This window comes from Zhengella sedimenti, from assembly GCF_046506625.1.
Taxonomy (GTDB): domain Bacteria; phylum Pseudomonadota; class Alphaproteobacteria; order Rhizobiales; family Rhizobiaceae; genus Zhengella; species Zhengella sedimenti.
The window spans coordinates 113,660-224,629 of record NZ_JBKFFP010000002.1 but is presented as its reverse complement, the minus strand read 5'-3'; the positions used below and the strand labels follow the sequence as shown (position 1 = coordinate 224,629).

The window sequence follows — 110,970 nt, the reverse complement described above, 5'->3', positions numbered from 1 at the left end:
GATGGACCTCCCGGCATTTTCATCATGGATTGCCAGACCTTCGAAATCCTGGGGCGCTACGAAATGGATCGTGGCGCGCAGGACAAGCATTATGATTTCTGGTGGAATCTCCCACGCGACTACATGGTCAGTTCCGAATGGGGGCTTCCTCCGCAGTACGAGAACGGTCTCGTCCCCGAGGACCTGCTGTCCAACAAGTATGGCCACAGCATTCACTTCTGGGATCTGCGCGGGCGCCGGAACATCCAGACCATCGACCTGGGCGAGAATTACCAGATGGCGCTGGAAATCCGCCCCGCCCATGAGCCGACCAAGCAGTACGGGTTCTGCGGCGTCGTTGTGGATACCAAGACCCTTCAGGGGGCTGTCTTCACGTGGTGGCGCAACGAGGACGGCAGTTTCGATGCGAAGAAGACCATCGTCATCGATCCGCAACCCGCTTCCGCGGACGAACTGCCCGACCTGCTCAAGGGGTTCGGCGCCGTTCCGCCCCTCGTGACCGACATCGACCTCAGTCTCGATGACCGTTTTCTCTATGTCGCTTGCTGGGGCACGGGCGAAATGCATCAGTATGATGTCACCGACCCGATGAATCCGAAACTTGTCGGCAAGGTGGAGATTGGCGGCATCGTCAAGAAGGGCAAGCACCCCAACGGCAAGACCTTCTCATACGGCCCGCAAATGGTCGAGATCAGCCGCGACGGCAAGCGCGTCTACTGGACGAATTCGCTCTACTCGACCTGGGACGATCAGTTCTATCCCGGCGACAGCGGTGCCGCGATGGTGATGGCCCATGTCGGCGAAGATGGTGGCCTGACCCTCGCGGAAGACTTCTGGGTCGATTTCCCGCAAGGATACCGCAGCCATCAGATCCGCCTTGAAGGCGGTGATTGCTCGACAGACAGTTTCTGCTACCCGTCGGCCTGACGTGACGGAAATCGTGGATGCGGCGGCCTTGTGGTGGGCCGTCGTCGCGGTCGGAATCTATCATGGCGTCAATCCGGGCATGGGTTGGCCGCTGGCGGTTTCGGCTGCGCTGATGGAGAGCCGTGCACGGGCATTGGTAAGATCGCTGGCGGCTTTGGCCGCCGGGCACTTCGCGTCCATGGCGCTCATGCTCCTTCCGTTCACGGCAATGAGCGTGCTGGTCAGCTACGAGTACGAGATCCGGGTCGTGGCCTCTGTTCTCGTCATGGCGATGGGCCTGTTTCTGCTCGTGTGGCAGCGTCACCCGCGATTCCTGTCGCGCGTGCGCCCTTCGCAACTTGCGCTCTGGTCGTTTCTTGCGGCACTCGCCCACGGCGCGGGCCTGATGCTTGTTCCAATGTATCTGGGCCTATGCCGCGTCGACCCGGACGATACCGGACATCTTGCTGCCATATCCCTGATGGCCGAAAACCTCGTCACTGCACTTCTGGTGGCAACGGTCCATACTGCGGCGATGATCGTGAGCGGTGGATTGATCGCCGTCATCGTCTATCGCTGGCTCGGATTGCGGGTCCTTTCCCGGACCTGGTTCAATCTCGACCGCATCTGGGCATTGTCACTCGTCGTCGTGGGGCTGGCCGGCCTGTTCGGAGCCTTCGACGTCTCCTGACCGGGATGCAGGCTTTCTCGCGGCTGCTGCGCCAGTCGGCCGGACCCAGGGACAGGCCTTCGAGCGGGTGGCGTCGGGCTGCCCGGCAAGCCATGCTTCTGCGTGATCGCGTACCGCGACAGGTGACATCTCGCCTGTCACGCGCTAGAGGAGGGCCCAGGCGGGCCGGGAAGGGCATTCCGGCGTTATCAACAGGGAACACATGCAAACACTCGCCGACTGGCTGCACAGGATCACGCTCGGGCTTTGCCTTGCGCTGTTCGCGGTCATGTTCGTCGGCCAGATCGTCGTCGTCCTGATGCGCTATGTGATGGGCATCGGGTTCCTGGAACTGCAGGATGCGGTCATTTACGCATTCGCCTGCCTCGTCGTGCTCACCATTCCGCTCGCCATGCGCCACGACCGCCATGTGCGCGTGGATGTGCTGCGCGAACACCAGTCGCCGCGCGCCCGCCGCCTGACGGACAGGGCGGGGCATCTCGTCTTCACCCTGCCTGTCTTCGCGCTGGTCGCCGTCGATGCCTGGCCGCTGGTCTCCGCCTCTTGGGCGATCCGCGAGGGATCCCTCGAAACGGGCGGCCTGCCGGGCCTTTTCCTCGTCAAGTCGGCGGTCCTTGTCATGTGCGGCCTGGTCATCCTGCTCGCGCTCGCCGACCTGATTGCCGGAACCCGTGATGACGCAGGTTGAAATCGAGACCCTCTGGGTCACCATTCTCGGCCTTTCGCTGCTGGCGGGCATCCTGTCGGGCCTGCCGGTCATCTTCGTCATTGCCGGTATTCCGACGCTGATCGGCTTCATTGCCCACGGCTTCGGCCATTTCGACCTTGCCTATTTCCAGGCCGTGCCGCAGCGCATCTTCGGCGTCATGGAAAACCGGCTGCTGATCGCCGTCCCGCTCTTCGTCATGATGGGCGTGCTGCTGGAACGCTCGCGCCAGGCCGAGCGCATGCTGGAGAACATCAACCGCCTGTTCGGCGGCAGCCGCACCGCGCTGGCGCTCTCGGTCCTGTTCGTTTCCACCCTGATCGCCGCCTCCACCGGCATCATCGGCGCCACCATCGTCGCGCTGGGCACGATCAGCCTGCCGAGCCTGCTGCGCGCAGGCGTCGATGACCGGACCGCGAGCGGCCTCATCTGCGCCAGCGGCACGCTGGGCCAGATCATTCCGCCATCCATCGTGCTCATCCTGCTCGGCGACCAGGTCTCCAACGCCTATATCGAGGCGCAGCAGACCGTCGGCAATTTCGCGCCCGATTCGGTCACCATCGGCGACCTCTTCGCCGGTGCGCTGCTGCCGGGCCTTCTGCTCGTCGGCCTCTATGCGCTCTACACCGTCTACCGCCTGCGCGGCGCGCCTGTGGCCGAAGGCGCGAAACCCCCGGCGGAGCGCATGGAACTGGCCGAGGCGCTTGGCGGCATCCTGCCGAGCCTCGTCCTGATCTTCGCCGTGCTGGGCTCGATCCTGTTCGGCATCGCCACGCCGACCGAGGCGGCCGGCGTCGGCGTCGCGGGAACGATCCTGATCGCCGCCGCGCAGGTTTCCCCCGCCATGGCGCGCACGGCCGCGGCCACCGGCCTGCTGGCAATCGCGCTGGTGCTGGCGAGCATAGCCGGATTCCTGCGGGTCGACTTCTCCACCGGCCATCTGGCGCTGACAATGCAGACCGTGGTGACGACCGCGCTCCTGGCAGTGCTCGGGGCGGCGCTGGCCTGGCATGCCCTCGCACTCGTGCGCTCGCGCATCCTCGTTCCCGCCGTCACCGAGACGCTGATGGTCTCGGGGATGATCTTCGGCATCATCATCGCCGCCAGCATCCTGTCGCTGGTCTTCCGCGGCTTTCGCGGCGACGAACTGGTCGCCGAACTGATGAACGGCGTGCCGGGCGGCGCCTGGGGCATGCTGATCGCCACCATGCTGGTGATCTTCCTGCTCGGCTTCATCCTGGAATTCGTCGAGATCATCTTCATCGTGATCCCGATCGTCGGCCCGATCATCCTGCAGGAGGACATCAGCCCGGTCTGGTTCGCCATCCTGATCGCGATGAACCTTCAGACATCGTTCCTGACGCCGCCCTTCGGCTTCGCGCTTTTCTACTACCGGTCGGTCGCGCCGCCGCGCATTCGCACGCTGACGATCTATCGCGCCATAATTCCGTTTGTCATCATACAGTTGATCGCAATAGTGTGTCTTGCGATGTTCCCGGCGCTGGCGACCTGGCTGCCGGACATGCTGTTCTGATTTTGCCCCTCCGACGCAGGAAGGGCTTGTTCCAGGAAGGAGGAACCCATGAAACGCCGTGAATTCCTGAAGAGTGCCGCGATCGCGGCGCCGGTGGCCGCGCTTGCCACGCCCGCCATCGCGCAGGGAAAGATCGAGTGGAAGATGCCCACCTCGTTTCCCGCCAAGGCGCCGGGCGTCGGCACCAATGCCACCACCTTCGCCCAGCGCGTCGCCGACATGTCCGACGGCCAGTTGACGCTCAAGGTGTTTTCGGGCGGCGAACTCGTCCCGCCCTTCGGCGTCGAGGATGCCGTCCAGCAGGGCACGGCCGAGATCGGCCACTCCACGCCCTACTACGCGGCCTCCAAGAACACCGCGCTGCACTTCTTCTCCGCCGTGCCGTTCGGCATGACAGCGGTCGAGACCACCGCCTGGCTGCGGCATGGCGGCGGCCAGGACCTCTGGAATGAGATCTATGCCGCGCGCGGCCTCGTGCCCTTCTACAGCGGCAATTCCGGCGTCCAGGCGGCGGGCTGGTTCAAGAACCCGGTCACGAAGCTGGAAGACCTGTCGGGCCTCAACATGCGCATCGCCGGCCTTGGCGGCGAAGCCATGCGCCGGGTTGGCGTCAACGCGGTCCTGCTGCCGCCGCCGGAGATCTTCTCGGCCTTCCAGTCCGGCGCCATCGATGCCGCCGAATGGGTCGGCCCGATGCTCGACCAGGCCTTCGGCCTGCAGAAAGTGGCCAAGCATTGCTATGTGCCCGCCTTCCACGAGCCCTCCGCCGGCCTCGAGATCGTGGTCAACAAGGATGCCTGGGACAGCCTGCCCAAGCACCTGCAGGCCATCATCACCAACGCAGCCGACGCGGCCAACACCGAGACGATGGCCCAGTTCGACTATTTCAACGCGCTGGCGATGAAGCAGCTTGAGGAAGGCGGCGTGGAATTCGGCACATTCCCCGACGACGTCGTTGCGGCGCTGAAAAAGGCGTCCGCCGAAGTCATGGCCGAGAATGCCGATGCGAACCCGGACTTCAAGAAGGTCATGGACAGCTACAATGCCTTCCTCGACCTTGCGCGCCCCTACGGCATGAAGGTCAAGGCACCGGTCTTCTCGCAGCGCGCATGACGTAGGCGGGCAGGGCGGTTGTCGTCCTGGCCTGTTTTGGGAAGCACCCCGCGCAGGGCATTGCCCGCGCGGGGTGTTTTCGTTCTGCGAAACCAAAACCCTGCAATCGGGAGGTCGAAAACCGGAATCCGGAGAACGAATGGCGCCGCCATGCGTAGACCATGACGTGGCGATAAACCGTTGACGCCGTGGCAGGCGTCGCATCGTGGCCATGCGCGGGTTTTGGGCAAGGGCGACAATCTTTTGCCTTATATCACCATTGTTGCTCTTGCGTCCTGCCACCCGCTGGGCTAACCCTCGCCGCGTTGCAACAAGCGTTGCGGCCAGGCCCGCCGGTCTGCCTCCGCGCCCCTCCTGAAGGGCCGCGTCGATCCACGAGGCATGACCCCCGGATCGCCGACCGCAACCGGCAAGAAAGCAAGGGCATGAACGATCTCCTCAGCTCATACCTGCCGATCATCATCTTCCTGGGACTCTGCCTTGTCATCGGCCTGGCACTGATGTTCGCGCCTTTCGTCCTGGCCTACAAGAACCCGGATCCCGCGAAGCTCTCGGCCTACGAGTGCGGCTTTGACGCCTTCGACGATGCGCGCATGAAGTTCGACGTGCGCTACTATCTCGTCGCAATCCTCTTCATCATCTTCGACCTCGAAGTCGCCTTCCTGTTTCCGTGGGCCGTGTCCTTCGGCGAGATCGGCTGGTTCGGTTTCTGGTCGATGATGGTTTTCCTGGCCGTCCTGACCATCGGCTTCATCTATGAATGGAAGAAGGGAGCGCTGGAATGGGATTGAGCGACAACACCACGACGCTGATCGCGCCCCAGCCGAAAGGGATCATCGATCCCAGCACGGGCAAGCCGGTCGGCTCCGATGATGCCTTCTTCGGCGAGATCAACGCCGAGCTTTCCGACAAGGGCTTCATCGTCACCTCCACCGACGCGCTCGTCACCTGGGCGCGCACCGGTTCGCTGATGTGGATGACCTTCGGCCTGGCCTGCTGTGCCGTCGAACTGATGCAGGTCTCCATGCCGCGCTATGATGTCGAGCGCTTTGGAACCGCGCCGCGCGCAAGTCCGCGCCAGTCCGACGTCATGATCGTCGCCGGCACGCTGACCAACAAGATGGCGCCGGCCATGCGCCGCGTCTACGACCAGATGCCCGAGCCGCGCTACGTCATCTCCATGGGTTCGTGCGCCAATGGCGGCGGCTACTACCATTATTCCTATTCGGTGGTGCGCGGCTGCGACCGCATCGTGCCGGTCGACATCTATGTCCCCGGCTGCCCGCCCACCGCCGAGGCGCTTCTCTACGGCATCCTGCTGCTGCAGAAGAAGATCCGCCGCACAGGCACCATTGAACGCTGAGAGGACGCATCCGGCCATGAATGAAGAGGCTCTGAAGGATCTCGCGGCCTTTGTCACCGAGAAGCTGGACGGTCAGATCACCGATGCCAAGGTGGCCTATGGCGAGCTGACCCTGGAGGCCGAGGCCGGCGACATCGTCAACGTGCTGACATTCCTGCGCGACGACGTGCAGTGCCAGTTCGTGTCCTTCATCGATGTCTGCGGCGCCGATTATCCTGCGCGCGCCCGGCGTTTCGACGTGGTTTACCACCTGCTGTCGCCGCGCCAGAACATGCGTGTTCGCGTCAAGGTCCAGACCGACGAGGATACCCCGGTGCCGTCGATCACCGGCATCTTCCCCGGGGCCGAATGGTTCGAGCGCGAGACCTACGACATGTATGGCGTGCTGTTCACCGGTCACCCGGACCTGCGCCGCATCCTCACCGACTACGGCTTCGAGGGGCATCCGCTGCGCAAGGATTTCCCGCTGACCGGCTACTGGGAAGTGCGCTGGGACGACGAGGTCAAGCGCGTGGTCTACGAGCCCGTCGAACTGAAGCAGGAATTCCGCAATTTCGATTTCCTTTCGCCTTGGGAAGGCACGGACTACGTGCTGCCCGGCGACGAGAAGGCGAAGTGAGAAGCCAATGGGGAGTAGCGATTAGCGAATAGGGAAAAAGTTGGAAATCAACTCCTACCGCGACCTGAAGGTCTGGCAGAAGGCCATGGATTTGGCCGTGGAATGCCACCGGGTTACGGCGGGTTTTCCCAGGGAAGAGACATATGGCCTTGTTGCGCAGATCAGGCGCGCGGCGGGTTCCGTGCCTGCCAATCTGGCGGAAGGTCACGGCAGGGAAAATACCGGGTCTTTCGTGCAGTTCTGCCGGATCGCCCAGGGTTCCCTGAAGGAACTGGAAACCCATCTGATCCTGTCCGAACGGCTGGGATATGTGGATGGGGAACGAGGAGCGGCCCTCTTGGCGAGGGCGGACGAGATTGGAAGAATGGTCAGATCGATGATCAGGCGGTTGCAGGAAAAGGTTCAGGGCTGATGACTGCCATTCGCTATTCACTATTCGCTATTCGCCCGGCGCCGGAGGCGCATCATGACTGAACACAACGTCCGCAATTTCAACATCAACTTCGGTCCCCAGCACCCGGCTGCGCATGGCGTGCTGCGCCTCGTGCTGGAACTTGACGGCGAGGTCGTGGAACGGGCCGATCCGCATATCGGCCTGCTGCATCGCGGCACCGAGAAGCTGATGGAGTACAAGACCTATCTCCAGGCCGTGCCCTATCTCGACCGCCTCGACTACGTGGCGCCGATGAACCAGGAGCACGCCTTCGCGCTGGCCGTGGAGCGTCTGGTGGGCGTCACGATCCCCAAGCGCGGCCAGTTGATCCGCGTGCTCTATGCCGAGATCGGCCGCATCCTCAACCACCTGATGAACGTCACCACGCAGGCGCTCGACGTCGGTGCGCTCACCCCGCCGCTCTGGGGCTTCGAGGAGCGCGAGAAGCTGATGGTGTTCTACGAGCGCGCCTCCGGGTCGCGCATGCACGCCGCCTATTTCCGTCCGGGCGGCGTCCATCAGGACATCCCCGACCAGCTTGTCGAGGACATCGGCAAATGGTGCGACCCGTTCCTGCAGACATTGCAGGACCTGCACGGCCTGCTTACCGACAACCGCATCTTCAAGCAGCGTAACGTCGATATCGGCGTCGTGACGCTGGAACAGGCCTGGGAGCGTGGCTTTTCCGGCGTCATGGTGCGCGGTTCCGGCGCCGCCTGGGATCTGCGCCGCTCGCAGCCCTACGAGTGCTATGAAGAGCTTGAGTTCGACATCCCCGTCGGCAAGCACGGCGACTGCTACGACCGCTACCTCATCCGCATGGAAGAGATGGCGCAGTCGGTCAGGATCATGCGCCAGTGCGTCGACCGCCTGCTCGGTTCGGAGCGCAAGGGTCCGGTCTCGGCCACCGACGGCAAGATCGTGCCGCCCAAGCGCGGCGAGATGAAGCGTTCCATGGAAGCGCTCATCCATCACTTCAAGCTCTACACCGAGGGCTACAAGGTGCCCGAGGGCGAGGTCTATGCCGCCGTCGAGGCGCCCAAGGGCGAATTCGGCGTCTATCTCGTCTCCGACGGCACCAACCGGCCTTACCGCGTGCACCTGCGCGCGCCCGGCTTCGCCCATCTGGCAGCCATGGATTTCATCGGCACCAAGCACCTGCTCGGCGACATCCCGGCCCTGATCGGTTCCTTTGATATCGTGTTTGGAGAGGTGGATCGCTAAATGTCCGTCCGTCGTCTCGCAGAAGACTCCGTCCAGCCCGAAAACTTCGCCTTCAACGAGGCGATGACCGCCGAGGTGGGCAAGTGGCTGAAGAAATACCCCGAGGGCCGCGAGCAGTCGGCCGTCATCCCGCTGCTCATGCTGGCGCAGGAGCAGGAAGGCTGGGTTTCCAAGGCCGCCATCGAGCATGTCTCGCAAATGCTCGACATGCCGAAGATCCGCGTGCTGGAAGTGGCGACCTTCTACACCCAGTTCCAGCTGAACCCGGTCGGCACGAAGGCCCATGTCCAGGTGTGCGGCACCACACCCTGCATGTTGCGCGGCTCCGAAGACCTCATCAGGGTCTGCAAGAGCAAGATCCATCCCGAACCCCTCCACACCAACGCCGAGGGCACGCTGTCCTGGGAAGAGGTGGAGTGCCAGGGCGCCTGCGTGAATGCGCCCATGGTCGTGATCTTCAAGGACACCTATGAGGACCTGACGCCTGAGCGCCTTGAAGAGATCATCGACGCCTTCGAGGCCGGCAAGGGCGATACCGTCGAACCCGGGCCCCAGAACGGCCGCGTCTATTCGGCGGCGGCCACCGGCGCAACGACGCTGACCGACGAGGACGCCATCATCCGGAAGAAGCGGGTCTCGATCTCCAAGGCCAAGCCGAATGGCGGCGACCCGGAAATCGCACCCTCCAAGGCGGCCAGGCCGAAGACCGAGGCGGCTGAAACCGACAGCGCCGTCAAGGGCCCGTCGCCGAAGAAGGCATCCCCTGCCGCTGAAGAGGCGGTCTCGGCCGAACCGGCGCCGCCCGTCGCGCCCAAGGCCTCCACGCGCCGCGGCGTGTCGGAGGATGTCGAGGCAGCCGGCGGCGGCAAGCGCAAGGCCGGCAAGACGGCAAAGCCCTCGGATGCAGGCGAAGCCGCTTCGGCGAAGGATGCCAAGCCCTCGCTGGACGACAGGAACCGCCCGGCTGCGATGGAAAAGCCCGCCGCGCCCGACGACCTGAAGATGATTTCCGGCGTCGGACCCAAGATCGAGGGCATTCTCAACGATCTCGGCATCTACACATTCGCCCAGGTCGCCTCCTGGAAGAAGGCCGAGCGCGAATGGGTCGACGGCTACCTTCGCTTCAAGGGCCGCATCGACCGCGACGACTGGGTGAAGCAGGCCAAGGCGCTCGCCAAGGGCGGCCGCGACGAATATGTCCGCGTCTTCGGCAAAGAGCCGCGATAAGGGAGAGATGGAATGCTGACCGACAAGGATCGCATCTTTACCAATATCTACGGCCAGTACGACCGGTCGCTGAAGGGCGCGATGATGCGCGGCCATTGGGATGGCACCAAGGACATCGTCGCCAAGGGGCGTGACTGGATCGTCAGCGAGATGAAGTCGTCGGGACTGCGCGGCCGTGGCGGCGCGGGCTTCCCGACCGGGCTCAAGTGGTCCTTCATGCCGAAGGAAGCAGGGCCGCGCCCGCATTATCTCGTGGTCAACGCCGACGAATCCGAGCCGGGCACCTGCAAGGACCGCGAGATCCTGCGCCATGACCCGCACACGCTGGTCGAGGGCTGCCTGATCGCGGGCTTCGCCATGGGCGCGCACACCGCCTACATCTACGTGCGCGGCGAGTTCATGCGCGAGCGCGAGGCGCTGCAGCGCGCCATCGACGAGTGCTACGAAGCCGGCCTGCTCGGCAAGGACAACAAGTGCGGCTGGGACATGGACGTCTTCGTCCACCATGGCGCCGGCGCCTATATCTGCGGCGAGGAAACCGCGCTGCTCGAAAGCCTTGAGGGCAAGAAGGGTCAGCCGCGCCTGAAGCCGCCGTTCCCGGCCAATGTCGGCCTCTACGGCTGCCCGACCACGGTCAACAACGTCGAATCGATTGCCGTTGCGCCGACCATCCTGCGCCGCGGCGCCGGCTGGTTCGCCTCCTTCGGCCGCGAGAACAACAAGGGCACCAAGCTGTTCTGCGTCTCCGGCCACGTGAACACGCCGGCCACCTTCGAGGAAGCCATGTCGGTTCCCTTCAAGGAACTGATCGACAGGCATTGCGGCGGCATTCGTGGTGGCTGGGACAACCTGCTCGCCGTCATTCCGGGCGGCTCCTCCGTTCCGCTTGTGCCCGCCGAGCAGATCATCGACGCACCGATGGATTTCGACGGCTTGCGTGAACTGCGCTCCGGCCTCGGCACGGCGGCGGTCATCGTCATGGACAAGTCGACCGACATCGTGAAGGCGATCGCGCGCCTGTCCTATTTCTACAAGCATGAAAGCTGCGGCCAGTGCACGCCCTGCCGTGAAGGCACGGGCTGGATGTGGCGCGTGATGGAGCGGCTTGTGCGCGGCGAGGCCCACAAGCGCGAGATCGACATGCTGCTCGATGTCACCAAGCAGGTGGAGGGTCACACCATCTGCGCGCTCGGCGATGCCGCGGCCTGGCCGATCCAGGGCCTGATCCGGCATTTCCGGCCGGAGATCGAGCGGCGCATCGATGAATTCACAAGGAACAGCCACCGCGCCGAACCGGTGATGGTGGCGGCTGAATAGGCAAGGGAAAGCCGGGGAGACACCCGGCGCCAGGGAAACGCAATCGAGGGCCGGTCCGACCGGAAACAAGGAGATTGCCGATGTCGACATGTGGAATACCCGACGACTTCGCCAAGGGCGCCAGCGTGTATGAAACCGCGTTCAAGACCATGACCGGTGCAATGACGGCAAATGCGGGTGCGAGCCTGCCCTTCGCCTCGCCGGCCCTGTTCATGGCCGGACCGGCATTCGGTCTCGCCATGGCCGCCCAGTACTGGGGAACCGTGATCGGAACCCTGCACGGTGCGGCCGCCGCTGCCGGGCGACTGCCCGCCATGGACGCGCCGCTCAAGGCGCCGGTGCTGTTCTGGAAAGCCGACGACGAGGATTCCGACGCCTTCGCCGTGGCCGTCGCCAATCCGATGTCCATGTTCGCCGCCGCGACCAAGACCGTCTATGCGGACATGGAGCACGCGGCCAAGGACATCGTGGAAGTCGGCGAACACTTCATTGCCGGCGTGGCGGAGGATGCCGATGCCGTTGCGCGCGCCATGGAAGGCGCCGGCGCCCCGGCGGCCAAGGCCGATGCCGGGGAGGAAACCGGCGGAACCATCATGCCGGAGGACTTCGTCCGCCCGGCCGCCATCGAAAGGCCGGCGGAGCCCGACGACCTCAAGCAGATCGCCGGGATCGGCCCGAAGCTTGAGCAAAGGCTGAATGGGCTGGGTGTGTGGACATATGCCCAGATCGCGGACTGGACGCCGGAGCAGGTGGCTTGGGTCGATGACTACCTGTCCTTCAAGGGGCGCATCGGCCGCGACGGCTGGATCGCCCAGGCAGCGGCCCTGGCCGGCCGCCGGTCTGACGGGCAGCCCGTGGGCCAGTCCGGGGAATGAACCTGACCGGCGGCTTGCCGGTATGAGAACCTTGGCGTCCCGGGGGAAGGCCCGCCGGGATGCCGCAAGTCAGGCGGCGCCGCCGCTCGTGAGAACGTGGAATTGAACATGGCTAAGATCAAGGTTGACGGCAAGGAGATCGAGGTTCCGGATCACTTCACGCTGTTGCAGGCGTGCGAGGAAGCCGGTGCCGAGGTTCCGCGTTTCTGCTTCCATGAGCGTCTCTCCATCGCCGGCAATTGCCGCATGTGCCTGGTCGAGGTGAAGGGCGGACCGCCCAAGCCGGCCGCCTCCTGCGCCATGGGTGTGCGCGACCTGCGCCCCGGCCCCAATGGCGAGGCGCCGGAAGTCTTCACCAACACGCCCATGGTCAAGAAGGCCCGCGAAGGCGTGATGGAGTTCCTGCTCATCAACCATCCGCTGGATTGCCCGATCTGCGACCAGGGTGGCGAATGCGACCTGCAGGACCAGGCCATGGCCTTCGGCGTCGATGCCTCGCGCTACACCGAGAACAAGCGTGCGGTGGAAGACAAGTATATCGGCCCGCTGGTCAAGACGATCATGACGCGCTGCATCCATTGCACGCGCTGCGTCCGCTTCACCACCGAGGTGGCCGGCATTTCCGAACTCGGCCTGATCGGCCGCGGCGAGGATGCCGAGATCACCACCTATCTCGAGCAGGCCATGACCTCCGAGTTGCAGGGCAATGTCATCGACCTTTGCCCGGTCGGTGCGCTGACCTCGCGGCCCTATGCCTTCCAGGCCCGTCCGTGGGAACTGACCAAGACCGAGACCATCGACGTCATGGATGCCGTCGGGTCGGCCATTCGTGTCGATACGCGCGGGCGCGAGGTGATGCGCATCATGCCGCGCGTCAACGAGCAGGTGAACGAGGAATGGATTTCCGACAAGTCCCGCTTCGTCTGGGACGGCCTGCGCACGCAGCGTCTCGACCGGCCCTACGTCAAGCGTGACGGCCGCCTGCAGGCGGCAAGCTGGGGCGAGGCCTTCACCGCCATTCGCGATGCGGTCGCGAAGACCTCGGGCGACCGGATCGGCGCCATCGCCGGCGACCTGGCCGCCGTCGAGGAAATGTATGCGCTGAAGGAACTGATGGCGTCGCTCGGTTCGGCCAATATCGACTGCCGCCAGGATGGCGCGCCGCACGATCCAGCGCTTGGCCGCGAGACCTATCTCTTCAATCCGGCAATCGAAGGCATCGAGGATGCCGACGCGCTGCTGATCGTCGGCGCCAATCCGCGCTTCGAGGCGTCGGTGCTCAACGCCCGCATCCGCAAGCGCTGGCGCATGGACAATTTCCCCGTCGGCGTGATCGGCGACATGGGCGACCTGCGCTACGATTACGAGTTGCTCGGCGCCGGAACCGACACGCTGAAGGAACTTTCGGCAGGCGAGGGGGCGTTCTTCGAGACGCTCAGGAAGGCCGAACGCCCGATGATCCTTGTCGGCCAGGGCGCACTGGCCCGCACGGATGGCGCGGCGGTTCTCGCCCATGCCGCGAAGCTGGCGGTCGCCTGCGGGGCTGTCGGCGCGGACTGGAACGGTTTTGCCATGCTGCACACCGCTGCCGCGCGCGTCGGTGGCCTCGACATCGGCTTCGTGCCGGGCGAGGGCGGCAAGGATGTCGCCGGCATGCTCGGCGGTGCGATGGATGTCCTCTTCCTGCTGGGCGCCGACGAGTTCGACATGGGCCAGATCGGCGGTGCCTTCACCGTCTATATCGGCACCCATGGCGATGCCGGCGCACACGCCGCCGATGTCATCCTGCCGGCTGCGGCCTACACCGAGAAGTCCGGCACCTATGTGAACACCGAGGGCCGCGTCCAGATGACCGCGCGCGCCGGTTTCGCGCCCGGCGACGCCAAGGAGGACTGGGCGATCCTGCGTGCCCTGTCCGATGTGCTCGGCAAGAAGCTGCCCTTCGATTCGCTGAGCCAGTTGCGCAAGGCGCTTTACGAGGTGCATCCGCATCTGGCCGCGATTGACGAAATCGCTGAAACGGGAACCGGCGGCATCGAGGCGCTCGCGAAGAAGGGCGGGCGGCTGAACAAGGCGCCGTTCGTTTCGCCGGTCGCCGATTTCTACCTGACCAACCCGGTCGCGCGCGCATCCACCGTGATGGCCGAATGCTCAGCGCTCGCCCGCAACGGTTTCCAGCAGGCCGCAGAGTAAGGGGACGGCAAGACAATGGATCTTTTCTTCGACACCTATGTCTGGCCGGCGCTGCTGATTGTCATCCAGTCGCTCGCGCTGCTGGTGATCCTGCTGATCTACGTGGCCTACATCATCTATGCCGACCGCAAGATCTGGGCCGCCGTGCAGGCGCGCCGCGGTCCCAACGTGGTCGGCCCCTGGGGGCTCCTGCAGTCTTTCGCGGACATGCTGAAGTTCTTCGTCAAGGAACCGGTGATCCCCTCGGGCGCCAACAAGGGCGTTTTCCTGCTCGCGCCGCTGGTCTCCGCCGTTCTCGCGCTCGCCGCCTTTGCGGTCATTCCGGTCGCCGACGGCTGGGTCGTCGCCTCCATCAATGTCGGCATTCTCTACGTGTTCGCCATTTCCTCGCTCGAGGTTTACGGCGTGATCATGGGCGGCTGGGCGTCGAATTCGAAATATCCCTTCCTCGGCGCGCTGCGCTCGGCCGCGCAGATGGTGTCCTACGAGGTGTCCATCGGCTTCGTCATCGTCACCGTGCTGCTCTGCGTCGGTTCGCTGAACCTGTCGGACATCGTCATCTCGCAGGGCGACGGCATCGGCACCCGCATGGGCCTGCCCAATTCCTTCCTGGATTGGCACTGGCTCGGCCTGTTCCCGATGTTCGTCATCTTCTTCATTTCGGCGCTTGCCGAGACGAACCGCCCGCCCTTCGATCTCGTCGAGGCGGAATCGGAACTGGTCGCCGGCCACATGGTCGAATATTCCTCCGGCCCCTACATGCTCTACATGCTGGGTGAGTATGTCGCGATCTGCCTGATGTCGGCGCTCGCCACCATCCTGTTCCTCGGCGGCTGGCTTCCGCCGGTGGACATCGCACCCTTCACCTGGGTGCCGGGCGTCATCTGGTTCGTGCTCAAGACCACGGCGGTGTTCTTCATGATCTCGCTGGTCAAGGCCTTCGTGCCCCGCTACCGCTACGACCAGTTGATGCGGCTGGGCTGGAAGGTCTTCCTGCCGATCTCGATCTTCATGGTCGTGGCCACCGCCTTCGTGCTCAAGCTGACCGGCTGGAGCGCGTGACGATGAGCGCGGCCGCGATCGGAGCCCTGATCGGACTGGTGGTCGCCGCGGTCGACTGGGCGCTGTTGCGTGCGCTTTCCGGCCGCGTCGACATGGAAGAAACGAAACTGGCGCTGAAAGCCGCCGGGCTTGTGCAGTTCCTGCTGCTGCCGGTCATCGGCTGGTTCGTGGCGCCCTACGTGATTGGAGAATGAGAATGACTGGTCTTGCCCAGGCGGCCAAGTCGCTGCTGCTGAAGGAGTTCATCGACGCAACCATCCTGTCGATGCGCTATTTCTTCCGGCCGAAATTCACCGTCAACTATCCCAACGAGAAGGGACCGGTCAGTCCACGTTTCCGTGGCGAGCACGCGCTGCGCCGCTATCCCAACGGGGAAGAGCGTTGCATCGCCTGCAAGCTGTGCGAGGCCATCTGCCCGGCCCAGGCCATCACCATCGAGGCCGGCCCGCGCCGCAACGACGGTACGCGGCGCACGGTCCGCTACGACATCGACATGGTCAAGTGCATCTATTGCGGCTTCTGCCAGGAAGCCTGCCCGGTGGATGCCATCGTCGAGGGGCCGAATTTCGAATTCGCCACCGAGACGCGCGAGGAGCTCTACTACAACAAGGAAAAGCTGCTCGCCAACGGCGACCGCTGGGAACGCGAGATCGCCCGCAACATGGCGATCGACGCGCCGTACCGGTAAGGCCGGCGCGGGACGGGGGAACGGGGCGCGCGCGTCCTGAAAAAGTTTTGAACCGGAGCGTTCAGACGGTTTTGAAACCGCTGCAAACGCTCTAAAGGGACACTGGACTCAAGGCCCTGGCGGGGGACTCGCAGGCAGGGCCGGTCAATGAAGCGGCGCCGCAAGAAGGCGCCGCGGCACAGGCAAGGATCGGGGGCAGTCATGCTCACAGGATTGGCGGCGGCGTTTTTCTATCTCTTCGCGCTCGTTGCGGTTGCGTCGGCCGTCATGGTCATCGCGGCACGCAACCCGGTGCACTCCGTGCTCTTTCTCATTCTCACCTTCTTCAACGCCGCGGCGCTGTTCCTGCTGACCGGCGCCGAATTCCTCGCCATGATCCTGCTCATCGTCTATGTCGGCGCCGTGGCGGTCCTGTTCCTCTTCGTGGTCATGATGCTTGACGTGGACTTCGCCGAACTGAAGGCCGGCGCGCTGCAATATGCCCCGGTCGGTGCGCTTGTCGGCATCGTGCTGGTGGCGGAACTGGCCATCGTGCTTGGCGGCTACACGCTCTCGCCCGACATCGCGGCCGGATCCGCGCAGCCGATCCGCGACCTCGCCGAGCGGCACAACACCGCCCAGTTGGGCGACATCCTCTACACCGACTACGTCTATGCCTTCCAGATCGCGGGCATCATCCTGCTGGTCGCCATGATCGGCGCCATCGTGCTGACGCTGCGCCACAAGGAAGGCGTCAAGCGCCAGGTCATCGCCGAGCAGGTGGCGCGCGATCCGCGCACCGCCATCGAGGTGCGTAAGGTCGAGTCGGGCAAGGGCATCTGAGAGGTCTCAATCATGGAAATCGGTATCGGCCACTATCTGACCCTGTCAGCCGTCCTGTTCACCATCGGCGTGTTCGGCATCTTCCTGAACCGCAAGAACATCATCGTCATCCTGATGTCGATCGAGCTGATCCTGCTCTCGGTCAACCTGAACTTCGTGGCGTTCTCCGCCGCGCTCAACGATCTGGTCGGGCAGGTCTTCGCGCTGTTCATCCTGACCGTCGCGGCGGCCGAAGCCGCGATCGGCCTTGCAATTCTCGTCGTCTTCTTCCGCAACCGCGGTTCGATCTCGGTCGAAGACGTCAACATGATGAAGGGTTAAGGGAAACGCCGCCATGTATCACGCGATTGTCTTCCTCCCGCTCATCGGCTTCCTGATCGCCGGCCTGTTCGGCCGCTCGATCGGGGCCAAGGCGTCCGAATACATCACCTCCGGCCTGCTGGTCGTCTCCGCGCTTCTCTCCTGGGTCGCCTTCTTCACGGTGGCCATGGCCCATGGCGGCGAGGGACAGGCCATCGTCATCCCGGTGCTGACCTTCATCGAATCCGGCGACTTCGCGGTCGACTGGGCGCTGCGCATCGACACGCTGACGGCCGTCATGCTGGTCGTCGTCAACACGGTCTCCGCGCTGGTACACATCTACTCGATCGGCTACATGCACCACGATCCCGACCGGCCGCGCTTCTTCGCCTACCTGTCGCTGTTTACCTTCGCCATGCTGATGCTGGTGACCTCCGACAACCTGGTGCAGATGTTCTTCGGCTGGGAAGGCGTGGGCCTGGCCTCCTACCTGCTGATCGGCTTCTGGTTCAAGAAACCCTCGGCCAATGCCGCCGCGATGAAGGCCTTCATCGTCAACCGCGTCGGCGATTTCGGTTTCGCGCTCGGCATCTTCGGCGTCTTCGTCCTGTTCGGCTCGGTGTCGTTCGACACGATCTTCGCCAATGCCGCCACGTTCCTGCCCGCCGAGGGCGCGGCAGGCGGCGAGCCGGTGCTCAATTTCCTGGGCTACGCCCTGGACCGGCAGGGCGCGATCACCATTGTCTGCCTGCTGCTCTTCATGGGTGCCATGGGCAAGTCCGCGCAGTTCCTGCTGCACACCTGGCTGCCCGACGCCATGGAAGGCCCGACGCCGGTTTCCGCGCTCATCCATGCCGCCACCATGGTCACCGCGGGCGTCTTCATGGTCGCCCGCCTGTCGCCGCTGTTCGAACTCTCGCACACCGCGCTCCTGCTGGTCACGATCGTCGGCTCCATCACGGCCTTCTTCGCCGCGACCGTCGGCCTCGTGCAGAACGACATCAAGCGCGTGATCGCCTATTCCACCTGCTCGCAGCTCGGCTACATGTTCGCCGCGCTCGGCGTCGGCGCTTATGGCGCGGCCATCTTCCACCTGTTCACGCATGCCTTCTTCAAGGCGCTGCTCTTCCTGGGTGCCGGCTCGGTCATCCATGCCGTCTCCGACGAGCAGGACATGCGGCGCATGGGCGGCCTGCGCAAGCTGATCCCGACCACCTACTGGATGATGGTCATCGGCACGGTGGCGCTGACGGGGCTCGGCATTCCTGGCACCTTTATCGGCACCGCCGGCTTTTTCTCCAAGGACATCATCATCGAGAGCGTCTTCGCCTCGCACAGCGCGGTGGCGGGCTTCTCCTTCTCCATGCTGGCCATCGCGGCGCTGTTCACCAGCTTCTACTCATGGCGGCTGATCTTCATGACGTTCCATGGCAAGCCGCGGGCGACCGCCGACGTCATGCACCACGTCCATGAAAGCCCGCCGGTCATGCTGGTGCCGCTCTTCGTGCTGGCCGCTGGGGCCCTGTTCGCCGGCGTGATCTTCAACGGCTACTTCTACGGTCATGAATACGACGCCTTCTGGAAGGGCGCGCTGTTCACCGCCGAAGGCAACGATCTGGTCGACGAGTTCCACCACGTGCCCTTCCTGGTCAAGATGACGCCGTTCCTGGCCATGCTGGCCGGCTTCGCCATCGCCTGGTGGTTCTACATCTCCAATCCCGAAATGCCGAGGCAGGTGGCACAGCGTCATCACGGCCTGTACCAGTTCCTGCTCAACAAGTGGTATTTCGACGAGCTCTACGACTTCCTCTTCGTCCGCCCGGCCATGTGGCTCGGCCGCTTCCTGTGGAAGAAGGGCGATGGCGCGGTCATCGACGGGCTCGGCCCCGACGGCGTGGCCGCCCGCGTCGTCGATGTCACCAACCGCGTCGTCAAGCTGCAGAGCGGTTACCTTTATCACTATGCCTTCGCGATGCTCATCGGCGTCGCCGCGCTGGTCACCTGGATGATGCTCGGGAGCGCCTTCTGATGTCTGATTGGCCCATCCTTTCGCTGGTCACGTTCCTGCCGCTCGTCGGCGCCTTCCTGATCCTCCTGATCCGGGATGAGGGCTACGGGCGGCGCAACATCCGCAACGTGGCGCTGCTGACCACCGTCTTCACCTTCATCTTCTCGCTCTTCATCTGGACCGGCTTCGACACGACGCGCCAGGGCTTCCAGATGGTGGAGGAGGTCGAATGGCTGGGCGGGGGCATCGCCTACCGCATGGGCGTCGACGGCATTTCCATGCTCTTCGTCATCCTGACGACCTTCCTGATGCCGCTCTGCATCCTGGCGTCGTGGGAATCGGTGGAGAAGCGCGTCAAGGAATACATGATCGCCTTCCTCGTGCTCGAAACGCTGATGATCGGCGTCTTCTGCGCGCTGGACCTGGTGCTTTTCTACGTGTTCTTCGAGGCCGGCCTCATCCCGATGTTCATCATCATCGGCGTGTGGGGCGGCAAGCGGCGCGTCTACGCCTCGTTCAAGTTCTTCCTCTACACGCTGCTGGGCTCGGTTCTGATGATGCTGGCCATCATGGCCATGTATTGGGACGCGGGCACCACCTCCATTCCCGATCTGCTGGCCCATGATTTCCCGGCCTCGATGCAGACATGGCTGTGGCTGGCCTTCTTCGCGTCCTTCGCGGTGAAGATGCCGATGTGGCCGGTCCATACCTGGCTGCCCGACGCCCACGTGGAGGCGCCGACTGCGGGCTCGGTCATCCTGGCCGCGATCCTTCTGAAGATGGGCGGCTACGGCTTCCTTCGCTTCTCGCTGCCCATGTTCCCCATTGCCTCGCAGGAGTTCCAGGCCTTCGTCTTCACGCTGTCCGTGGTGGCGATCGTCTACACCTCGCTCGTGGCGCTGCGCCAGGAGGACATCAAGAAGCTCATCGCCTATTCCTCGGTCGCCCACATGGGCTACGTGACCATGGGCATCTTCGCGATGAACACGCAGGGCATCGAGGGCGCCATCTTCCAGATGATCAGCCACGGCTTCGTCTCGGGCGCGCTCTTCCTGTGCGTCGGCGTGGTCTATGACCGGATGCACACCCGCGAGATCGCGGCCTATGGCGGCTTGGTCAACAACATGCCGAAATATGCCGTCGTGTTCATGATCTTCACCATGGCCAATGTCGGCCTGCCCGGCACCTCCGGCTTCATCGGCGAGTTCCTGACGCTGCTCGGCGTCTTCCGGGTCAACACCTGGGTGGCCTTCTTCGCCACCACGGGCGTCATCCTGTCGGCTGCCTATGCGCTGTGGCTCTATCGGCGCGTCGTCTTCGGCAAGCTCGACAAGGAAGCGCTCAAGGGCATGCTCGACCTTTCGGCGCGCGAGAAGGTGATCATCTACCCGCTCGTCGCGCTGACCATCTTTTTCGGCGTCTACCCGGCCCCGATCTTCGACGTGACCGGCGTTTCGGTCAACGCACTCATAAACGACATCACCGCCTCGCTCGACATGGCGGTGACCACGGCCGCCATCGGCCAGTAAGACAAGGCGGGAACAGGGACATGATGACGGATCTCGCAACCAGCCTCTCGCTCGCCACGCCGGAGCTCATCGTCACGGTGGGCGCCATTGCGCTGCTGATGTTCGGCGTCTTTTCCGGGCCGCGCTCCAACTCCACCATCAACGGGCTGGCTGTCGCCATCCTGATCGGCGCGATGGCCTGGATGGTGTTCTTCGGCGACGACGGCAAGGCCTTCAACGGCGCGTTCACATCCGATCCCTTCGCACGCCTGATGAAGGCGCTCGCGCTGACTGGGTCGGTTGTCACGCTCGTCATGTCGGTGGGCTTCGCCAAGGCGGAGAAGTTCGACAAATTCGAGTTCCCTGTCCTGGTCATGCTGGCGACCCTGGGCATGATGCTGATGATTTCAGCCGATGACACGCTGGCGCTCTATCTGGGCCTCGAACTCCAGTCGCTGGCGCTCTACGTCGTCGCCGCGTTCAACCGCGATTCCGTGCGCTCCACCGAGGCCGGCCTGAAATACTTCGTCCTCGGCGCGCTGTCCTCGGGCATGCTGCTCTACGGCATCTCGCTGGTCTACGGGTTCACCGGACACACCAATTTCCTTGCCATCGCCGAGGCGGTCAGCAACGGCCAGCGCGACCTTGGCCTGGTCTTCGGCCTGGTCTTCATCCTCGCCGGTCTTGCCTTCAAGATTTCCGCCGTGCCGTTCCACATGTGGACGCCGGACGTCTATGAAGGCGCACCCACGCCCGTCACGGCCTTCTTCGCCGCCGCGCCCAAGATGGCGGCGATGGCGCTTGTCGTGCGCGTCGTCTCGGAGGCCTTCGCCCCGATGCATGCCGACTGGCAGCAGATCATCGTCTTCATCGCCATCGCTTCCATGGTGCTGGGTGCCTTCGGCGCCATCGGCCAGCGCAACATCAAGCGCCTGATGGCCTATTCCTCCATCGGCCACATGGGTTATGCCTTGGTCGGTCTCGCCGCCGGAACGCTCGCCGGCGTGCAGGGTGTGGTCATCTACATGATCATCTACCTGGTGATGACGCTTGGCACCTTCGCCTTCATCCTTGCCATGCGGCGCAAGGAGGGCAATGTCGAGCAGATCGACGATCTCGCCGGTCTTGCGTCCACGAATCCGGTGATGGCCACGATCCTGACCATCCTGATGTTCTCGCTGGCCGGCATTCCGCCGCTGGCCGGGTTCTGGGCCAAGTGGTCGGTCTTCCTGGCCGCCATCGAGGCCAACCTGTTCGCGCTTGCCGTGATCGGCGTCCTGGCCTCCGTCGTCGGCGCCTATTACTATCTGCGCATCATCAAGATCATGTGGTTCGACGAGCCGGCCGGGAAGTTGCAGCCGGTCGCCGGCGAACTGGGCCTCGTGCTCGGCCTGTCTGGCGCCTTCACGCTGTTCTACATCGTGTTTGCAGGACCGGTCGGGCTTGTTGCCCAGGCTGCCGCGCGGACCTTCTTCTAAGGGTCGGCGCCCGGTTTGGCATTGCACCCCTCCCATTCGCTGCCACCCGGCGTCGCTCATCTGGCGCTGGGTGATGTCGGCTCCACCAATGCCGAGGCCATGGCGCTGTTTCGCGATGGCGAGCGCGGTCCGCTCTGGGTCACCGCCGAACGGCAGTTGCAGGGCAGGGGCCGGCGGGGCCGTCCGTGGATTTCGGAGGCCGGAAACCTCTACGCGTCGCTGCTGTTGGCAGAACCGGCGCCCGTCGACCGGCTGGGCACGCTGCCGCTTGTCGCCGCGCTTGGCGTCTACAATGCATTGCGGCCCTTCTTCGCCCGCACCCCGCAGGCGCTTGCGATCAAGTGGCCCAACGACATCCTGGTCGACGGCGCCAAGGTCAACGGCATCCTGCTTGAAAGCGAGATGGTGCCCGGCGGCGGCCTGGCGGTCGTCATCGGCTGCGGCATCAATTGCGCCCACCATCCGCAAGGCACGCCCTATCCGGCGACGAGCCTGCGCGATTGCGGGGTCGAGGTGACGCCGGAGGCGTTGTTTCCGCGCCTGGCCCATGCGATGGCGGCTGAACTGGCACGCTGGAACGGCGGCGCCGGCTTTGCGGCCATCCGCGAGGACTGGCTGCGTGCGGCCCGCGGGCTCGGCGAGCCGGTCCGGGTGCAGATGGGCGATGGCGTCGTCGAAGGCCGGTTTGCCGATCTTGACGCCAGGGGCTATCTTCTGGTCGAAAAGAGCAATGGCGAAGTCGCGACGGTCTCGGCCGGCGATCTTTTCTTCGCTGGTATTTCCACCTCCTGATGAAAGTTTGGCATGGCTAGGACCAAGGACAAGGAACTCGTCTTCGTGCCGCTGGGCGGCGTTGGCGAAATCGGCATGAATTTCGCGCTTTACGGCTTCGGTCCGGCTTCGAACCGGGAGTGGATCATCGTCGATTGCGGCGTGACCTTTCCGGGCCCCGACCTGCCGGGCGTCGACCTGGTCCTGCCCGATACGCGCTTCATCGAGAACGAGGTGAAGAACCTGCGCGGCATGGTGATCACCCATGCCCACGAGGACCACTACGGCGCCATTCTCGACATCTGGCCGAATCTGGGCTGTCCGGTCTGGATGTCTCCCTTCACCGCCGGCCTGCTGGAAGCCAAGCGCCAGAGCGAATACCAGCGGGTCGACGTGCCGGTGAACATCTTCCGCGCCGGCCAGACCTTCGATCTCGGACCCTTCCGCATCGAACCGGTGCCGGTGACCCATTCGATCCCTGAACCCTTTTCGCTGGCGATCACCACCGAGGCGGGAACCGTCATCCACACCGGCGACTGGAAGTTCGACGCCGACCCGACCATCGGACCGCTGACCGACGAGGACCGTCTCAAGGCGCTGGGCGATGCCGGTGTTCTCGCCATGATCTGCGATTCCACCAATGCCATGCGGGAAGGGGAAAGCCCTACCGAGCGTGAAGTGTGCGACAGCCTGGAAAAGCTGATCGAGAAGGCCGCCGGCCGCGTCGTCATCACCACCTTTTCCTCCAATGTCGGGCGCATCCGCTCCATCGCCGAGGCCGCGCGCGATGCCGGGCGGCAGGTTCTGGTCATGGGCCGGTCGATGAAGCGCGTGGTGGATGTCGCGACCGACCTGGGCTATCTCGACGGCCTGCCGGAATTCCTCGCCGAGGAGGATTTCCAGCATGTCCCGCGCGACAACATCGTCGTCATCTGCACCGGCAGCCAGGGTGAGCCGCGCGCCGCCCTGTCCAAGCTGGCGCGCGAGGAGATGCGCAGCGTCCATCTCACCGCCGGCGACACCGTGATCTATTCCTCGCGCACCATTCCCGGCAACGAGAAGGCGATCCTCGAGGTCAAGAACCGTCTCGTGGAGATGGGTGTGAAGCTGATCGAGGACGAGGATGAACTGGTCCATGTGTCCGGCCACCCCCGCCGCGGCGAGTTGCGCAAGATGTATGGTCTCGTGCGTCCGCAGATTGCCGTGCCGGTCCATGGCGAGGCGCAGCATCTGGTCGCCCATGCGTCGCTGGCATCCACGGTTGGCGTGCCGGAAGTCGCTTCCGTGCGCAATGGCGACATGCTGCGCCTGTGGCCCGGCAATGCCGAGATCGTCGGCGAGGTCCATCACGGACGCACCTTCAAGGACGGCAATCTCTACGGAAATGACGAGACGGTCGGCGTGCGCGACCGGCGCAAGCTTTCCTATGCCGGTCACGTCTGCCTCAATGCCATCCTCGACAACAAGTATGACCTGATCGACGATCCGGACATCGAGGCGGTCGGCCTTCCGGAAATGGATGGCAAGGGCAATTACCTGGAGGACATCCTGCTGGAAGCGGCCGCCGGGGCCATCGAGAGCATTCCGCGCGGCAAGCGCAAGGATCTCGACCTGGTGGCGGAGAGCGCGCGGCGCGCAATCCGCGCCGAGGCCAATGCAATCTGGGGCAAGAAGCCGATCGTGACGGTATTCGTCACCCGCGTGTGAGCCGGACGTGACGGCCGCGTCTCATCCTTCCGGCCGGTTTACAGCCGGTCCGCGTCCGCTTATTGCGGACATGGCCAATTCTTATGGGGGAGTTTCCACATGCTCGGACGCCTGAACCACGTCGCCATTGCCGTGCCCGATCTTGCTGCCGCGACCGCGACCTATCGCGACACGCTGGGTGGCAGGGTGAGCGAACCGCAGGCACTGCCCGAGCATGGCGTGACGGTCGTTTTCGTCGATCTCGGCAACACCAAGGTGGAACTGCTGGAGCCGCTGGGCGATGCCTCGCCCATCGCGGCCTTCCTGGCGAAGAACCCTTCCGGGGGCATGCACCATGTCTGCTACGAGGTCGATGACATCCGGGCGGCGCGTGACCACCTGAAGGGGCAGGGCGCCCGCGTCCTGGGGGATGGCGAGCCGAAGACCGGCGCCCATGGAAAGCCGGTGCTCTTCCTGCATCCGAAGGACTTCCACGGCACGCTGGTGGAACTGGAACAGGTCTGAGGCCCGGTCCGCGGGCTGCCTTTGCCTTTTTCGGCGGCAGGCCCCATATGAATGCCGATGCCGGGCCGGTCCGGTGCGGGGAACGGAGACATTCATGTTGACGACAGTGTTATCCTACGCGGCGCTCTATTTCGTCCTGTGGTGGCTCTGCCTGTTTGCCGTCATTCCCTTCAGCTTGCGCACGCAGGAGGAGGATGGCGCGGTGACGCTCGGCACGGTTGCCAGCGCGCCGAAAGGCCATCACATGCGCCGGGCGGCCCTGCGGACGACCATCGTCTCCGGCCTCATCTTCGCCGCCTATCTCGGCGCGACGCAGGGGCTCGGCTATTCGATCGACGATATCCCGCGAATCGTGCCCGACTATGTTCATGGCACAGGTTGATCCGGCCGATCAGCGGCTTTCCCACGACGCGATATCCTCGCACCAGTCGGCGTCCTTGGGACCGGTCAGTCGGATCTCCGCAACGTGGCGTGGCGCGAAATCCGTACTCGTGGCCTTGTAGACCAGCTTCGGGAGATAGTCGGTCACGCGCAGCCTGCCGAACAGGGCATAGGCGAAGATGCGTCCCTCCACACGGATGTAGAAATCGCCCGGCGAGCGCAGCTCCGGCGGCATTCCGAACAGGGTTCCCGGCGCCCGTCCTGCTTCGTTCGCGATATTGCTGCCTGTCCGGTGATAGGCCCATTCCACGCGGGCCTTGAGATTGTTCGGATTGGCCTCGGGGTCCGAGGGATCGAGAACCCGCAGGCCGCGGATCTGGAACCGGAAATTCTCGCTGCCGCCGCGCGGAAATGCCTGGTCAACCGTGTCGGTGACCGCCCAGTTGCCCGTCTTGTAGCTTGTCCAGGCCACCTCGCTGATCCTGTCGAGCATGTCACAGGTGATGGTGCCGTCCGGAGCGGCCGTGATCATGTCGCCGATCGCGTAGTAAGCTTCGTGCGCGCGCTGGATCTGTTTGTAGACCGACACGAAATCATAGATCGCGAACATCATGATCGCGAAGACCGGAATCAGGATCGCGCCTTCGACGGCCACGACGCCTTCTCTCGACCGCGAAAACCGGCCCAGGGATCTTGAAACGGCGGCGATCATCAGAAGGGCTCCGTCATGTAGGCCTGGGCGGCCGCAAGAATCCAGGGCTGGTCCGAATAGAGTCGCGACATGGTCTGAAGTGGGAACGGCATCTTCACCGAGACCACCTGGATGGACATGGTCCTGTAGATTTCGGACGGACCGGCGCCGGTGACCGGACTGCCATCCGCGCCATAGGCCTGGACGGCGACTTCGAGTTTCCCGGTGCAATCGCCATATGAATATTCCTCGCATACCCGGTGTGCCAGATATTGCTCCGGCGTCCAGTTGTTGCCCGCCGCGATGGATTGTGCCTGACCCGTGCGTATTTCGAACGCGACTTCCCGCAGCGCGCGGTCAAGGTCGTTCGACATCAGCATGTGAGCCATCCCTTCGAAGCCGAACAGCAACACGAAGATGAAGATCGGGCCGATCATGGCCCATTCGACCGCGACCGAACCGCACCGCGCCGCAAGGAAACGGCGGCAGGTCCCTTGCGTCCGCCCGGACGGTCTCCTGATCCTGTGAAAATACATCATGAGCCCCTGAAATACGATGCATCCGTGCTTGCATAGCCGCAGGGGCGTTCATTTATTCATAATATCTAATAGTATTCATTGTAAAATATGATCATGAAATGCTTGTATATAATTGCAATGTCCGGATGGGAGGGAATTTTAACGGGACTCGTGGCTATGGATATTTGGATGTGTGCATTTTCATGACTGAAAAGTGGGGGCGGAATGAACGTGAACTTGAGAGGTTTTGGCTCGGACCGGCGCGGTTCCTTGCAGGTTGTCCTGGCGCTGTCGGCCTTGCCGCTGATGATGATGGGCGGCATCGCCATCGACATGGGCGCGGCCCAAAGCCGCAAGGTGGAACTGCAGGCCTCGGTGGATTATGTGGCGCTCCAGCTGGCCAAGCGCAGCGCGCTCAATCCCGCGATGACGGCGCAGCAGCTTGTCGCCGACGGCAAGGCCATGCTTGGCAGGCGCATCTCCCAGCCGATCACCTATTCGGAATTTTCCGTCGATCCGGGCGGGATCGTCGTCCGCATCAATGCGGGCATCGACTATGAAACCGTTTTTGCCGGCATCATCGGCAAGGACACGATTCCTGTCACGGCGACGGCCGACTCCCGTTTCCGCCGCACGAACATCGAAGTTGCGGTGACGGTCGACACGACCAACTCGATGGACAAGCTCCTGTCTGGAAAGACCCGTCTTGAAGGCGCCAAGGAGGCGATCCAGGCTTTCACTGATGCCGTGATGGCCGGAACGAACACCGCATTGAATACATCGGTGAAACTGGCACTCGTGCCCTTCGACAACCAGGTCAAGGTTCTGGGAGACGACGAGGCCGAGCGAATCGAAGCGGATCCCTTTCGTGCCATTACCTGGGCGGACGCCTATGCTCTTTCTTCCGTCCATCGCGGCTATCTTCCCCTCGATCGGTGGCAGACATACCGCAAACTGCGCCAGCACGGTGGCGACAAGTATGGCTGGAACGGATGTTTCGAAATGCGGCCCGGCAAGTACACCTATTCGGTGTCGGCACCTTATTGGCGTGATCGTGATTCGCTCTTCGTGCCTTTCCTTGCACCCGATCAGCCCGACAACCGCGACGAATACGACAACTACAAGTCGCCCAACAGCTACCTTCCCGATCAGGGACCGGCCTGCTCGTCGCCCCGCGCCCCTGAAGGCACGGATGCCTGGGAACGTCGCGAACTCAATGTCTGCAAATATGATGACGGGGCAGGGCCCCTGCAGGTCGGCCGTTACGCCGAGCCGGGTTCCTATGCCTATGTCGATTCCAACCCCAATGGCTTCTGCACAGACAACAATCCGGTTTTCCCGCTGTCGACCGACATAGACACGTTTCGAAAGAGTGTGAACGCGCTCTCGACCCGGGGAAGCTGGGGCGGAACGATCATGCCGGTCGGCTTCTACTGGGCATGGAACGCGCTTGACAGGGCCGAGCCCCTGCCGGAGGCAGCGCCTGCCGGCGAGGCAGACAAATACATCATCTTCCTGTCAGACGGAAAGAACTCGGTCCATCCGCTCCGCTACAACAGCTATTCGCCCTTTGGTTATCCCGGTGACGCACGCTGGGATGCGGCGGCGGGTTGGGATGATGACGGTAACGTGACCCGCGACGAGGCCCTGCACAGCATGACCTACAAGATGTGCGACGCGATCAAGGCCGATCCCGCCAACATCAAGGTGTATTTCGTCTATTACCTGCACAAGTATGACGCGGAAGCCGAAGCAATCGGCAAGCATTGCGCCAGCGGTGACGACAAGTTCATCTACGCGACCGACCGCGACAAGCTGATCGAGGCCTTCCGGAAGATCGGTCAGGACATTTCCCGTCTGCGCCTGGTCCCCTATGAGGTCTCCTCCACCGGGAAAAGCCAGTAGCGCCAGGGCAGCCTTGCCCGAACCGCCATGCTCCATGGCGCCGGGATTTCCCTGGCGCCATGGCCGCCAACGCCGCTGCGAGACATGCAAAAAAAAAGCAAGGCGCGAGGCCTTGCCATTCAGTTACGCGTTGATCCGTTTCCGAAAGCGGCGGCAGCGTGTTAACGCGCCAGGATCACATCCTCCCAAGACTTTGACCGCGTGTAGGACACCAGCTTGGTTTGCCGGCCCCTTGTTGTGGTGGGGACCATAGACGCAAGCGCGACGGTTTGTCACCCTCTTTTTGCTGCATTTTCAATCAAATGCTTGCTGCAGTGCAACACAAGCCCGGCCGCGGCCCGGGCATGTGCCGTCGGGTTTCCAATTCGCCTTGAAATGGCTATGAAGCGCTGAAAGATTCCGCAGGCTTCGGTGGGGGCGCCGATTCCTGTCTCTCCGATCGCCCGTTTCCAGGACCCGTCCATGCGTCTTTCCCGTTATTTCCTGCCCATCCTCAAGGAAAATCCCCGCGAGGCGGAGATCGTTTCGCATCGCCTGATGCTGCGCGCCGGCATGATCCGTCAGCAATCGGCCGGCATCTTCTCGCTGCTGCCGCTTGGCCTGAAGGTCCTCGGCAAGGTGAACACGATCATCCGCGAGGAGCAGAACCGGGCAGGGGCCATCGAGATCCTCATGCCCACCATCCAGTCGGCCGAGCTGTGGCGCGAGAGCGGCCGCTACGACGATTATGGCAAGGAGATGCTGCGCATCAAGGACCGCCACGAGCGCGACATGCTGTATGGCCCGACCAACGAGGAGATGGTCACCGACATCTTCCGTTCCTATGTCCGTTCCTACAAGGACCTGCCGCTCAATCTCTATCACATCCAGTGGAAGTTCCGGGACGAGGTGCGTCCGCGTTTCGGCGTCATGCGCGGCCGGGAGTTTCTCATGAAGGACGCTTATTCCTTCGATCTCGATTACGAGGGCGCACGGGCGGCCTACAACCGCATGTTCGTTGCCTATTTGCGCACCTTCGAGCGCATGGGCATGAAGGCCATCCCGATGCGTGCCGACACCGGCCCCATCGGCGGCGATCTCAGCCACGAATTCATCATCCTGGCGGAGACCGGTGAATCGGAGGTCTTTTGCCATGCCGACTTCATGTCCATGACCGCGCCGGGCGCCGATGTGGACTTCACCAACGATGCCCAGATCGCCGCGGTGGTGAACCAATGGACCACGCCCTATGCCGCCACCGACGAGATGCATGACGAGGCGGCATGGGCCGCGCTGCCGGAGGAAAGCCGCATGAACGCGCGCGGTATCGAGGTCGGCCACATCTTCCATTTCGGCACCAAGTATTCCGAACCGATGGGTGCCCGGGTCACCGGACCCGACGGCAGGGAGCACCCTGTCTCCATGGGTTCCTACGGCATCGGCCCGACCCGTGTTGTCGCTGCCATCATCGAGGCCAGCCACGATGAAAACGGCATCGTCTGGCCGGATGCCGTCGCGCCCTTCGACCTGTCGATCATCAACATGAAGCCGGGCAACGACGCCTGCGACGGCGCCAGCGAACGGCTTTATGCGGCGCTGACGGCAGCCGGGCGGGACGTGCTCTACGACGATACCGACAAGAGCGCCGGCCAGAAATTCGCCACCCATGACCTGATCGGCATACCGTACCAGATCATCGCCGGGCCGCGCGGCATCGCCAATGGCGAGGTCGAGGTGAAGAACCGGCGCAGCGGGGAGCGCGAGACCATGACCATCGATGCCGCGATCAACCGTTTCGGCGGCGGCGCATGAGCGAAGCCGCGGCCTCTCCGGAGAGCGCGGCGCCTGCCGGCGCCGGTCCCTTCTCCGCCTTCGAGCGCATGGTGGCCCTGCGCTACCTGCGCTCGCGGCGCAAGGAAACAATCGTTTCCGTCATCGCGCTCATTTCCTTCATCGGCATCATGCTGGGGGTCGCGACCCTTATCATCGTCATGGCGGTCATGAACGGATTTCGCGTCGAACTGCTCGACCGGATCCTTGGCGTCAACGGTCATGTCATCGTCCAGCCGGTTGACAGTCCGCTCAGCGACTATGATGCCGTCGCCGCGCGCATTTCAGCCCTTGACGGCGTGCGTGCGGCGCTGCCGCTGGTGGAAGGCCAGGCGCTGGCCTCCGGCCGCATCGGCGCCGGCACCGGAGCCCTCGTGCGCGGCGTGCGCGACAGCGACATCCCGAAGATCCAGATGCTCGCGGGCAATGTGCGGCAGGGCTCGCTCGACGGCTTCGAGGCCAGCGAGGGCGTGGCCATCGGCGCCCGCATGGCCGACAATCTCGGCCTTGCGCTGGGCGACATGCTGACGCTGGTCTCGCCCGATGGCGACGTGACCCCGATCGGCACGACGCCACGCGTGAAGGGCTACCCTGTCATCGCGATCTTCGAGATCGGCATGTCGGAATACGACTCGTCGATCGTCTACATGCCGCTCGCCGAAGCCCAGCTCTATTTCAACAACGAGGACCGCGTCCAGTCGATCGAGGTTTTCCTCGACGATCCCGACGCGGTCGACGACATGCGCCCCCTGATCGAGACGGCGGCGGCCCGGCCGGTCTTCCTGACCGACTGGCGCCAGCGCAACCGCGCCTTCTTCTCCGCCCTCCAGGTGGAACGCAACGTCATGTTCATGATCCTGACGCTCATCGTGCTCGTTGCCGCGCTCAACATCATTTCCGGTCTCATCATGCTGGTGAAGGACAAGGGCCGCGACATTGCCATCCTGCGCACCATGGGCGCGACGTCGGGTTCCATCCTGCGCATCTTCCTGATGACGGGTTCGGCCATCGGGCTGACAGGCACGCTTGGCGGGCTCGTCCTGGGCCTCATCGTCTGCTGGAACATCGAATCCATCCGGCAGTTCTTTTCCTGGCTGTCCAACACGCAGATCTTCGATCCCAACCTCTATTTCCTCAGCCAGTTGCCGGCGAAGATCGATGCCGGCGAAACGCTCGCCGTGCTCGTCATGGCCATGGTACTGTCCTTCATCGCCACGATCATTCCCGCTTGGCGGGCCGCCCGCATCGATCCCGTCGAAGCCCTGAGGTATGAATGATGGCCGCGGCACTCGAGTTGAAGTCCGTCAGCCGGCATTACGATCAGGGCGGCAAGCGGCTCGACATCCTGCTTGATTGCGACTTCACCCTGCGTTCCGGCGAGATGGTCGCGCTGGTGGCGCCCTCCGGGGCGGGCAAGTCGACGCTGCTGCACACCGCCGGCCTGCTGGAACGTCCCGACAGCGGCGACGTTCATGTCAATGGCCGCGCCTGCGGCCGGCTCAACGATGACCAGCGCACGGCCATCCGCCGCAATGACATCGGCTTCGTCTACCAGTTCCACCACCTGCTGCCCGAGTTTTCCGCCCTGGAAAACATCATGATGCCGCAACTCGTCCATGGCCTGTCGCGCGCCGAGGCCGCCGACCGGGCCGGGCAACTGCTCGATTACATGAAGGTCGGCCACCGTGGCGACCACCGCCCCTCCCAATTGTCTGGCGGCGAACAGCAGCGGGTCGCCATTGCGCGCGCCGTCGCCAATGCGCCGCTGGTCCTGCTCGCCGACGAACCGACGGGCAATCTCGACCCCGTGACCTCGTCCTACGTTTTCGAGGCGCTGGAAGCGCTGGTGCGCAAGTCCGGCCTGGCGGCGCTGATCGCGACCCACAATCACGAACTTGCCCGGCGCATGGACCGCCGCGTCACGCTGAAGGACGGCAAGGTCGTCTCCCTTTAGACCGCATTCGCGGACTGCCTCGCGGAAGGGCCGGGCGGACCATCCGGGCCCGGCCGCGATAACCTTCCCTTAACCATGGATCGGCGGATAGCGGGGAAAATGTTCCCTGTTTGTTTGCGTGCGTTGACATGAGAACAAAACGAGAATACAGGAACACAAGAAGAACATTGACGGAGCTACTGCCATGACTGACCTGATCTATGACGTCGCATCGCTGGTCTCGGTTTCCATGTTCATCGTCGCTTCGGCGATGTGGATCGGCGCGCTGTAAGCGGGCAGGGCCCGCGGCGCGGCTGAATGATGGGGAAAGAACCTCCGGCTCGCGCCGCGCCTGCGCGCCTGCACTGGACTCGCCCCGTCCGAAGCCGGACACTGCATCCCGGTTTCACGGATTCGCACGGGACAGGCATACGCGATGGACGGCCAGGCGCGAGACGGACGGATGTTCATTCATCTGCGGGTTCATTCGCAATACTCGTTGCTGGAAGGGGCGCTTCCGCTCGGAAAGATCATTGGCCATGCGCTGAAGGATGAAGCGCCCGCCATTGCGATTGCCGATACCAACAACCTGTTCGGCGCCCTTGAGTTTGCCCAGAAGGCGGTCAAGGACGGCGTCCAGCCGATCATCGGCTGCCAGTTGTCCGTCGACTTTGCCGACAGGGACGATGACAGCGGGCGCAACCAGAACCGCAAGCCCGAGGCCTTGCCATCACTGGTGTTCATCGCCGCCAGTGAATCGGGCTATGCCAATCTCGTTCGGCTTGTATCGCGCGCCTATCTGTCGACGGGCGAGGGCGAACCGGTCCATGTCACGCCGGCCTGGATCGGGGAACTTGCCGAGGGCGTCATCTGCCTGACCGGCGGTCCCGACGGTCCGATCGGCCGCGAACTGAAAGCCGGCCATGGCGCCGTGGCTCATCAGCGGCTTGCGGCGTTGCATCGCTGGTTCGGTGACCGCCTTTATGTCGAACTGCAGCGCTGCGGCAACTGGGACCGGGCGCTGGAAGCCGAAACGGTCCGGCTTGCCCACGACCATCGCTTGCCGCTCGTGGCGACCAACGAGGCTTTCTTTCCCGCCAGGGGCGACTACGACGCCCATGACGCCCTGATCGCCATCGCGGAAGGAACGGTGATCGCGGTGGATGAACGGCGCAAGCTGACGCCCGACAACCACCTGCGCAGCCAGGCCGACATGATCGCGCTTTTCGCCGACCTGCCGGAGGCCATCGACAACACGGTCGAGATCGCCCGCCGCTGCCATTACTATCCCGAGACACGCAGCCCGATCCTGCCCCGCTTCACCGGCGGCGATTTGGAGGACGCCGAGGCCGTGGTGGCTGCCGAGGCTGCCGAACTGCGCCGCCAGGCGGTCGAGGGGCTTGCGCGGCGCCTTGAGAACCAGGGGCTTTCGCCCGGATATACCCGCGAGGATTACGAGCAGCGGCTCGATTACGAACTCGGCATCATCGAGCGGATGAAGTTTCCCGGCTACTTCCTGATCGTCGCGGACTTCATCAAGTGGGGCAAGGCGCACAATATTCCGGTCGGTCCCGGCCGCGGTTCCGGCGCCGGCTCGCTGGTCGCCTGGGTCCTGACCATCACCGACATCGACCCCCTGCGGTTCTCGCTCCTGTTCGAGCGCTTCCTCAATCCCGGACGCGTGTCGATGCCCGACTTCGACATCGATTTCTGCCAGGAACGGCGCGACGAGGTGATCCGCTACGTGCAGGAGAAATACGGCCGCGACCAGGTGGCCCAGATCATCACCTTCGGATCGCTGCAGGCGCGCGCTGTCCTGCGGGATGTCGGCCGTGTGCTGCAGATGCCCTACGGCCAGGTTGACCGGCTCACCAAGCTGGTGCCGTCCAACCCGGCAAATCCGGTGCCGCTGGAAAAGGCTGTTGCCGACGAACCCCGCTTCGCCGAGGAGATCGAGAAGGAGCCGATTGTCGGGACGCTGATCGACATCGCCAGGAAGCTGGAGGGGCTCTACCGCCACGCCTCCACCCATGCCGCGGGCATCGTCATCGGCGACCGGCCGCTGTCGGAACTGGTGCCCATGTATCGCGATCCGCGGTCCGACATGCCGGTCACCCAGTTCAACATGAAGTGGGTCGAACAGGCGGGACTGGTCAAGTTCGACTTCCTTGGCCTGAAGACCCTGACCGTGATCGAGACGGCGGTGAAATTTGTCCGCCGGCGTGGCGTCGAACTGGACATGTCGCAGATCCCGCTGGACGATACACCGACCTACCAGATGCTGGCGCGCGGCGAGACCGTCGGCATCTTCCAGGTGGAATCGGCGGGGATGCGCAAGGCGCTGATCGGCATGAAGCCGGACTGCATCGAGGACATCATCGCCCTTGTCGCGCTGTACCGGCCGGGTCCGATGGAGAACATCCCCACCTACAATGCCCGCAAGCACGGGCAGGAGGAGATCGCCTCCATCCACCCGAAGATCGACCACCTGGTCAAGGAGACGCAGGGCGTCATCGTCTACCAGGAACAGGTGATGCAGATCGCGCAGGAGCTGTCCGGCTATTCGCTGGGCGAGGCCGATCTGCTGCGCCGGGCCATGGGCAAGAAGATCCGCGCCGAGATGGACAAGCAGCGCGTGCGATTCGTCGACGGCGCGGTCGAGCGCGGCGTCTCCAAGGCCCAGGCCAACACGATCTTCGACCTGTTGGCCAAGTTCGCCGACTACGGCTTCAACAAGTCACACGCCGCCGCCTATGCCGTGGTTTCCTACCAGACGGCCTGGCTGAAGGCGCATTATCCGGTCGAGTTCCTGGCCGCGTCCATGTCGCTCGACATGAACAACACCGACAAGCTCAACGACTTCCGCCAGGATGCCCTGCGCCTCGGCATCGAGGTCGTCCCCCCGTCGGTCATGACCTCCCATCACCTGTTCGAGGTGGGCGAGAACCGCATCTACTATTCGCTTTCGGCCATCAAGGGTGTCGGCGAGGCCGCCGTGCATCACATCGAGGCGCGGCGCGCGGAGAAGCCGTTCGAATCGCTGGAGGATTTCTGCGAGCGGATTGATCCGCGCATCGTCGGCAAGCGTGTGCTGGAAAGCCTGATTTCGGCCGGCGCGCTCGATTGCTTCGGCCATGCGCGGGAAAACATGCTGGCCGGCCTTGACCGCATGATGGGGCTCGGCGCACGCGCTGCCGAGAACGCCGCTTCCGGCCAGCATGACATGTTTGCCGGCGGATCGGGCGCCGTGGCCGAGAAACTGCGCCTGCCGGCTGCCGAACCCTGGAGTTCGGCGGAAAAGCTGCATCGCGAGTTCCAGGCCGTCGGTTTCTACCTTTCGGCCCATCCGCTCGATGAACATGCCGAGGCGCTCAAGCGCATGCGCGTCCAGAACTGGGCCGAATTTTCCGCCGCCGTGAAGCGCGGCGCAAGCGCGGGCCGCCTTGCCGGGACGATCGTCTCCCGGCAGGAACGGCGCATCCAGAATGGCGCTTCGCGCATGGGCATTGTCATGCTCACCGATGCATCCGGCCAGTACGAGGCGGTGCTCTATTCCGAAGACCTGCTGAAATACCGCGATCTGCTGGAACCCGGCAATTCCGTCGTCATCACTGTTGCCGCCCGCGACAATCCCGAAGGCGTGCGGGTTCGCATCCAGACGGTGAAACTGCTGGGCGGCGAGGATGCGCAGGCCTCGCTGAAGGCGTTGCGCATCTTCGTGCGCGATGCCGCGCCGCTGCAATCCATCGCCAGCCAGTTGCAGCCGGGGCAGGGCGACGGGCAGGTCAGCCTCATCGTCATCAAGCCGGAAGGCGGCGGCGAAGTGGAGGTCTCGCTTCCGGGCAGCTTCGATCTCAAGGAAAAGTTGCCCAATGCCCTGCGCGCCATACCCGGCGTCGTGGATGTCGAGATGGTCTGACAGACGGGCGGGGGACGCCTGCGCCCGTTTGCCGCGTTGATCCGGCTGTCACGCATCCTTAGATCGCGGTCACTTGTTCCGGGAGACCATCCATGCGCATCCTTGCCGCCGTTCTGGCCCTTCTTCTTTCCGTGGGCTCCGCTCTTGCGGTGGAGAAGATCACACCGCGCCAGGCCCAGGAAGCGGTCGGCGAGGGCGGTCTCGTCCTGGTCGATATCCGCACGCCCGAGGAATGGGCCGAGACCGGGATTCCCGAACCGGCCACGCCGATCGACATGACGTCGGCCGATTTCGTGCCAAAGCTGAAGGAATTGCTCGCTGAAAATGCGGGCAAGACGGTCGGCTTCATCTGCCGGACGGGCAATCGTTCCAACTACCTGACGGGTGTTCTGGAAAAGGCGGGGCTGACAAACATTGTCGACGTGACCGGCGGCGTGGCCGGCAATGGCCGGGTGACGGGCTGGATCGCCGAAGGCCTGCCGATGAAACGGCACTGCGAGACCTGTTGATCCGGGCGCCTCTGCGCCGCAACCGCTCAATTCTGGTCGCGTTGGGGCCGGGCGCGGCTGTCGCGCCCGAACGTGTAGCCCGTTTCCACCGCCTTGCCGCCGAACTTCGCCCGCAAGGCATCCACCGCGTTTTCAGCCCTTGCGCGGCGTAGCGCCGCCGGATCGACCAGATCGGCGGGATCGGCGCGTTCCGGCGATTCCAGGTCGGCGACGCCGATGCCGATGAGCCGGAAACGCGTGCCGTCGATTTCCCGTTTGAGAAGATCCAGGCCGTTGGAAAAGATCCGGTCCGCCAGTTGCGTGGGATCGGCCAGTTGCCGGTTGCGCGTGCGCGACCGGAAGTCCGCCGTCTTCAGTTTCAGCACCACCGTCCGCCCGGCCAGCGCACCGGCTTTCAGCCGCGCGGAAACCTTTTCGGACAGGGCCCTCAGCACGGGCGCGAGATCGTCCAGCGTCGCGAGATCCTGGTTGAAGGTGGTCTCGGCCGAAATGCTCTTCATGTCATGGTGCGGATCGACCTTTCGCCGGTCAATGCCGCGCGCCAGCGACCACAGGCGTTCCCCCATGGCGTGATAGCGCGCCATCAGGTCGCCCTTGTCCATGGCCTGCAACTGGCCGATCCGGGTGATGCCGTCGGCGCGCAGCTTCTCTTCCAGCGCTTTTCCGACACCCCAGATCATGCCGACCGGCCTGTCGGCGAGAAAGGCGGTTGCCTCGGCCTCGCCGATCACCGAGAAGCCGCGCGGTTTCTGCAGGTCGGAGGCCAGCTTGGCGAGGTACTTGCAATAGGACAGGCCGACCGAAACCGAAAGGCGCATGTCGCGCTCGATGTCGCGGGCGAAACGGCCAAGCACGATGGCCGGTGGCGCGCCATGCAGGCGTTCCGTTCCGCTGAGATCGAGAAAGGCCTCGTCGATGGACACAGGTTCGACGAGCGGCGTCAGCGCGCGCATGCGTTCACGGATTTCCCGTCCCGCACTGGCGTATTTTTCCATGTCCGGTTTGATGACGACCGCGTCGGGGCAGGCTTCCAGTGCCTTGAACATGGGCATGGCGGACTTCACGCCACGGATGCGCGCAATGTAGCAAGCCGTTGAAACGACTCCCCGTTTCCCGCCGCCAATGATGACCGGCCGGTCGCGGAGTTCCGGCCTGTCGCGCTTTTCGACCGAGGCGTAGAACGCATCGCAGTCGATATGGGCGATCGTCAGCGAATAGAGTTCGCCGTGACGCAGGATGCGCGGACTGCCGCAACCTTCGCACCGCGTGGTCCGCCCGCGTTGAAGCCGCAGGCAGTCGCGGCAGAAACCGGCATTCGGATCGTTCGGAGTGGCCATGGTTGGGGCGAACATTGGTGGAACACGGCAGACCTTATATCGAGTGTCCTGCCGCCGGCAAGACAGCGCCGGTGGACTTGCCCGGTGCCGGTTCAGCCTGCCAGCGCCGCTTCCAGCTTGGCCGCGGCGTCTTCCCAGTCGCGCGTTTCCACCACCCCTTCCGGAAGGGGCGGCAACAGTCTGCGCATGCCCTCGTGGGCCATCAGGTGAAAGAGACCGGCGCGGGGATAGCTCGTCCCGACCGATACGAGATTGTGCGGGATGTCGTCGACAAAGGCCACCGGTGCGCTGCGTGCGCCGGCCAGAAGCGACACCGCCGGTCCTTTGGCCTTTTCGGTCGTCACCAGCGGATAGGGGATGCCGAGCCGGTCAAGCAATGCCCGGCGGCGTTCGCGATGCGCGTGCGGCATGGCGGTCAGCATCACGATTTCGGCCACACCGGAAAGCCGGTCGAGCGCCTTGTCCACGCCTCTTGCCGGTGTCTGCCAGGTTTCCTGTGCCTCGAAGAAGGCGTCAAGCAGGCCGGAGACCGTCTCGGCCGGGGCTTCCGCGCCGCCATCCTTCGCGATGACATTGCCATGCAGCCGGAAGCTCTCGGAACGGAACGTGTAGCCGCGATGATCGAGATAGCGCACGAAAGGCGCGACGAATTCCAGCACGACTTCGTCCACGTCGAGGACAAGCAGCGGCCGCGTGTCGCGTGACAGCGCTTCGATCTGGCGCACGGTTTCGGGATCGTCGCTCATGTCGATGCCTCGTAGCGGTCGTCGCCGCCGGGAAGCAGCCGCTGCGCCGCCGCCACGGCGTCCGGCCTGTTGCCGGATGCCTCGCAGAAGGCCATCAGGGTCGGCTCGTGGGCCAGGATGAAGCCGAGCACGCCAGCCAGGAAACCGGGCTCGGCCGCGGCGGCACGGATCTGGCCGGCCTCGATGCCGGACATGGCAAGAAAGCGCGGGAGCAGCCGCTCGTCGCCGGCCACGAAGCCGAGCGCGGCGACCGCAAGGGCGCGGGCATCCTCCATGGAAAGCGGCATGGTCATCGTTGAGGCTCCAGACAAGGATCGCCGATTGCGTTCCATCGGCGGGTTTTTGCCTTTCGTAAATCAAATTGGTCTATCGTGCGCGACATTCGCAGTCGTCAACCGCTGTTCATCCACAGCGAATGCAAATTGCGACAGGCTGCCGGGCAGGGGATTGGCATGGCGAAAAAGGTGATGATTGTCGAGGACAACGAGCTCAACATGAAGCTCTTCCGCGATCTCATCGAGGCCAGCGGCTACGAGACCATCCAGACCCGCAACGGGCTGGAGGCCCTGGACCTTGCCCGCTCCGGCCGGCCGGACCTGATCCTCATGGACATCCAGCTTCCGGAGGTGTCCGGACTGGAAGTAACCAAGTGGCTCAAGCAGGACGACGACCTCCATACCATTCCCGTCATCGCCGTCACGGCTTTCGCCATGAAGGGCGACGAGGAACGGATCCGCCAGGGCGGTTGCGAGGCCTATATCTCCAAGCCGATTTCGGTGCCCAAGTTCATCGAGACCATCAAATCCTACCTCGGGGATGCCTGATGGCTCCGTCCGCACCGGCACGAAGATACGGGAACCGTCCATGACCGCGCGAATTCTTGTCGTCGATGATATTCCCGCCAATGTGCGCCTGCTGGAATCGCGGTTGCTCGCCGAGTATTTCGAGGTTCTGACCGCGTCCAATGGCGAGGAGGCCTTGAGCGTCGTTGAAAACGAGCGCGTCGATGTCATCCTTCTCGACATCATGATGCCCGGTATCGACGGGTTCGAGGTTTGCCGCCGCCTGAAGGCCGATCCGCAGACGGCCCATATCCCGGTGGTCATGGTGACGGCGCTCGACCAGCCCGCCGACCGCGTGAAGGGCCTGCAATGCGGCGCCGACGACTTTCTGACCAAGCCGGTCAACGACCTGCAACTGATAACCCGCGTGAAAAGCCTGGTGCGCCTGAAATCCCTTTCGGACGAATTGCGGCTGCGCGCGGCGACGACGCGTGACATCGGCATCGATGAACTCCTGTCCAGCCGCGCGGCTGCGGAAGACAGGACGCCGCCGTCCTTCCTCCTCATCGACGAACGCCCGTCATCCTCGGCGCGCCTGCAGGCGATCCTGGGCGAACTCGGCGACGTGACCGCGATGGCCGATCCGCAGGCCGGCTTCTTCGAGGCGGTCAACAAGTCCCATGACGTGATCGTCGTGTCGACGCAATTTGCCGATTTCGACCCGCTTCGCCTGTGCTCGCATCTTCGTTCCATCGACATGACGCGCTTTACCCCGGTCATGCTGGTGGCCGAGGCGGATCAGGAAGAGCTTGTCGCCCGCGGCCTTGAACTGGGCGTCAACGATTATGTGACGCGGCCTGTCGAACCGCAGGAGTTCAAGGCACGCCTCATGACGCAGGTGCGCCGGAAGCGCTACAATGACGGCCTGCGCGCTTCGGTCGCCCAGACCATCGAGATGGCGGTCACCGACCCGCTGACGGGCATGCACAACCGCCGTTACCTCGATACCCACCTGCAGCGGCTCTACGAACGCGCACGAACGCGCGGCCGCCCGCTTTCGGTGATGATGACGGATCTCGACCGTTTCAAGCTGGTCAACGATACCCACGGCCACGACGCCGGCGACGAGGTGATCCGCGAATTTGCCCGCCGCATCCGGCGCCATGTGCGCGGCGCCGATCTCGCCTGCCGCTATGGCGGCGAGGAATTCGCCATCATCATGCCCGATACGCCGCCGGAAATCGCCAACAAGGTGGCCGAGCGGTTGCGCGTGCAGATCGAGGGCGCAGCCTTCGACATCGGGCAGGGCCGTCAGCTCGACGTGACCGTCTCCATCGGCGTGGCCTCCCTGCTGGGAAGCGACGAGAGCGCCTTGCAGATCATGAAACGCGCGGACGAAGCGCTTTACGAGGCCAAGAACACGGGCCGCAACAAGGTGGTTGCGCACGCCGCCTGAATTCCGCGCAGGAAATCGGGGCCCCGTTTTTCAGGTCCTGTGCCGGTGACCGGCAGGGCCGGACGGCGATTCTTAACCATGGCTGAAGACAAGGTTGCCCTTGGGTTAAGAAATGGTTGATTTTTCCATGGGATTGCAACATCCTGCAGGCAAATAATCACGCACCGGATGTTGCAGCCCCCAAATCCAACCGCAGCGTGATCGACCATACCCCATGATGCTCAGGTCCGCCGCATCTCCTGGGTCCGTGGGGTGGGCCGGCCGGCCTGGCTTTCAGTGGCCTCCTCGTACCGCTGCCAGTTTCCGGCCGGCCCCCATTTTCCTTTTTTCACAAGGCTTTGGACGCCGGCGTTGAACCGGTCACCGGCGCTCGCCGTAGTGCGGCGATCCGCACGCTTCAGACAAAAACGCCGCCCTGTGGGGGCGGCGCTCGGAATGCTATGGCAGGCCCGATCACTTGATCTTGGCTTCCTTGAACTCGACGTGCTTCTTGGCAATCGGGTCGTACTTACGCTTCGTCATCTTTTCCGTCATCGTGCGGCTGTTCTTCTTGGTGACGTAGAAGAAGCCGGTGTCGGCGGTCGACAGGAGCTTGATCTTGATCGTGGTAGCCTTGGCCATGGTCTTGTCCGTTGTTGCTTGTCTGGGAAAACCGCATGCCATGGGGCATGGAGACCCGGCGCGGCAATCATTCGTGCGCGACACATACGGATCGGGGCGGGAAAGTCAAGCCCGCAACCGGCAGGCAGGCGTCCTCACGTCGCTTTTCGTGGCCGGATGATCGTGCGCGACACGATGAGCGCGATATAGGCGGCGAAGAAGACGGCGAGGACGTGGGCAAAGCCGTTAGGCCCGGAGATTTCCATGCCGACCCCGATCGCCGCCGGCCCGGCCAGCATGCCGAGCCCGTAGCAGAACACGAAGGCGGCATTCGCCTGCACCAGTTGCCGGCCGGTCAGCCGCGAACCCAGATGCGCCAGACCCACCGTGTAAAGTCCGGCAACGACGCCGCCCCAGACGAACAGCAGCCCCGCCGTCAGGTGCCAGTCGTGCGCGATGAATGGCAGCAGCGCCATTCCGGCAAGGCCGGTCGCCGCGCAGGCCAGCAGGATGGTGCGCCGGTCCCGGACCCGGTCGCTGATGATGCCGAGCGGGATCTGCAGCACGACATTGCCGAGTCCCACCATGGTGAGCAGGAGGGCCGCGCTTGCCTCGTCATACCCCATCCGGAGGCCGTAGACGGGAAACAGCGCGAAGCCGCCTGTCTCCACCGCACCGAAAACGAAGACGGCGAAGGTGGCGGTCGGAACCAGGACGATGTAGCGCCAGAAGCCGGTCCCTCCTGAAAGGGCGTCGCCTTCCGACAGGTCGGGAGCATCGCGCGTGGCGAAGAGGACCGGCACGGCGGCCAGCGCGATCAGCACCAGCGTGAAGCCGAAGGGCAGGAAGCCTTCCGAACCGAGCTGGGCGAAGATCCATGGGCCGGCGGCGAAGCCGAGCGACAGGACCGTGGCATAGATGCCCAATACGAAACCGCGCCGCGCCGGCGGCGCGCAATGGTTGATCCATGATTCCGACAGGATGAACAGGACAGTGATGGCGAAATGCAGCGTCGCGCGCAGCACGAACCATCCCGCGAAGGATTCGGTGAAATGGAATCCCGCGAACGATGCGCCGCCCACGCCCAGCATGACCAGAACGACGGGAATCATGCCGAAACGCACCGCCATCGGTGTGGCGAAGGGCGCGGCCGCCAGCGAGGCGAGGCCCGCGACAGCCGTGTTGAGCCCGATCATGCCGGCCGAAAAGCCGCGCCCCTCCAGCACGAAGGACAGCAGCGGCATGCCGAGACCGATGGCGATGCCGACGACGGATATGGAGGCGATGGCCGCGGCAAGGCCGCGCCACTGAACGGTCTCATGCCCGGAACTGCCAGTGAACTCGGGCTGCATGCCGTGATTCCCGCCTGTGGCTGAGGCTTTGCCTCGTGCTAGAGAACGTCGCGCCGGAACTGGCCGTTGATCATGCGGTAGAAGGGCGCCGGCCCACCGGGCGCCAGCTCGGGGTCTTCGGCGAGACGCTTTCCCAGTTCCTCAAGGACTGTGCGCGTGATCATCGGGATGTCGGCCTCGACCGCCTCCGCGAAATCGAGCCACATCAGTTCCTCCAGTTCCTGTGTCGGGCCGCCTTCGGGCAGTTCCAGGGCGGCCGCGTCGCGCCACACGGCGAAGAAGCGGGTATCGAACCGGCGCACGCGTCCGGGCGGCGTGATGGCGCGCGCGACCATCCGCAAGCCTTCCAGTGACGGCGCCACGCCATGCGCGCAAAAGCCCTGCCAGTCGGCGGCCCTTGTCGCGAAGTCCTGCCGGCGGCCGATCAGGATGCCGGCCTCCTCATAAGTCTCGCGCACGGCGGACATGGCGATGGCGCGGGCGCGGGCCTGCGTGAAGCGCGCGCGCGTCATCGCGTTCAGCTTGGTTGCCTCCGGCTCCGGGAGTTCGCCCGCCACCGGAATGCGCGCATCGGCGGGATCGGTGCGCCCGCCGGGAAAGACGAACTTGCCGGGCATGAACGCGTGCTTGTGATGCCGCTTGCCGAGCAGCACCTTCGGCTTGCTGCCCGACCGGTCGAGAAGCAGCAGCGTGGCTGCATCGCGCGGCCGCAGCGGCCCCTTGCCAAGGGCAAAATCCTTGTTTTCCGTCTGATCGATCTGCGCGCGCGTCAGTCCGTCCATCGTCCGTCAGTCCTGTTCTGGATGTGTATCCGGCTCGTCATCGTTGCCGCCGAAACCGTGCATGTAAAGCGCCCATTGCAGGCCGACCACCGAACCCTTCACCGGTTGGAGGATGGCAAGCGACATGGCGATCGTGACCGGCACCCAGATGGCCAGGTGTTGCCAGTTGGAAAGCGTGTAGAGCCGCTCCACGCCCATGAAGGCGCCGACCACGATGTGGCCGACGATGAAGATGACGAGATAGGCGGGCAGGTCGTCGGCGCGATGATGATGGATGGCTTCGCCGCAGTGGGCGCATGTGTCCACCGTCCTGGTAAAACCCTTGAAGAGCTTTCCTTCGCCGCAATTCGGGCAGAGCCCGCGCCAGCCGCGCCACATGGCCTGTCCCAGCGCGCGCGCCGGGCGCCCGCTATGCGCTTCGCCGCCGAACTGGCGGATATCGTGTGTCATCGTCTTCCCTTGCCCCCGGATCGGCCCTTGGCAACCCGCGGCCTTGCGCGGGAGCCTGCCTTGGTCTTGTGAAAGGATCGTGTCATCCCCGGCAGCGGCCGCGCGTCGCTGGCCATGGCCATCAGGATGGACCCGGCCATCGGCGCGATCTCGACCAGTTCGACCTCGACCTTGTCGCCGAGGCGCCAGCCTTCGCCGGATGCGCCGCCCACCACCGCATGGGATGCTTCGTCGTAGTGGAAATACTCGTCGCCGAGCTTGGAGATGGGGATGAACCCGTCGGCACCGAATTGCGGCAGTTGCACGAAAAGGCCGGCCTTTGTCACGCCCGTGATGCGCCCGTCGAAGACCTGGCCCACCTGGTCGGCCAGATGCGAGGCGACCAGCCGGTCCACGGTTTCGCGTTCGGCCGCCATGGCGCGCCGTTCGGTCGCCGAGATCAGCGCCGAGATGTCGTCGAGCCGCGCTTCCTCGTCCTTCGTCAGCCCGTCTGCGCCGAGCTTGAGCGCCCGGATCAGCGCGCGGTGGACGATCAGGTCGGCGTAGCGGCGGATCGGCGAGGTGAAATGGGCGTAGCGCTGAAGATTGAGGCCGAAATGGCCGATATTGGCCGGCGAATAGACCGCCTGGCTCTGGCTGCGCAGCACGACCTCGTTGACCAGCGCCTCGTTTTCCGTGTTGTCGACGGCGGACAGGATGGTGTTGAACTGGGCCGGGCGTAACTGCGCGCCGCGCGCCAGCGACAGCCCGACCGTCCGCAGGAACTCCCGCAGGCTCTCCTGCTTGGCCAGCGACGGCACGTCATGCACGCGGTAGACCAGTGCCTGGCTTTGCGTTTCCAGGGTCTCGGCGGCCGAGACATTGGCCTGGATCATGTATTCCTCGACCAGCCTGTGCGCGTCGAGACGGTCCGGCACCGTGACCCGGTCCACGGTTCCGTCCTCCTTCAGCAGGATCTTGCGCTCCGGCAGGTCCAGTTCAAGCGGTTCGCGGTTGGCGCGGCCCTGCGCCAGCACGCGATAGGCGGCCCAGAGCGGCTTGAGAACGGTTTCGAGGATGGGGCCGGTCTTGTCGTCGGGCGCGCCGTCAATGGCGGCTTGCGCCTGCACATAGGCCAGCCGTGCCGACGACCGCATCATTATGCGGTGGAAGGAATGCCTCAGCTTGCGCCCCTTGGCGGAGAAGACCATGCGCACGGCCAGCGCCGGGCGGTCCACGTTCTCCTTCAGCGAGCACAGGTCGTTGGAGATCCGCTCCGGCAGCATCGGCACGACACGGTCCGGGAAATAGACCGAATTGCCGCGTTTCAGGGCTTCCCGGTCGAGCGCCGAGCCGGACCGCACGTAGTTGGCGACATCGGCGATCGCGACGGTGACGATGTGGCCGCCGGGATTGTCCGGATTGCTGTCGGGTTCGGCGTGAATGGCGTCGTCATGGTCCTTGGCATCCGCCGGATCGATGGTGACGAGATCCATGGCGCGCCAGTCCTCGCGCCCCTCCATGGTGGCCGGCTTTGCCGCTTCGGCCTCCGCGATGACCTCCGGGGGAAAGACATGCGGGATTTCATGGGCATGGATGGCGATCATGGAGATCGCCTTTTCCGACGCGACCGAACCGATCACGGCCGTCACCTTCGCCCGGCCAAGGCCATGGCGCGGACTGCGGCCGGGCTGAACCTCCACCAGATCGCCGGGTTTCGCATCGCCCCGGTCTTCCGCCTCGACGACGAGTTCGTCCTGCTTGCGGTCGACCGGTTCGATGCGCAGGCTGCCGTCGGCCAGTTCGCGGAAGACGCCGAGCACGGCATCGCGCCGCTTGTCCAGCACTTTCATAACGCGGGCCGAATAGGCAGGCCCGTCGTCGCGGTCGGAGACGAAGGTCTTGGCCAGGACGCGGTCGCCGACACCGGGCTGGCGTCCCGGCGCGTTGCGGGCGGTCTTGACGGCCACGACCGGCGCCGCGCCATCGGCCTCGTCCCATTCCATGGGCCGCGCTACCAGTCCGCCATCGCTGTCGCGGCCGAAAATTTCGAGCACCGTGACCTGGGGCAGGGCGCCCGGGCGCGAAAGGCGCTTGCGCCGCTTCTCGATCAGGCCCTCGTCCTGCAACTCGCGCAGCATCTGCTTGAGTTCGACGCGCGCATCGCCCTTCAGGTTGAAGGCCTTGGCCAGTTCCCGCTTGCCCGCGGCATCGGGGTTCTCCGCGATGTAGCGCAGGATCTCGTCGCGCGACGGCATGTGCGCATTGCGCGCCGGCCTTTCGGTCCGGTCCTTTCCGGTGCCTGGCAGCCGGCGCGCCATCAGGCCGTCTTCTTCTTCGCGGCGGTCTTCTTGGCCGCCGCCGGCTTTTTCGCCGACTTGGCCGGGGCCGCCTTGCGGGCCGGCTTCTTCGCTCCGCCGGATTTTGCGGCCCGTTCCGCGATCAGTGCCAGCGCCTCTTCCAGCGTCACCGATTGCGGATCCTTGCCGTTGGGCAGGGTGGCGTTGACCTTTTCCCAGTTGACATAGGGGCCATAGCGCCCGTCGCGCACGGTTATGGCGCCGCCATCGGGATGTTCGCCCAGTTCCTTCAGCGCCGCGGGCTTGGCCCGCCCGCGACCGGCGCCCTTGGCCGCTTTCTCCGCCAGTACGGAAACCGCCCGATTGATGCCGATGGAGAACACGTCCTCGATGCTCTCCAGGTTGGCATAGGTGCCGTCATGCAGCACGAAGGGGCCATAGCGGCCGAGGCCCGCGGATATCATCTTGCCCGTCTCGGGATGCTGGCCCACGTCGCGCGGCAGGTTGATCAGTGCGAGCGCCTTCTCATGGTCCATGTCGGCCGGCTGCCAGCCCTTGGGAAGGCTGGAGCGCTTGGCATCCTTGCCTTCGCCGCGCTGGACATAGGGGCCGAACCGCCCGGAGCGCAGCGTGATTTCCTCGCCCGTATAGGGGTCGGCACCCAGCACCTTGTTGCCGTCTTCCAGCCCCGCGCCGTCGCCGCTGCCTTCTCCGTTCTCGCCAAGCTGGCGCGTATAGCCGCATTCGGGATAGTTCGAGCAGCCGACGAAGGCGCCATACTTGCCGAGCTTGAGCGACAACTGGCCATTACCGCATTTCGGGCAGATGCGCGGGTCGGAACCGTCCTCGCGCGCCGGAAAGGCCAGCGGCGCCAGTTCCTCGTTCAGCGCCTCCAGGACATCGGAAACACGCAATTCCTTCGTCTCGTCCACGGCGGCCGTGAAATCGCGCCAGAAATCGCGCAGCACCTCGCGCCAGGAAAGCCGGCCGTCGGAGATCTCGTCGAGCTTCTCCTCCAGGCCCGCCGTGAAATCGTATTCGACGTAGCGGCTGAAGAAGTTTTCCAGGAACGCCGTCACCACCCGGCCCTTGGAACCGGGAATGAGCTTGCGCTTGTCGATGGTGACATACTCGCGGTCCTGCAGCGTCTGGAGCGTTGCCGCATAGGTGGAGGGCCGGCCGATGCCGAGCTCTTCCATCTTCTTGATGAGCGTGGCTTCCGAGTAGCGCGGCGGCGGCTCTGTTGAATGTTCCGAAACGTCGATGGACTGTCGTTCGACATTCTCGCCGGAGCGGATTTCAGGCAGGCGGCCGTCTTCCTCGTCCTGGGCGTCCTCGTCCCGGCTCTCCGTATAGGCGGCCAGGAAGCCGTCGAAGCGGATCACCTGGCCGTTGGCGCGCAATTCAGCCGTCTTGCCACCACCCGAAGCGATGATGTCGACCGTGGTGCGTTCCAGTTCGGCGGCGTTCATCTGGCTGGCGATGGCCCGCTTCCAGATCATTTCGTAGAGACGGAACTGGTCGTTGTCGAGATGGGCGCGAACCGAGGCCGGCGTGCGCGAGAAGTCGGTCGGGCGGATGGCCTCGTGGGCCTCCTGCGCGTTCTTGGCCTTGGTCGAATAGTGGCGCGGCTTTTCCGGCAGATACTTCGCGCCGAATTCCTTGCCGATGGTCTCGCGCGCCGCGGCGATGGCTTCGGGCGCCATCTGCACGCCGTCGGTCCGCATGTAGGTGATCAGGCCGGCCGTCTCGCCGCCCACGTCGACGCCCTCGTAAAGGCGTTGCGCCACCTGCATCGTGCGTGTCGCTCCGTAACCGAGCCGCGAGGAGGCGGCCTGCTGCAAGGTGGACGTGGTGAAAGGCGGCGCCGGGTTGCGTTTCGCCGGCTTCGCCTCCACCGAGGCAACCTTGAAGGTGGAGCCTTCCAGGACCTTGCGGATGGCTTCGGCCTGTTCGGCGCTGGTGATGTCCAGCTTCTGCGCCTTCTTGCCGTCGAATGTTGTCAGGCGGGCCGGAAAGGAATCGCCGCGCGGCGTCAGGAATGTGCCCGCCACCAGCCAGTAGGCCTCGCGCACGAAGCGTTCGATCTCGGCTTCACGGTCGCAGACGAGCCTCAGCGCGACGGACTGCACGCGGCCGGCCGAGCGTGCGCCGGGCAGCTTGCGCCAGAGCACCGGCGACAGGGTGAAGCCGACGAGATAATCGAGTGCCCGGCGTGCCAGGTAGGCTTCGACAAGCGGTGCGTCGATCTCGCGCGGATTGGCCATCGCGTCGAGCACCGCGTTCTTGGTGATGGCATTGAAGACGACGCGCCGCACCGGCTTGTCCTTGATCGCCTTTTTCTGCTTCAGCACCTCCAGCACATGCCAGGAAATGGCTTCGCCCTCGCGATCCGGGTCAGTCGCAAGGAACAGCGAGTCGGCTTCCTTCACCGCCTTTGATATTTCCGTCAGGCGTTTTGCCGACGCCGTGTCAACCTGCCAGGACATGGCGAAGTCCTCGTCGGGCCGAACGGAACCGTCCTTGGGCGGCAGATCCCGCACATGGCCGAAGGAAGCCAGAACCTTGTAGTTCTTGCCCAGATACTTGTTGATCGTTTTCGCCTTTGCTGGCGATTCGACAATCACGACGTCCATGAAAATCCCGGAAAACTACTCTTGAGCCGCATTTGCAAGCCTTGCCTTGTGGCAGGTCGCCGCCATGCCGTCAAATGGCTGCGCAAATCGGCGAGGTCAAGCCCGCCCGGCAAGACGGCCACGAACGGAGTGTTGGCGTATACAATTTTAAGTTGTATATTTGATGCTTGCAATTATCATTGGTTGTAATATCGTAGCGTCCTGCCGTCAGGGTGGCAATCGGGCGGACTGCCCGGCACTTGCGCCACTGGGCCGGCACCAACCTGAAGGATGGCCATGAACAAGTCCCAGCCCCATTACAACCGGACCGACAGGCTTGATTTCATCCAGTCCATGCTTGGCCAGTTGCACATGATGGCGCAGGCGGAACGCTGTGACGTGCTCGCCTACTTCATCGAGATGGCCTATGTCGAGTGCTCCGACATCATTCGCGGTCAGCGGCCGGGGCGTCTCGACCAGGAGACGGGAAAGGGGCGCAAGGTCGCCCGCCAGGCGTGACCGGGCAGATGCGCGGGCCTTCCGTCTCGTGGGGCGCCCTTGCATCGTCACAGCAGGATGGAAACCTGGTTGCCGGCATGGCGCTCCAGCCGGCCTGCCAGGTCGAGTTCGATCAGGACAAGCTGTACCTGGGCCGGTTTCAGCCCGGTATGGCGGATGACCTCGTCCACATGGACGGGGCTGGGGCCCAAAGCCTGGATGACGCGGGTCCGCTCGTCGTCTCCAGGCGGCGGCGCCGGCATCAGGTCTTCCTGCTCTTCAAGGTCCGAGGCACCGGCGAACAGGTCGCGCTGGCTTCCCGTCATCGGGGCAAGGTGGGAAATGATGTCGCCGGCCTCCGTCACGACGCTGGCTCCGTTCTTCAGGAGGCTGTTGGAGCCGCCCGCACGCGGGTCCAGCGGCGATCCGGGTACGGCGAAGACCGCGCGGCCCATCTCGCCGGCCAGCCGCGCCGAGATCAGCGAGCCGGACCGCAGCGCCGCTTCCACCACGACAAGCCCGAAGGCGAGGCCGGCGATCAGCCGGTTGCGGCGCGGAAAGTCCTGGGCGCGCGGCTGCCAGTGAAAGGGCATTTCGGAGACGACGGCGCCGCCATGGTCGACGATCGCCTCCATCAGCGGCACGTTTTCCGGCGGGTAGGGGTGGGACAGCCCGCCGGCCAGCACGGCCACGGTTCCGCCTTCCAGCGCGCCCTCATGGGCGGCGGTGTCGATGCCGCGTGCCAGGCCGGAAACGGTCACATGGCCTTGGGCCGCAAGGTCGCGGGCCAGCATGCGCGCCATCTTCATGCCGGACAGCGAGGCATTGCGCGCGCCCACGATGGCGCAGGCCGGATGGCCGAACACGGCCGGATCGCCCCGGAACATGATCACCGGGGGCGGCGCGGGCATGGTTTTCAGCATCGCCGGATAGTCGGCCTCGCCGATGGCCGAAACGATCGCGCCTGCGCCCTGTGCCGCCTCCAGTTCCCGCTCCACTTCCGTTTCGTGTGGAATGCGCGGTGGCTTGCGGGCGCCGCCGCGTGCGGCAAGCTCGGGCAGGGCCTCCAGCGCTGCGGCCGCCGAGCCATAGCGGTTGATGAGGTCGCGGAACGTGGCCGGCCCGACATTTTCGGTGCGGATCAGGCGCAGCCATTGCAGCCTCTGCCTGTCGCTCAACCGGAATGCGCGGGTCGGCTGATCCATCATCCCTTGGAACCGATTTTCGATTCCGTCCCAGACAGAAGGCGCGAAATGTTCTGGCGATGCTTGATGTAGACGATCGTGCTCATCACGAGAAACAGCACCGCCGGCCCGGTCTGTCCGAGGAACCACAGCACCGCGGGAACCACCACGGCCGCAGTCAGCGCGGCCAGCGAGGAATAGCGGAACAGGAAGGCCATGGAGAGCCATGTCAGCGCGAAGGCCAGCAGGCCCTGCCAGCTTGCGCCGAGCAGCACGCCGAGATAGGTGGCCACCCCCTTGCCGCCCTTGAATTTCAGCCAGACGGGGTAGAGATGGCCGAGAAAGGCGCCGAACCCGGCAACGAGCCCGAATTCCTGGCCCCAGCGTGAGGCGACGAGCACGGGAATCGTGCCTTTCAGCGCATCCGCCAGCAGCGTCAGCGCCGCCAGTTTCCTGTTGCCGGTGCGCAGCACGTTGGTCGCCCCGATATTGCCGGAGCCGATGGAGCGCACATCGCCAAGTCCTGCCATGCGCGTAAGGATCAGCCCGAACGGAATGGATCCGCTCAGATAGCCCAGCACCAGTGCGAGGAAGAGGCCCGCGCCGTCTGCCTGCAAGTCGATTGCCCCGATCATGTCGCATCCCTTCCGGTGCGGCGGTGGTCAGACGGGATCCCTGCGCCGCATCCTATTCTTGTTGGAAAACGGTCTTTCCTGCAACCATTGTTTGCAGGACGCGGCCCTGCATCCGCGCACCCTCGAAGCAGGTGTTCTTCGAACGGGAGCGGATGTCGGCCTCGCGCACCAGCCAGGGCTCGTCCAGATCGACGATGGCAAGGTCGGCGCGCGCGCCGGGCTTAAGCGTGCCGGCATCGAGGCCGAACAGGCGTGCCGGTGCGCTCGACAGGACCTCGATGATGCGCAGCAGCGGCAGGTCGCCGCCGTGATACAGGCGCAGCATGGCGCCGAGCAGGGTCTCAAGCCCGATGGCGCCGGTCTCGGCATCGGCGAAGGGCAGGCGCTTGGTGTCGACGTCCTGCGGATCATGCGACGAGACGACGATGTCGATCGTGCCGTCGCGCACCGCTTCCACCATGGCCAGCCGGTCGTCCTCGTCGCGCAACGGCGGCGAGAGACGGAAGAAGGTGCGGTATTCGCCGATGTCGTTCTCGTTGAGCGACAGGTGATTGACCGAAACGCCGGCCGTCGCGTTCACGCCCTCGCCCTTGGCCAGCCGGATGGCGTCCGCCGACAGTTTGGTGGAGATTTTCGCTGCGTGATAGGCGCCGCCGGTCAGGCGCGCCAGCATAAGGTCGCGCGCCAGCGGAATGAGTTCGGCCTCGCGGGGAATGCCGGGCAGGCCGAGCCATGAGGCGAACAGTCCCTCGTTCATCACGCCGGCGGAGGCTAGGTCGCGGTCCTGCGTCTCATGCAGGATCACCGCGCCGAAATCGCGCGCATAGGTCAGCGCCCGGCGCATCACCAGCGCGGAGGCGAGCGTGTTGCGCCCCTCGGTGAAGGCCACGGCGCCGGCTTCGCTGAGCAGGCCGATCTCGGTCATCTCGCGGCCGGCAAGGCCCTTGGTCAGCGCTGCGGCGGGGTGAACGTTCACGCAGGCCGTGTCCCGCGCGGTGCGCAGCACGAACTGGACGAGCGCCACGTCGTCGATCACCGGATCGGTGTCCGGCATGGTGACGATGGAGGTGATGCCGCCGGCCGCAGCCGCGGCGCTGGCCGAGGCAATGGTCTCGCGATGTTCGCCACCCGGTTCGCCGACGAAGACACGCCCGTCGACCAGACCGGGAATGATCGTGCGCCCCGCGCAGTCGATCACGGCCGCGCCCTCCGGCGCTCCCTGGTTCAGCGCCTCCGGCCCGGCCGCCTCGATCAGCCCGTCACGGATGAGAACGGAGCCGGTGGCATCCAGCCCGCGCGACGGATCGACGATGCGCGCTCCGTGCAACAGCGTCGCGCTCATTGGCCTGAACCCTCTGTCTTGCGCGGATCGAGCAGCGCTTCCAGCACGCCCATGCGCACCGCCACGCCCATTTCCACCTGTTCCTGGATCACGCTTTGCGGCCCGTCCGCCACTTCCGAGGCGATCTCGACGCCCCGGTTCATCGGGCCCGGATGCATGACGAGCGCATCGGGTCTGGCGGCCTTCAGCTTGGCGGCATCGAGGCCGAAATAGCGGAAATACTCGCGCACGGAGGGCACCGATGCACCGGCCATGCGCTCGCGCTGCAGGCGCAGCATCATGACGACATCGGCGTCCCTGAGCCCCTCCGCCATGGAATGGAACGGCGTCACGCCCATCTTCGCGATGCCGGAGGGCAGCAGCGTGGAGGGCGCGACCACGCGCACATGCGCCCCCATGGCGTTGAGCAGGATGATGTTGGACCGCGCCACGCGCGAATGCATCACGTCCCCGCAGATCGCGACCGTCAGCCCGCCGAGCGTGCCCTTGGCGCGGCGGATCGTCAGCGCGTCGAGCAGCGCCTGGGTCGGGTGTTCATGCGCCCCGTCGCCGGCATTGATGACCGCGCATCCGACCTTCTGCGCAAGCAGGGCGACGGCGCCGGCCGAGGCGTGGCGCACCACCAGGGCGTCGGGTCTCATGGCGTTCAGCGTCATGGCGGTGTCGATCAGCGTCTCGCCCTTCTTCACCGAGGACGAGGCGACCGACATGTTCATGACGTCCGCGCCGAGCCGCTTGCCCGCCAGTTCGAACGAGGACTGCGTGCGCGTGGAGGCCTCGAAGAACAGGTTGATCTGGGTGCGCCCGCGCAGGGCCGCCGATTTCTTGTCCTTCTGCCGGGACAGCGCCACCGCCCGTTCCGCGCGATTGAGCAGAAGGTCGATGTCGTACGGGGACAGGCCGGCAATGCCGAGCAGGTGCCGGTGGGGATAGACGGGGAAGTCGGTGTCGCTGATCATCTTGAGAGGGTGCTATAGGACCGCCTGCGTCATGCCGCAAGCGCCTGCCGCCGGACGTCCCCGGTTTCCAACCGGTTTTTGGTGGCGTCCCCGGTGTCGGCGGGTCGCAATGACGGCAAACCCTGTCTCATTCAACCAAGCCGCAGGTGCCGGCCATGCGTCATGGTGCGTTCCGCGGACAGGTGGTGCGAGGACAGGGGGAATTTGGACAATGGCAACGTTCGACTGGCATGCGGAGCGCAGCGACCTCTCCGGCATCGTGCTCCTCGACCGGGCGCCCGAAAGCGACGGCATCGACCTGAAGGCGGTGCGCCTCTACCGCCGGGAGCGGGTGCGCGCGCAGATGGCACTCTACGGCATCGACGCCGTCCTGCTCTCCGATCCGGTCAACATCCGCTATGCCACCGGCACCCGCAACATGCAGGTCTTCAGCCAGCGCAACGGCCCGGCGCGCTATCTCCTGCTTACAGCAGACCGCTCGATCCTGTTCGAATTCACCGGCTGCGAGCACCTGGCGCAAGGATTCGAGACGGTGGACGAGGTGCGCCCGGCGTTGACCGCCAGTTTCGTCGCCGCCGGTCCGCACATTGTCGGTCGCGAACGCCGCTGGGCGAGGGAAATGGCGGCCCTCGTCACGGAACTGTGCGGCCCCGGAGCGTCGCTCGGCATGGAGCGCATGAATGCCGGCGCCGCCATCGCCCTGGCCGGTGAGGGACTTCGCATCGTCGACGCGCAGCAGCCCGTCGAGATGGCCCGGGCCATCAAGTCGGCCGAGGAGATGAAATGCATCAACGCCTCGCTGCGCGCCACCGAGATCGCCGTGGCGAAGCTGCGTGACGCCATCCGCCCCGGCCTGACGGAAACGGAATTGTGGGCCGTGCTGCACAAGTCGGTGATCGAGCAGAACGGGGATTATTGCGAGACCCGCCTGCTCAATGCCGGCCAGCGCACGAATCCCTGGTTCCAGGAGACCGCCCATCACGTCATCGGAGCCAACGAACTGATCGCGCTGGATACGGATGTCGTCGGATGCCACGGATACTACTCGGATTTCTCGCGCACCTTCCATGCCGGCCCGGACAGGCCATCGCCCGCCCAGTGCGAGCTTTACAAGACCGCCTTCGAGCAGGTGCACCACAACATGGACATCCTCAAGCCGGGCATGAGCTTTCGCGACTATGCCGACCGCGCCTGGGACATACCGGAGAAATACCACGCCAACCGCTACTACCTGTCGGCCCATGGCTGCGGGATGACGGGAGAATATCCCTATCTCTACCACCGCGCCGACTTCCCCGATGCCGGTTATGACGGCATCATCGAGCCGGGCATGACGCTGTGCGTGGAAAGCTATATCGGCGAGGACGGCGGGCGCGAAGGCGTGAAGCTGGAACAGCAGGTCCTCGTCACCGAGACCGGCATCGAACTGCTGTCGCGCTTTCCGTTCGAGGAAAGCCTGCTGGCCGGCTGAGCAGCAGGCTGGCCAACGTCTCCGCTGTTTTTCTTTCCCGCCGGCGAGCGTGCGTGTCGCCGGCAGGCGCCAGCGCGTCTATAAGGAGGCGACGGGATTCGCCGCGGCGCGAACCCGGGCGACAGGTGAAAGAGGGGAGGCCGGCCGTGGCCACGCATGAAGTGCTGAACCAGTCCCCGCCCCATGCGGGCGGCAATGCCTGGCGGTCCGATCCGCTCCTTGTCCAGATCACCGAACATTTCCCGGCAGAGGTGCGCAACGACCTCGACCAGCTTGGCCGTTTCGTGCTGACCGCCGAGGCGCAGGACACCGCAAGGCTCGCCAATGAATACACGCCGGTCCTGAAAACCCATGACCGGCAGGGCCGCCGCGTCGACATGGTGGACTATCACCCGGCCTATCACGCGCTGATGCGCCGTTCCGCGGCGGCCGGCCTGCATTCCTCGATCTGGGAGAACACCCCCTCGGAAAAGGGCATCCGCCACCAGGCCCGCGCGGCGCGTTTCTTCCTCGTGGGCCAGCTTGAATCGGGCCATCTTTGCCCGCTCACCATGACCAGCGCATCGCTTGCGCCGTTGATGGCCAGCCCGCACCTGTTCCGTGAATGGGCGCCGCGCGTCACGTCGCGCAAGTATGACAGCGCCAGCAAGCCGCCGGCCGCCAAGGCGGGCCTGACGCTCGGCATGGGCATGACCGAGAAGCAGGGCGGAACCGATGTGCGCGCCAACACCAGCCGCGCCGAACCGGCCGGCAAGGATCTCTACCGCATCACCGGCCACAAGTGGTTCATGTCCGCGCCGATGTCGGACGCCTTCCTTCTGCTGGCCCAGGCGCCCGAGGGGCTGACCTGTTTCCTTGTTCCGCGCATCCTGGCCGACGGCACGCCGAACGGCCTGCGCTTCCAGCGCCTGAAGCACAAGCTCGGCAACCGCTCCAACGCTTCCTCGGAGGTGGAATTCCATGACGTGATCGCCCAGGCGGTGGGCGAGCCCGGCGACGGCGTGCGCACCATCATGGACATGGTCACGCTGACACGGCTCGACTGCGCGCTGGGATCGGCCGGCCTGATGCGCGCCAGCCTTGCCGAGGCCGTCCACCATGCCCGCCATCGCAAGGTCTTTGGCCGCCTGCTGGCCGACCAGCCGCTCATGATCCGTGTCCTGGCCGATCTGGCGCTCGACGTGGCGGCGGCGACCGCGCTGTCGATGCGGCTCGCCCGCGCCTTCGACACCGCCGCCCAGGATGACGGCGAGGCCGCCTTTGCCCGCGCCATGACGCCGGTCGTGAAGTATTGGGTCTGCAAGATCGCTCCGCCGCTCATTTACGAGGCGATGGAATGCCTCGGCGGCAATGGCTATGTCGAGGACGGCAATCTCGCCCGCCACTACCGCGAAGCCCCGGTCAACGCCATCTGGGAAGGTTCGGGCAATGTCATGGCGCTCGATGTCCTGCGCGTGCTGAAGCGCGGCCCGGCGCTGTTCGAGCGCGTGGTCGCCGGCATGGAGGCCGATCTCGGTGCAGCCGGCAAGGGCACCATCGACGTCCTGCGGGCCGCCATGCAGGTGGCGGTCAATGACGAGGGCTCCGCGCGCATCCTCACCGAACAGCTTGCCCTTGCCGCCGCCGCCGCCGAATTGCGGCGCATTGGCGCTGGCCGCGTTGCCGATGCCTTCATCGAGACCAGGCTCGCCGGGCAATGGCGCGCCACCTACGGAATGCTAGACGCCCGCCACGACGCAGCCGTCATCATCGATTCGCTCTACCCGGATGCCGGCTGATCAGCTTGCCACAAGCGCTGCCAGCGCCAGCACGGCCGGTATGGAAAAGAAGGAAACGGCCGTCTGCATCGTCACGGTCGCGGCATAGAGCGGCGCGTCGCCACCCATCTGCCTTGCCAGCAGGTAGCCGTTCATCGCCGTGGGCACCGCGCCGCACAGGGCCAGCCAGAGAATGGCCTCTCCGGTCACCCCGAAGGCGAGGCCCAGCCCCACGAGGATGGCCGGATAGACCGCAAGCTTGATGACGACGGGAAGCCAGAGCGAGGGGCGGGCGCTGAACATGTCGCCCGGCCTCAGGCCGGCACCGATGGCGATCAGGCCCATGCCGAGCGCCGCGCGGGCGACCAGGCTCAACGTGACATCCAGCGGCCCGTACAGTCCGCCGGGGATGTAACGCGCCAGAAGCCCGGCGGTTGTCGCGAGAATGAGCGGGTTGAGCGCCATGCGCCGGATGATCGTGCCCCAGTCGGCTTGCGCGTCGGCAAAGCGCGTCACCACGAAAACCGAAGCGATGTTGATGGGAATGACGACGGCGGCCATGGCGAGCGCGACCACGGCCACGCCTTCCGGCGGAAACAGCTTTTCGGCGATGGCCAGCGCCATGAACCCGTTCCAGCGCACCGCTGTCTGGAAAACGGTCGAATATTGGCTGCGGGGGATCCGGCCCGTTGCGCGCAGGGCCGGCCAGAGAGCCAGCACTGCCACGATGGCCAGAACGATGGCCGCCAACAGTGCGAGCAGCAGCGGTCCCAGTTCCAGACGGGAGAAGTCGGCCCTGAGGATCGAGGCGAACAGCAGGGCGGGGTAGAGGAACCAGAAGCCGAGTTGCTCCAGGCCGTTCCAGGCTGCCCGGTCGATGAGAGGCGATCGCCGCAGCAGGTTGCCGGCAACGATCAGCAGGAAGATGGGAAGGATGCTTTCGAAGGTCGCGATCATTCAAGTGCTTATGCAGGCGTTTTGCGGTCGCGGCAATTGGCGTTTTCCACCGGTGGGACCGCGTCGTTAACCTTAACGAATGGTTTCCATTGCCCGGTCCACGGTCGCGGGCCAGTTTGTGGGGGAGACCACAGGGAATCGCCATGCCGCGCCTCATAGCCTTCGCGATCTGTTTCTTCTGGATGGCAGCCCACCTGCTGGCGTCGCTGGCCGCTCTTGGCCTTGCGCCAGCGGGTTATCTTGCCATGTCCCCGATGGGACAGACGGGGGCACTGGCCGGCCTGGCGCTTGCCGCAGCCCACGGGACCGTGGCCGCCGGCTTCCTTTGGGCCTTCGGCGCCGTGATACTGGACGAAGGTGCCGTACCCGATGAAATCGGCTTTGCCGTGAATGCCGCGTTCGGTGGCGCCATCCTCCTTGCCGCGGCAAGCCTGCTGCTCATGCCGGTCACGGCCGATGGCGGCAGCGCCCACGTCCTGTTCGTGCAACTGGCGGCCCTCGGCGCGACCTATGCCGCCGTGCATGCGGAGACGGCCTCCGGCAAGCCGGTTCGCGGCATCGAGCCAGCGGACGTTGCCCAGCGCATGGCCTTGGGCGCGGCACACACTTCAATGCTTGAGGCCCTGTCCGGGCGCGGCGGAACGGGGGAGGAGAGGCTCTGATGCGCTATCTCTTGATTTTCTGGGCTTTGCCCATCGGCTTTCTCGCTGCCTGGTACGGTTTGTCCTACCACGACATCAATTTTGGCACGGTGTTCTTCTCGCGCGCCCTGCATGACGCCGTCTTCCAGGTCTATGGCGACTTGATCGGCGTGGCGCCCGAGACAATTCCCTGGCTGGTGCTCGACGCGATCATCTTCGACACCTTCCTGATCATGGGCCTGTTTGCCTTCCGCCGCCGCAAGCAGATCCGCGCATGGTGGGTGTCGCGCCGGCAACGGCAGGCCGACGAAAACGCCATGCCGGACCTGCCGGCGCCGGCGAATGCCGCACGCGCACCGGAAGGGTTCTACACGCCCGCCGAATGATCGCCGGACAGGGCGTGCAACCGGTCGAGCGCGCCTTGCAGGATGAAGGCGGCTGCGGCCGAATCGATGCGTGTCTCGCGCTTGCGGCGCGAAACGTCCATTTCCAGCAGCGCCCGTTCGGCCGCGACGGTTGACAGCCGCTCGTCCCAGTAGACAAAGGGCATGTCGGTCAGCGTCTCCATGTTGCGCACGAAGGCGCGCGTTGCCTGCACGCGCGGCCCCTGGCTGCCGTCCATGTTCATCGGCAGCCCGATGACGAAGGCCGCCACGCCGTCCTTTCTCGCCTCCGCCAGCAGTTTCTGCGCGTCGACCGTGAATTTCTTCCGCTCGATGACGGGGCGGGGATTGGCGAAGGCGAGCGAGCGGTCCGACACGGCAAGGCCGATTGTCTTCGTGCCGAGGTCGAGCCCGGCAACGGTGGCGCCCGGCGGCAGGAAAACGGCCAGTTCCTCGATGGACAGGACGGTCATCCTTCATTCTCCGCATTGATTTGACATCTGGCGGTTCTATTCTCCATCGCAGTCAAAAGCGAGGAGAGAACCGATGAAGCTGACCTGGTACGGCCATGCCACTTTCCGTGTCGAGATGGGCGATGCGAAAATCCTGATCGACCCCTTCCTGTCGGGAAACCCGTCATGGGGAAAGGGCTGGGAAGGACCGGCCGAAGGCGTGACGCATGTCCTGGTGACCCATGGCCATGACGATCACCTGCTCGATGCGGTGGATATCTGCAAGGCCACCGGCGCCCAGCTTGTCGCCAATTTCGAGATTGCCATGTTCCTGGCGGCCAAGGGCGTGCCCGAGGACAGGCTGAACCCCGGCAACCAGGGCGGCACCGTCGATTGCGGCGGCTTTACCACGACCTTCGTCCACGCCCAGCATTCCTCCTCCTCCCAGACCGGCGGTGGCGGCAATGTCTATCTCGGCAACCCGCTCGGCCTTGTCCTCCATGCGCCGGGCGAAAAGACGCTCTACCACATGGGCGATACCGACATCTTCTCCGACATGGCCTTGATCAACGAATTGCACCAGCCGGACATCGGCCTCGTCCCGGTCGGCGACCGCTTCACCATGGGCGGCGCCGTGGCCGCGCTCGCCTGCCAGCGCTTCTTCCGTTTCTCCACAGTCATTCCCTGCCACTACGGCACCTTCCCGATCATCGAGCCCGACGCCTCCAAGTTCGTCGCCGGCATGGATGGATCGGGGGTGGATGTGCTGGTCCCGGCGATCGGCGAGACGATCGAACTCTGACAGGGCCGTCGCGCCGCGCCTGACCGGTCATTGACCGTTGCGCCCGGCACGCCGGGGCTTTATAGCCGCATGGGAAACGTCCGGGCGCATGTGTTGCCCGGGCAGCGTCAAGACTGTCACTCACGCGCCGGAGCTTTCGCATGTCCGTCGATCTCGACACCGTCAAGCGCGTCGCGCGCCTGGCCCGTATCGCCGTCACCGGGGAGGAAGCCTCGGCCATGACCGGCAAGCTCAATTCCATTCTCGGCTTCGTCGAGCAACTCGACGACGTGGACGTTTCCGGCGTCGAGCCGATGACCTCGGTCATTCCGATGGAGATGAAGAAGCGCACCGACGCGGTGACCGATGGCGCGAAGGCCGCGGATATCGTCGCGAACGCTCCGGCCTCCGAGGAGAATTTCTTCCTCGTGCCGAAAGTCGTCGAATAACAAGCTGCCCAGCGGAAATTGCCGATCATGACCGAACTGACCGCCCTGACCATTGCCGAAGCCCGCGCACAGCTCAAGGCCAAGGCCTTTAGCGCGGTGGAACTGACCGAGGCCTATCTCGCCGCCATCGACCAGGCCAATCCGGTCATCAATGCCTATGTCGCCGTGACCCATGACAAGGCGCGCGAAATGGCCGCCGCGTCGGATGCGCGCATCGCGAAGGGCGAGGCCGGCGCGCTGGAAGGCATTCCGCTCGGCATCAAGGACCTCTACGCAACGGAGGGAGTCCACACGCAGGCTTGCAGCCATATCCTCGACGGCTTCCGGCCGCGTTACGAATCCACCGTCACGGCGAACCTGTGGGCCGACGGCGCCGTCATGCTCGGCAAGCTGAACATGGACGAGTTCGCGATGGGGTCGTCCAACGAGACCAGCTTCTACGGCCCGGTGAAGAACCCCTGGCGCGCCGAAGGCTCCAATGCCGACCTGGTGCCCGGCGGCTCGTCGGGCGGATCCGCGGCCGCCGTGGCCGCCTGGCTCTGCGCCGGGGCGACCGCGTCGGATACCGGCGGATCGATCCGCCAGCCCGCCGCCTTCACCGCTACCGTCGGCATCAAGCCCACCTATGGCCGCTGTTCGCGCTGGGGCATGGTCGCCTTCGCCTCGTCGCTCGACCAGGCAGGCCCCATCGCCCGCGATGTGCGCGATGCGGCCATCCTGCTGAAATCCATGGCGTCGGTAGATGATAAGGACACGACATCGGTCGACCTGCCGGTGCCGGACTACGAGGCGGCGTTGGGCCGCTCGGTCAAGGGCATGAAGATCGGCATTCCGGCCGAATACCGCGTCGAGGGCATGCCGCAGGAGATCGAGAATCTCTGGCAACAGGGCATGGACTGGTTGCGCGACGCCGGTGCCGAAATCGTCGAAATCTCGCTGCCGCATACGAAATACGCGCTGCCGGCCTATTACATCGTGGCCCCGGCGGAAGCGTCCTCCAACCTGGCGCGCTACGATGGCGTCCGCTACGGCCTGCGCGAGCAGGGCAAGGACATCGTCGACATGTATGAAAGGACCCGCGCCGCCGGTTTCGGCGACGAGGTCAAGCGCCGCATCATGATCGGCACCTATGTGCTCTCCGCCGGTTACTACGACGCCTATTACCTGAGGGCTCAGAAGGTGCGCACGCTGATCAAGCGGGATTTCGAGACCGTCTTCGCCGCCGGCGTGGATGCGATCCTCACGCCCGCCACCCCGTCCGCCGCCTTCGGCATCGCCGACCAGGAACTGGCCTCGGACCCGGTCAAGATGTATCTGAACGACATCTTCACCGTCACGGTCAACATGGCCGGCCTGCCGGGCATCGCCGTTCCCGCCGGCCTTGACGCCAGGGGACTGCCGCTCGGCCTGCAACTGATCGGCAAGCCGTTCGACGAGGAGACGCTCTTCGCAACCGCCCATGTGATCGAGCAGGCAGCCGGCCGTTTCTCCCCGGCGAAATGGTGGTGACGGCGCGTGTCCGGCAATGAACTTCGCCGGGCTCTCGGCCTGCTTGAAAAGGCGGGTTGCAAGGTGGGGCCGGACTGGGATGCCGCCCACGACATCGCCCAGGCGCACGAGGGCGATCCCCTGTTCGACTGGCTGCACGCGCTTGTTCATCGCATCGAGGGCGACGCATGGAATGCCGGTTACTGGTACCGGCGTGCCGGGAGGGCGCCGTTCGAGGGCGGCTTTTCGGATGAGGCGCGCGCGATCGCGAACGCTCCCATGACCGGCGGCGGCGCTTGACCCCGAAAAGGGGCCGATGGTTCGGCTGCCCCCAGGCGATATCCGCTTGCTGCCGGACCCCGTACGGGGGGAAGTCCGGCCGACGTCCTAGCAGAAAGCCGGCGTGTGGTTGCGGATGCGCGCCCGGATGCAGAAGAAGGTCTTTTCGACCCTGCGTCCTGCAAGCCCCATGGAACCGAAGATCGCCAGTGCGATCACGCCGGCGATCAGCCCGTACTCGATGGCTGTGGCGCCTTTGTCGTCTTCACAAAAGGCCCGTTTTCCAAAAAGGAATTCCCGCCGGTTGAGTTTCATTATTTCCCCCTTGGCCTTCGCGAATCTGTTCCACAGATTGTAGATGCCATGGGTAACACAACTATTAATAGAAATTGGAAAAGCAATTAAATCGAAAGTTGCTGTTTTTCTGAGGTCCGGGCAGGCGGAAACCAGCGCCATGTCACTCCGATGACCATAGTCGCTCCGGCAAACCGCGCGAACCCGTGACCGTCAGCAGGCTGTCTGCTCCCAACCCATGATCCCCTGGCGCAGGCACTGGAACTTGCGGACGATCCGGCGCCCGGTGATATCAAGCGTGCCCGCGAGAACCAGCGCCACCAGACCGGCGATAAGCCCGTACTCGATGGCTGTTGCGCCTTGCTCGTCTTCCTTGAACTTCCGTCGTCCGAACAGAAATTCACGTCTGTTAAGTTGGTCTGGCATGGCAGTCTCTCATTCTTTGCTTGCGCGGCGTGTAACCCCGGATCTTCAGTGATCGAGCGGTTGGAAACTTCTGGCCCCGGCTAGCATTGTACGCCGGGGTCAAAGCCCTGTATGGCGGCTCGGATGCAATGGAACTTGCGTTGTGTCCAAAGCCCTGTCGTCTGTAGTGAGCCAACAATCACAAGCGCGATGGCGCTGGCGATGAGGCCGTATTCGATTGCAGTTGCTCCGCTCTCGTCATCCGCGAACCTGCGTCGTCCGAACAGCAATTCGCGCCGGGTGAGTTGCTTTGACATGTAACGCTCCCAGTTTGTTTGGGAGGGTTGTACAGGTCGCGGGTTATGAAACTATTAATTGTATTAAGCTAAATTAGCAACTTATAATATGCAGACGGACAATGGGCTAACCCGCCTTCTTCCTGACGCCTGCCAGCATCTCCCGCTTCCGGCCGAAGCCGTCGATGGTCTGCACCTTGAAGCCTGCGGCCTGAAGGTTGCGGCGGACATGGCCGGCGGCGGTATAGGTGGCGAAACTGCCACCGGGCACGGTCTTGTCGTGCACGGTCTGCATGAGTTCGGCATTCCACATTTCCGGGTTCCTGGCCGGGGAAAACCCGTCGAGATACCAGGCATTTGCGCGGCCCGGCCATTGCGGCACGGTCTCGCGGGCATCCCCGATCACGATCATCAGTTGCGTCTGGCGGTCCAGCCGGATCGGCCGTTCCTCGCCATGCGGCGGCCATTCCGATGGCAGCACCGACAGCAGGCGTTCGGCAAGTTCGCCCAGATGCGGCCACCGCCGCAGGGCCTGCTCCATCTGTTCCAGCGACAGCGGATAGGCCTCGAAGGAGGTGAACGACAATTGCGCGGCAAAGGGACGCGTGGCCCGCCAGGCCGCCCAGGTCTCAAGGAAGTTCAGGCCGGTGCCGAATCCGAGTTCGGCGATGGAGAAATAGGCCGCGCCGGCCCAGGCATCAGGCAGGCCGTTGCCCTTCAGGAACACGTGCCGCGTCTCCCCCGCGCCATCGGTCCGTGAGCAGAACGGATCGTCGAAAAGGGCCGAGACCGGCTGTCCGTCCTCGTCCCAGGTCAATGGATGGATCTGCTTGCCCCTGTTCCCCCCGGGCGCTTGCGCCAATTGCAATCCCTCGCCGTTTGCGTCCATACAGACCGACCATGCCGCATTCCCGCACAAAAATCGATATCCCCTGCCATGTTCCGCTCGTGATTGTCGGCGCGGGCGTTGTCGGGCTGTGGTGTGCGGTAAAAGCGGTGCGCCTTGGCCTTGCGCCGCTGGTCCTGGATGCGGGCGCCGCCGGCGGTGGCGCATCGAATGGCCACCTTGGCGCCTTGATGCCGCACCAGCCTGTCAACTGGTCGGTCAAGAAGCAGGCCCAGCTTGAAGGCCTGCTGGCCCTCGAAACCGAAGTGACCGATCTGGAAAGCCGGACGGGCCTGTCCTGCGGCTACCGGCGTTGCGGACGCATCGTGCCGCTGACGACGGCGGCCCAGCGCGAGCGGCATGTGCAATGGGCGCAAGCGGCGAGGCTGCATTGGCCCGGCGTTTCGCCGGGCGGCCAGGCACTGGCGTGGCGCCTGTGCGAAACCAACCCCGCACCGGGCTGGATCGCCGAAGAGGCTTCGCCATTCGGCTTTGCGATGGAGACGCTGAGCGCCCGCCTGGCGCCGCGCCGCCTCATCGCAGCCCTGAAGGCGGCGCTGGCAGGCCGGGCGCTTCTCGCAGGGAACCTTGGCGCCAAGAGCATTGAGCCGGACGGGACCGTCCACCTGGACGACGGGCGTGTCATGCGCGGTGAAAGGGTCATCCTGTCCGCCGGCTGGCGATCTTCCGCGCTACTCGCCGGGGGCACATCAATGCCCCCGGTGACCGGGGTCAAGGGGCAGTCGGCGCTCCTGCAACCGGAACAGCCGCTCGATCCCGCCTTGCCGCTGCTCTTCGACGACGGCGTCTATGCCATTGTGCATGAGGACGGTCTCGTCGCCGTGGGGTCCACCTCGGAGAAGCAATGGAGCGATCCCGAGTCCACCGATGACCGCCTCGATGCGGTGATCGCCAGGGCGAGGGCGCTGTCGCCGGCGCTGCGCACGGCGCGGGTTGTCGACCGCTGGGCAGGCATCCGCCCGCGCGGGCCGTCGGCGGCCCCGGTGACGGGCCGCCTAGGCGAAAGCAGGATCGTGGCGGCGACGGCCGGTTTCAAGATCACCTTCGCCATCGCCCATGACATGGCCGACGCCGCACTTGCCGAGGCGCTGGCCATGCCGTGATGAGCGGGCGTTCCTACCAGGTCCCGGTATTCGCCATGCTCTTCCAGGGTTCCTTCGGTTCCAGCGGGCCGTTGTCCTGGATCAGTTCGATGGAAATGCCGTCGGGCGACTTGATGAAGGCCATGTAGCCGTCGCGCGGCGGACGGTTGATCGTCACGCCCTTGTCCATGAGCCTCTGGCATGTGGCGTAGATGTCATCGACGGAATAGGCGAGATGGCCGAAATTGCGTCCGCCCGTATAGGTCTCTGTCGATCCGTCTTCCGCCGGCCAGTTGTAGGTCAGTTCGATTTCCGGCGAGCGCGTTTCGAGCGCCCGGGCCTCGTCCTTGGGCGCGGCGAGGAAGATCAGCGTGAAGCGGCCGCCATCGTTGTCGACCCGCCGGGTTTCCACGAGGCCAAGCTTGTTGCAGAAGAAATCGAGCGATTCCTCGACATTCGTGACGCGGATCATCGTGTGGCGGAAGCGCATGGCAGGGTCTCCTCGTCTCTTGAGCGGCCGGGAAGGGCGGCCTGAAATCCGGACAGACCATATGGCGCGGCGATGACTTGGCTCAAGTCCTTGCGGACCCTACCCTGCGTAATCCCCGTTTATTCGTCGCGGGGGTATTGCCTTGTCTCCGAGAGCCGATGTTATGATTCAATATAGAATCAGTGTGTATTTTAGTTGAAAGGTGCGGCCGGATGGGGGACAGAACCTCCGAGACTGACCGGAGTAGGGATTTTGAAGCGGGCTCCGCCGGCGACACGGGGCTGGAAGAGATCGCCGGCACGATCAAATGGTTCGATGTGGCCAAGGGCTACGGTTTCATCGTGCCGGACAGGACCATCCTTGGCGATGTCCTTCTGCACGTCACCTGCCTGCGCCGCGACGGACACCAGACCGCGCTCGAAGGTGCGCGGGTGACTGTCCTGGTCAAGCCCGGGGAGCGCGGGTTGCAGGCCTTCAAGGTCCTGTCCATGGACAATTCCACTGCGGTACACCCGCTGGAATCGCCGGCGCCGCGCACGCACGTGTCTGTCACGCCGGAAAGCGGCCTGGAGCGGGCGCTGGTCAAATGGTTCAACCGGACGAAAGGCTTCGGCTTTCTCACCCGCGGTGAGGGGACCGAGGACATCTTCGTCCACATGGAAACCTTGCGCCGCTTCGGCATTGCCGAACTGCGTCCAGGCCAGGTCGTTCTCGTCCGTTTCGGACGTGGCGAGAAGGGCCTGATGGCCGCCGAGATCCACCCCGATCTCGGAACGCCGATCGTGCCGAATTGACGCCGCTCGCCATGGAGCGCTTCCTTCGCTGCCTTCCCCTGCTGCTGGCGCTGGCCCTGCCTGTCGCCCTTGCGGTGCCCGCCATTGCCCGCGAAGCGGCGCCGCACGAGCAGGCGCAGGTACTGGAGGTGCATCCGGCCCCGCTGACCGTGATGACGGCCAAGGGGGAGTTCGGCTTCGACATCGAGGTCGCCGATGACGCGGATGAACGAAGCACCGGCCTGATGTTCCGCACGGAAATGCCGGACGACCGGGGCATGCTGTTTGTTTTCCCGTCCGATGTACGCGGCTCGTTCTGGATGATGAACACCATCCTGCCGCTCGACATCATCTATATCCGCGCGGATGGCACGGTGGATTCGATCGTCCGCGGCGAACCGTTCTCCCTGGCCCCCCTGCGATCGCGGGGGCTGATACGCTACGTGCTTGAAGTGAACGCCGGAATAGCCGAAAAGACCGGAATTCGTCCGGGCGTCCGTCTCAACCATCCGCTCATCGCGCCCGGCAAGTAACCGGTCCGGGTTTCCAGCATGCAGCATTTCACTCACGACGGATACGATTTCGCCTTCATCGACGAGGGCGAGGGCGATCCGGTCCTGCTCATTCACGGTTTCGGTTCGTCCCATTCGGTCAACTGGGTCACGCCCGGCTGGGTGCAGGCACTCAACCAGGCCGGCTACCGCGCCATCGCGCTCGACAATCGCGGCCACGGGCAATCGGCAAAGATCTATGACGCCGCCGCCTACACGCCCGAGGCCATGGCCGGCGATGCCGCCGCCCTGCTCGACCATCTGGGCATCGGGCGGGCCCATGTCTTCGGCTATTCCATGGGCGCGCGCGTCACCGCCTTCATGGCGCTGGGCCATCCGGACCGCGTGGCAACCGTCATCCTGGGCGGGCTGGGCTATGGCATGGTGGAAGGCGTGGGTGACTGGGACCCCATCGCCGAGGCTTTGCTGGCCGACGATCCGGATACGATCACGGACAGGCGCGGTCAGATGTTCCGTGCTTTCGCCGATCATACGAAAAGCGATCGCCGGGCGCTCGCCGCCTGCATTTCCCGGTCGCGCGACCTCCTCAGCGAGGAGGACGTGGCCCGCATCACGCAACCGGCGCTGGTCGCCGTGGGCACCAATGACGACATCGCCGGATCGCCGCACCGCCTGGCTGCGCTCATGCCGCGCGGCGAGGCTTTCGACATCGAGCGGCGCGACCACATGCTTTCCGTCGGCGACCGCACCTTCAAGAAGCGCGCCCTGCAATTCCTCGCGGAGAACGCCTTGTGAAACCCTCCCGTGAAATCATCCTGACCGGTGTCGAGGGCAATCGCCTGGAGGCGGAAATCTGGGGCAGTTCCGGCCATCCCGTCATTCTGCTGCACGGCGGCGGCCAGACCCGTCACGCCTGGTCGCGCACGGCGATGCGGCTTGCGGCGGCCGGCATGCGGGCCATGGCGGTGGACCTGCGCGGCCATGGCGAGAGCGAATGGGTGCAGACCGGCCACTACCGCTTCGCCGACTACGGCCGCGATGCCGATGCCATCGTCGAGCAGGTCACGGATCTTTTCGGCGAGGCCCCGTCCGGCGTCGGGGCGTCGCTCGGAGGCCTTTCGCTGCTGACCAGCGAGATCAACATACGCCCCAGGCTTTCCTCGCTCGTGCTGGTGGATGTCGTGCCGCTCATGAACCGGCAGGGCGTCGCCCACATCCTCGCCTTCATGGCCGCGCGCCTGTCCAACGGCTTCGCCTCGCTCGAGGAGGCCGCAGACGCCATTGCCGCCTACCTGCCGCACCGCAAGCGGCCGCGCTCGCTGGAGGGGCTGCGCAAGAACCTGCGCGTCGGCGAGGACGGACGCTACCGCTGGCATTGGGATCCGGCCTTCTCGGCGGGTGAATACAGCATCGACCGCGGCGCCGAGGCCCACATGATCGCCCTCGACGCCAATCTCGACCGTCTTGAGCTTCCGGTCCTGCTTGTGCGCGGCATGCAGTCGGAACTGGTGGACGAAAAGGTGGCGCGCGACGTCGTGGCGCGCCTGCCGCGCGGCGAATATGCCGATGTCGGCGGGGCTGGCCACATGGTCGCCGGTGACCGGAACGACGCCTTCTGCGACGCCATCCTGGCCTTTCTCAGCCGCGTCGAAGCGGCCTGATCCCGCGCTCACTGCCGCCGGGCGCCGTCAGCGGCCTTGGAAGACCGGCTTGCGTTTCTCGCGAAAGGCGCTCCGCCCTTCCGCGTAGTCGGCGCTGTCGAAGGTGGCCGAGCCAAGGCTGCGGGCAAGCGCGGCATCCGCCTCCGCCTTGCTCGTCACCGCGCGAATGGCTGCCTTGGAGGCCCGCACCGACAACGGCGCGTTGGCAGCGATCGTCTCGGCCATCGCCGTGGCGCGCGCGTCGAGCGCGGTGCGGTCACCTTCGATCTCCAGCAGGAAACCGGCTGAAAGTGCCTGTGCGGCGGTGATGCGCGCGGCCGAGTAGGTCAGCCATTTCGCCATCTGCGCGCCGGCTGCGGTGACGATGTCGATCATGGCCTCCTGGGGATAGGCCAGGCCGAGTCGCGCGGCCGGAACGGCGAATGTGGCATCGGGCGTGGCCAGCCGCAGGTCGCATGCCGCTGCCAGTCCTAAACCGCCGCCGAAGCAGATGCCCGAAATGGCCGCGATCACCGGAAAGGGCGCCTCCCGCAGGGCCGAGAAGGCATCGGAATTGGCCTGTTCATAGGCGCGCGCGGTTTGCGCGTCGCGCCGCACCGTGTCGAATTCGCCGATATCGGCGCCGGCGGAAAAGTCTACCCCTTCGCCGGTCAGGATCAGCACGCGAACGTCTCCGCCACCCGCCCACTCCTGGGCCTGGTCCGCCAGGGCGCGCCACATCGCCTGGGTGACCGCGTTCTTGCGGTGCGGCCTGTTGATGGTCAGCCGTGCGATGCCATCGTCGATCCGCGCTTCCAGTCCGTCCGCGATTTCAGCCATTGTCGAACCCGGTTGAGTGCTGTTTCACCGGGTTGTGAAAAGTTTGCGGTTTGAATGCAAGCCGTTCTGACCTATTTTCCGTCACAGACACCAGTGCGAGGTATCCGTCATGGCGATCCAGTCCGCGAAGAGCGCCGGCAACCTGAAGCCGGTGGACCCGATCTGGTCCCAGGTCCGCCACGAGGCACGGCAGGCAGTGGAGAACGATCCGCTGCTGGCCGCCTTTCTCTATTCCACCATCCTCAACCACGACTCGCTGGAGGATGCCGTCGTCCATCGCGTTGCCGAAAGACTCGATCACCCCGATCTCGGCGCGGACCTGATCCGCCAGACCTTCGCGGTGATGATTCGCGGCGATTCGTCCTTTTCCGAAAGCCTGCGCGTCGATATCCAGGCCGTTTTCGATCGCGACCCCGCCTGCACGCGCTACCTCCAGCCGGTCCTTTATTTCAAGGGCTTCCACGCGATCCAGACCCATCGTCTTGCCCATTGGCTCTGGCAGCAGGGCAGGGAGGATTTCGCGCTCTACCTGCAAAGCCGCTCTTCCGCGGTTTTCCAGACGGACATCAACCCGGCCACGCGTATCGGCAAGGGCATCTTCCTCGACCATGCGACCGGCCTTGTCGTCGGGGCGACCGCCGTCATCGAGGACGACGTATCGATCCTCCAGGGCGTGACGCTGGGCGGCACCGGCAAGGAAGACGGCGACCGCCACCCCAAGATCAGGCGCGGCGTCCTCATCGGTGCGGGCGCCAAGATCCTCGGCAATATCGAGATCGGCGCCGGTGCCAAGGTGGCCTCCGGTTCAGTTGTGCTCGAGGCCGTCCCGCCCTGCAAGACGGTGGCCGGCGTTCCGGCCCGCATCGTCGGCGAGAGCGGCTGCGCCGAACCGTCACGCGACATGGATCAGCGCATCGCCGTCCGGGACCGCTGACCGGTCCGAAACGGTTCGTTCGGGGTTTACACCCGGGCGTCCACCATGCCAGAAGCGCCATTGCCGGCCGGGCTGTGCCCGGTGCGCAAATGCAATGACGATCATCAGCCGATGGAGCAGGATACCTTGAAACCCGATGAATTGCGCAAGCTCGACGCCTATTTCAAGCGGACCTTCATGAACCAGGCTCTGCAGGTCAAGGCGCGCCCGCGCAAGACCGATTCCTGCGAACTGTACCTTGGCGACGAGTTTCTCGGCATCATCGACCGGATCGAGGAAGAGGGCGAGGTGTCCTACAATCTCGCCATGGCGATCCTCGATATCGACCTGGAATGAGAGACATCGCCGGCGGGTTCACCCGCCGGTCACCAGGAGCCTGCGCGCAAGCGCCAGCACCGCGGCGTCGAGACGGCGCCATTCGCCCAGCATGTCCTTGGAAAACCGGTAGGTCAGCGACAGGTTGTCGCCGACATGGACATCGCGTTCGCAAGCCGCGATCGCCTCGCGCGCGGCTTCTCCGGCCAGGCAGCGCGCCGCGAAAGGCGCCTGGCCGGCACGCTTGCCCAGCACCAGCAATTCGCCCAGGTAGCCGGTTTTTTCCTGGAAGCCGTGCATGGTCAGCCCCGCCGGGCCCTCGATGCCGGGCCGAATGATCAGTTCATTGTAGATCGGCTCGACCCGCCCGGACATGTCGCGTGACATCATCCGCTCCTGGAAGGTGAGAAAGACAAGCGTTCCGCGCTCGCCGGTGTTGTTGAACGCGCCGGCGTGTTCGTGGCTGTAGCCGGTCATGTCCGGCCAGCGCGCATAGAGTTGAAGTTGCGGCCAGCTTCCGTCCGTGCGCTGCCACGGATTGCGGATCATGTTGGACGGCACATGCAGCACGTTGTTGCCCATCACGATCTCGCGGATCCGCGTGTCATCCGTATGCCCGGCCATGGCGATGGCCCGTCCGTAGTGCTTCCCCGCCACGTAGATGGCAAGCGACACCAGCAACAGCCCGGCAAACACCAGGAACACGCGCATCATGAAGCGCGCGTCGAGTTGCCTGACGATCAGTTCGGGATTGGCGGTAGCGGTCATGGTGTCCCGGCTTGAAACGGAATCGGGTGGCACGCGCCTTGCGAGCGGCAGGTTGAGGCATATCCTTCTTCGCTTATGGTAAACGGTGCGTAAAAATGGACGGCTTGCATTTGTTTTTGTTCGCGTGGCTCACGGGTCTCACCGTGGCCGGCTGTGTTTCGGCCATGGCCGAGGCGGTATCGGCACGCGCCGTCACCTTCTGGCCGCCATTCGTTTCGCGGGCCCGCATCCTGCGTTCACTGGCCTTCACCGCCCTGGCCGGTCCGGCCATGATCCTCAATGACGCGATGGATGCCTGGCGAACAGGGGGCATCTCCGCATGGACGCTCGGCGCGGCCGTAATGGTGGTCAATGCCTGGGCGCTCGCCCTCGGCATCCTTTCGCTGGCGCTTTTGGCGGCTGTTTTTCCCGCGGGCGTCTGATAGGACTCCCGCGTTGAAACACGATTAAAGCCAGGGAGGGACAGGAATGCCGGTATATGCGCTTGCCGATCGCAAGCCGACTTTCGAGGATCGCGAAAGCATCTGGATTGCGCCCGATGCGCACATCATCGGCGATATCCGTGTCGGCCGCGATGTCGGCATCTGGTTCGGCGCTGTCCTGCGCGGCGACAACGACCCGATCACGCTGGGCGACGGCACGAATGTCCAGGAACACACCGTGATGCACACCGATATCGGCTATCCGTTGACGGTCGGCAAGGGTTGCACGATCGGCCACCGGGCGATGCTGCACGGCTGCACGGTCGGCGACAACACGCTGATCGGAATGGGTGCCATCGTTCTCAACGGAGCCCGCATCGGCGCCAATTGCCTTGTCGGGGCGGGCGCGCTGGTCACCGAGGGAAAGGAATTTCCCGACAACAGCCTTATCGTCGGATCGCCGGCCAGGGCAGTGCGCACCCTTGACGACCGCGCCGTCCAGACGCTCAAGGCGTCCGCGCTGCACTACATCGAAAAGCAGCGTCTTTTCGCCGGCAGACTGAAGGAATTGTAATCTGCCCGCCTGAAAAGGTGGAGCCGGCCTCGGGGATCGGAGGCCGGCTCCTGCAACCCGGTCATGGGGGACGGGGAGTTGGGGACTTGACCGGGTATTCGCTTCAGCGCCGGATCGAGCCGACGGTGCGGGCGCGGCTGTCATTGATCGACACCCAGACGCCGGCATTCTTCGATGATTGCCGTTTGAGATAGCGGTATTCTGTCTTGTCCCAGGCCAGGACGCGCGGCTCCAGGTTGTCGAGGATGAAGTCGCCGAGATCCGTCGACAGCGTCAGCACGGCGTGGCCGTCGCCATTGGGCTGCAGGACCACCGTGACGAGCAGAGCGGAGGCGGGAACGCCGGCCTTCATCAGCAGGCGGCGCTTCTCCAGCACGTAATCCTCGCAATCCCCCTGCCGGCCCGGATAGGACCAGTATTCCTCTCGGCCCCACATTTCCATGTCGGTGCGCGGTTGCACCATGACGTTGACCGTATCGTTGATTTCGATGACCCGGCTCCACAGCGCACGCGTCAGCGTCACCTTGCCGGCACCGGCGGTTCGCCCGCACTCGGCGGGATAGCTCTGGCAGAATTCGTAGTGGCCGATCGGCTGCGACGTGATGCTGCCGGTGCGCATGGGTGAATTCGCATGGGCAAGGCCGGTCGTTCCGGCAAATGCAGCACCAGCAATCAGGACTTTCAGTATTTTGTTTTTCATGTCCAGTCTCCCCGTGTGGAGAGAACAGTGACATAATCGAATTTACTTCAGGCAAAGGCCGGTATTTGGAATTTAAGAAAACAAAAATAAAAACTATAGGGCAGTTGATGTGTATTTGTATTTGTCTTGATTGAAATATTAGTCAAAATTTCTGGAAATTAGCAGAAACTTTAATTAGAAAGGAATTGCTACATGAAAGCCGCGGTTAACCATCCCGCGCAAGGCCGGGTAGCGGGCAAGCGCGCCAGGAAAACGGGGAGCAGGCGCTTGAGGAGGTCGCCCGGCATCCGGAACGAAAAAACCGGCCACGGGGGCCGGTTTGCTCCTTGTTCCTGAAGTGGCGCGTCAGTTGTGCAGGGAACCGGCGAGTTCGGCCTCGCGCTGGAGAACCGCGAATTCGACGGCGACACCTTCATCGAAGTGGCGCACGACCTGACCGCGCATCGTCCCCAGGGTTACCTGTGTCCCGATGGCCGGCTTGACCTCGATTTCAACCGCGGCGCCTGAAAGGGACAGGTCGATGATCCGGCACTGGTACTGGCGCCCGTCGGTCAGCTTGAGGACGGAAATGGGATTGCGCGGCGCCACGCGTTCGTGCCGGCGGTCTTCCGGCAGGTCGAGTTCATGCTTGTTGGCAAGCCAGGTCAGTTGCGCGGCCAGCTTGTCCTTCTTGCGTTCCGACGCGATGATCGTGACCGCGAAGCCATCCTGCAGGGTTCGTGTGATAACCCCTTCCACGCGGCCGATATGGTCGAGATAGGCAATGCACTTCTCGCCGGGCTGTCCGGTGACATCGGTTCGCAGGGCCACGCTACCGGGCGACATGTCGATGACCTGGCAAGGATGTTCCTCGCGGTCCTCCAGCATGAAGCGGCCATAGACCTTCACGCTGACGCGCTGGAATGTGCGCCGCTCGGGCCTGTCCGGCATGGGCTGTGGGGCAGGCATGCTCATCTTCGTCGTGTGCCTCGTCTGCGCTGTCATCCGAATGGACAGCCTTAACCATACGGGCGCAGATATTAACAACGGGTAAGTGCCGCGGGTTCAACTTGTCGTTTCCCGGTTGATTCAGGAAAGACCGCCGTCAAGCACCATGAGATGGCGGACACGCCTGCCGGACGGCTGGTCAACGCCGTGCTCCATGTCCTCGACAGCAGGGCTGATGGGCGGCACGGCGACTTCGGGCCGGTTCTTGAGGAAGACCGGTTCGCGGTCGGGATCGACGACCCGCAGTGCGGTCAGCCGGCATTCCACGAGGGGATCGACGCACAGCCAGAACGGCTTGTCCAGCACCACCGCCGAACCCAGCGCCCGCGCTCCATCGCCGTTGCCCTGGATGGGCAGCAGGATCAGTTCCATGGCGATCATGCGTCCTGCGCGGCTGTGGCCTTCCAGGCTCAGCGCCACCACGCAATCGTCCCTGAACGCATTTCCGGCGAGACGATTGACGATGCGGCGGTCCCTTTCGCTCCAAAGGGATGAAAACATGAAGCCTTTCAGTTCCTTGCCGAACAGCGCGCAAAGCCGTGTGCCGGCCAGGCGGAACACGGCCTGTCCGCGTGCATCCTCCTCCAGGATGAAGGTGTCGCCGAGCAGGGAGCGGATGTCGGCCGGTTCGATCTCGTTGCGCCGCGGGGCAGGGCGGCCATCCCGCAGCCTGTTCCAATACAGGAAAAGATCGATTGTCTTCTGGTCTTTCATGGCGCTTGTCCCACGATCTGTCAGCATTTGTTCCATCGACGAACAGAATCGGTGTTCCCCGACGGGATTCATGGACAACGGGGCATAATGCGTGCCAGCGCCCGCAGGTTTCGATCGCGGGTTATCAACGGGGCTTGGCCGTTAAGGTTAACAAAGGCTTTCCGTTGTCTCGCGCCGGTTCGTGTGGCATACGGATATCAACGACGAAGCGCTTGGTATTGCGGCCCTTTCGTTGTTGACAGCCAGTTTCTTTCGGGGAGAGCAGGGGCTCGACCAGGCCGTTCGGGAAAACCCCGGACGGCCTCTTTTTTTAACGCCTTCCCGCCTGTAGGCTTCCCATCCCGTCAGACCGGCCCGGAAAGCACTGTCACGCATGCAGCATCCCGCACCCGAGGAAAACGGCACCCCGCCGGTCCATGAACCGGTGTTCAATATTGCCGGCCCCGCACTGGTGATGATCGTGATCTGTGTCGCGGTCCACGTCATGCGGGTCTATGTGCTGACGCCGGACCAGGACTACGCGTTGATCCTGCGCACCGCCTTCGTGCCGCTGCGCCATACCGGCGGTTTCGATCTCGATGTCTACGCCTTCCTCTCGCCGCTGACATACTCGCTGCTGCATGGAGGCTGGCTGCACCTTGTGATCAACATGGTCTGGCTGGCGGCATTCGGCTCGCCGCTTGCCGCGCGAATCGGCTGGCTCCGGTTTCTTGCCTTCTGGGCGGTGACTGCGCTTGGCGCCGTGGCCCTGCATTTCGCCCTCTATCCGGATGACGCGGTGCCGCTTGTCGGCGCCTCGGGTGCCATATCCGGCATGATGGCGGCGGCCGCCCGATACGGCTTTACCGTGGGCCGTTCCGCTGGTGTGCGTGCCTTCGAGGGGCCGCTGTTGTCGCCGCGCCAGATGCTCGCCTCGCGCCTCGTCCTCTCCTTCCTCGGCATCTGGTTCGTCGCCAACCTGATTACCGGCCTCGCCTCGCCTGGCGGCAGCCCGATTGCCTGGCAGGCCCATATCGGCGGATTCATTGCCGGTTTCGTTGCCATCCCCTGGCTGGATCCGCGCCGGCGCGCCTGAAAGCGGGCACAATCCGCACTTGCCAAAACGCCGCGGCCGTCACACCATGAATGCGGGACTGGGGGGTGGCATCCATGGATGTCCACGCAGCGAGAGGAGAAGTTTCATGACCGTGAAGGCGATTCTCGATCAGAAGGGCCGGGACGTGGTGACGATTTCGGCTGGCGAGACGCTCGGCAATGCCGCGGGCCTGCTGGCGAAAAAAAGGATCGGCGCCGCCGTGGTGGTTTCGGCGGATGGCGCGATCGAGGGCATTCTCTCCGAACGCGACATCGTTCGCGCCGTGGCCGAGCGCAAGGGCGCGTGCCTCGATGACGCGGTTTCCTCGGTGATGACGGCGAAGGTCAAGACCTGCACCGAGACGAGCACGGTCAACGAGGTCATGGAAATCATGACCGCGGGCCGGTTCCGCCACCTGCCTGTCGCCGAGGGCGGAAAGCTGGTCGGGATCATCTCGATCGGCGACGTGGTCAAGCGCAGGATCGAGGACGTGATGCGCGAGGCCGACGAGATCCGAAACTACATCGCTGCAGGTTGAGGGGAGCGGAAGACCGGTTGCCGACGGCACAAAAAAAGTTCCCGGCGCGAGCGCCGGGACAGTGGGAGGGATACAAGAATTCCGTTGGCAATCAGGCCGCCGCGTCTTCCATCTTCTTCAGCCGCATCAGCATGTCGTGATTGCGGCAATAGGCAGGCGCTTCGTCCGGGGCATCGCTGCTTTTCAGCCATTCCTCGCAAGCATCGCCTTCGCTGCATGAAAGGCAGCGATTGGCGGCGCGCCGGTAGACTTCGGCAGCGTGCGGGAGACCGTTCATGTGGTCGTTCAGCTCAAGCTTGCGGACCATGCCCTCGAAAAGATCACCGTGACGCAGGATCCTGGTAAAAATTCCCATGAGGCTCATGTGACGGTCTCCCATCGCCGTTGACATGATCAGTCTTGCACAGCCGGCATGGGCTGCCTTGATTTAAGTCAACAGTTACAAATCGCTGTCCTGTTTCCAAAATCCTTGCAACACGGGACGGTTTGCTCTACCCGGATGACGACCTGAAGGCCGGCCTGCGGCGCCGGCGGCATCCCGGAAAGCAGCCCAGCACGCCATGACCCTCATTGATACCCGTACGCCCGAGCCGAAACGCCTGATCCCCGGAGCCTCCGGCGATTGGGAGGTGATCATCGGCATGGAAGTCCATGCCCAGGTCATCAGCCGCTCCAAGTTGTTTTCCGGCGCCTCGACCGCCTTTGGTGGCGCGCCGAACGACCATGTCTCACTCGTCGATGCGGCCATGCCGGGCATGTTGCCGGTCATCAACGCCGAATGCGTCCGCCAGGCCGTGCGCACCGGCCTCGGGCTGAAGGCGCGGATCAATCTGAAATCCGTCTTCGACCGCAAGAACTATTTCTATCCGGACCTTCCGCAGGGCTACCAGATCTCCCAGTTCAAGCAGCCCATCGTGGGCGAGGGTATCGTCACCGTTGCCGTCGGTCCCGACAAGCAGGGCAATTTCGAGGCGATCGAGGTCGGGATCGAGCGCCTTCACCTGGAACAGGACGCGGGCAAGTCGATGCATGACCAGCATCCGACCATGTCCTATGTCGATCTCAACCGTTCGGGCGTGGCGCTGATGGAGATCGTCTCCAAGCCGGACATGCGCTCCGCCGACGAGGCCAAGGCCTACCTGACCAAGCTGCGCACCATCCTGCGCTATCTCGGCACCTGCGACGGCAACATGGACGAGGGCTCCATGCGCGCCGACGTGAACGTCTCCGTGCGCCGGCCCGGCGAACCCTTCGGCACGCGCTGCGAGATCAAGAACGTCAATTCCATCCGCTTCGTCGGCCAAGCCATCGAATACGAGGCGCGCCGCCAGATCGCGATCCTGGAGGATGGCGGCTCCATCGACCAGGAAACCCGCCTGTTTGACCCGAGCAAGGGCGAGACGCGCTCCATGCGCTCCAAGGAAGAGGCGCACGACTACCGCTATTTCCCGGACCCCGACCTTCTGCCGCTGGAATTCACGCAGGAATTCGTGGATGAACTGGCCGCCGGACTGCCGGAACTGCCCGACGAGAAGAAGGCCCGCTTCATGGCGCTCGGCCTGTCGGAATACGATGCGTCGATCCTGGTCTCGGAGAAGGCGATTGCCGACTATTTCGAGCAGGTGGCCGAGGGCCGTGACGGCAAGGCGGCTGCGAACTGGGTGATCAACGACCTGCTCGGCGCGCTCAACAAGGCGGGCCTCGGCATTGACGAGACGCCCGTCTCTCCGGCGCAACTCGGCGCCGTGATCGACCTGATCCGTGACGGCACGATTTCCGGCAAGATCGCCAAGGACCTGTTCGAGATCGTCTGGAACGAAGGCGGCGACCCGAAGGCCATCGTCGAGGAGCGCGGCCTGAAACAGGTCACCGATACCGGCGCCATCGAGAAGGCGGTTGACGAGGTGCTGGCCGCCAACCCGGACAAGGTCGAGCAGGTCAAGGCCAAGCCCACCATGGCGGGATGGTTCGTCGGCCAGGTGATGAAGGCGACCGGCGGCAAGGCCAATCCGCAGGCCGTGCAGGCCCTCGTCAAGGCCAAGCTCGGGATCGAGGAATGAGCCGTCGGTTCACGATCCGCCCGACAGGACCGGACGATGTCGATGCGCTGATGCGGCTCGTCAGGGAAAGCTGGGCGCGCACCTATGATCCGATCATCGGCGAGGCGGAACGCCTGCGCATTTCCGGCGCCAAGCATGTCCGCACGCTCTTTGAATCCGAATATGCCGGCCCGGCCGGCTTCGGCTTCGTCGCGAGCGACAGCGACGGGCGCCTCGTCGCCCAGGCCGCCGGTGAATGGCTGGAAACCGGCGCCGCCTTCATCGACCGCATCCACGTCGAGCCGGACTGGAAGGGCTCCGGCGTCGCCATGGCGCTGATCGAAGCGGTGGCGGCCGAGGCCGACAAGCGCGGAGCTCCGGTCGAACTGACGGTCCTGCGCGGCAATGACCGCGCGATCGCCTTCTATTTCAAGGCGGGCTTCCAGCGAATCGAGGAAGCGCCCGGCCTTGGGGATACCCCGGCGGACCTGATGCGCCGTCCGGCCGGTATCGCGCAGGCTTGACGATCCGCTTGGAAAAAAGCCATCGTGACGGAGCGCACGCCGCGCGACAGCATGAAGCAGGCAGCTTGAGGCAAAAGCATCCATGTGGATCAGGACCGTCGATCGCGACGATTTGCAGAATATCCGCGATCTCCTCGTCAAAACCTGGCACGCCACCTACGACGACATCTACGGCAAGGACCGCGTCAACGCGATCAACGAGGATTGGCATTCGGTCAAGGCGCTGCAGAAGCGCATGACCAGGCCTTATTCGGAGTTCGTCATCGCCGACGACGGAACCGAGATTCTCGGCGTTGCCTACGCTTCGATGGGCGATGAGCGGATCGCCTATCTCCACCAGCTCTATGTGAACCCGGACGCTCAGGGCAGGGGCGCCGGCAAGGCGCTTCTGATCGAGATGGAAAGCGCTTTCCCGATGGCGGCGAAAATGCGTCTGGAGGTGGAGGAGGCAAACGCAAAGGCCATCGCCTTCTATGAGAACCAGGGCTATCGCCAGGTGGACCGAACGGATAATTGCGGCAGCCGCGATTCCGGTATTCCGGCGCTCATCCTGGAAAAGCAGATCGGCTGACGTCCGGACGGGCCTCGGGCGCGGAGGGTTGCGGCAACGTGCAGACAGAACCGCTGATCCGGCCCGCCACGCGCGCCGATGTGCCCGCTATCGTCGCCCTCTTCGCCGATGATGCGCTTGGGGGCCATGGCGATACGTCTGATCCGGCGGCCCTGCCTGACTATCTGGCCGCGTTCGAGCGGATCGCCGCCAGCCCCTGCGACACCCTTTACGTCGCAGAGGTCGACGGCGTCGTCGCCGGCACGTTCCAGATCACGCTCACGACGGCAATGACCGGACGCGGCCGGCCCGTGCTGACCGTGGAGGCCGTGCAGACGGCAGCAAACATGCGCGGGCGCGGCATCGGTGCCGCCATGGTCCGTCATGCCATCGAGGAGGGCCGCAGGGCCGGCGCGCGCCTCGTCCAGCTCATGAGCAACAAGGCACGCGGCGATGCCCATCGCTTCTATGAGCGCCTCGGTTTCGCCCGCAGCCACGAGGGCTTCAAGCTGAAGCTGTGAAAGCCGTCCGGACGTTCAATTATCCCGCCTGCGCCCCTTGTCTTCCGGCGCCGGGCGTTTCATAAGGCGAAGCAATTGCGGATGCGCGGCATCACCCGTGCGTCCGGCGCGCAGGACGAGGCCCGGCATGCTCAAGCTACTCACCAACATCTTCACCTGGTGGAACGGCGCGACGCTCAACACCAGGTTCTTCACCTGGCGTCATGGCACGAAGGTGGGCGAGGACCAGTTCGGCAACGTCTACTACGAAGGCACGAAGGATTCCGAGGGCCGCACGCGGCGCTGGGTCATCTACAACGGCTATGCCGAGGCGTCCGCCATACCGCCAGGCTGGCACGGCTGGATGCATCATCGTGTCGATACCCCGCCGACGAAGGAAAACTATGTCCGCCGCGACTGGGAAAAGGAACACATCGCCAACCTGACCGGGACGCCCTCCGCCTACCGGCCCGACGGATCGATCCTGACCCCGGCCAGCCGTCCGAAGGTGACCGGCGACTATGACGCGTGGACACCGGGTTCCTGAGCCGTTCGGCCGGATCCGGCCTTGTCGCGCCACAATTTGCGGTTATCGCCTTCTTAACGGTGGGGCATGGAGAATGCCACGCCATCGAACGATATCCGCGATTCCATGGAAATTGCTTCCGGCCATGAAGAACAGAACAAGCAACCGTTCAATCCCGCTCGTGCTTGCCGTGGCGATGGCCGTTGCCGGAGGCAGTGCGCAGGCCGAGCGCATCACCAATCCGGTGGCCGAGTTCACCGGAATCGACAAGATCACCGGCCGGATCATCAACTTCGATGTCTACATTGACGAGACGGTGCAGTTCGGTGCGCTGCTCGTCACGCCGCGCGTCTGCTACTCCCGTATCAACGAGGATGAACCGAAGACCGACAGCTTCGTCGAGGTCGATGAGATGACGCTGGATCGCAAGGTGCGACGGATCTTCACCGGCTGGATGTTCGCTGAAAGCCCGGGCCTCAACGCGGTCGAGCACGCTGTCTATGACGTCTGGCTCAAGGGCTGCAAGCAGGATTCCGAGGTTCCCCCGCCGAGGCAGGGCTGAGGGTTCCTCAAACGTCCGGGGATGCTGTCTGCTCCCGCTCGCCCGGCAGGTTGAAGTCCGCATCCTTCGAGATCGCTGCCGCCAGCATCTTCTCATAGGCCCGCCGCGGCACGTCGACGGCGCCGAACCGCTTCAGGTGATCGGTGGTGAACTGCGTGTCGAGCAACAGGAATCCCTGTTCCTTCAACCGTTCCACCAGGTGCCAGAGGCAGACCTTGGACGCATCCCTCTCGCGCGCGAACATGCTCTCGCCGAAGAAGGCCGCCCCCAGGGAAACACCATAGAGACCGCCAACAAGCCGTCCCTCGCGCCAGGCTTCCACCGTGTGGCAATAGCCGCGCCGGAAGAGGGCCCCGTAGGCTTCGCGGATGGCGCGGTTGATCCACGTCGTCGGCCGGCCTTCGCTGGCTTCGGCGCAACCCTCGATCACGCCGTCGAAGTCGCTGTCGAAGGCTATGGCGAAGCGTTCCTGGCGGATGACCTTGCGCAGGCTGCGCGGCATGTGGAAACCGTCGAGCGGAATGATGCCGCGCACCTCCGGCCGCACCCAGAACACGTCCTCGTCGTCCGCATCCTCCGCCATCGGGAAAACGCCGGTGGCATAGGCGCGCAACAGCAGGTCAGGCGGAATGGCTTGTCCGGGCGCGAGCGGGCGGCTCACGGCTTCACCCGCGCGTGATGCCGGCGATCAAGCCACACTGGTCTTGGTGGCCAGGTATTTTTCGAGCCAGTGAATATCATAGTCGCCGTTTGCGATGTCCGGATTGGTCACCAGATCGCGGAAGAGCGGCAGCGTGCTGTTGATCCCGTCCACGACGAACTCGTCCAGCGCGCGGCGCAGGCGCATCATGCACTCCACCCGGTTGCGGCCGTGCACGATCAGCTTGCCGATCAGGCTGTCATAGAAGGGCGGGATCTTGTAACCCGAATAGACGCCGGAATCGACGCGCACACCGAGGCCGCCGGGCGTGTGGAAATGCGTGATGACGCCAGGCGAGGGCGTGAAGGTCAGCGGATCCTCGGCATTGATGCGGCACTCGATGGCATGGCCGGAGAAGCGGATTTCCTCCTGCCGGACCGAAAGCCCGCCGCCGGAAGCCACGCGGATCTGCTCATGAACGAGGTCGATGCCCGTAATGGCTTCGGTAACGGGATGCTCCACCTGCAGGCGGGTGTTCATCTCGATGAAGTAGAATTCGCCGTTCTCGTACAGAAACTCGATGGTGCCCGCGCCCGAATAGCTCATCTCGGCGATGGCATTGGCGCAGATTGCCCCGATGCGCTCGCGCTCGGCTTCGTTGAGCGCCGGCGAATTGGCCTCTTCCCAGACCTTCTGGTGGCGGCGCTGGAGCGAGCAGTCGCGTTCGCCGAGATGAACGCCCTGACCCATGCCGTCGCCCACCACCTGCACCTCGATATGGCGCGGCTTTTCCAGGTATTTCTCGATATAGACCGCGTCGTCGCCAAAGGCGGCGCCGGCTTCCGAACGCGCCGTCTGCAGCGCCACGAGCAGATCGTCCTCCGAACGCGCCACCTTCATGCCGCGCCCGCCGCCGCCGGCCGAGGCCTTGATGATGACCGGATAGCCGATGTCGGCGGCGATGCGCCGGGCGTCCGCCTCTTCCGTGACCGCGCCGTCGGAGCCGGGAACGACCGGAATGCCGAGCCGCTTGGCGGTCCGCTTGGCCTCGATCTTGTCGCCCATGATGCGGATATGGTCCGCCTTGGGGCCGATGAAGGTGATGTTGTGGGCTTCAAGAATGTCCGCGAACTTCGCGTTTTCAGAAAGGAATCCGTAGCCCGGATGGATGGCGTCGGCGCCGGTGATCTCGCAGGCCGCCACGATCTGGTGGATGTTGAGATAGGAATCGCGCGAGGGCGGGGGCCCGATGCACACGCTCTCGTCGGCAAGGCGCACATGCATGGCATCCGCGTCGGCCGTCGAATGGACAGCGACGGTTGAAATGCCAAGCTCCTTGGCTGCGCGCAGGACACGCAGGGCAATCTCGCCGCGATTGGCTATGAGGATCTTGTTGAACATGGCCGCTTACTCGATGATGACGAGCGGCTCGCCGAACTCGACGGGCTGGGAATCCTCGACAAGGATGGCGGTGATGGTGCCGGAACGCGGCGAGGGGATCTGGTTCATCGTCTTCATCGCTTCCACGATCAGCAGGGTCTGGCCCTGTTTCACGCTCTGCCCCACTTCGATGAAGGCCTTGGCGCCCGGCGCGGGCGCCATGTAGACCGTGCCGACCATCGGGGAGGGAACCGCGTTCTTGTTGTCGGTCGGCTTGTCCGGTGCTGCCGCTGCCGGAGCGGCCTGTGCCGGGGCGGCGGCTGCCGCCGGAGCCTGGGCGTGGATGATGGGCTGGGCCGCCATCTGGCGGGAAACGCGCACGCGCAAGTCGTCCTGCTCGACCTCGATTTCCGACAGGTTCGTTTCGTTCAGGATCTCGGCGAGATCGCGGATAAGCTGCTGGTCGATGCCCGAGGATTTGGAAGCCATGCGCTATTGTCCTTCTTGAAGCGTTCAGCCAGCCGCGCCGCGCGCCGGCTGTCTGCGGTTCTGCGCCAGCCGGGCCTCACACGAAGTGGTCCCCGCCGGCAAGCCGCGCGTCTCTATAAAGCGGATAGCCGCGCACGAAAAGACCGCAAGCGGCAAGTTTTGTTCTCCACAGCCGATTGCCGTCCGCCGCCGGCCCGTCAGCACTCCGTGCTGTTGCAGGCGCGCAGGTTTTCCACCTTGGCCGTCAGCACGTCCTGGCCGAGCGCGCCGAACACCACCTCGTCACCCAGGACATAGGACGGCGTCCCGGTGATCGACAGCTTGTTGGCCAGGTCATAGGTCTTGCGGAAGGTGGCGATGATCTGCGGGTCCTTCATGGCGTCGCGCAACGCGGCCTCGTCGATCCCCATGCCGGTGGCGATCTCGATGGCCTTGTCCTCGGTCGCGCGCCCGCGCGAGCTGAGAAGCTGCTGGTGGAATTCGGGATATTTGTCGGGCGCGATGTTGATGAGCGCCTGCGAGACGATGTGCGCCTTCTGCGAATCCTCGCCCAGGATCGGGAACTCCTTGAGCACGAAGCGCAGGTCCTTGTCCGCTTCCACCATGGCCTGCATGTCGTCGAGGGCCCGCTTGCAGTAGCCGCAATTGTAGTCGAAGAACTCGACGATCGTCACCGAGCCTTGCGGATTGCCGATCAGGCCGTCGTGCTTTGAATCGAAGAGATCGTCGCCCGCCGCGCTGATCACGGCGCGCTGGAGGTTGCGCTGCTCGGCTGCCTGCTTTTCTTCCAGCGCCTGCTGCGCCTCGATCAGGACCTCCGGATTCTCGATCAGGTAGGACCGGATGATGGATTCGATCTCCTTCCGGTTGGCGTCGGAAATCGTCATGTCCTCCGCGACCGCCCGGACCGGCAGCGATACGGATAGGGCGACACCCGCCGCGACAAGCGTGTGTACGAGGGTGCGGGGAAGGGCGGCGGATCGGATCATGTGGTTCGTTTCCTTGTCATGAATGGGCGGCACGGCGCCGGGATATCGGTCAGTTTTTCTTGTTCCGGGGCGAATCGATGATGTCCTGCGCCCGTTGCCAGGCCGGCGAGCCCCGCTTGAGCTTCTGCTGGGCCCGAGCGGCGAAGATCCGCGCCTCGCGGATGTTGCCGGTGTGGAAATTGCCTTCCGCCGACGCCAGTTCCGCCTCGCCGATTTCGCCAAGCGCGCCGTGCGCCTGCGCCAGGAACCGGTACGCTCCGGCATTGGTCGGGTCGACGGCCAGACCCTTGCGGATCATGGTGATGGCTTCGCGCATCGAATCGCGCTTTCCCGTCGCGATCAGCGCCTGGCCGCGTGCGATCAGCAGCAGCGGCGATCCGCCGCCAAGCTTTGCCGCCGTCCCGTAGGCCGCCGCTGCCTCCGCCGGCCTGTTCGCCTTCATCAGCGCGTCGCCCAGCAACTCGCGGAAGTAGGCATTGCGCGAGCGTTTCGCCACGAGCGCCTCGGCGCGCTGGACCGCAGTGCGCGGATTGCCGTTGAGATAGGTGTTGAGCGCAAGCCCGTATTCGGCGGCGATCGGGGTGCGCAACGACCGGCTGATGCGCGCAACCGCGCCCGGGCCTTCCGTGTAGGCCGCGATCTTCACCCGCGCCATGTCATGGCGTTCCTGGAGTTCGGGCGGGTCGGCCCGGTTCCAGTACTTGCTCTGCTTCGCCCGCTCCGCCAGCAGCGCGATCCGGTCGCGCGGCATGGGATGGCTGGCGAGGTAGGGGTCGATACGCGAACCCGTCAGCGAAAGCGCGCTGGCAAAGCGTTGGAAGGTGTCGATCATCCCCTGCGCCGACTGGCCCATGGCTTCCAGGTAGTCGAGTGCGGAACGGTCGGCGGTCGCCTCCTCGCCGCGCTGGTAGGCCAGCAGGCCGCGCCGCGCCAGTTCGCCCGATCCCATCGCGATGCCGCTTCCCGCGCCCGCAAGGCCCCGGCTGTTCGTCGCCGCGCCGGCTGCCATGGCGCCGATGCCGAGCAGCGAACCGACCACGGCGAGCGTCTGGGCGCGCTCGATCTGCTGGCGCAGCCGCTCCTGGTGGCCGCCGGCAATGTGTCCGGCCTCATGGGCCAGCACACCGATGATCTCGTTCGGCGTTTCGGCGATCATCAGCGCGCCGGTATTGATGAAAAGGCGCCGGCCAGTCACGAAGGCATTGAAGGAACTGTCGTTGACGAGGATGATTTCGACGCCGGATTTCGAAAGACCGGCGGCCTTGAGGATCGGCCGCGCGTAGTCGCGCACCAGCGCCTCGATTTCGGCATCCCTGACGATGGGCACGCGTGACTGCGCAAGCGCAGGCGCCGCGGCCTGGGTGGCGGCGATGCCCGCCGCCGCCAGAAGGGCGGTGGCCTTCAGCGTGAACCGGCGAAACATGGTTGTGGCTGATCTGAAAGTCATGACATCCCTAGGGCTACTCGACTGCAAACGGGTTGGAAACCCGCATCGGTTCCAAATCATCAACTTGTGATCGCCACATCAATCGGGCATTTGTGCGGCCGGACAAGAGGCGCGGCGTCACGCGCCAGCGACAGCCACGATTGTCGAGCGCAGGAGACCGGCAGGGATGAAGACACATGTTTCCAGGCGGAGCGCCGTGGAGCCCTTTCACGCGATGGACGTGCTGGCGGCAGCCAATCGCATGAAGGCGCGCGGCGTTCCCGTGATTTCCATGGCGGTCGGTCAACCCGGCGATCCTGCACCGCAGGCCGTGCGTGAAGCCGCGGCACGCGCCCTGACCGATGGCCGGATCGGTTATACCGATGCGCTTGGCCGCCTCGCGCTGCGCGACGCCATCGCCGCCCACTACGAAGACCACTATGGCGTGGCTGTCTCCCCGGACCGGATCGCCGTCACGACGGGTTCCTCCGCCGCCTTCAATCTCGCCTTCCTGGCCATGTTCGATCCGGGTGACCGCGTCGCGATCACTGCGCCCGGTTACCCGGCCTACCGCAACATCCTCAAGGCGCTCGGATTGGCCGTCGTCGAAATCCCGCTCGACGCCGACGGTTACCTGAAGGCGGCGCAGGTGGAGGCGGCCCATCGCCAGGGACCGCTGGCCGGGGTGCTCTTCGCAAGCCCCGCCAACCCCACCGGAGCGGTCATTCCCGACGCCGAGCTGAAGGCGATCGCCGCGACAGCGCGCGATCTCGGGATCGCGCTCATTTCCGACGAGATCTATCACCGGCTCAACTTTTCCGGACCGGATACGACCGCGCTGGCCCTCGACAACGGCATAACGGTCATCAATTCATTCTCGAAATACTACTGCATGACCGGCTGGCGCATTGGCTGGATGGTCTTGCCCGAGGCCCTGGTCCGTCCCATCGAGCGGATCGGCCAGAGCCTTTACATCTCGGCGCCGGAACTGTCGCAGATCGCCGCCGTGGAAGCGTTCGAAGCCACCGCGGAACTGGAACGCGTCAAGGCGCGCTACGCGACAAGTCGCGCGCTGCTCATGGAAGCGCTGCCGCGCTTTGGCCTGCCGCTGTCCGCACCCATGGACGGTGCCTTCTATGCCTATTGCGACGTGACCCGCTACACCAACGATTCCATGGCCTTTGCCCGCGCGATGCTGGAGGAAGCCCATGTGGCGGCGACCCCGGGCCTCGATTTCGATCCGGTGCAGGGGCCGCGCACCATGCGCTTCTCCTATGCCGGAACAACGGACGACATGGCGGAGGCGGTGCGCCGGCTGGAACGCTGGCTCGCCTGACCGGTCAGGATCCCGTCCGGCCTTGCGCCCGGCTCCGGCGCTGCGATGCTGTTGACGCATGACATGAAAAAGCCCGGCGAACACCGGGCTTTTTCGTCAGAAACAGGCTTTTGACGGGATCAGAAGAAACCCTTGCGCTGCCACCATCCGGCCTTGCGCGGCTTGGCTTCGTCGCTGTCCTTGCTGGCCGACGTCACGACCGGCTCGGACGCGACCGGGGCGGTGCGGGCCGAACGGTCGGTATTCGCCGTTTCCCCGCTCTCGCCACCCTCGGCGGACCTAGGCTCTTCCTCGGACGCGGCGGCGGGTTTCGCAGCCTCTGCGTTCGCTTCCTCTGCCTTCGCGTCCTCGCCCTCGGTCCCGTCGCCGGCAAGCGCTTCCTGCGCCAGGTCCGCCACGGCTTCCACCGTCGGGGCATCCGCGGGTGCCGTGTCCTCGGCCGTCACTTCTTTTTCCGCGTCGGCCTTCTTGCGCGACCGGCGCTTGGGCTTGGGCTTTTCTTCCTTTGCAGCGGCCTCGTCGGCCTTGGCATCGGTGCCGGCACCTTCATCAGCCGCTTCCGTCTTGGCCTTCTTGGCGCGGCTGCGGCGCTTCGGCTTGGCCGGCGCCTCTTCCTCGGCGGATGGTTCCGGTGCGGCTTCTTCCGGCTGCGCCGTGCCTTCGACTGCCGCAGCCGCGTCGGCGTCGCTCATGGCGCTCACCGCAGGGGCTTCCCCGGCGGCCGGCGTTTCGTCCGCCGCGTCATCGCCTTCGTCAGACGATCCGGATTCCGGCCCCTCGCCCTCGCCACGGCGGTTGCGGCGTCCGCCACGCTTGCCACGCCGGCGCTTGCGGCGTTCTGCGCCGTCGTCCTGCTCCCCGGCGGTGTCGTCGTCGCCCGAGCCCTCGGCCGTGTCGGAGTCATCTTCCGCGCCGGTCTCGTCACCGTCCTCGCCGTCGGACTCGCCGTCGGCATGCTGCATGTCTCCGTCGCGGTCACGCCCGCCGCGCCGGCGCCGCCTGCGCCGCCGCTTGCGGCGGCCGCCGTCATCGTCCTTGTCGCCTGTTTCCTCGGTCGCGGTCTCGCTTTCCTCCGCGACCATGTCGTCGATCGCCTCTTCTTCGGCCAGATCCGGCGCGAGGGCCGGGACGACGGCGGTCGGTGTTCCGGCCGCCGCGGAGCCGCGATCGATCTCCACCAGTTTCGTGCCCACCGTATCGTCGCCCTCGACGGTGACGGTCAGCCCGAAGCGGGCTTCCAGGTCCATCAGTGTGGCCCGCTTCTGGTTGAGGATGTAGAGCGCCGTGGCGATGGGCGTGCGCACCGTGATGTTGTTGCGCGCGTCCTTGGTCAGGTATTCCTCGATGGCGCGCAGGACATAGAGCGCGACGGAGGAGTCGGAGCGCACGTGACCGGTGCCGCCGCAGTGCGGGCAGGTCTGCATCGTGCTTTCCAGCACCGACGCGCGGATGCGCTGGCGCGACATCTCCAGCAGGCCGAAGGGCGAGATGCGCCCGACCTGGATGCGGGCGCGGTCATTGCGCAGGCAGTCCTTCAGCCGCTTTTCGACCGAACGGTTGTTGCGCTTCTCCTCCATGTCGATGAAGTCGATGACGATCAATCCGGCCATGTCGCGCAGGCGCAACTGCCGCGCCACTTCCTCGGCGGCCTCGAGGTTGGTCTGCAGCGCGGTGTCCTCGATGGAATGCTCCTTGGTGGAGCGCCCCGAGTTGACGTCGATGGCCACCAGCGCCTCGGTCTGGTTGATGATCAGGTAGCCGCCCGACTTCAGCGTCACCTGCGGCTGGAGCATCCGGTCGAGCTGGGCCTCCACGCCGTAGCGCACATACATCGGCGTCGGGTCGCGATAGGGCTGCACCACCTTGGCATGGCTCGGCATGAGCATGCGCATGAAGTCCTTGGCCTCGCGGTAGCCGGTCTCGCCCGCCACGAGGATTTCATCGATGTCCTTGTTGTAGAGATCGCGCACCGACCGCTTGATGAGGCTGCCTTCCTCGTAGACGAGGGCAGGGGCGGTGGACTGGAGCGTCAGGCTGCGCACCTGCTCCCACATGCGCATCAGGTATTCGTAGTCGCGCTTGATTTCCGGCTTGGTGCGGTTGGCGCCCGCGGTGCGCAGGATGACGCCCATGCCTTCCGGCACGTCCAGGTCCTTGACGATGTCCTTGAGCCGCTTGCGGTCGGTGACATTGGTGATCTTGCGGGAAATCCCGCCGCCACGCGCCGTGTTCGGCATCAGCACCGAATAACGCCCGGCCAGCGACAGATAGGTCGTCAGCGCCGCGCCCTTGTTGCCGCGCTCTTCCTTGACCACCTGCACCAGCAGGATCTGGCGGCGCTTGATCACCTCCTGGATCTTGTAGTTGCGGCGCGGGGCGCGACGGCGCAAGGCCGCCTCGTCCATGGCGTCGTCGGCACCGACCATCTCGACCCCGGCATCCTCGCCGTCGCCATTGACGTCGTCGTCGCCGTTGGTTTCGTCGCCGTTCGCCTCGTCGCCGGCAGCGTCGTCGCTGTCCGTTTCGCCGGCGCCGGCATCAGCCCGGGCGTCCGCTTCCTGCTGGTCGGCCTCCAGGTCGTCGCCGAATTGCGGTGCCGAAAGGTCGGCGTCCTCCGAAACGACATTGGCGTCGGCATTGGCCGCCAGCGCGGCAACCTGCGCCGGATCCTCGCCTTCGGTCTCGCCCTCGTGTTTCTTCACGTCGGATGCGCGCGCCTTCGCCACCTTCTCGGATCCGCGTCCGCCGCGCCTGCGACGGCCGCGCCCGCGGCTGTTGCGCCCGGCCTGTTCCTCGTCCTCGTCCTCGTCTTCGCGGCGCGCCGCTTCGGCCTCGTCGCGAAGCAGGGCCTGCCGGTCGGCAACGGGGATCTGGTAATAGTCGGGATGAATTTCGGAGAAGGCCAGGAAGCCGTGGCGGTTGCCGCCATATTCCACGAAGGCGGCCTGCAGCGAAGGTTCCACGCGGGTGACCCGCGCCAGATAGATATTGCCCTTGAGCTGCTTCTTGTCCTGTGATTCGAAATCGAATTCTTCGATGCGGTTACCGCGGGTGACAACCACCCGCGTTTCCTCCGGGTGGGAGGAGTCGATAAGCATTTTGTTGGCCATGGAAAGTCCCTGGGACAGATCGGCTCCGGGCTGGTGGCCGCACGGGCGCTGCCGGGCCGGAAGTGGATCTGCCTGATTTGTTGATTGCCGTCATGGCCAAGGCGGGCGACGCATGCCGGACCCCGTCCGCGGCTTCAGAAGCGCGGATACTCGAGGAGCCAGGAATTCGTGCGTTTGGCGCCATCACCTTGTCATTTCGGTCCATTACACTGTGGATGCGGATGGATCCGCACCCGTCCTTGCTCTTGAAACATCGGCGCGGGTTGAGCCGACCCGGCCGTTTTCCTCACACAAAGGCCCCGGTCGTCGGTGACCTTGAAGAAATCCTTCTTGGAGCGCCGCCGGAGGCGTTTCATTGCCCTGGCGGTTCCGCCGGCCCTTTTCCACGTCCGCGGGGACAAGGTGGATTTCGTGCCTGGGCGTCGCCAGATTCCCGGACTGCTCCATTTCCGCTTTTATGTCCTGGCGGGGTTCGTGGCAACCCTCGACGTGAAAGAGCCGCATTCATCCCTCAGCAGGACTTGATTAACCATATGGGGTTAGCAAACATTTGCGAATCGGAACGCGCACGACGGGAGTCCGCCAGCGTGCCAGGAACGGCAGGAACGAGATGGGTGCGTGCCCTGGCGCCGCTGCTGGTGCTGGCCCTTGTGCTCGCAGTCCAGTTTGCCCGCCCGTCGGTTGCCGCCGAAGATGCCTTGCTCGCATACGATCTCTCCATGGTCGGAGACGACAGCCGGATGCGCGTGATCATGCGTTTCGACCGCGAGACCGCGCCACGCTGGTCGCTTCGGCGCCAGCCGCACCGCCTTGTCATCGACTTTCCGGAAACCCGCTTTCGCTTCTCTGAGGAAAACACAGCCCCCGCCGGCATGATCGAGGGCGTGCGCTACGGTGACCTGGGAGAGGGGCGTGCGCGCATGATCCTGCAGTTCACCGGCCCCTTCCGCGTTGAGCGTCTTGAAACCGTCAAATCCGGCGAGGACGGCACCTGGCGTATGGTGGCCGATATCGTCAGGGCCACGCCCGGCGAATTCGAGGCGGCGCTCGCATCCCAGCCCGCCTTGCTGGCTCCATCCCGCTCGACGCCGAAAACCGACCGGCTCGAAGCCAACCGGTCCGAGGGCGATGGCAGGTTCACCATCGTCCTCGATCCGGGGCATGGCGGCATCGACGGCGGCGCGGAGGGCCTGCACGGAACGCGCGAGAAGACGATCACGCTGGCCTTCGCCCTCGAACTGCGCAAGCTCCTGGAGGAAACCGGCCGCTTCCGCGTCGTGATGACCCGTGACAGCGACAAGTTCCTCCGCCTCGACGAAAGGGTGCGAATCGGCCGCCAGAACGAGGCCGACCTGTTCATGTCGATCCATGCCGACACGATTCGCTACGGCTATGTGCGCGGCGCCACCGTTTACACCTTGTCCGAAAAGGCATCCGACAACATCGCCGCCGCCATTGCCGAGACCGAGAACCTGGCCGACGCCATCGCGGGCATCGAGTTGCCGGAGCGTGACACGGATGTTGCCGACATCCTGCTCGATCTGGTGCGCCGCGAGACGCAGGCCTTTTCTGTCCGCTTTGCCCGCACGCTGGTCGGGGAACTGTCGGAAGAGGTCGAACTGATCAAGAATCCGCACCGTTCGGCGGGTTTCAGGGTGCTTACGGCCCATGACATGCCGTCCGTCCTGCTGGAACTCGGCTACCTCTCCAACAGCAAGGACGAGAAGCTGATGCGGGATCCGCAGTGGCGGGAGAAGGCCGCGCGGAGCATCGTTTCGGCCGTGTCGCTTTTTGCCGCCGCCCGTGGCCCGGAGGGCGGGTGAGGCGCGGCCCGGGGGCTGGATATCCCGGCGGCGCCGGACGTATGGGAAAATGGCTTGAATTTCGCTATGCTGCGCCGCAAATGCCCGGTCGCCGCAATTTGCCCACATCCGCCGGGCAAGGGAATCGGACAGGTGACAGGTCGGCTGCGTCGGCCATGATGCAAGGACCCCGGAACGACACATGCTCAGGCTGATTGGATATTTCTTTGGCATAGGGATCGCCCTGGCTCTTCTCGTTGCAGCAGGCGTGGCCATCTATGTCGGCGACCTGGCCAAGGACCTGCCGGACTACGAGGTCCTGGCGAAATACGAGCCGCCGGTTACCACGCGCGTCCATGCTTCCGACGGCGTCCTGATGGCCGAATATGCGCGCGAACGGCGCCTGTTCCTGCCGATCAAGGCGGTTCCCGATCGCGTCAAGGCGGCGTTTCTGTCAGCCGAGGACAAGAATTTCTATTCCCATCCCGGCATCGACATCTACGGCCTGACCCGGGCGGTCATTACCAATATCCGCAACATGGGCTCCGGCGCGCGCCCCGTCGGCGCCTCGACGATCACCCAGCAGGTGGCCAAGAACTTCCTCCTGACGTCGCGCCAGACCTATGACCGCAAGATTCGCGAGGCCATCCTCGCGCTCCGGATCGAACAGGCCTTCACCAAGGACCGCATCCTCGAACTCTATCTCAACGAGATCTTCTTCGGCTTCGGTGCCTATGGCATCGCCGGCGCGGCGCTGACCTATTTCGACAAGTCGGTCAACGAACTTGAAACGCACGAGGCCGCCTATCTTGCGGCCCTGCCCAAGGGCCCCAACAACTACCATCCGTTCCGCCACACCGAGCGCGCCCTGGAACGCCGCAACTGGGTCATCGGCCAGATGCGCGAGAACGGCTATCTCACCGCCGAGGAAGCCGCGGATGCCTCGGCCAAGCCGCTTGGCGTCAAGCCGCGCCGGTCCGGCACCTACATGTTCGCGGGCGAATACTTCACCGAGGAAGTCCGCCGCGAGATCATCGACCGTTACGGCGTCGACGCGCTCTATGAGGGCGGCCTCTCGGTGCGTACCACGATCGACCCGAAGATGCAGGTCGTCGCCCGCAAGGCCCTGCAGAACGGCCTGATGAATTACGACATGCTGCGCGGCTATCGCGGGCCGGCTGGCAGGATCGACATTGCCGGCGACTGGGGCGTCGCCCTCTCGGAAGTGGAGGGCCTTTACGACGTGCCCGAATGGCAGGTCGCCGTTGTCCTTGCCGCCGGCGAGGACGGGCTGGACATAGGGCTTCAGCCCGAAAAAGAGGTGTCCGGCGAGATTTCGCCGGATCGAAAGCGCGGTTTCGTCTCGCAGAAGAACATGCAATGGGCGATGCGCTACAAGAAGGATGGCAAGACGGTGAAGGCGAAGTCGCCTGCCGATGTCCTTCAGCCGGGCGACGTCGTCTTCGTGGAAAAGGCCGGGTCCGACACAGCGGAAGGCGAGGGCGAGGGAGAAGGCGGCTACAAGCTGCGCCAGCCGCCCGAGATCGAAGGCGGCATGGTGGCGATGGACCCGCATACGGGCCGTGTGCTGGCCATGGTCGGCGGGTTCTCCTTCGCCGAATCGGAATTCAACCGCGCCACCCAGGCCAAGCGCCAGCCCGGTTCCGCCTTCAAGCCGATCATCTATGCGGCCGCGCTGGACAATGGCTACACGCCGGCATCCGTGGTGATGGATGGCCCCATCTCGATCCGGGTCGGCAACGACGTCTGGGAGCCCAAGAATTACGGCGGCGGCTTTGCCGGGCCGTCCACCTTGCGCCTTGGCATCGAGAAGTCGCGCAATCTCATGACCGTGCGCCTTGCCAAGGACATGGGCATGAATCTCGTCGCCGAATATGCCGAGCGCTTCGGTGTCTACGACAACATGTCGAAGGTCCTTGCCATGTCGCTGGGTTCGGGCGAGACAACCGTCATGCGCATGGTGTCGGCCTATGCGATCATGGCCAACGGCGGCAAGCAGATCAAACCGTCGCTGATCGACCGGATCCAGGACCGCTACGGCAAGACCGTCTACAAGCATGACGAACGCCTCTGCGAGGGCTGCGCGGCGACAAGCTGGGTGAACCAGCCCGAACCCGATCTGATCGACAATCGCGAGCAGGTGCTCGATCCGATGACGGCCTACCAGATCACCTCCATGATGCAGGGCGTGGTGCAGCGCGGCACCGCCGTCACCGTGTCCAGGCTGGAGCGTCCCGTCGCCGGCAAGACCGGCACGACGAACGACGAGAAGGATGCCTGGTTCGTCGGCTACACGCCCGATCTGGTGGTGGGGCTTTACATGGGTTTCGACACGCCGCGTCCCATGGGGCACGGCTCCACTGGCGGCGGCCTTGCCGCGCCTGTCTTCACCGAATTCATGGCGGAAGTGCTGAAGGACAAGCCGCCCTTGGAATTCCAGATCCCCGAGGGCATGAACCTCATCGCCATCGACCGCAAGACCGGCATGCGCGCAGGTGGCGAAGGCCCCGGTGTCATCATGGAAGCCTTCAAGCCCGGCACAGGTCCCGCCGACAGCTACTCTGTCATCGGCATGGAGAACATCGCCGTGCAGGAACGCGCCAAGGCGATTTCACCGCAGGCCAGCCGTGCGATTTCAGGCGGTGCGGGCGGCCTTTACTGACCCCGCGCACCGGATCGCGGCATTTGGGCGGGCTGCCTGCCCGCCTTTTCCCTTTACAGCGCGGATCGCCATTCCTATGGTCCGCGCCGTTTCGAAACCCGAGAAATGATGGAACGGAAAAGACATGCGTGCCGAAACGCAGAATCTCGTCGATGAACTCAGGCAGGCCATAAGCCTGCTGAGGAGGCATCTTTGACTGGGATCAGGCTGTAAAACGTCTGGGATACCTCAACTCCCTGTCTGAAGATCCCGACCTGTGGAACGATCCGCAGGAAGCACAGAAGCTGATGCGCGAGCGCCAGGGTCTCGAGGACAATATCGAGGCCATCAAGCGCCTGCAGCAATCGCTCGACGACAATGTCGAACTCATCGCCATGGGCGAGGAGGAGGGCGATGCCGAGATCGTCCGCGATGCCGAGGCCTCTTTGCGCGCCATGGAGGACGAAGTCGCCCAGCGCCGCGTGGAGACGCTGCTGTCTGGCGAGATGGATGCCTCCGACACCTTTCTGGAAGTCCATGCCGGCGCCGGCGGCACGGAGAGCCAGGACTGGGCGCAGATGCTGTTGCGCATGTATACCCGCTGGGCCGAACGCAAGGGCTTCAAGGTCGAGGTCCAGGACATCGCCTATGGCGAAGAGGCCGGCATCAAGGGTGCGACGCTGCTGGTCAAGGGCCACAATGCCCATGGCTGGCTCAAGACGGAATCGGGCGTGCACCGGCTGGTCCGTATCTCGCCCTATGACAGCAATGCGCGCCGCCACACGTCCTTCTCCTCGGTCGGTGTCTATCCGGTGATCGACGACAACATCGAGATCGAGATCCAGGACAAGGATATCCGCATCGATACCTATCGCTCGTCGGGCGCGGGAGGCCAGCACGTCAACACCACCGATTCGGCGGTACGCATCACGCACCTGCCGACCGGCATCGTGGTGACGTCTTCGGAGAAATCCCAGCACCAGAACCGCGCCAACGCCATGAAGGCGCTGCGCGCGCGTCTCTATGACCTGGAGATGAAGAAACGCGAGGAAGCGGCCCAGTCCGCCTTCGATTCCAAGACCGATATCGGCTGGGGTCACCAGATCCGGTCGTATGTCCTGCAGCCCTACCAGCTCGTCAAGGACCTGCGTACGGGCGTCGAGAGCACCAGCCCGGACGATGTGCTGAACGGCAATCTCGATGAATTCATGGAAGCCGCGCTGGCCTCCAGGATCGAGGGGAGCGACGGCCAGCAGGTCGAGGACATCGCCTGATCGCGAATGCGGCCGGTCGGGAGAGTGACAAGGGCGGCTCAAGGCCGCCCTTTTTCGTGCCTGGGAAGAAGGCGGCCCTCAGAGAGCCTCGGCGATTTTCCTGCCCGCCTTGAGATATTGCAGCGGATTGACCGGCCGGCCGTCGCGGCGCACCTCGTAATGGAGGTGCGGACCGGTCGAGCGGCCCGAATTGCCGGACCGGCCGACGATCGTTCCGCGGGTCACCATGTCGCCCTTGGAGACCAGCAACTTGCTCATGTGGGCGTAGCGGGTCGTGTAGCCGTCGGCGTGCCTGATCTCGACCATGCGGCCATAGCCGCCATTCCAGCCAGCGCGGATCACCTTGCCGCTTGCCGTGGCGCGCACGGGCATGCCGACGGAAGCGCGGAAGTCCATGCCCGCATGCAGCGCCTTGGTGCCGATGATCGGGTCCCGCCTGTAACCGAAGCGCGAGGAAACCGGCTGGCCGGGCAGGGGATTGGCAAGCGGGTAGACCATTGTGCGCGCCTTCAGCTTGTCGAGCCGTTCCAGCGCATTGTCCAGTTCGTCCACATGCGCTTCGAAGGCCGTGGCGGCGCTCACGGGCACCAGCGGTCCGCCCACGCCTTCGCGATCATGGCCCTCGGACACGTCCTTCAGTCCGGCTGCGTCCATGGCGTCGGCGATCCGGTCGCTGGTCTGGTGCGCCTTTGCCGTCAGCGTGGCGATCCGTGAGATCTGTTCGTCCTCGATTGCCCTGAGCGACCGGTTGATGTCGACGAAAAGGCGGTCTGCCCGGTCCGCGGCGCTTTCGTTCTCCGGCCGGCTTGCCGGACCGAGCGTGGACGCGGCCGCGAATCGCGCCGTCAAGGCGCCGGCCTGGTCGAGCCGGCTCGTCTTTTCCGGCGTTTCGGCGCCGATCCGCGCCTGCTTGGCGGCTGGCCTGGTCGTGGGCACGGGCACCGAGCCCGTCGACAGGCCGTCGCGCTTGGCCCGTTCCAGCAACGGTCCGAGCCGTCCGTGCCGCGAGGCAAGGGCCTCCTGGCGTTCGATCAGTTCGGCGACCTTGTTTTCCATCAGTTGCTGGTCCAGCAACTGGCGGCTGGTGATGCGGTCCACCTGGGTGCGCAGCGCCGAAATCCGGTCCTCGTAGCTTTGCTGCAGGCGCGCCTGCTGCGCCACCGCGCCGTTGAGAAGATCGTCACGCAGCACCAGGTAGGTGGTCGCCAGCACATAGCCGAGCGCTGCTGCCGCCATCAGTGACCCCAGCGTGGCGGCAAGCCAGGGCCGCACCGTGAAATGGCGCACCTCATTGCCCCTGGCAATGATGACTGTATGCGGTTCCTTGCGTTTCCCGAAAACCGGGTTCTGACGCTTGCCTGGAGTCACGGCCCTGTCCATCCGTTCTTCACTTGAATCGAAGCGGATGCATTTAAGCGCCGTTAGGGTTAACAAAGCGTTGGTGGTTCAGCGGGATGTCGAGGCAAGCGATTGATAGAACAGGGGTGTGAGTCCGGCTTCGGCGCGGGCGAGCACATTGAACGGGGGCTTCACCTCGCCGCGGAAATTCGATCGCACGAGGTCCTGGAACCGCCGGGCAGGGTCGTGCCCGTCGCGCGCGCAGAAGAAGCGGAACCACTTGGCGCCGATCCCGACATGGCCCTTCTCGTCAGTATAGATGATTTCAAGGATATCGGCCGTTTCATCGTCGCCCGCCTCGCGCAGCTTTTCCTGCAGCGACGGCGTCACGTCCAGCCCGCGCGCCTCCAGAACCAGCGGGACGATGGCGAGGCGCGCATGCAGGTCGTTGCGGGTCTGGTGGGCCGCCTGCCACAGTCCGTCATGGGCCGGCAGGTCGCCGTAATCGGCTCCCAGCGATTGCAGCCGTTCCCGCAACAGCTTGAAATGCTTGGCTTCCTCGAAGGCCACCCGCATCCAGCCGTCGAAGAAGGACCGCGGCACCGCCTCGCTGGTGAAGCGCGCCACGATGTCAAGCGCCAGGTCGATGGCGTTCAGTTCGATATGGGCCAGCGCATGCATCAGCGCAATGCGGCCGCGGGCGCTGGAAAGGGAGCGTTTGCGCACCAGTTTCGGCGCCACCAGTTCCGGCTTTTCCGGCCGGCCCGGCCTGTCGGGGATCGGCGGATCGCCGGGCGTGCGCAATGACAGCCGGCGCTGCATCCAGCGCGCATGGACGTCACGGGTCAGCCGCACCTTGTCATCGAGGCAAGCGGCATTGAGCGCCGCGATACAGCCGCCGCGCAGGCTGACGATCCTTTCGGCCATGGCGAAACGCCGTCAGGCCGCTTTCGCCGCGGCGAGAACCTCCTCGGCATGGCCGGGAACCTTGACCTTGCGCCAGACGCGCAGGATCGAGCCGTCCTCGCCGATCAGGAAGGTGGAGCGCTCCACGCCCATGTATTTGCGCCCGTACATGCTCTTTTCCACCCACACCCCGTAGGCTTCAAGAACCGTCTTGTCCTCGTCGGAAACGAGGGCGACCGTCAGGTCGTGCTTGGCCTTGAACTTGTCGTGCTTCTTGGCGCTGTCGGGCGACATGCCGACGACAACCGTGCCGGCTGCCTCGAAATCGCCCTTGAGCCGTGTGAAATCAATGGCTTCGGCGGTGCAGCCGCTGGTATCGTCCTTGGGGTAGAAAAACAGGGCGACCTTCTTGCCCCTGAGGTCGGAAAGCTTCAGCGTGCCGCCGCCATCGGCCGGCAGGTCGAATTCCGGTGCCGTCTGCCCCGCTTCGAGTTCAGCCATATCATTGCCCTTCTTGTATCTTACGGATTGGCAAACCGGTTATAGTGCCATTCACGGATTCGTCTACGGGGCAGGAACGCATGGATCAGGACAGGGCGCACGCGCAGCATGGTCATGCGCGTGTCCGCTTCAGGCGGCGTGAACTGCCGGCGCTTGACGCCCTGCCGTCCTCTGCCGGGCTGACGGCCCAGACGGCGCGCTTCTATCGCGCCTGGAAGGTCTTGCGCTGGATCGGCGGCGGCGTGGCGGCGGCCGGTCTCGTCGTGCTGCTCGCCCTGTCCGGCGCCTGGGTGGCGATCAATGCGGGCGTGGGTGCGGAGCGGATCAGCCGTGAGGCCGAAACGGCGCTGGCGCGGCTCTACGGTTTTCCCGTCAATGTGTCGCTCGGCGACACCCGGCTGTCATTTGCCAACGGGATCAACCTCGCATTTGAAATTGGCGACGTGGACGTGCGCCAAGCGGATACCGGCCAGTCGGTGACATCCGCCAAGGCGGTGAAGCTGGGCATCGGGAGCTGGGCGCTCCTGAATGGCCGCCTTCAGCTTGCCAGCCTGTCGATTGCCGGCGCACACGCTGCTGCCGGGATGAAGGCGCCGGACCCGCAAGGCGATTTCCTCCAGCCGGTGCGCGATGCCGAGGGGCTGGTCGATCCGGACCGCGTGCTGGCGCTCGTGTTCGAATCGGTGCGCGCCGCGCTCAAGCGCCTGGACGCCACGGGGACCAGCCGCATCTCGCTCGACGAGACGCAGGTGACCTATGACGGCATGCGCATCGCGATCGCCGAGGCCGATCTGCGCCACGCCCTGAACGGCACATTCGAGGCTTCCGGCGTGATCGATTTCGCCGGTACGCCCGTCACATTGGAGGCGAGCGGCCGCCAGGTGGGTGATGCGATCACGGCGCTTGCGGCCGAAATCCGGACCGGTGGCATCGACCTGCAAGGCGCCGCGGCGGCGCCCGCCCTGTCCGTGCCTGACCTCGAGATCGCGCTGGAAGGCGGGGAGACGCACGCCGGCGCCGGGCAGGCGCTCAGGATGCGGCTTCGCGCGCCCGCCTATTCCGCCACCGTCGAGACGCCGGGCGATCTGAAGGGGTCGCTGATGCTGACCGCGGACCTGGCATCCGGATCGCGCAAGGTGGACATCCCGGAAGCGCTGTTGCAGGTCAACCGCACGCGCATCCCGTTTTCCGGGGCGGCGGGCCCGAGGCCGCCGGCTGAGGACGAGGAGCCGGCCTGGCGCTATGAACTGGTTTCCAACGATGTCTTCCTTGCGCCCATGGACAGTCCGGAGCCCGGCCTGAAACTCGGCGCGCGCATTGCCGGCGTCTACCGGCCCGGGAGCAACAGCCTGGAAGCCTCTTCTCTCGCCGTGCGCACGGCCGGCGGCGAAGTGCTGGGATCGGCCACCGCCGTCTTCGGCGAGGGGGAGACGCCTGCCGTCTTTCTGGCGATCCGTTCCGATCGCCTGCCGGTCTCCCACGCAAAGCAGCTCTGGCCATGGTTGTCGGCGCCCAATCCGCGCCGCTGGGTGATGGACAATCTCTTCGATGGCGTGCTGACCAATACCGAACTGGAACTGTCGGCGGGGCCGGGCCGTCTGACAGACGGGCTTCCCTTCGATGCCGACGAGATCCACGGCCATTTCGAGGTTGCGGGAACGCGTTTCGACGTGGCCGGCGAAATTCCGCCCATCCGCGACGCCACCGGCGTCATCGACTTCGCCGGCAACGACGTGACGATCACGCTGTCGGAAGGCACCGGTTTCATGGAGAACGGGCGCAAGGTGAAGGGCACGAACGGCGTTCTCACCTTCAGGGACACGCACATAAACCCGGTGATCGGCCGCCTGAAGATCGACATCGAGGGCGATGCGCCGTCCATCGTGGAACTGGCCTCGCGCGAACCCATCAATGCCGGTGAGCGTCTCGGCTTTTCTCCCGACAAGCTGTCCGGCTCGGTGACCGGTGTGGTCGAGACGGACATTCCCGTCGACAAGGATACCGACATTGCCACGCTCGACTGGCGCGTCGACCTCGCCTTCGAGGATCTGGCCATCGACCACGAGTTCGATGGCCAGCGCCTGACGGAGGCCGACGGCAAGGCCGTGATCGACCCGGCAAGCGCCCGTATCGAGGCCAGGGGCAGGCTCAACGGCATCGAGGCTGACCTGTCACTCGTCGAACCCCTGGACGGTGACGATCCGACGCAAGTGGATGTCGCGCTCCTGCTTGACGACAAGGCACGCAACGATCTGGCGCCGGGCCTCGCGGAGATCCTGTCCGGCCCTGTCGCGGTAAAGGTTTCTGGCCCCTCGGAGCGCCGCACGGTGGAGGCGAAACTGGACGATGCCGTGCTGTCGGTGCCCTGGATGGGCTGGTCCAAGGGCAAGGGCGTTCCCGCCACCGCCCGTTTCGTTCTCGAAACGGACGGAAACAGGGCACGCGTGCGCGATCTCTCCGTCGAGGGCGCAAGTTTTGCCCTGGCCGGCAATGTCGAGCTTTCCTCCGGCGATCTGGTGTCCGCCACCTTTTCCCGGGTCCGTCTCAACCGCGGCGACGATTTTTCCGCCCGCCTGACGCGCCAGCGCAAGGGCCTGAGCATCGACATCGAGGGCGAGGCGATGGATGCGCGCGCCCTCGTCAAGGCATTGCAGGACAGCGAAACGGCGACAGCGGCGGGCGCCGGCCAGACCCAGGTCGCCGTCACCGCCCGGCTCGACCGTGTCACCGGTTTCTCCGGCGAGGTGCTGAGCAAACTGCGCCTTGACTATTCCGGGAAGGGAAACGAGCCGGCCTCGGCCTCGCTCACCGCTGTTGCCCGGTCCGGTTCGGCCGTGGAGGTCCGCCACAACGGCGGAACGAACCGCGCCCTGGAGATCCGCACGGGCGATGCCGGCGCGATCCTGAGGTTTCTCGACATCTACGAACGCATGCAGGGCGGCGTTCTCGCGGTCGCGCTGAAGGGCACCGGAAACGGCCCCCTGTCGGGCCAGGTCGATGTCCGTGACTTCTGGCTGGTGAACGAGCCGCGCCTGGCCTCGCTGGTCTCGACCCCGGCACCCCAAAGCGATGGCCGCAGCCTGTCGGATGCCGTGCGCAGCGACATCGACACCTCGCGTGTCCGGTTCGACCGGGGCTTCGCGCTGATCAGCAAGGGCGAGAAATCGCTGACCATGCAGCGCGGCGTTTTGCGCGGTCCGCTGATCGGCACCACCTTCCAGGGAACCCTTTACGACGGAAAGGGCAACATGTCGGTCACCGGCACCTTCATGCCGGCCTATGGCCTGAACAAGATATTCGGGGAAATCCCGGTGCTCGGCTACGTTCTCGGAAACGGCCGCGACCGCGGCCTGATCGGCATCACCTACAAGCTGTCCGGCGAAGCCAAGTCACCGAAACTGCAGATCAATCCGATCTCGGCCATTGCGCCTGGCATCTTCCGTTCGATCTTCGAGTTCCGCTAGGCGCGGCCGGCCCGGCCGGTCAGACCGGCCGGATCAGCGCGTGTTTCTTCTTGCCGAGCGACAGCTTGATCACGCCCTCGGCGTTCACGTCATTCATGGAAACGGACGCCCGGTCGTCTTCAACAGGCCGGTCGTTGACCTTGACCGCGCCGCCCTTCACATGACGGCGCATCTCGCCATTGGATGCCGCCAGTCCCGCCGCCACGAAGGCGGCCAGCACGCCCATGCCGCCGGTCAGTTCGGAGGCGGCGATTTCCACGGTCGGCAGGTCAGCGCCAAGCGCGCCTTCCTCGAAGGTGCGGCGCGCCGTTTCCGCCGCGTCGTCGGCGGCCTGGCGGCCATGTAGCATGGCGGTCACTTCCGTTGCCAGAACCTTCTTGGCCTCGTTGATCTCCGAGCCGCCGAGGGCTGCCAGCCTGGCGATCTCGTCCATCGGCAGCACCGTGTAGAGCTTGAGGAAGCGTTCGACGTCGGCATCCTCGGTGTTGCGCCAGTACTGCCAGAATTCGTAGGGGCTCAGCATGTCGCCGTTTAGCCAGACCGCGCCATTGGCCGTCTTGCCCATCTTGGCGCCGGACGATGTGGTCAGCAGCGGCGAGGTCAGCGCATAGAGTTGCGGCGTGCCCATGCGGTGGCCGAGATCGATGCCGTTGACGATGTTGCCCCACTGGTCCGAACCGCCCATCTGCAGGCGGCAGCCCTCGCGCCGGTTCAGTTCGACGAAATCATAGGCCTGAAGGATCATGTAGTTGAATTCGAGGAAGGACAGCGACTGTTCGCGGTCGAGGCGCATCTTCACCGAATCGAAGGACAGCATGCGGTTGACCGAGAAATGCCGGCCGACGTCGCGCAGGAATTCCACATAATTGATGTCCATCAGCCAGTCGGCATTGTTGAGCATCAGCGCCTTGCCGCCGCCGAAATCGAGATATTGGGCGAAGGATTGCCTGATGCCTTCCAGATTGGTCGCGATGTCATCGGCGGTCAGCAGCTTGCGCGCCTCGTCCTTGAAGGACGGATCGCCGATCATCGAGGTGCCGCCGCCCATCAGCGCGATGGGCCGGTGGCCGGTCTTCTGCAGCCAGTGCAGCATCATGATCTGGATCAGCGAACCGGCATGGAGACTCTTCGCCGTCGCATCGAAGCCGATATAAGCCGTCACCTGCTCCTTGCCGAACAGGTCGTCGAGACCCTGGTCGTCGGAGGTCTGGTGGATGAATCCGCGCTCGCTCATGGTGCGCAGGAAATCGGACTTGAAGGCGGACATCGGCTTGTTTCCGGATTTTGCTGTGACGAGGAGCCGTGCCGGGTGGTGCAACGGCCCGCGCGGCTTTAACACTATCCCGGCGGGATTCACAAGAACGGGCGGTTTCCATGGCGCTTGCACGCGCGATCGGGCTGATGAGCGGCACCTCGATGGACGGCATCGACATTGCCTGCGTCGAGACCGACGGCGAGGCCGCAGTGAAGCGCGGGCCATCGGGCTTCGTGCCCTATGAAGCGGCCTTCCGGCGCCGCATCGAGGCTTCGCTGGAGACGGCGAAGGCGATCGAGCGGCGCGACGACCGGCCCGGCGGCCTGTCCGCGCTGGAAGCGGAGATCACCCGCCGCCATGCCGTGGCGGTCGATGCCTTCCTGAAGGATAATGGCTGGCCGGCGGGCGACATCGCCGTCATCGGCTTTCATGGCCAGACCGTGCTCCATCGTCCGGAAAAGGCGCTGACCGTGCAACTGGGCGACGGCGCCGCGCTGGCTCGCGACACCGGCGTGCCGGTCGTCTTCGACATGCGCGCAAACGACATGCGCCATGGCGGGCAGGGCGCGCCGCTGGTGCCGGCGTATCATGCTGCAATTGCGCGCGCGCTGGCGCCGGGCCGTGTCGCGTTTCCGGTCATGGCGGTCAATGTCGGCGGCATTTCCAATGTCACCTGGGTTCCGGAGGCGGGGGCGCCGGTGGCCTTCGATTCCGGACCGGGCAATGCGCTGATCGACCAGTGGGTCCAGGCCGTGGCCGGCATTCCCTACGATGATGGCGGCCGCATTGCGTCAGAGGGCGTGGTGATCGCAGCCGCGCTGGCCCGCTACATGGACAATCCGTACTTCGCCCGCGACGGCGCGAAGTCGCTTGACCGAAACGATTTCACGCTCGATCCGCTGGGCAAGGCGGAACTGGCCGACGGCGCGCGCACGCTTGCGGCCGTGACGGCCCATGCCATCGCCAGGGCAGCCGAGCATGTGCCGGAGCGCCCGCGCACATGGGTGCTGTGCGGCGGCGGGCGGAAGAACGGGCTGATCCGGCGGGAACTGGAAACGCTTGTGGAACCGGCACATGTCCTCGTCGCCGAGGACCTGGGCTGGAACGGCGATTCCATGGAAGCGGAAGCCTGGGCCTATCTGGCGGTGCGCGCCCTCAAGGGACTGCCGCTCACCTGGCCCACGACCACCGGCTGCCGCGAACCGGTGACCGGTGGCGTGCTGGAACGGCCCGGCGGATGACGGTCAGCGCAGGCGTTTCGGCTTGGGCGCGGCCAGTTCGCCGCGCAGGCGCGCTTCCAGGTAGTCCGAGCAGTTTTCGATAAGCTCGTCCTCGCGCCCGGTGAAGAAGTGGTTGGCGCCTTCCATCGTGTTCTGCGTGATGGTGATGCCCTTCTGCTGGTGCAGCTTGTCCACAAGTCCCTGGACGTCCTTGGCCGGGGCGACCTTGTCGCTGTCCCCGTGAATGATCAGGCCGGAGGAGGGGCAGGGCGCCAGGAAGGAGAAGTCGTAGATGTTGGGCTGCGGCGCGATGGAGATGAAGCCCTCGATCTCGGGCCGGCGCATCAGCAACTGCATGCCGATCCAGGCGCCGAAGGAATAACCGGCGACCCAGCAGGACTTGGAATCGGGATGCAGCGACTGCACCCAGTCGAGCGCGGCGGCGGCGTCCGAAAGCTCGCCCGAACCGTGGTCGAACTCGCCCTGGCTGCGGCCGATGCCGCGGAAATTGAAGCGCAGCGTGGTGAAACCGCGCTTCTGGAACATGTAGAAAAGGTCGTAGACGATCTTGTTGTTCATCGTCCCGCCGAACTGCGGATGCGGGTGCAGCACCATCGCGATCGGTGCGTTCTTTTCCTTCGACGGCTGATATCGGCCTTCGAGACGGCCCGCGGGCCCGGCGAAAATGACCTCTGGCATGGTCGGTCCTTCTTGTCTGGAGGCGCTCCCGGACTGCGCGAAAGGTGAAGGCCGCGCGGCTTGACGGGGACTGGCGCACTCCCTAGAAACACGTTTAGAATAGTTCTAAGAGGTGGTTTGACAGCCTCTGGCGGACGGCTTGATAGGACAGTCAGGCCTTTCGTTTCAAGAAAATAACGACTTCGCGTGCATTTGGGTGCGCTGGGAGAGCAACTGTAACCATGGCGAGGACGCCGGCCTACCTCGATTACAACGCCAGTGCGCCGCTGCTCGACAGCGCGCGCGCTGCGCTTGTGTCGGCGCTGGCGGCAGACGCCAACCCTTCCTCGGTGCATCGTGCCGGCAAGGCCGCGCGCCGCGTCGTGGAGGATGCGCGTCGTCAGGTCGCCGCGCTGGTCGGCGCTTCACCCGAGCACGTTGTCTTCACGTCGGGCGCCACCGAGGCCGCCACGACCCTGTTGACGCCGCAGTGGCGCATGGGCCGCGCGCCGCTCACCTGCTCGCATCTCCATGTGCTGGCGAGCGACCATCCCTGCCTGCTGGCCGGCGGACGGTTCCCCGCCGGAAAGGTCACGCGGCTTCCCGTCGGTCCGGACGGGCTTGTGGACATCGCAGCCATGCGCCGGGCGCTGGAAGCCCACGACGCCGAGACCGGGCTGCCGCTGGTCGCCCTCCATGCCGCCAACAACGAGACCGGCGTGCTGCAGTCGCTGGATGCCGTGCGCGCGCTTGTGGCCGAGGCAGGCGGCGTGCTTGTGGTCGATGCCGTACAGGCTGCGGGGCGTGTTTCCATCGACATGGCAGCCGGTTACGCCGATTTCCTGATTCTCTCCGCGCACAAGCTGGGCGGACCGCGCGGCGTTGGCGCCTTCGTTGCCCGCGAGGGCCTGCTGATGCCCGAACCGCTCATCCGGGGCGGCGGTCAGGAGCGCGGCCATCGTGCCGGCACGGAAAATGCCGCCGGCATTGCAGGCTTCGGCGCCGCTGCCGAAGAGGCCGGGCGGGCACTGCCTCACATGGCGGATGTGAAAGCCATGCGTGACCGCTTCGAGGCGCGGCTTGAGGAAATCGCACCGGGCGTGGTGATCCACGGGCGCACCGCCCTGCGTATCGCCAACACGTCGTTCTTTTCGTTGCCGGGTATCAAGGCGGAGACGGCTCAGATTGCGCTGGACCTGGAAGGGCTTCAGGTCTCCGCGGGCTCCGCCTGTTCCTCGGGCAAGGTGGGGCCGAGCCACGTACTGGAGGCGATGGGCGCGGATGCGGCGCTCGGCGCGCTACGCGTCTCGATCGGCCGGACGACGGCCTGGGACGAACTGGAGCGCCTGCTGCAGGCGATCGGAATTCTGCTGGCGCGCCGCAAGGCCGCGTGAGCACGAAAGGGCTGGCCCGCAGGCCTTGGGAATGCGGGGGGACAGGCGGGAAAAACAGGGCGGCGCGCCGCTTTCATTTCCCGTCCGGCTCACTAGATAAGGGGTACGGTCCCGCGCGTGCGGGACATGCCATATGACGTCGACAACTGCCGGACCTTGAATCCGGCAAGGATGGAGAACGCCAATGCCTGCCGTGCAGGAGACGATCGAGCAGGTCCGCAAGATCGATGTGGACCAGTACAAATATGGTTTCGAGACGCTGATCGAGATGGACAAGGCCCCGCCCGGCCTGTCCGAGGACATCATCCGCCTCATCTCCCACAAAAAGAACGAACCGGACTGGATGCTGGAATGGCGTCTGGACGCGTTCCGCCGCTGGCAGACCATGATCGAGCCCAGCTGGGCGCGCGTGGACTACCCGGAGATCGACTTCCAGGCGCTGAGCTATTACGCCGCGCCGAAGGCACAGGCCGGGCCGAAATCGCTGGACGAGGTCGATCCGGAACTCCTCGCCACCTATGAGAAGCTCGGCATCCCGCTGAAAGAGCAGGAAATCCTGGCCGGTGTTCGCAAGCCCGGCGAGAAGAGCGAACTCGACGAGGTCGGCGACAATGTCTATGCCTCGGGCCGCGTCGCCGTCGATGCCGTGTTCGACAGCGTTTCCGTCGTCACCACCTTCAAGGAGGAACTGGCCAAGGCGGGCGTCATCTTCTGCTCGATCTCCGAGGCCATTCGCGAGCATCCCGAACTCGTCCAGAAATATCTGGGCTCCGTGGTGCCGAAGACCGACAATTTCTATGCCACGCTGAATTCCGCGGTCTTTACCGACGGCTCCTTCGTCTTCGTGCCGAAGGGCGTGCGCTGCCCGATGGAACTGTCCACCTATTTCCGCATCAACGAGAAGAACACCGGCCAGTTCGAGCGCACCCTCATCATCGCCGAGGAAGGTGCCTACGTCTCCTACCTGGAGGGGTGCACCGCGCCGCAGCGCGACGAGAACCAGCTTCACGCCGCCGTGGTCGAACTGGTCGCGCTCGACGATGCCGAGATCAAGTATTCCACCGTCCAGAACTGGTATCCCGGCGACAAGGACGGCAAGGGCGGCATCTACAATTTCGTCACCAAGCGCGGCGATTGCCGCGGCACCAATTCCAAGATTTCGTGGACGCAGGTCGAGACCGGTTCCGCGATCACCTGGAAGTATCCGTCCTGCATCCTGCGCGGCGACAATTCACGCGGCGAGTTCTACTCCATCGCCGTGTCGAACGGTCACCAGCAGATCGACAGCGGCACCAAGATGCTGCACCTGGGCAAGAACACGACCAGCCGCATCATTTCCAAGGGTATCTCCGCGGGCAATTCCAACAATACCTATCGCGGCCAGGTCTCCGTTCACCGCAAGGCGGAAAATGCCCGCAACTTCACCCAGTGCGACAGCCTGCTGATCGGCAATGACTGCGGCGCCCACACCGTGCCCTACATCGAGGCGAAGAATTCCTCGGCCAAGCTGGAGCACGAGGCCACCACGTCGAAGATTTCCGAGGACCAGCTCTTCTACGTCATGCAGCGCGGCATTCCGGAAGAGGAGGCCATCGCGCTCATCGTCAACGGCTTCGTCAAGGAAGTCATCCAGGAACTGCCGATGGAATTCGCAGTCGAGGCGCAGAAGCTGATCGGCATCTCGCTGGAAGGCAGCGTCGGATGATGTCCGCCGCACGCGTCAAGCCAGGGCTTGTTCCCGGGACCTGCGCAGCGGGGAAATGCCATGGCTGAGAGGAAACCGGGAAAGGGCGCTGAAACCGCTGCCGGGGCGATCTCCATCCTGGTCGCCTGCGCACTGGGCTTCTGGCTTGCGCCCTTCGGCTCGCCGCTGACAAGCGCAGCCATCCTGGGTGCCATCGCCGGCATCAGCTTTGCCGCCCGCGGCCTTTTCCGGGCCCGCGGCTAGAACAAACCGGCGCGGCCCGGCCGCGCAATCGAAACAGATGGCCGCAATGGCCGACCGAAGACGGAAAACACCGAAATGCTCGAGATCAAGAACCTGCACGCCCGCATCGCCGAAGACGGCACCGAGATCATCAAGGGCCTCGACCTGACCGTGAAGAAGGGCGAGGTCGCCGCCATCATGGGGCCGAACGGCTCCGGCAAGTCGACCCTGTCCTATGTCATCGCCGGACGCGAGGACTACGAGGTGACCGAGGGCGACATCCTGTGGAACGGCGAAAGCGTTCTGGAAATGGACCCGGCCGAACGGGCCGCCTCCGGCGTTTTCCTTGCCTTCCAGTATCCCATGGAAATTCCCGGCGTCGCCACGATGGAGTTCCTGAAGACGGCCCTGAACGCCCAGCACAAGGCCCGCGGCGAGGAACCGCTGAAGATCCCGGAACTGATGCGCAAGGTGAAGGAGGCTGCCTCCAGCCTCGAAATGGACCTGGGCATGTTGAAGCGCCCGCTCAATGTCGGCTTTTCGGGCGGTGAGAAGAAGCGCGCCGAAATCCTCCAGATGAAACTGCTGGAGCCGTCCCTCTGCGTGCTTGACGAAACCGATTCCGGCCTCGACATCGACGCGCTGAAGGTCGTCGCCGATGGCGTGAACGCGCTGCGCTCGCCCGATCGCGCCTTCCTCGTCATCACCCACTACCAGCGCCTGCTTGATCACATCGTGCCGGATACGGTGCACGTCCTCTACAAGGGCCGCATCATCAAGTCTGGTGGCGCGGAACTGGCGCTGCACCTGGAGCAGAACGGCTATGCCGACGTGATCGGCGAAGCGGCGTGAGGTGTCTGCAATGAACATACGGACCGTACCCAAGCCGACGCCCGCCGAACAGGCGCTCATCGACAGCTACGAGGAGCGCTTCTCGCGGCTTGCCGGCAATCCCGATGTCGTGCGTGCCCGCGACGAGGCATTCGCCGGCCTTCGCAATGCGGGCCTGCCGACGCGCCGCGTCGAGGCGTGGCATTACACCGACCTGCGCCGCCTTCTCTCCGACGTCCCCGCCTACGATCCGGAAGCCCAGGCCGACCCGGTCGGGGAATTGCTGGAACACTCCGCCATCGCCATCGCCGCCAACGGGCAGGCGCTGCAGGCCGACGACAACATCGACGGCGTGACCTGGCGCCCGCTCACCGACCTGCTGGCGGACGGGTCGCTGGCCGGTGCGCTTGCGCCGCGAAACGGGGATGATCCCATCGGCGCACTGAACGCGGCGCTTGTGTCCGGCGGCTGGGCCCTGGACATCGAGGCCGGTGCCGATCTCGACGTTCCGGTCGAAATCCAGAATGTCCACGCCGGCGGCCAGGTGCATGTCCGCTTTCCGGTCACCGTCGGGGCGGGTGCCAGGGCCACCGTCGTGGAACGCCAGACCGGGCGTGGTGCCGCGCTTGTCACGTCAGTGACGGACATTGAAATCGGCGAGGGCGCCGCGGTCGACTGGATCGTGCTGCAGGAGCAGCCCGACACGGCATCGCTCCTGGCCAGTTTCACCGCCCGGCTCGCCCGCGACGCAAAGCTGCGCCTCTTCATCATGAATGCCGGCGGCAAGCTGGTTCGCGAGGAAGTGGTTGTCGCGGTGAAGGGCGAGGGGGCCGATTTCCAGTTGCGAACGGTCAACCTGCTGGCCGGCGAGGGCCACACCGACCTGACCATGGTGCTCGACCACACCGTGCCGTCCACGACATCCACCGAGGTCGTGCGCAACGTCGTGACCGGCAAGGCCAAGGGCGTTTTCCAGGGCCGCATCAATGTGC

110 protein-coding genes (2 of these 110 only partly in view) are annotated in these 110,970 nt (G+C 64.7%); 71 read left to right on the top strand and 39 right to left on the bottom strand.

Annotation, left to right across the window (positions count from 1 at the left end; translation table 11 throughout):
• From ACLB6G_RS06730 to ACLB6G_RS06605, 26 genes are all read left to right on the top strand, one after another.
• Nucleotides 1–927, top strand: partial view of a selenium-binding protein SBP56-related protein gene (locus ACLB6G_RS06730; protein WP_410355378.1) — the 3' portion only. It extends 474 nt beyond the left edge of the window; 927 of the gene's 1,401 nt are visible here — the last part of the coding sequence; its start codon lies beyond the left edge, outside the window; the stop codon is at nucleotides 925–927.
• 1 nt (nucleotide 928) lies between these two features.
• Nucleotides 929–1,597 carry a hypothetical protein gene (locus ACLB6G_RS06725; RefSeq protein ID WP_410355377.1) on the top strand — a complete coding sequence of 223 codons (669 nt, stop codon included), beginning with the start codon at nucleotides 929–931 and terminating at the stop codon, nucleotides 1,595–1,597.
• 202 nt (nucleotides 1,598–1,799) lie between these two features.
• Nucleotides 1,800–2,285, top strand: coding sequence for a TRAP transporter small permease subunit (locus ACLB6G_RS06720; RefSeq protein WP_410355376.1), 486 nt, complete (start codon nucleotides 1,800–1,802; stop codon nucleotides 2,283–2,285).
• Nucleotides 2,272–3,837: a TRAP transporter large permease gene (locus ACLB6G_RS06715; RefSeq protein ID WP_410355375.1), complete on the top strand. Its 1,566-nt coding sequence runs from the start codon at nucleotides 2,272–2,274 to the stop codon at nucleotides 3,835–3,837. The genes ACLB6G_RS06720 and ACLB6G_RS06715 overlap by 14 nt, the downstream gene beginning before the upstream one ends.
• Nucleotides 3,838–3,885: 48 nt before the next feature.
• Nucleotides 3,886–4,950, top strand: a complete 1,065-nt coding sequence (locus ACLB6G_RS06710) for a TRAP transporter substrate-binding protein (protein WP_410355374.1) — start codon at nucleotides 3,886–3,888, stop codon at nucleotides 4,948–4,950.
• A gap of 425 nt (nucleotides 4,951–5,375) precedes the next feature.
• A complete protein-coding gene (locus tag ACLB6G_RS06705) occupies nucleotides 5,376–5,741 on the top strand; it encodes an NADH-quinone oxidoreductase subunit A (protein ID WP_410355373.1) in 366 nt (121 codons plus the stop codon).
• On the top strand, nucleotides 5,732–6,313 hold the full coding sequence (locus ACLB6G_RS06700; protein WP_410355372.1) for a NuoB/complex I 20 kDa subunit family protein: 582 nt from the start codon (nucleotides 5,732–5,734) through the stop codon (nucleotides 6,311–6,313). The genes ACLB6G_RS06705 and ACLB6G_RS06700 overlap by 10 nt, the downstream gene beginning before the upstream one ends.
• Before the next feature lie 16 nt (nucleotides 6,314–6,329).
• Nucleotides 6,330–6,932, top strand: coding sequence for an NADH-quinone oxidoreductase subunit C (locus ACLB6G_RS06695; protein ID WP_410355371.1), 603 nt, complete (start codon nucleotides 6,330–6,332; stop codon nucleotides 6,930–6,932).
• Nucleotides 6,933–6,972: 40 nt separating this feature from the next.
• Complete coding sequence (locus tag ACLB6G_RS06690; protein WP_410355370.1) at nucleotides 6,973–7,344, top strand: four helix bundle protein; 372 nt, start codon at nucleotides 6,973–6,975, stop codon at nucleotides 7,342–7,344.
• Nucleotides 7,345–7,398: 54 nt separating this feature from the next.
• On the top strand, nucleotides 7,399–8,589 hold the full coding sequence (locus ACLB6G_RS06685) for an NADH-quinone oxidoreductase subunit D (RefSeq protein ID WP_410355369.1): 1,191 nt from the start codon (nucleotides 7,399–7,401) through the stop codon (nucleotides 8,587–8,589).
• Complete coding sequence (locus ACLB6G_RS06680; RefSeq protein ID WP_410355368.1) at nucleotides 8,590–9,816, top strand: NADH-quinone oxidoreductase subunit E; 1,227 nt, start codon at nucleotides 8,590–8,592, stop codon at nucleotides 9,814–9,816.
• A 12-nt stretch (nucleotides 9,817–9,828) separates the two neighbouring features.
• Nucleotides 9,829–11,133 carry an NADH-quinone oxidoreductase subunit NuoF gene (nuoF, locus tag ACLB6G_RS06675; protein ID WP_410355367.1) on the top strand — a complete coding sequence of 435 codons (1,305 nt, stop codon included), beginning with the start codon at nucleotides 9,829–9,831 and terminating at the stop codon, nucleotides 11,131–11,133.
• Between the two features lie 80 nt (nucleotides 11,134–11,213).
• A complete protein-coding gene (locus tag ACLB6G_RS06670; RefSeq protein WP_410355366.1) occupies nucleotides 11,214–12,008 on the top strand; it encodes an NADH-ubiquinone dehydrogenase in 795 nt (264 codons plus the stop codon).
• A 108-nt stretch (nucleotides 12,009–12,116) separates the two neighbouring features.
• A complete protein-coding gene (gene nuoG, locus ACLB6G_RS06665) occupies nucleotides 12,117–14,201 on the top strand; it encodes an NADH-quinone oxidoreductase subunit NuoG (RefSeq protein WP_410355365.1) in 2,085 nt (694 codons plus the stop codon).
• Nucleotides 14,202–14,216: 15 nt separating this feature from the next.
• Complete coding sequence (gene nuoH, locus ACLB6G_RS06660) at nucleotides 14,217–15,263, top strand: NADH-quinone oxidoreductase subunit NuoH (RefSeq protein ID WP_410355364.1); 1,047 nt, start codon at nucleotides 14,217–14,219, stop codon at nucleotides 15,261–15,263.
• Nucleotides 15,264–15,265: 2 nt separating this feature from the next.
• Complete coding sequence (locus tag ACLB6G_RS06655) at nucleotides 15,266–15,457, top strand: hypothetical protein (protein WP_410355363.1); 192 nt, start codon at nucleotides 15,266–15,268, stop codon at nucleotides 15,455–15,457.
• Between the two features lie 2 nt (nucleotides 15,458–15,459).
• On the top strand, nucleotides 15,460–15,951 hold the full coding sequence (gene nuoI / locus ACLB6G_RS06650; protein ID WP_410355362.1) for an NADH-quinone oxidoreductase subunit NuoI: 492 nt from the start codon (nucleotides 15,460–15,462) through the stop codon (nucleotides 15,949–15,951).
• Between the two features lie 201 nt (nucleotides 15,952–16,152).
• On the top strand, nucleotides 16,153–16,773 hold the full coding sequence (locus tag ACLB6G_RS06645; RefSeq protein ID WP_410355361.1) for an NADH-quinone oxidoreductase subunit J: 621 nt from the start codon (nucleotides 16,153–16,155) through the stop codon (nucleotides 16,771–16,773).
• Between the two features lie 12 nt (nucleotides 16,774–16,785).
• Nucleotides 16,786–17,094 (top strand): NADH-quinone oxidoreductase subunit NuoK, encoded by a 309-nt coding sequence (gene nuoK / locus ACLB6G_RS06640; protein WP_371273517.1) that lies wholly within the window; start codon nucleotides 16,786–16,788, stop codon nucleotides 17,092–17,094.
• 13 nt (nucleotides 17,095–17,107) lie between these two features.
• The gene (gene nuoL / locus ACLB6G_RS06635; protein WP_410355360.1) at nucleotides 17,108–19,102 is read left to right on the top strand and encodes an NADH-quinone oxidoreductase subunit L; all 1,995 of its coding nucleotides are present in this window, start codon (nucleotides 17,108–17,110) and stop codon (nucleotides 19,100–19,102) included.
• On the top strand, nucleotides 19,102–20,610 hold the full coding sequence (locus ACLB6G_RS06630) for an NADH-quinone oxidoreductase subunit M (protein WP_410355359.1): 1,509 nt from the start codon (nucleotides 19,102–19,104) through the stop codon (nucleotides 20,608–20,610). Before nuoL ends, ACLB6G_RS06630 begins: the two co-directional genes overlap by 1 nt.
• Nucleotides 20,611–20,630: 20 nt before the next feature.
• Nucleotides 20,631–22,067: an NADH-quinone oxidoreductase subunit NuoN gene (gene nuoN / locus ACLB6G_RS06625; protein WP_410355358.1), complete on the top strand. Its 1,437-nt coding sequence runs from the start codon at nucleotides 20,631–20,633 to the stop codon at nucleotides 22,065–22,067.
• A 15-nt stretch (nucleotides 22,068–22,082) separates the two neighbouring features.
• The gene (locus ACLB6G_RS06620) at nucleotides 22,083–22,859 is read left to right on the top strand and encodes a biotin--[acetyl-CoA-carboxylase] ligase (protein WP_410355357.1); all 777 of its coding nucleotides are present in this window, start codon (nucleotides 22,083–22,085) and stop codon (nucleotides 22,857–22,859) included.
• Between the two features lie 12 nt (nucleotides 22,860–22,871).
• A complete protein-coding gene (locus ACLB6G_RS06615) occupies nucleotides 22,872–24,545 on the top strand; it encodes a ribonuclease J (protein ID WP_410355356.1) in 1,674 nt (557 codons plus the stop codon).
• Nucleotides 24,546–24,644: 99 nt separating this feature from the next.
• Complete coding sequence (gene mce, locus ACLB6G_RS06610; protein WP_410355355.1) at nucleotides 24,645–25,049, top strand: methylmalonyl-CoA epimerase; 405 nt, start codon at nucleotides 24,645–24,647, stop codon at nucleotides 25,047–25,049.
• A 94-nt stretch (nucleotides 25,050–25,143) separates the two neighbouring features.
• A complete protein-coding gene (locus ACLB6G_RS06605; protein ID WP_410355354.1) occupies nucleotides 25,144–25,431 on the top strand; it encodes a DUF1467 family protein in 288 nt (95 codons plus the stop codon).
• A 9-nt stretch (nucleotides 25,432–25,440) separates the two neighbouring features.
• Here ACLB6G_RS06605 and ACLB6G_RS06600 read toward each other — a convergent pair whose 3' ends face one another.
• Both ACLB6G_RS06600 and ACLB6G_RS06595 read right to left on the bottom strand, forming a co-directional pair.
• Nucleotides 25,441–26,085 carry a hypothetical protein gene (locus ACLB6G_RS06600; protein WP_410355353.1) on the bottom strand — a complete coding sequence of 215 codons (645 nt, stop codon included), beginning with the start codon at nucleotides 26,083–26,085 and terminating at the stop codon, nucleotides 25,441–25,443.
• Between the two features lie 56 nt (nucleotides 26,086–26,141).
• Nucleotides 26,142–26,657 (bottom strand): TadE/TadG family type IV pilus assembly protein, encoded by a 516-nt coding sequence (locus ACLB6G_RS06595; RefSeq protein WP_410355899.1) that lies wholly within the window; start codon nucleotides 26,655–26,657, stop codon nucleotides 26,142–26,144.
• A gap of 213 nt (nucleotides 26,658–26,870) precedes the next feature.
• Between ACLB6G_RS06595 and ACLB6G_RS06590 the strand changes: the two genes are divergently transcribed.
• The 6 genes from ACLB6G_RS06590 (at nucleotide 26,871) to ACLB6G_RS06565 (ending at nucleotide 36,714) form a co-directional block, all read left to right on the top strand.
• Nucleotides 26,871–28,544: a pilus assembly protein gene (locus ACLB6G_RS06590; protein ID WP_410355352.1), complete on the top strand. Its 1,674-nt coding sequence runs from the start codon at nucleotides 26,871–26,873 to the stop codon at nucleotides 28,542–28,544.
• 462 nt (nucleotides 28,545–29,006) lie between these two features.
• Nucleotides 29,007–30,335, top strand: a complete 1,329-nt coding sequence (gene proS / locus ACLB6G_RS06585) for a proline--tRNA ligase (RefSeq protein ID WP_410355351.1) — start codon at nucleotides 29,007–29,009, stop codon at nucleotides 30,333–30,335.
• Complete coding sequence (locus tag ACLB6G_RS06580; RefSeq protein ID WP_410355350.1) at nucleotides 30,332–31,630, top strand: lipoprotein-releasing ABC transporter permease subunit; 1,299 nt, start codon at nucleotides 30,332–30,334, stop codon at nucleotides 31,628–31,630. Before proS ends, ACLB6G_RS06580 begins: the two co-directional genes overlap by 4 nt.
• On the top strand, nucleotides 31,627–32,307 hold the full coding sequence (locus ACLB6G_RS06575) for an ABC transporter ATP-binding protein (RefSeq protein ID WP_410355349.1): 681 nt from the start codon (nucleotides 31,627–31,629) through the stop codon (nucleotides 32,305–32,307). Before ACLB6G_RS06580 ends, ACLB6G_RS06575 begins: the two co-directional genes overlap by 4 nt.
• 415 nt (nucleotides 32,308–32,722) lie before the next feature.
• Nucleotides 32,723–36,205 carry a DNA polymerase III subunit alpha gene (gene dnaE / locus ACLB6G_RS06570; protein ID WP_410355348.1) on the top strand — a complete coding sequence of 1,161 codons (3,483 nt, stop codon included), beginning with the start codon at nucleotides 32,723–32,725 and terminating at the stop codon, nucleotides 36,203–36,205.
• Nucleotides 36,206–36,297: 92 nt separating this feature from the next.
• A complete protein-coding gene (locus tag ACLB6G_RS06565) occupies nucleotides 36,298–36,714 on the top strand; it encodes a rhodanese-like domain-containing protein (protein WP_410355347.1) in 417 nt (138 codons plus the stop codon).
• Between the two features lie 26 nt (nucleotides 36,715–36,740).
• On the opposite strand, the gene ACLB6G_RS06560 is transcribed toward ACLB6G_RS06565, so the two are convergent.
• The 3 genes from ACLB6G_RS06560 to ACLB6G_RS06550 all read right to left on the bottom strand — a co-directional run bounded on the left by ACLB6G_RS06560 (nucleotide 36,741) and on the right by ACLB6G_RS06550 (nucleotide 39,090).
• Complete coding sequence (locus ACLB6G_RS06560; protein WP_458543556.1) at nucleotides 36,741–38,051, bottom strand: DNA polymerase IV; 1,311 nt, start codon at nucleotides 38,049–38,051, stop codon at nucleotides 36,741–36,743.
• A gap of 92 nt (nucleotides 38,052–38,143) precedes the next feature.
• Nucleotides 38,144–38,797, bottom strand: coding sequence for a hypothetical protein (locus tag ACLB6G_RS06555; protein ID WP_410355345.1), 654 nt, complete (start codon nucleotides 38,795–38,797; stop codon nucleotides 38,144–38,146).
• The gene (locus ACLB6G_RS06550) at nucleotides 38,794–39,090 is read right to left on the bottom strand and encodes a DUF3572 domain-containing protein (RefSeq protein WP_410355344.1); all 297 of its coding nucleotides are present in this window, start codon (nucleotides 39,088–39,090) and stop codon (nucleotides 38,794–38,796) included. Before ACLB6G_RS06550 ends, ACLB6G_RS06555 begins: the two co-directional genes overlap by 4 nt.
• A gap of 159 nt (nucleotides 39,091–39,249) precedes the next feature.
• Between ACLB6G_RS06550 and ACLB6G_RS06545 the strand changes: the two genes are divergently transcribed.
• A complete protein-coding gene (locus ACLB6G_RS06545) occupies nucleotides 39,250–39,621 on the top strand; it encodes a response regulator (RefSeq protein ID WP_410355343.1) in 372 nt (123 codons plus the stop codon).
• 40 nt (nucleotides 39,622–39,661) lie between these two features.
• Entirely contained in the window at nucleotides 39,662–41,035 is a 1,374-nt protein-coding gene (locus tag ACLB6G_RS06540; RefSeq protein ID WP_410355342.1) for a PleD family two-component system response regulator, read from the top strand.
• Between the two features lie 453 nt (nucleotides 41,036–41,488).
• Here ACLB6G_RS06540 and rpmG read toward each other — a convergent pair whose 3' ends face one another.
• The 6 genes from rpmG to topA all read right to left on the bottom strand — a co-directional run bounded on the left by rpmG (nucleotide 41,489) and on the right by topA (nucleotide 49,134).
• On the bottom strand, nucleotides 41,489–41,656 hold the full coding sequence (gene rpmG / locus ACLB6G_RS06535) for a 50S ribosomal protein L33 (protein ID WP_410355341.1): 168 nt from the start codon (nucleotides 41,654–41,656) through the stop codon (nucleotides 41,489–41,491).
• A 134-nt stretch (nucleotides 41,657–41,790) separates the two neighbouring features.
• Nucleotides 41,791–42,987, bottom strand: a complete 1,197-nt coding sequence (locus ACLB6G_RS06530; RefSeq protein ID WP_410355340.1) for an MFS transporter — start codon at nucleotides 42,985–42,987, stop codon at nucleotides 41,791–41,793.
• A gap of 38 nt (nucleotides 42,988–43,025) precedes the next feature.
• Nucleotides 43,026–43,769, bottom strand: coding sequence for an NUDIX hydrolase (locus ACLB6G_RS06525; RefSeq protein WP_410355339.1), 744 nt, complete (start codon nucleotides 43,767–43,769; stop codon nucleotides 43,026–43,028).
• 6 nt (nucleotides 43,770–43,775) lie between these two features.
• The gene (locus ACLB6G_RS06520) at nucleotides 43,776–44,219 is read right to left on the bottom strand and encodes a DUF983 domain-containing protein (RefSeq protein ID WP_410355338.1); all 444 of its coding nucleotides are present in this window, start codon (nucleotides 44,217–44,219) and stop codon (nucleotides 43,776–43,778) included.
• Complete coding sequence (gene rnr, locus ACLB6G_RS06515) at nucleotides 44,216–46,519, bottom strand: ribonuclease R (protein WP_410355337.1); 2,304 nt, start codon at nucleotides 46,517–46,519, stop codon at nucleotides 44,216–44,218. The genes ACLB6G_RS06520 and rnr overlap by 4 nt, the downstream gene beginning before the upstream one ends.
• A complete protein-coding gene (topA, locus tag ACLB6G_RS06510) occupies nucleotides 46,519–49,134 on the bottom strand; it encodes a type I DNA topoisomerase (RefSeq protein WP_410355336.1) in 2,616 nt (871 codons plus the stop codon). The genes rnr and topA overlap by 1 nt, the downstream gene beginning before the upstream one ends.
• Before the next feature lie 276 nt (nucleotides 49,135–49,410).
• Here topA and ACLB6G_RS06505 point away from each other — a divergent pair, with 276 nt between their 5' ends.
• Nucleotides 49,411–49,632 carry a hypothetical protein gene (locus ACLB6G_RS06505; RefSeq protein WP_410355335.1) on the top strand — a complete coding sequence of 74 codons (222 nt, stop codon included), beginning with the start codon at nucleotides 49,411–49,413 and terminating at the stop codon, nucleotides 49,630–49,632.
• 47 nt (nucleotides 49,633–49,679) lie between these two features.
• Here the strand turns inward: ACLB6G_RS06505 and dprA are convergent, their stop codons facing one another.
• The 4 genes from dprA to ACLB6G_RS06485 are packed head-to-tail and all read right to left on the bottom strand — an operon-like array spanning nucleotide 49,680 to nucleotide 53,731.
• On the bottom strand, nucleotides 49,680–50,816 hold the full coding sequence (gene dprA, locus ACLB6G_RS06500) for a DNA-processing protein DprA (protein WP_410355898.1): 1,137 nt from the start codon (nucleotides 50,814–50,816) through the stop codon (nucleotides 49,680–49,682).
• Entirely contained in the window at nucleotides 50,816–51,430 is a 615-nt protein-coding gene (plsY, locus tag ACLB6G_RS06495; protein WP_410355334.1) for a glycerol-3-phosphate 1-O-acyltransferase PlsY, read from the bottom strand. Before plsY ends, dprA begins: the two co-directional genes overlap by 1 nt.
• 52 nt (nucleotides 51,431–51,482) lie before the next feature.
• The gene (locus ACLB6G_RS06490) at nucleotides 51,483–52,772 is read right to left on the bottom strand and encodes a dihydroorotase (RefSeq protein ID WP_410355333.1); all 1,290 of its coding nucleotides are present in this window, start codon (nucleotides 52,770–52,772) and stop codon (nucleotides 51,483–51,485) included.
• Nucleotides 52,769–53,731: an aspartate carbamoyltransferase catalytic subunit gene (locus ACLB6G_RS06485; RefSeq protein WP_410355332.1), complete on the bottom strand. Its 963-nt coding sequence runs from the start codon at nucleotides 53,729–53,731 to the stop codon at nucleotides 52,769–52,771. Before ACLB6G_RS06485 ends, ACLB6G_RS06490 begins: the two co-directional genes overlap by 4 nt.
• A 211-nt stretch (nucleotides 53,732–53,942) precedes the next feature.
• On the opposite strand from ACLB6G_RS06485, the gene ACLB6G_RS06480 reads away from it, so the two are divergent.
• Both ACLB6G_RS06480 and ACLB6G_RS06475 read left to right on the top strand, forming a co-directional pair.
• The gene (locus ACLB6G_RS06480; protein WP_410355331.1) at nucleotides 53,943–55,202 is read left to right on the top strand and encodes a M24 family metallopeptidase; all 1,260 of its coding nucleotides are present in this window, start codon (nucleotides 53,943–53,945) and stop codon (nucleotides 55,200–55,202) included.
• Nucleotides 55,203–55,348: 146 nt separating this feature from the next.
• Nucleotides 55,349–56,980: an acyl-CoA dehydrogenase family protein gene (locus ACLB6G_RS06475; RefSeq protein ID WP_410355330.1), complete on the top strand. Its 1,632-nt coding sequence runs from the start codon at nucleotides 55,349–55,351 to the stop codon at nucleotides 56,978–56,980.
• Here the strand turns inward: ACLB6G_RS06475 and ACLB6G_RS06470 are convergent, their stop codons facing one another.
• Nucleotides 56,981–57,916 carry an AEC family transporter gene (locus tag ACLB6G_RS06470; RefSeq protein ID WP_410355329.1) on the bottom strand — a complete coding sequence of 312 codons (936 nt, stop codon included), beginning with the start codon at nucleotides 57,914–57,916 and terminating at the stop codon, nucleotides 56,981–56,983.
• Nucleotides 57,917–58,059: 143 nt separating this feature from the next.
• Between ACLB6G_RS06470 and ACLB6G_RS06465 the strand changes: the two genes are divergently transcribed.
• Nucleotides 58,060–58,578, top strand: a complete 519-nt coding sequence (locus ACLB6G_RS06465) for a hypothetical protein (protein ID WP_410355328.1) — start codon at nucleotides 58,060–58,062, stop codon at nucleotides 58,576–58,578.
• Complete coding sequence (locus ACLB6G_RS06460) at nucleotides 58,578–58,943, top strand: DUF6105 family protein (RefSeq protein ID WP_410355327.1); 366 nt, start codon at nucleotides 58,578–58,580, stop codon at nucleotides 58,941–58,943. The genes ACLB6G_RS06465 and ACLB6G_RS06460 overlap by 1 nt, the downstream gene beginning before the upstream one ends.
• Here the strand turns inward: ACLB6G_RS06460 and ruvX are convergent.
• Nucleotides 58,925–59,413 (bottom strand): Holliday junction resolvase RuvX, encoded by a 489-nt coding sequence (gene ruvX, locus ACLB6G_RS06455; RefSeq protein ID WP_410355326.1) that lies wholly within the window; start codon nucleotides 59,411–59,413, stop codon nucleotides 58,925–58,927. The two genes, ACLB6G_RS06460 and ruvX, sit on opposite strands and share 19 nt — an antisense overlap.
• A gap of 73 nt (nucleotides 59,414–59,486) precedes the next feature.
• On the opposite strand from ruvX, the gene ACLB6G_RS06450 reads away from it, so the two are divergent.
• The 4 genes from ACLB6G_RS06450 (at nucleotide 59,487) to ACLB6G_RS06435 (ending at nucleotide 62,410) form a co-directional block, all read left to right on the top strand.
• On the top strand, nucleotides 59,487–60,194 hold the full coding sequence (locus ACLB6G_RS06450) for a metal-dependent hydrolase (RefSeq protein ID WP_410355325.1): 708 nt from the start codon (nucleotides 59,487–59,489) through the stop codon (nucleotides 60,192–60,194).
• Between the two features lie 140 nt (nucleotides 60,195–60,334).
• Nucleotides 60,335–60,622, top strand: a complete 288-nt coding sequence (gene gatC / locus ACLB6G_RS06445; RefSeq protein WP_410355324.1) for an Asp-tRNA(Asn)/Glu-tRNA(Gln) amidotransferase subunit GatC — start codon at nucleotides 60,335–60,337, stop codon at nucleotides 60,620–60,622.
• Between the two features lie 27 nt (nucleotides 60,623–60,649).
• Complete coding sequence (gatA, locus tag ACLB6G_RS06440) at nucleotides 60,650–62,131, top strand: Asp-tRNA(Asn)/Glu-tRNA(Gln) amidotransferase subunit GatA (RefSeq protein WP_410355323.1); 1,482 nt, start codon at nucleotides 60,650–60,652, stop codon at nucleotides 62,129–62,131.
• Between the two features lie 6 nt (nucleotides 62,132–62,137).
• The gene (locus ACLB6G_RS06435; protein ID WP_410355322.1) at nucleotides 62,138–62,410 is read left to right on the top strand and encodes a hypothetical protein; all 273 of its coding nucleotides are present in this window, start codon (nucleotides 62,138–62,140) and stop codon (nucleotides 62,408–62,410) included.
• A gap of 87 nt (nucleotides 62,411–62,497) precedes the next feature.
• Here ACLB6G_RS06435 and ACLB6G_RS06430 read toward each other — a convergent pair whose 3' ends face one another.
• The 4 genes from ACLB6G_RS06430 to mnmD all read right to left on the bottom strand — a co-directional run bounded on the left by ACLB6G_RS06430 (nucleotide 62,498) and on the right by mnmD (nucleotide 64,201).
• Nucleotides 62,498–62,845: a Flp family type IVb pilin gene (locus ACLB6G_RS06430; protein WP_410355321.1), complete on the bottom strand. Its 348-nt coding sequence runs from the start codon at nucleotides 62,843–62,845 to the stop codon at nucleotides 62,498–62,500.
• Between the two features lie 51 nt (nucleotides 62,846–62,896).
• Nucleotides 62,897–63,109: a Flp family type IVb pilin gene (locus tag ACLB6G_RS06425; RefSeq protein WP_410355320.1), complete on the bottom strand. Its 213-nt coding sequence runs from the start codon at nucleotides 63,107–63,109 to the stop codon at nucleotides 62,897–62,899.
• Between the two features lie 80 nt (nucleotides 63,110–63,189).
• A complete protein-coding gene (locus ACLB6G_RS06420) occupies nucleotides 63,190–63,405 on the bottom strand; it encodes a Flp family type IVb pilin (protein ID WP_410355319.1) in 216 nt (71 codons plus the stop codon).
• 106 nt (nucleotides 63,406–63,511) lie between these two features.
• Nucleotides 63,512–64,201: a tRNA (5-methylaminomethyl-2-thiouridine)(34)-methyltransferase MnmD gene (mnmD, locus tag ACLB6G_RS06415; RefSeq protein WP_410355318.1), complete on the bottom strand. Its 690-nt coding sequence runs from the start codon at nucleotides 64,199–64,201 to the stop codon at nucleotides 63,512–63,514.
• An 83-nt stretch (nucleotides 64,202–64,284) separates the two neighbouring features.
• Here mnmD and ACLB6G_RS06410 point away from each other — a divergent pair, with 83 nt between their 5' ends.
• A complete protein-coding gene (locus ACLB6G_RS06410; protein WP_410355317.1) occupies nucleotides 64,285–65,394 on the top strand; it encodes an NAD(P)/FAD-dependent oxidoreductase in 1,110 nt (369 codons plus the stop codon).
• A gap of 13 nt (nucleotides 65,395–65,407) precedes the next feature.
• On the opposite strand, the gene ACLB6G_RS06405 is transcribed toward ACLB6G_RS06410, so the two are convergent.
• Nucleotides 65,408–65,863: a VOC family protein gene (locus ACLB6G_RS06405; RefSeq protein WP_410355316.1), complete on the bottom strand. Its 456-nt coding sequence runs from the start codon at nucleotides 65,861–65,863 to the stop codon at nucleotides 65,408–65,410.
• Nucleotides 65,864–66,075: 212 nt separating this feature from the next.
• Here ACLB6G_RS06405 and ACLB6G_RS06400 point away from each other — a divergent pair, with 212 nt between their 5' ends.
• Genes ACLB6G_RS06400 through ACLB6G_RS06385 form a run of 4 tightly spaced genes read left to right on the top strand, consistent with a single transcriptional unit; the run spans nucleotide 66,076 to nucleotide 68,809 of the window.
• Nucleotides 66,076–66,657: a cold-shock protein gene (locus ACLB6G_RS06400; RefSeq protein ID WP_410355315.1), complete on the top strand. Its 582-nt coding sequence runs from the start codon at nucleotides 66,076–66,078 to the stop codon at nucleotides 66,655–66,657.
• 11 nt (nucleotides 66,658–66,668) lie between these two features.
• Nucleotides 66,669–67,169, top strand: coding sequence for a DUF192 domain-containing protein (locus ACLB6G_RS06395; RefSeq protein ID WP_410355314.1), 501 nt, complete (start codon nucleotides 66,669–66,671; stop codon nucleotides 67,167–67,169).
• Between the two features lie 18 nt (nucleotides 67,170–67,187).
• Nucleotides 67,188–67,943, top strand: coding sequence for an alpha/beta fold hydrolase (locus ACLB6G_RS06390; RefSeq protein ID WP_410355313.1), 756 nt, complete (start codon nucleotides 67,188–67,190; stop codon nucleotides 67,941–67,943).
• Complete coding sequence (locus ACLB6G_RS06385; RefSeq protein WP_410355312.1) at nucleotides 67,940–68,809, top strand: alpha/beta fold hydrolase; 870 nt, start codon at nucleotides 67,940–67,942, stop codon at nucleotides 68,807–68,809. The genes ACLB6G_RS06390 and ACLB6G_RS06385 overlap by 4 nt, the downstream gene beginning before the upstream one ends.
• 27 nt (nucleotides 68,810–68,836) lie before the next feature.
• On the opposite strand, the gene ACLB6G_RS06380 is transcribed toward ACLB6G_RS06385, so the two are convergent.
• Complete coding sequence (locus tag ACLB6G_RS06380) at nucleotides 68,837–69,628, bottom strand: enoyl-CoA hydratase-related protein (protein ID WP_410355311.1); 792 nt, start codon at nucleotides 69,626–69,628, stop codon at nucleotides 68,837–68,839.
• A 109-nt stretch (nucleotides 69,629–69,737) separates the two neighbouring features.
• Here ACLB6G_RS06380 and cysE point away from each other — a divergent pair, with 109 nt between their 5' ends.
• Together cysE and ACLB6G_RS06370 are read left to right on the top strand one after the other, a co-directional pair.
• The gene (cysE, locus tag ACLB6G_RS06375; RefSeq protein ID WP_410355310.1) at nucleotides 69,738–70,562 is read left to right on the top strand and encodes a serine O-acetyltransferase; all 825 of its coding nucleotides are present in this window, start codon (nucleotides 69,738–69,740) and stop codon (nucleotides 70,560–70,562) included.
• Nucleotides 70,563–70,688: 126 nt separating this feature from the next.
• Nucleotides 70,689–70,898, top strand: coding sequence for a DUF3126 family protein (locus ACLB6G_RS06370; protein WP_410355897.1), 210 nt, complete (start codon nucleotides 70,689–70,691; stop codon nucleotides 70,896–70,898).
• An 18-nt stretch (nucleotides 70,899–70,916) separates the two neighbouring features.
• On the opposite strand, the gene ACLB6G_RS06365 is transcribed toward ACLB6G_RS06370, so the two are convergent.
• Entirely contained in the window at nucleotides 70,917–71,645 is a 729-nt protein-coding gene (locus ACLB6G_RS06365; RefSeq protein ID WP_410355309.1) for a hypothetical protein, read from the bottom strand.
• Nucleotides 71,646–71,755: 110 nt separating this feature from the next.
• Between ACLB6G_RS06365 and ACLB6G_RS06360 the strand changes: the two genes are divergently transcribed.
• Both ACLB6G_RS06360 and ACLB6G_RS06355 read left to right on the top strand, forming a co-directional pair.
• Entirely contained in the window at nucleotides 71,756–72,067 is a 312-nt protein-coding gene (locus tag ACLB6G_RS06360; protein WP_410355308.1) for a DUF6949 family protein, read from the top strand.
• 46 nt (nucleotides 72,068–72,113) lie between these two features.
• On the top strand, nucleotides 72,114–72,641 hold the full coding sequence (locus ACLB6G_RS06355; protein ID WP_410355307.1) for a gamma carbonic anhydrase family protein: 528 nt from the start codon (nucleotides 72,114–72,116) through the stop codon (nucleotides 72,639–72,641).
• 103 nt (nucleotides 72,642–72,744) lie between these two features.
• Here ACLB6G_RS06355 and ACLB6G_RS06350 read toward each other — a convergent pair whose 3' ends face one another.
• The 3 genes from ACLB6G_RS06350 to ACLB6G_RS06340 form a co-directional block, all read right to left on the bottom strand.
• A complete protein-coding gene (locus tag ACLB6G_RS06350; protein WP_410355306.1) occupies nucleotides 72,745–73,341 on the bottom strand; it encodes a transglutaminase-like cysteine peptidase in 597 nt (198 codons plus the stop codon).
• A gap of 345 nt (nucleotides 73,342–73,686) precedes the next feature.
• Complete coding sequence (locus tag ACLB6G_RS06345; RefSeq protein WP_410355305.1) at nucleotides 73,687–74,289, bottom strand: PilZ domain-containing protein; 603 nt, start codon at nucleotides 74,287–74,289, stop codon at nucleotides 73,687–73,689.
• A 120-nt stretch (nucleotides 74,290–74,409) separates the two neighbouring features.
• Nucleotides 74,410–75,042: a PAS domain-containing protein gene (locus tag ACLB6G_RS06340; RefSeq protein ID WP_410355304.1), complete on the bottom strand. Its 633-nt coding sequence runs from the start codon at nucleotides 75,040–75,042 to the stop codon at nucleotides 74,410–74,412.
• Between the two features lie 373 nt (nucleotides 75,043–75,415).
• On the opposite strand from ACLB6G_RS06340, the gene ACLB6G_RS06335 reads away from it, so the two are divergent.
• Both ACLB6G_RS06335 and ACLB6G_RS06330 read left to right on the top strand, forming a co-directional pair.
• Nucleotides 75,416–76,117 (top strand): rhomboid family intramembrane serine protease, encoded by a 702-nt coding sequence (locus ACLB6G_RS06335; protein WP_410355303.1) that lies wholly within the window; start codon nucleotides 75,416–75,418, stop codon nucleotides 76,115–76,117.
• Between the two features lie 106 nt (nucleotides 76,118–76,223).
• On the top strand, nucleotides 76,224–76,655 hold the full coding sequence (locus ACLB6G_RS06330; RefSeq protein WP_410355302.1) for a CBS domain-containing protein: 432 nt from the start codon (nucleotides 76,224–76,226) through the stop codon (nucleotides 76,653–76,655).
• Between the two features lie 91 nt (nucleotides 76,656–76,746).
• Here ACLB6G_RS06330 and ACLB6G_RS06325 read toward each other — a convergent pair whose 3' ends face one another.
• Nucleotides 76,747–77,019: a DUF6455 family protein gene (locus ACLB6G_RS06325; protein ID WP_410355301.1), complete on the bottom strand. Its 273-nt coding sequence runs from the start codon at nucleotides 77,017–77,019 to the stop codon at nucleotides 76,747–76,749.
• Nucleotides 77,020–77,215: 196 nt separating this feature from the next.
• On the opposite strand from ACLB6G_RS06325, the gene gatB reads away from it, so the two are divergent.
• The 6 genes from gatB (at nucleotide 77,216) to ACLB6G_RS06295 (ending at nucleotide 81,356) form a co-directional block, all read left to right on the top strand.
• On the top strand, nucleotides 77,216–78,715 hold the full coding sequence (gatB, locus tag ACLB6G_RS06320; RefSeq protein WP_410355300.1) for an Asp-tRNA(Asn)/Glu-tRNA(Gln) amidotransferase subunit GatB: 1,500 nt from the start codon (nucleotides 77,216–77,218) through the stop codon (nucleotides 78,713–78,715).
• Nucleotides 78,712–79,218 carry a GNAT family N-acetyltransferase gene (locus tag ACLB6G_RS06315; RefSeq protein ID WP_410355299.1) on the top strand — a complete coding sequence of 169 codons (507 nt, stop codon included), beginning with the start codon at nucleotides 78,712–78,714 and terminating at the stop codon, nucleotides 79,216–79,218. Before gatB ends, ACLB6G_RS06315 begins: the two co-directional genes overlap by 4 nt.
• Before the next feature lie 82 nt (nucleotides 79,219–79,300).
• On the top strand, nucleotides 79,301–79,789 hold the full coding sequence (locus tag ACLB6G_RS06310; RefSeq protein WP_410355298.1) for a GNAT family N-acetyltransferase: 489 nt from the start codon (nucleotides 79,301–79,303) through the stop codon (nucleotides 79,787–79,789).
• Between the two features lie 38 nt (nucleotides 79,790–79,827).
• The gene (locus ACLB6G_RS06305) at nucleotides 79,828–80,289 is read left to right on the top strand and encodes a GNAT family N-acetyltransferase (protein WP_410355297.1); all 462 of its coding nucleotides are present in this window, start codon (nucleotides 79,828–79,830) and stop codon (nucleotides 80,287–80,289) included.
• Nucleotides 80,290–80,416: 127 nt separating this feature from the next.
• Nucleotides 80,417–80,815, top strand: a complete 399-nt coding sequence (locus ACLB6G_RS06300; RefSeq protein WP_410355296.1) for an NADH:ubiquinone oxidoreductase subunit NDUFA12 — start codon at nucleotides 80,417–80,419, stop codon at nucleotides 80,813–80,815.
• A gap of 124 nt (nucleotides 80,816–80,939) precedes the next feature.
• Nucleotides 80,940–81,356 carry a DUF2155 domain-containing protein gene (locus ACLB6G_RS06295; RefSeq protein ID WP_410355295.1) on the top strand — a complete coding sequence of 139 codons (417 nt, stop codon included), beginning with the start codon at nucleotides 80,940–80,942 and terminating at the stop codon, nucleotides 81,354–81,356.
• Nucleotides 81,357–81,363: 7 nt separating this feature from the next.
• Here the strand turns inward: ACLB6G_RS06295 and aat are convergent, their stop codons facing one another.
• The 5 genes from aat to ACLB6G_RS06270 all read right to left on the bottom strand — a co-directional run bounded on the left by aat (nucleotide 81,364) and on the right by ACLB6G_RS06270 (nucleotide 86,301).
• On the bottom strand, nucleotides 81,364–82,017 hold the full coding sequence (gene aat, locus ACLB6G_RS06290) for a leucyl/phenylalanyl-tRNA--protein transferase (RefSeq protein WP_410355294.1): 654 nt from the start codon (nucleotides 82,015–82,017) through the stop codon (nucleotides 81,364–81,366).
• A 27-nt stretch (nucleotides 82,018–82,044) separates the two neighbouring features.
• Complete coding sequence (accC, locus tag ACLB6G_RS06285) at nucleotides 82,045–83,397, bottom strand: acetyl-CoA carboxylase biotin carboxylase subunit (protein WP_410355293.1); 1,353 nt, start codon at nucleotides 83,395–83,397, stop codon at nucleotides 82,045–82,047.
• A 6-nt stretch (nucleotides 83,398–83,403) separates the two neighbouring features.
• Nucleotides 83,404–83,865 (bottom strand): acetyl-CoA carboxylase biotin carboxyl carrier protein, encoded by a 462-nt coding sequence (gene accB, locus ACLB6G_RS06280; protein WP_410355292.1) that lies wholly within the window; start codon nucleotides 83,863–83,865, stop codon nucleotides 83,404–83,406.
• 197 nt (nucleotides 83,866–84,062) lie between these two features.
• Nucleotides 84,063–84,854, bottom strand: coding sequence for a DsbA family protein (locus ACLB6G_RS06275; protein WP_410355291.1), 792 nt, complete (start codon nucleotides 84,852–84,854; stop codon nucleotides 84,063–84,065).
• Between the two features lie 49 nt (nucleotides 84,855–84,903).
• Nucleotides 84,904–86,301 (bottom strand): M48 family metalloprotease, encoded by a 1,398-nt coding sequence (locus tag ACLB6G_RS06270; RefSeq protein WP_410355290.1) that lies wholly within the window; start codon nucleotides 86,299–86,301, stop codon nucleotides 84,904–84,906.
• Between the two features lie 166 nt (nucleotides 86,302–86,467).
• On the opposite strand from ACLB6G_RS06270, the gene ACLB6G_RS06265 reads away from it, so the two are divergent.
• A complete protein-coding gene (locus ACLB6G_RS06265) occupies nucleotides 86,468–87,616 on the top strand; it encodes a pyridoxal phosphate-dependent aminotransferase (protein ID WP_410355289.1) in 1,149 nt (382 codons plus the stop codon).
• A gap of 119 nt (nucleotides 87,617–87,735) precedes the next feature.
• Here the strand turns inward: ACLB6G_RS06265 and ACLB6G_RS06260 are convergent, their stop codons facing one another.
• A complete protein-coding gene (locus ACLB6G_RS06260; RefSeq protein ID WP_410355288.1) occupies nucleotides 87,736–90,726 on the bottom strand; it encodes an Rne/Rng family ribonuclease in 2,991 nt (996 codons plus the stop codon).
• 614 nt (nucleotides 90,727–91,340) lie between these two features.
• Between ACLB6G_RS06260 and ACLB6G_RS06255 the strand changes: the two genes are divergently transcribed.
• The 3 genes from ACLB6G_RS06255 to prfB all read left to right on the top strand — a co-directional run bounded on the left by ACLB6G_RS06255 (nucleotide 91,341) and on the right by prfB (nucleotide 96,464).
• On the top strand, nucleotides 91,341–92,549 hold the full coding sequence (locus ACLB6G_RS06255) for an N-acetylmuramoyl-L-alanine amidase (RefSeq protein WP_410355287.1): 1,209 nt from the start codon (nucleotides 91,341–91,343) through the stop codon (nucleotides 92,547–92,549).
• Between the two features lie 181 nt (nucleotides 92,550–92,730).
• Complete coding sequence (locus tag ACLB6G_RS06250; protein ID WP_410355286.1) at nucleotides 92,731–95,211, top strand: penicillin-binding protein 1A; 2,481 nt, start codon at nucleotides 92,731–92,733, stop codon at nucleotides 95,209–95,211.
• Between the two features lie 124 nt (nucleotides 95,212–95,335).
• A protein-coding gene (gene prfB, locus ACLB6G_RS06245) for a peptide chain release factor 2 (protein WP_410355285.1) occupies nucleotides 95,336–96,464 on the top strand; the annotation gives its coding sequence in 2 pieces (ribosomal slippage) (nucleotides 95,336–95,404 and nucleotides 95,406–96,464; 1,128 coding nt in all).
• A gap of 78 nt (nucleotides 96,465–96,542) precedes the next feature.
• Here the strand turns inward: prfB and ACLB6G_RS06240 are convergent.
• The 3 genes from ACLB6G_RS06240 to ACLB6G_RS06230 all read right to left on the bottom strand — a co-directional run bounded on the left by ACLB6G_RS06240 (nucleotide 96,543) and on the right by ACLB6G_RS06230 (nucleotide 99,209).
• Entirely contained in the window at nucleotides 96,543–97,844 is a 1,302-nt protein-coding gene (locus ACLB6G_RS06240; protein ID WP_410355284.1) for a M23 family metallopeptidase, read from the bottom strand.
• Between the two features lie 66 nt (nucleotides 97,845–97,910).
• Nucleotides 97,911–98,729 carry a ferritin-like domain-containing protein gene (locus ACLB6G_RS06235; RefSeq protein WP_410355283.1) on the bottom strand — a complete coding sequence of 273 codons (819 nt, stop codon included), beginning with the start codon at nucleotides 98,727–98,729 and terminating at the stop codon, nucleotides 97,911–97,913.
• 12 nt (nucleotides 98,730–98,741) lie between these two features.
• Nucleotides 98,742–99,209, bottom strand: a complete 468-nt coding sequence (locus tag ACLB6G_RS06230; protein ID WP_410355282.1) for a peroxiredoxin — start codon at nucleotides 99,207–99,209, stop codon at nucleotides 98,742–98,744.
• Nucleotides 99,210–99,289: 80 nt separating this feature from the next.
• Between ACLB6G_RS06230 and ACLB6G_RS06225 the strand changes: the two genes are divergently transcribed.
• Nucleotides 99,290–102,673 carry a YhdP family protein gene (locus ACLB6G_RS06225; RefSeq protein WP_410355281.1) on the top strand — a complete coding sequence of 1,128 codons (3,384 nt, stop codon included), beginning with the start codon at nucleotides 99,290–99,292 and terminating at the stop codon, nucleotides 102,671–102,673.
• A 19-nt stretch (nucleotides 102,674–102,692) separates the two neighbouring features.
• Here ACLB6G_RS06225 and tyrS read toward each other — a convergent pair whose 3' ends face one another.
• Nucleotides 102,693–103,940 carry a tyrosine--tRNA ligase gene (tyrS, locus tag ACLB6G_RS06220; RefSeq protein WP_410355280.1) on the bottom strand — a complete coding sequence of 416 codons (1,248 nt, stop codon included), beginning with the start codon at nucleotides 103,938–103,940 and terminating at the stop codon, nucleotides 102,693–102,695.
• A 107-nt stretch (nucleotides 103,941–104,047) separates the two neighbouring features.
• On the opposite strand from tyrS, the gene ACLB6G_RS06215 reads away from it, so the two are divergent.
• Nucleotides 104,048–105,169, top strand: a complete 1,122-nt coding sequence (locus tag ACLB6G_RS06215; RefSeq protein WP_410355279.1) for an anhydro-N-acetylmuramic acid kinase — start codon at nucleotides 104,048–104,050, stop codon at nucleotides 105,167–105,169.
• A gap of 3 nt (nucleotides 105,170–105,172) precedes the next feature.
• Here ACLB6G_RS06215 and ACLB6G_RS06210 read toward each other — a convergent pair whose 3' ends face one another.
• Nucleotides 105,173–105,847: an alpha/beta hydrolase gene (locus ACLB6G_RS06210; RefSeq protein ID WP_410355278.1), complete on the bottom strand. Its 675-nt coding sequence runs from the start codon at nucleotides 105,845–105,847 to the stop codon at nucleotides 105,173–105,175.
• 221 nt (nucleotides 105,848–106,068) lie between these two features.
• Between ACLB6G_RS06210 and ACLB6G_RS06205 the strand changes: the two genes are divergently transcribed.
• The 5 genes from ACLB6G_RS06205 to sufD form a co-directional block, all read left to right on the top strand.
• Nucleotides 106,069–107,220: a cysteine desulfurase family protein gene (locus ACLB6G_RS06205; RefSeq protein WP_410355277.1), complete on the top strand. Its 1,152-nt coding sequence runs from the start codon at nucleotides 106,069–106,071 to the stop codon at nucleotides 107,218–107,220.
• A gap of 184 nt (nucleotides 107,221–107,404) precedes the next feature.
• Entirely contained in the window at nucleotides 107,405–108,925 is a 1,521-nt protein-coding gene (sufB, locus tag ACLB6G_RS06200) for a Fe-S cluster assembly protein SufB (protein ID WP_410355276.1), read from the top strand.
• Between the two features lie 60 nt (nucleotides 108,926–108,985).
• Nucleotides 108,986–109,168: a hypothetical protein gene (locus ACLB6G_RS06195; RefSeq protein WP_410355275.1), complete on the top strand. Its 183-nt coding sequence runs from the start codon at nucleotides 108,986–108,988 to the stop codon at nucleotides 109,166–109,168.
• A gap of 75 nt (nucleotides 109,169–109,243) precedes the next feature.
• Entirely contained in the window at nucleotides 109,244–109,999 is a 756-nt protein-coding gene (gene sufC / locus ACLB6G_RS06190; protein WP_410355274.1) for a Fe-S cluster assembly ATPase SufC, read from the top strand.
• A 10-nt stretch (nucleotides 110,000–110,009) separates the two neighbouring features.
• Nucleotides 110,010–110,970: the 5' portion of a Fe-S cluster assembly protein SufD gene (sufD, locus tag ACLB6G_RS06185; protein ID WP_410355273.1), read on the top strand. It continues 311 nt past the right edge of the window; the window shows 961 of its 1,272 coding nt (coding positions 1–961); the start codon lies at nucleotides 110,010–110,012; its stop codon lies beyond the right edge, outside the window.

Excerpts from the sequence above, each read along its gene's own strand:
- ACLB6G_RS06545 (WP_410355343.1), top strand. The coding sequence starts at position 39,250 with ATGGCGAAAAAGGTGATGATTGTCGAGGACAACGAGCTCAACATGAAG.
- ACLB6G_RS06390 (WP_410355313.1), top strand. The coding sequence starts at position 67,188 with ATGCAGCATTTCACTCACGACGGATACGATTTCGCCTTCATCGACGAG.
- ACLB6G_RS06580 (WP_410355350.1), top strand. The coding sequence starts at position 30,332 with ATGAGCGAAGCCGCGGCCTCTCCGGAGAGCGCGGCGCCTGCCGGCGCC.
- ACLB6G_RS06425 (WP_410355320.1), bottom strand. The coding sequence starts at position 63,109 with ATGCCAGACCAACTTAACAGACGTGAATTTCTGTTCGGACGACGGAAG.
- ACLB6G_RS06405 (WP_410355316.1), bottom strand. The coding sequence starts at position 65,863 with ATGCGCTTCCGCCACACGATGATCCGCGTCACGAATGTCGAGGAATCG.
- proS (WP_410355351.1), top strand. The coding sequence starts at position 29,007 with ATGCGTCTTTCCCGTTATTTCCTGCCCATCCTCAAGGAAAATCCCCGC.
- ACLB6G_RS06330 (WP_410355302.1), top strand. The coding sequence starts at position 76,224 with ATGACCGTGAAGGCGATTCTCGATCAGAAGGGCCGGGACGTGGTGACG.
- ACLB6G_RS06565 (WP_410355347.1), top strand. The coding sequence starts at position 36,298 with ATGCGCATCCTTGCCGCCGTTCTGGCCCTTCTTCTTTCCGTGGGCTCC.
- mce (WP_410355355.1), top strand. The coding sequence starts at position 24,645 with ATGCTCGGACGCCTGAACCACGTCGCCATTGCCGTGCCCGATCTTGCT.
- ACLB6G_RS06465 (WP_410355328.1), top strand. The coding sequence starts at position 58,060 with ATGCCGCGCCTCATAGCCTTCGCGATCTGTTTCTTCTGGATGGCAGCC.
- ACLB6G_RS06645 (WP_410355361.1), top strand. The coding sequence starts at position 16,153 with ATGCTCACAGGATTGGCGGCGGCGTTTTTCTATCTCTTCGCGCTCGTT.
- gatA (WP_410355323.1), top strand. The coding sequence starts at position 60,650 with ATGACCGAACTGACCGCCCTGACCATTGCCGAAGCCCGCGCACAGCTC.
- ACLB6G_RS06420 (WP_410355319.1), bottom strand. The coding sequence starts at position 63,405 with ATGTCAAAGCAACTCACCCGGCGCGAATTGCTGTTCGGACGACGCAGG.
- ACLB6G_RS06195 (WP_410355275.1), top strand. The coding sequence starts at position 108,986 with ATGGCTGAGAGGAAACCGGGAAAGGGCGCTGAAACCGCTGCCGGGGCG.
- ACLB6G_RS06430 (WP_410355321.1), bottom strand. The coding sequence starts at position 62,845 with ATGGCGCTGGTTTCCGCCTGCCCGGACCTCAGAAAAACAGCAACTTTC.
- ACLB6G_RS06705 (WP_410355373.1), top strand. The coding sequence starts at position 5,376 with ATGAACGATCTCCTCAGCTCATACCTGCCGATCATCATCTTCCTGGGA.
- ACLB6G_RS06605 (WP_410355354.1), top strand. The coding sequence starts at position 25,144 with ATGTTGACGACAGTGTTATCCTACGCGGCGCTCTATTTCGTCCTGTGG.
- ACLB6G_RS06210 (WP_410355278.1), bottom strand. The coding sequence starts at position 105,847 with ATGCCAGAGGTCATTTTCGCCGGGCCCGCGGGCCGTCTCGAAGGCCGA.
- ACLB6G_RS06685 (WP_410355369.1), top strand. The coding sequence starts at position 7,399 with ATGACTGAACACAACGTCCGCAATTTCAACATCAACTTCGGTCCCCAG.
- gatC (WP_410355324.1), top strand. The coding sequence starts at position 60,335 with ATGTCCGTCGATCTCGACACCGTCAAGCGCGTCGCGCGCCTGGCCCGT.
- ACLB6G_RS06505 (WP_410355335.1), top strand. The coding sequence starts at position 49,411 with ATGAACAAGTCCCAGCCCCATTACAACCGGACCGACAGGCTTGATTTC.
- ACLB6G_RS06575 (WP_410355349.1), top strand. The coding sequence starts at position 31,627 with ATGATGGCCGCGGCACTCGAGTTGAAGTCCGTCAGCCGGCATTACGAT.
- nuoH (WP_410355364.1), top strand. The coding sequence starts at position 14,217 with ATGGATCTTTTCTTCGACACCTATGTCTGGCCGGCGCTGCTGATTGTC.
- topA (WP_410355336.1), bottom strand. The coding sequence starts at position 49,134 with ATGGACGTCGTGATTGTCGAATCGCCAGCAAAGGCGAAAACGATCAAC.
- nuoL (WP_410355360.1), top strand. The coding sequence starts at position 17,108 with ATGTATCACGCGATTGTCTTCCTCCCGCTCATCGGCTTCCTGATCGCC.
- ACLB6G_RS06710 (WP_410355374.1), top strand. The coding sequence starts at position 3,886 with ATGAAACGCCGTGAATTCCTGAAGAGTGCCGCGATCGCGGCGCCGGTG.
- ACLB6G_RS06715 (WP_410355375.1), top strand. The coding sequence starts at position 2,272 with ATGACGCAGGTTGAAATCGAGACCCTCTGGGTCACCATTCTCGGCCTT.
- dprA (WP_410355898.1), bottom strand. The coding sequence starts at position 50,816 with ATGGATCAGCCGACCCGCGCATTCCGGTTGAGCGACAGGCAGAGGCTG.
- ACLB6G_RS06250 (WP_410355286.1), top strand. The coding sequence starts at position 92,731 with ATGCTCAGGCTGATTGGATATTTCTTTGGCATAGGGATCGCCCTGGCT.
- dnaE (WP_410355348.1), top strand. The coding sequence starts at position 32,723 with ATGGACGGCCAGGCGCGAGACGGACGGATGTTCATTCATCTGCGGGTT.
- ACLB6G_RS06695 (WP_410355371.1), top strand. The coding sequence starts at position 6,330 with ATGAATGAAGAGGCTCTGAAGGATCTCGCGGCCTTTGTCACCGAGAAG.
- plsY (WP_410355334.1), bottom strand. The coding sequence starts at position 51,430 with ATGATCGGGGCAATCGACTTGCAGGCAGACGGCGCGGGCCTCTTCCTC.
- nuoN (WP_410355358.1), top strand. The coding sequence starts at position 20,631 with ATGATGACGGATCTCGCAACCAGCCTCTCGCTCGCCACGCCGGAGCTC.
- ACLB6G_RS06340 (WP_410355304.1), bottom strand. The coding sequence starts at position 75,042 with ATGAAAGACCAGAAGACAATCGATCTTTTCCTGTATTGGAACAGGCTG.
- ACLB6G_RS06205 (WP_410355277.1), top strand. The coding sequence starts at position 106,069 with ATGGCGAGGACGCCGGCCTACCTCGATTACAACGCCAGTGCGCCGCTG.
- nuoG (WP_410355365.1), top strand. The coding sequence starts at position 12,117 with ATGGCTAAGATCAAGGTTGACGGCAAGGAGATCGAGGTTCCGGATCAC.
- ACLB6G_RS06630 (WP_410355359.1), top strand. The coding sequence starts at position 19,102 with ATGTCTGATTGGCCCATCCTTTCGCTGGTCACGTTCCTGCCGCTCGTC.
- gatB (WP_410355300.1), top strand. The coding sequence starts at position 77,216 with ATGACCCTCATTGATACCCGTACGCCCGAGCCGAAACGCCTGATCCCC.
- ACLB6G_RS06550 (WP_410355344.1), bottom strand. The coding sequence starts at position 39,090 with ATGACCATGCCGCTTTCCATGGAGGATGCCCGCGCCCTTGCGGTCGCC.
- ACLB6G_RS06310 (WP_410355298.1), top strand. The coding sequence starts at position 79,301 with ATGTGGATCAGGACCGTCGATCGCGACGATTTGCAGAATATCCGCGAT.
- ACLB6G_RS06595 (WP_410355899.1), bottom strand. The coding sequence starts at position 26,657 with ATGTATTTTCACAGGATCAGGAGACCGTCCGGGCGGACGCAAGGGACC.
- ACLB6G_RS06720 (WP_410355376.1), top strand. The coding sequence starts at position 1,800 with ATGCAAACACTCGCCGACTGGCTGCACAGGATCACGCTCGGGCTTTGC.
- ACLB6G_RS06315 (WP_410355299.1), top strand. The coding sequence starts at position 78,712 with ATGAGCCGTCGGTTCACGATCCGCCCGACAGGACCGGACGATGTCGAT.
- ACLB6G_RS06350 (WP_410355306.1), bottom strand. The coding sequence starts at position 73,341 with ATGAAAAACAAAATACTGAAAGTCCTGATTGCTGGTGCTGCATTTGCC.
- ACLB6G_RS06540 (WP_410355342.1), top strand. The coding sequence starts at position 39,662 with ATGACCGCGCGAATTCTTGTCGTCGATGATATTCCCGCCAATGTGCGC.
- ACLB6G_RS06270 (WP_410355290.1), bottom strand. The coding sequence starts at position 86,301 with ATGACTTTCAGATCAGCCACAACCATGTTTCGCCGGTTCACGCTGAAG.
- ACLB6G_RS06365 (WP_410355309.1), bottom strand. The coding sequence starts at position 71,645 with ATGACCGCTACCGCCAATCCCGAACTGATCGTCAGGCAACTCGACGCG.
- ACLB6G_RS06670 (WP_410355366.1), top strand. The coding sequence starts at position 11,214 with ATGTCGACATGTGGAATACCCGACGACTTCGCCAAGGGCGCCAGCGTG.
- ACLB6G_RS06485 (WP_410355332.1), bottom strand. The coding sequence starts at position 53,731 with ATGATCAGCGACACCGACTTCCCCGTCTATCCCCACCGGCACCTGCTC.
- ACLB6G_RS06355 (WP_410355307.1), top strand. The coding sequence starts at position 72,114 with ATGCCGGTATATGCGCTTGCCGATCGCAAGCCGACTTTCGAGGATCGC.
- ruvX (WP_410355326.1), bottom strand. The coding sequence starts at position 59,413 with ATGACCGTCCTGTCCATCGAGGAACTGGCCGTTTTCCTGCCGCCGGGC.
- ACLB6G_RS06345 (WP_410355305.1), bottom strand. The coding sequence starts at position 74,289 with ATGCCTGCCCCACAGCCCATGCCGGACAGGCCCGAGCGGCGCACATTC.
- cysE (WP_410355310.1), top strand. The coding sequence starts at position 69,738 with ATGGCGATCCAGTCCGCGAAGAGCGCCGGCAACCTGAAGCCGGTGGAC.
- ACLB6G_RS06215 (WP_410355279.1), top strand. The coding sequence starts at position 104,048 with ATGGCGCTTGCACGCGCGATCGGGCTGATGAGCGGCACCTCGATGGAC.
- ACLB6G_RS06325 (WP_410355301.1), bottom strand. The coding sequence starts at position 77,019 with ATGAGCCTCATGGGAATTTTTACCAGGATCCTGCGTCACGGTGATCTT.
- accC (WP_410355293.1), bottom strand. The coding sequence starts at position 83,397 with ATGTTCAACAAGATCCTCATAGCCAATCGCGGCGAGATTGCCCTGCGT.
- ACLB6G_RS06240 (WP_410355284.1), bottom strand. The coding sequence starts at position 97,844 with ATGGACAGGGCCGTGACTCCAGGCAAGCGTCAGAACCCGGTTTTCGGG.
- tyrS (WP_410355280.1), bottom strand. The coding sequence starts at position 103,940 with ATGTCCGCCTTCAAGTCCGATTTCCTGCGCACCATGAGCGAGCGCGGA.
- ACLB6G_RS06520 (WP_410355338.1), bottom strand. The coding sequence starts at position 44,219 with ATGACACACGATATCCGCCAGTTCGGCGGCGAAGCGCATAGCGGGCGC.
- sufB (WP_410355276.1), top strand. The coding sequence starts at position 107,405 with ATGCCTGCCGTGCAGGAGACGATCGAGCAGGTCCGCAAGATCGATGTG.
- ACLB6G_RS06395 (WP_410355314.1), top strand. The coding sequence starts at position 66,669 with ATGGAGCGCTTCCTTCGCTGCCTTCCCCTGCTGCTGGCGCTGGCCCTG.
- ACLB6G_RS06410 (WP_410355317.1), top strand. The coding sequence starts at position 64,285 with ATGCCGCATTCCCGCACAAAAATCGATATCCCCTGCCATGTTCCGCTC.
- ACLB6G_RS06300 (WP_410355296.1), top strand. The coding sequence starts at position 80,417 with ATGCTCAAGCTACTCACCAACATCTTCACCTGGTGGAACGGCGCGACG.
- ACLB6G_RS06275 (WP_410355291.1), bottom strand. The coding sequence starts at position 84,854 with ATGATCCGATCCGCCGCCCTTCCCCGCACCCTCGTACACACGCTTGTC.
- sufC (WP_410355274.1), top strand. The coding sequence starts at position 109,244 with ATGCTCGAGATCAAGAACCTGCACGCCCGCATCGCCGAAGACGGCACC.
- nuoK (WP_371273517.1), top strand. The coding sequence starts at position 16,786 with ATGGAAATCGGTATCGGCCACTATCTGACCCTGTCAGCCGTCCTGTTC.
- ACLB6G_RS06230 (WP_410355282.1), bottom strand. The coding sequence starts at position 99,209 with ATGGCTGAACTCGAAGCGGGGCAGACGGCACCGGAATTCGACCTGCCG.
- ACLB6G_RS06525 (WP_410355339.1), bottom strand. The coding sequence starts at position 43,769 with ATGGACGGACTGACGCGCGCGCAGATCGATCAGACGGAAAACAAGGAT.
- ACLB6G_RS06460 (WP_410355327.1), top strand. The coding sequence starts at position 58,578 with ATGCGCTATCTCTTGATTTTCTGGGCTTTGCCCATCGGCTTTCTCGCT.
- ACLB6G_RS06530 (WP_410355340.1), bottom strand. The coding sequence starts at position 42,987 with ATGCAGCCCGAGTTCACTGGCAGTTCCGGGCATGAGACCGTTCAGTGG.
- accB (WP_410355292.1), bottom strand. The coding sequence starts at position 83,865 with ATGGCTTCCAAATCCTCGGGCATCGACCAGCAGCTTATCCGCGATCTC.
- rnr (WP_410355337.1), bottom strand. The coding sequence starts at position 46,519 with ATGGCGCGCCGGCTGCCAGGCACCGGAAAGGACCGGACCGAAAGGCCG.
- ACLB6G_RS06335 (WP_410355303.1), top strand. The coding sequence starts at position 75,416 with ATGCAGCATCCCGCACCCGAGGAAAACGGCACCCCGCCGGTCCATGAA.
- ACLB6G_RS06235 (WP_410355283.1), bottom strand. The coding sequence starts at position 98,729 with ATGGCCGAAAGGATCGTCAGCCTGCGCGGCGGCTGTATCGCGGCGCTC.
- nuoI (WP_410355362.1), top strand. The coding sequence starts at position 15,460 with ATGACTGGTCTTGCCCAGGCGGCCAAGTCGCTGCTGCTGAAGGAGTTC.
- rpmG (WP_410355341.1), bottom strand. The coding sequence starts at position 41,656 with ATGGCCAAGGCTACCACGATCAAGATCAAGCTCCTGTCGACCGCCGAC.
- ACLB6G_RS06260 (WP_410355288.1), bottom strand. The coding sequence starts at position 90,726 with ATGGCCAACAAAATGCTTATCGACTCCTCCCACCCGGAGGAAACGCGG.
- ACLB6G_RS06400 (WP_410355315.1), top strand. The coding sequence starts at position 66,076 with ATGGGGGACAGAACCTCCGAGACTGACCGGAGTAGGGATTTTGAAGCG.
- ACLB6G_RS06470 (WP_410355329.1), bottom strand. The coding sequence starts at position 57,916 with ATGATCGCGACCTTCGAAAGCATCCTTCCCATCTTCCTGCTGATCGTT.
- ACLB6G_RS06615 (WP_410355356.1), top strand. The coding sequence starts at position 22,872 with ATGGCTAGGACCAAGGACAAGGAACTCGTCTTCGTGCCGCTGGGCGGC.
- ACLB6G_RS06450 (WP_410355325.1), top strand. The coding sequence starts at position 59,487 with ATGAAGCTGACCTGGTACGGCCATGCCACTTTCCGTGTCGAGATGGGC.
- ACLB6G_RS06490 (WP_410355333.1), bottom strand. The coding sequence starts at position 52,772 with ATGAGCGCGACGCTGTTGCACGGAGCGCGCATCGTCGATCCGTCGCGC.
- ACLB6G_RS06700 (WP_410355372.1), top strand. The coding sequence starts at position 5,732 with ATGGGATTGAGCGACAACACCACGACGCTGATCGCGCCCCAGCCGAAA.
- ACLB6G_RS06655 (WP_410355363.1), top strand. The coding sequence starts at position 15,266 with ATGAGCGCGGCCGCGATCGGAGCCCTGATCGGACTGGTGGTCGCCGCG.
- ACLB6G_RS06265 (WP_410355289.1), top strand. The coding sequence starts at position 86,468 with ATGAAGACACATGTTTCCAGGCGGAGCGCCGTGGAGCCCTTTCACGCG.
- ACLB6G_RS06480 (WP_410355331.1), top strand. The coding sequence starts at position 53,943 with ATGGCAACGTTCGACTGGCATGCGGAGCGCAGCGACCTCTCCGGCATC.
- ACLB6G_RS06380 (WP_410355311.1), bottom strand. The coding sequence starts at position 69,628 with ATGGCTGAAATCGCGGACGGACTGGAAGCGCGGATCGACGATGGCATC.
- ACLB6G_RS06295 (WP_410355295.1), top strand. The coding sequence starts at position 80,940 with ATGAAGAACAGAACAAGCAACCGTTCAATCCCGCTCGTGCTTGCCGTG.
- nuoF (WP_410355367.1), top strand. The coding sequence starts at position 9,829 with ATGCTGACCGACAAGGATCGCATCTTTACCAATATCTACGGCCAGTAC.
- ACLB6G_RS06560 (WP_458543556.1), bottom strand. The coding sequence starts at position 38,051 with ATGGCCACTCCGAACGATCCGAATGCCGGTTTCTGCCGCGACTGCCTG.
- ACLB6G_RS06680 (WP_410355368.1), top strand. The coding sequence starts at position 8,590 with ATGTCCGTCCGTCGTCTCGCAGAAGACTCCGTCCAGCCCGAAAACTTC.
- ACLB6G_RS06555 (WP_410355345.1), bottom strand. The coding sequence starts at position 38,797 with ATGAGCGACGATCCCGAAACCGTGCGCCAGATCGAAGCGCTGTCACGC.
- ACLB6G_RS06225 (WP_410355281.1), top strand. The coding sequence starts at position 99,290 with ATGGATCAGGACAGGGCGCACGCGCAGCATGGTCATGCGCGTGTCCGC.